The 115,343-nt window shown below is 38.5% G+C and carries 112 protein-coding genes and 1 pseudogene; 89 read left to right on the top strand and 24 right to left on the bottom strand.

The genetic code is table 11. From position 1 onward, the window contains the following. Nucleotides 1-354: 354 nt before the first annotated feature. Together ACKTS5_RS10630 and ACKTS5_RS10625 are read left to right on the top strand one after the other, a co-directional pair. Nucleotides 355-882 (top strand): porin family protein, encoded by a 528-nt coding sequence (locus ACKTS5_RS10630; protein WP_408043847.1) that lies wholly within the window; start codon nucleotides 355-357, stop codon nucleotides 880-882. A 321-nt stretch (nucleotides 883-1,203) separates the two neighbouring features. After that, complete coding sequence (locus ACKTS5_RS10625) at nucleotides 1,204-1,677, top strand: outer membrane beta-barrel protein (protein WP_408043846.1); 474 nt, start codon at nucleotides 1,204-1,206, stop codon at nucleotides 1,675-1,677. 76 nt (nucleotides 1,678-1,753) lie between these two features. On the opposite strand, the gene ACKTS5_RS10620 is transcribed toward ACKTS5_RS10625, so the two are convergent. The 3 genes from ACKTS5_RS10620 to ACKTS5_RS10610 all read right to left on the bottom strand — a co-directional run bounded on the left by ACKTS5_RS10620 (nucleotide 1,754) and on the right by ACKTS5_RS10610 (nucleotide 4,692). Continuing rightward, entirely contained in the window at nucleotides 1,754-2,437 is a 684-nt protein-coding gene (locus tag ACKTS5_RS10620; RefSeq protein ID WP_408043845.1) for a response regulator, read from the bottom strand. Then, nucleotides 2,427-4,415: a tetratricopeptide repeat-containing sensor histidine kinase gene (locus ACKTS5_RS10615; RefSeq protein WP_408043844.1), complete on the bottom strand. Its 1,989-nt coding sequence runs from the start codon at nucleotides 4,413-4,415 to the stop codon at nucleotides 2,427-2,429. The genes ACKTS5_RS10620 and ACKTS5_RS10615 overlap by 11 nt, the downstream gene beginning before the upstream one ends. A gap of 67 nt (nucleotides 4,416-4,482) precedes the next feature. Continuing rightward, nucleotides 4,483-4,692 carry a hypothetical protein gene (locus ACKTS5_RS10610; protein WP_408043843.1) on the bottom strand — a complete coding sequence of 70 codons (210 nt, stop codon included), beginning with the start codon at nucleotides 4,690-4,692 and terminating at the stop codon, nucleotides 4,483-4,485. A 1,744-nt stretch (nucleotides 4,693-6,436) separates the two neighbouring features. Between ACKTS5_RS10610 and ACKTS5_RS10605 the strand changes: the two genes are divergently transcribed. From ACKTS5_RS10605 to ACKTS5_RS10575, 7 genes are all read left to right on the top strand, one after another. Further along, nucleotides 6,437-7,951, top strand: coding sequence for a PhoX family protein (locus ACKTS5_RS10605; RefSeq protein ID WP_408043842.1), 1,515 nt, complete (start codon nucleotides 6,437-6,439; stop codon nucleotides 7,949-7,951). Nucleotides 7,952-7,956: 5 nt separating this feature from the next. Next, on the top strand, nucleotides 7,957-9,735 hold the full coding sequence (locus ACKTS5_RS10600) for a cytochrome-c peroxidase (RefSeq protein WP_408043841.1): 1,779 nt from the start codon (nucleotides 7,957-7,959) through the stop codon (nucleotides 9,733-9,735). Nucleotides 9,736-10,267: 532 nt separating this feature from the next. Further along, a complete protein-coding gene (locus ACKTS5_RS10595) occupies nucleotides 10,268-11,281 on the top strand; it encodes a CARDB domain-containing protein (protein WP_408043840.1) in 1,014 nt (337 codons plus the stop codon). A 209-nt stretch (nucleotides 11,282-11,490) separates the two neighbouring features. Further along, nucleotides 11,491-12,225 (top strand): DUF6503 family protein, encoded by a 735-nt coding sequence (locus tag ACKTS5_RS10590; RefSeq protein WP_408043839.1) that lies wholly within the window; start codon nucleotides 11,491-11,493, stop codon nucleotides 12,223-12,225. Between the two features lie 43 nt (nucleotides 12,226-12,268). Continuing rightward, complete coding sequence (locus tag ACKTS5_RS10585; RefSeq protein WP_408043838.1) at nucleotides 12,269-13,372, top strand: helix-turn-helix domain-containing protein; 1,104 nt, start codon at nucleotides 12,269-12,271, stop codon at nucleotides 13,370-13,372. A 119-nt stretch (nucleotides 13,373-13,491) separates the two neighbouring features. Beyond that, nucleotides 13,492-15,831, top strand: a complete 2,340-nt coding sequence (locus ACKTS5_RS10580; RefSeq protein WP_408043837.1) for a TonB-dependent receptor — start codon at nucleotides 13,492-13,494, stop codon at nucleotides 15,829-15,831. A gap of 4 nt (nucleotides 15,832-15,835) precedes the next feature. After that, complete coding sequence (locus tag ACKTS5_RS10575) at nucleotides 15,836-16,693, top strand: DUF4249 domain-containing protein (RefSeq protein WP_408043836.1); 858 nt, start codon at nucleotides 15,836-15,838, stop codon at nucleotides 16,691-16,693. A 39-nt stretch (nucleotides 16,694-16,732) separates the two neighbouring features. On the opposite strand, the gene ACKTS5_RS10570 is transcribed toward ACKTS5_RS10575, so the two are convergent. Further along, on the bottom strand, nucleotides 16,733-17,971 hold the full coding sequence (locus ACKTS5_RS10570) for an exo-beta-N-acetylmuramidase NamZ family protein (protein ID WP_408043835.1): 1,239 nt from the start codon (nucleotides 17,969-17,971) through the stop codon (nucleotides 16,733-16,735). Between the two features lie 5 nt (nucleotides 17,972-17,976). On the opposite strand from ACKTS5_RS10570, the gene ACKTS5_RS10565 reads away from it, so the two are divergent. Both ACKTS5_RS10565 and ACKTS5_RS10560 read left to right on the top strand, forming a co-directional pair. After that, nucleotides 17,977-19,212 carry an ABC transporter permease gene (locus tag ACKTS5_RS10565; protein ID WP_408043834.1) on the top strand — a complete coding sequence of 412 codons (1,236 nt, stop codon included), beginning with the start codon at nucleotides 17,977-17,979 and terminating at the stop codon, nucleotides 19,210-19,212. 42 nt (nucleotides 19,213-19,254) lie between these two features. Then, entirely contained in the window at nucleotides 19,255-20,613 is a 1,359-nt protein-coding gene (locus ACKTS5_RS10560; protein WP_408043833.1) for a pyridoxal-phosphate dependent enzyme, read from the top strand. A gap of 1,253 nt (nucleotides 20,614-21,866) precedes the next feature. Here the strand turns inward: ACKTS5_RS10560 and lipA are convergent. From lipA to ACKTS5_RS10535, 5 genes are all read right to left on the bottom strand, one after another. Next, nucleotides 21,867-22,736, bottom strand: coding sequence for a lipoyl synthase (gene lipA, locus ACKTS5_RS10555; RefSeq protein WP_408043832.1), 870 nt, complete (start codon nucleotides 22,734-22,736; stop codon nucleotides 21,867-21,869). Between the two features lie 80 nt (nucleotides 22,737-22,816). Continuing rightward, nucleotides 22,817-24,031: an Nramp family divalent metal transporter gene (locus ACKTS5_RS10550; RefSeq protein ID WP_408043831.1), complete on the bottom strand. Its 1,215-nt coding sequence runs from the start codon at nucleotides 24,029-24,031 to the stop codon at nucleotides 22,817-22,819. An 83-nt stretch (nucleotides 24,032-24,114) separates the two neighbouring features. Next, nucleotides 24,115-24,675, bottom strand: a complete 561-nt coding sequence (locus tag ACKTS5_RS10545) for an RNA polymerase sigma factor (protein ID WP_408043830.1) — start codon at nucleotides 24,673-24,675, stop codon at nucleotides 24,115-24,117. Continuing rightward, nucleotides 24,666-25,754, bottom strand: coding sequence for a glycosyltransferase (locus ACKTS5_RS10540; protein WP_408043829.1), 1,089 nt, complete (start codon nucleotides 25,752-25,754; stop codon nucleotides 24,666-24,668). Before ACKTS5_RS10540 ends, ACKTS5_RS10545 begins: the two co-directional genes overlap by 10 nt. 15 nt (nucleotides 25,755-25,769) lie before the next feature. Beyond that, nucleotides 25,770-25,973: a membrane or secreted protein gene (locus ACKTS5_RS10535; protein ID WP_408043828.1), complete on the bottom strand. Its 204-nt coding sequence runs from the start codon at nucleotides 25,971-25,973 to the stop codon at nucleotides 25,770-25,772. A gap of 174 nt (nucleotides 25,974-26,147) precedes the next feature. Between ACKTS5_RS10535 and ACKTS5_RS10530 the strand changes: the two genes are divergently transcribed. Genes ACKTS5_RS10530 through ACKTS5_RS10515 form a run of 4 tightly spaced genes read left to right on the top strand, consistent with a single transcriptional unit; the run spans nucleotide 26,148 to nucleotide 29,464 of the window. Then, complete coding sequence (locus ACKTS5_RS10530) at nucleotides 26,148-27,464, top strand: sulfatase-like hydrolase/transferase (RefSeq protein ID WP_408043827.1); 1,317 nt, start codon at nucleotides 26,148-26,150, stop codon at nucleotides 27,462-27,464. Nucleotides 27,465-27,468: 4 nt separating this feature from the next. Further along, nucleotides 27,469-28,242 (top strand): YHYH protein, encoded by a 774-nt coding sequence (locus tag ACKTS5_RS10525; RefSeq protein ID WP_408043826.1) that lies wholly within the window; start codon nucleotides 27,469-27,471, stop codon nucleotides 28,240-28,242. 3 nt (nucleotides 28,243-28,245) lie between these two features. Next, nucleotides 28,246-28,815 carry a toxin-antitoxin system YwqK family antitoxin gene (locus ACKTS5_RS10520; RefSeq protein WP_408043825.1) on the top strand — a complete coding sequence of 190 codons (570 nt, stop codon included), beginning with the start codon at nucleotides 28,246-28,248 and terminating at the stop codon, nucleotides 28,813-28,815. Further along, a complete protein-coding gene (locus ACKTS5_RS10515) occupies nucleotides 28,799-29,464 on the top strand; it encodes an SCO family protein (protein WP_408043824.1) in 666 nt (221 codons plus the stop codon). The genes ACKTS5_RS10520 and ACKTS5_RS10515 overlap by 17 nt, the downstream gene beginning before the upstream one ends. A gap of 161 nt (nucleotides 29,465-29,625) precedes the next feature. Here ACKTS5_RS10515 and murB read toward each other — a convergent pair whose 3' ends face one another. Beyond that, a complete protein-coding gene (gene murB / locus ACKTS5_RS10510; protein WP_408043823.1) occupies nucleotides 29,626-30,636 on the bottom strand; it encodes a UDP-N-acetylmuramate dehydrogenase in 1,011 nt (336 codons plus the stop codon). Nucleotides 30,637-30,640: 4 nt separating this feature from the next. Then, on the bottom strand, nucleotides 30,641-31,831 hold the full coding sequence (locus tag ACKTS5_RS10505; RefSeq protein ID WP_408043822.1) for a pyridoxal phosphate-dependent aminotransferase: 1,191 nt from the start codon (nucleotides 31,829-31,831) through the stop codon (nucleotides 30,641-30,643). Between the two features lie 153 nt (nucleotides 31,832-31,984). Between ACKTS5_RS10505 and ACKTS5_RS10500 the strand changes: the two genes are divergently transcribed. After that, nucleotides 31,985-33,316, top strand: a complete 1,332-nt coding sequence (locus tag ACKTS5_RS10500; RefSeq protein ID WP_408043821.1) for a retropepsin-like aspartic protease — start codon at nucleotides 31,985-31,987, stop codon at nucleotides 33,314-33,316. Between the two features lie 56 nt (nucleotides 33,317-33,372). Here ACKTS5_RS10500 and ACKTS5_RS10495 read toward each other — a convergent pair whose 3' ends face one another. Continuing rightward, nucleotides 33,373-34,059, bottom strand: coding sequence for a hypothetical protein (locus ACKTS5_RS10495; RefSeq protein ID WP_408043820.1), 687 nt, complete (start codon nucleotides 34,057-34,059; stop codon nucleotides 33,373-33,375). Nucleotides 34,060-34,333: 274 nt separating this feature from the next. Here ACKTS5_RS10495 and ACKTS5_RS10490 point away from each other — a divergent pair, with 274 nt between their 5' ends. Further along, entirely contained in the window at nucleotides 34,334-34,849 is a 516-nt protein-coding gene (locus tag ACKTS5_RS10490) for an SHOCT domain-containing protein (protein WP_408043819.1), read from the top strand. A 134-nt stretch (nucleotides 34,850-34,983) separates the two neighbouring features. Here ACKTS5_RS10490 and ACKTS5_RS10485 read toward each other — a convergent pair whose 3' ends face one another. Genes ACKTS5_RS10485 through ACKTS5_RS10470 form a run of 4 tightly spaced genes read right to left on the bottom strand, consistent with a single transcriptional unit; the run spans nucleotide 34,984 to nucleotide 37,000 of the window. Beyond that, the gene (locus ACKTS5_RS10485) at nucleotides 34,984-35,646 is read right to left on the bottom strand and encodes a pyridoxamine 5'-phosphate oxidase family protein (protein ID WP_408043818.1); all 663 of its coding nucleotides are present in this window, start codon (nucleotides 35,644-35,646) and stop codon (nucleotides 34,984-34,986) included. 11 nt (nucleotides 35,647-35,657) lie between these two features. Continuing rightward, nucleotides 35,658-36,188, bottom strand: coding sequence for a GNAT family N-acetyltransferase (locus tag ACKTS5_RS10480; protein ID WP_408043817.1), 531 nt, complete (start codon nucleotides 36,186-36,188; stop codon nucleotides 35,658-35,660). 3 nt (nucleotides 36,189-36,191) lie between these two features. After that, the gene (locus tag ACKTS5_RS10475; protein WP_408043816.1) at nucleotides 36,192-36,482 is read right to left on the bottom strand and encodes a DUF1272 domain-containing protein; all 291 of its coding nucleotides are present in this window, start codon (nucleotides 36,480-36,482) and stop codon (nucleotides 36,192-36,194) included. After that, complete coding sequence (locus ACKTS5_RS10470) at nucleotides 36,476-37,000, bottom strand: DinB family protein (RefSeq protein WP_408043815.1); 525 nt, start codon at nucleotides 36,998-37,000, stop codon at nucleotides 36,476-36,478. The genes ACKTS5_RS10475 and ACKTS5_RS10470 overlap by 7 nt, the downstream gene beginning before the upstream one ends. A gap of 78 nt (nucleotides 37,001-37,078) precedes the next feature. Between ACKTS5_RS10470 and ACKTS5_RS10465 the strand changes: the two genes are divergently transcribed. Then, nucleotides 37,079-38,554: an aminotransferase-like domain-containing protein gene (locus ACKTS5_RS10465; RefSeq protein ID WP_408043814.1), complete on the top strand. Its 1,476-nt coding sequence runs from the start codon at nucleotides 37,079-37,081 to the stop codon at nucleotides 38,552-38,554. On the opposite strand, the gene prmC is transcribed toward ACKTS5_RS10465, so the two are convergent. Then, the gene (gene prmC, locus ACKTS5_RS10460; RefSeq protein WP_408043813.1) at nucleotides 38,551-39,411 is read right to left on the bottom strand and encodes a peptide chain release factor N(5)-glutamine methyltransferase; all 861 of its coding nucleotides are present in this window, start codon (nucleotides 39,409-39,411) and stop codon (nucleotides 38,551-38,553) included. The genes ACKTS5_RS10465 and prmC overlap by 4 nt on opposite strands. Before the next feature lie 87 nt (nucleotides 39,412-39,498). Then, on the bottom strand, nucleotides 39,499-39,993 hold the full coding sequence (locus ACKTS5_RS10455) for a GNAT family N-acetyltransferase (protein WP_408043812.1): 495 nt from the start codon (nucleotides 39,991-39,993) through the stop codon (nucleotides 39,499-39,501). A gap of 101 nt (nucleotides 39,994-40,094) precedes the next feature. Here ACKTS5_RS10455 and ribD point away from each other — a divergent pair, with 101 nt between their 5' ends. The 12 genes from ribD (at nucleotide 40,095) to ACKTS5_RS10395 (ending at nucleotide 52,498) form a co-directional block, all read left to right on the top strand. Next, nucleotides 40,095-41,123, top strand: coding sequence for a bifunctional diaminohydroxyphosphoribosylaminopyrimidine deaminase/5-amino-6-(5-phosphoribosylamino)uracil reductase RibD (gene ribD / locus ACKTS5_RS10450; protein WP_408043811.1), 1,029 nt, complete (start codon nucleotides 40,095-40,097; stop codon nucleotides 41,121-41,123). Then, nucleotides 41,116-41,721, top strand: coding sequence for an HAD family hydrolase (locus ACKTS5_RS10445; protein WP_408043810.1), 606 nt, complete (start codon nucleotides 41,116-41,118; stop codon nucleotides 41,719-41,721). The genes ribD and ACKTS5_RS10445 overlap by 8 nt, the downstream gene beginning before the upstream one ends. A 5-nt stretch (nucleotides 41,722-41,726) precedes the next feature. Then, nucleotides 41,727-42,593: an EamA family transporter gene (locus ACKTS5_RS10440; protein ID WP_408043809.1), complete on the top strand. Its 867-nt coding sequence runs from the start codon at nucleotides 41,727-41,729 to the stop codon at nucleotides 42,591-42,593. A gap of 2 nt (nucleotides 42,594-42,595) precedes the next feature. After that, the gene (locus ACKTS5_RS10435; protein ID WP_408043808.1) at nucleotides 42,596-43,204 is read left to right on the top strand and encodes an IMPACT family protein; all 609 of its coding nucleotides are present in this window, start codon (nucleotides 42,596-42,598) and stop codon (nucleotides 43,202-43,204) included. A gap of 37 nt (nucleotides 43,205-43,241) precedes the next feature. After that, the gene (locus tag ACKTS5_RS10430) at nucleotides 43,242-43,766 is read left to right on the top strand and encodes a hypothetical protein (RefSeq protein ID WP_408043807.1); all 525 of its coding nucleotides are present in this window, start codon (nucleotides 43,242-43,244) and stop codon (nucleotides 43,764-43,766) included. A 4-nt stretch (nucleotides 43,767-43,770) separates the two neighbouring features. Next, the gene (locus ACKTS5_RS10425; protein WP_408043806.1) at nucleotides 43,771-44,163 is read left to right on the top strand and encodes a pYEATS domain-containing protein; all 393 of its coding nucleotides are present in this window, start codon (nucleotides 43,771-43,773) and stop codon (nucleotides 44,161-44,163) included. Nucleotides 44,164-44,348: 185 nt separating this feature from the next. Further along, nucleotides 44,349-46,118, top strand: coding sequence for a 30S ribosomal protein S1 (rpsA, locus tag ACKTS5_RS10420; RefSeq protein ID WP_408043805.1), 1,770 nt, complete (start codon nucleotides 44,349-44,351; stop codon nucleotides 46,116-46,118). Between the two features lie 255 nt (nucleotides 46,119-46,373). Beyond that, a complete protein-coding gene (locus tag ACKTS5_RS10415) occupies nucleotides 46,374-47,750 on the top strand; it encodes a M43 family zinc metalloprotease (protein ID WP_408043804.1) in 1,377 nt (458 codons plus the stop codon). Nucleotides 47,751-47,885: 135 nt separating this feature from the next. Further along, nucleotides 47,886-49,277 (top strand): phosphoglucosamine mutase, encoded by a 1,392-nt coding sequence (gene glmM, locus ACKTS5_RS10410; RefSeq protein ID WP_408043803.1) that lies wholly within the window; start codon nucleotides 47,886-47,888, stop codon nucleotides 49,275-49,277. Nucleotides 49,278-49,415: 138 nt separating this feature from the next. Next, nucleotides 49,416-50,882: an aminotransferase class V-fold PLP-dependent enzyme gene (locus tag ACKTS5_RS10405; protein ID WP_408043802.1), complete on the top strand. Its 1,467-nt coding sequence runs from the start codon at nucleotides 49,416-49,418 to the stop codon at nucleotides 50,880-50,882. Nucleotides 50,883-50,885: 3 nt separating this feature from the next. Next, a complete protein-coding gene (locus ACKTS5_RS10400; protein ID WP_408043801.1) occupies nucleotides 50,886-51,938 on the top strand; it encodes a M14 family zinc carboxypeptidase in 1,053 nt (350 codons plus the stop codon). 80 nt (nucleotides 51,939-52,018) lie between these two features. After that, nucleotides 52,019-52,498: an Lrp/AsnC family transcriptional regulator gene (locus tag ACKTS5_RS10395; RefSeq protein ID WP_408043800.1), complete on the top strand. Its 480-nt coding sequence runs from the start codon at nucleotides 52,019-52,021 to the stop codon at nucleotides 52,496-52,498. Nucleotides 52,499-52,673: 175 nt separating this feature from the next. Here ACKTS5_RS10395 and ACKTS5_RS10390 read toward each other — a convergent pair whose 3' ends face one another. Continuing rightward, nucleotides 52,674-53,378, bottom strand: a complete 705-nt coding sequence (locus ACKTS5_RS10390; RefSeq protein ID WP_408043799.1) for a pseudouridine synthase — start codon at nucleotides 53,376-53,378, stop codon at nucleotides 52,674-52,676. Between the two features lie 4 nt (nucleotides 53,379-53,382). Next, on the bottom strand, nucleotides 53,383-54,588 hold the full coding sequence (locus ACKTS5_RS10385; RefSeq protein WP_408043798.1) for a multidrug effflux MFS transporter: 1,206 nt from the start codon (nucleotides 54,586-54,588) through the stop codon (nucleotides 53,383-53,385). A gap of 192 nt (nucleotides 54,589-54,780) precedes the next feature. Between ACKTS5_RS10385 and ACKTS5_RS10380 the strand changes: the two genes are divergently transcribed. The 39 genes and pseudogenes from ACKTS5_RS10380 (at nucleotide 54,781) to ACKTS5_RS10190 (ending at nucleotide 91,462) form a co-directional block, all read left to right on the top strand. Next, nucleotides 54,781-55,296, top strand: a complete 516-nt coding sequence (locus ACKTS5_RS10380; RefSeq protein ID WP_408043797.1) for an RNA polymerase sigma factor — start codon at nucleotides 54,781-54,783, stop codon at nucleotides 55,294-55,296. A 43-nt stretch (nucleotides 55,297-55,339) separates the two neighbouring features. Continuing rightward, entirely contained in the window at nucleotides 55,340-56,269 is a 930-nt protein-coding gene (locus tag ACKTS5_RS10375) for a FecR family protein (protein ID WP_408043796.1), read from the top strand. Next, nucleotides 56,270-58,837, top strand: a complete 2,568-nt coding sequence (locus ACKTS5_RS10370) for a TonB-dependent receptor (RefSeq protein ID WP_408043795.1) — start codon at nucleotides 56,270-56,272, stop codon at nucleotides 58,835-58,837. 49 nt (nucleotides 58,838-58,886) lie between these two features. Beyond that, the gene (locus ACKTS5_RS10365; RefSeq protein WP_408043794.1) at nucleotides 58,887-59,780 is read left to right on the top strand and encodes a MerR family transcriptional regulator; all 894 of its coding nucleotides are present in this window, start codon (nucleotides 58,887-58,889) and stop codon (nucleotides 59,778-59,780) included. A gap of 97 nt (nucleotides 59,781-59,877) precedes the next feature. Beyond that, a complete protein-coding gene (locus tag ACKTS5_RS10360; RefSeq protein WP_408043793.1) occupies nucleotides 59,878-61,350 on the top strand; it encodes a phytoene desaturase family protein in 1,473 nt (490 codons plus the stop codon). A gap of 2 nt (nucleotides 61,351-61,352) precedes the next feature. After that, a complete protein-coding gene (locus tag ACKTS5_RS10355; protein ID WP_408043792.1) occupies nucleotides 61,353-62,195 on the top strand; it encodes a phytoene/squalene synthase family protein in 843 nt (280 codons plus the stop codon). After that, on the top strand, nucleotides 62,195-62,629 hold the full coding sequence (locus ACKTS5_RS10350; protein ID WP_408043791.1) for a hypothetical protein: 435 nt from the start codon (nucleotides 62,195-62,197) through the stop codon (nucleotides 62,627-62,629). The genes ACKTS5_RS10355 and ACKTS5_RS10350 overlap by 1 nt, the downstream gene beginning before the upstream one ends. Then, nucleotides 62,626-63,081, top strand: coding sequence for a sterol desaturase family protein (locus tag ACKTS5_RS10345; protein WP_408043790.1), 456 nt, complete (start codon nucleotides 62,626-62,628; stop codon nucleotides 63,079-63,081). Before ACKTS5_RS10350 ends, ACKTS5_RS10345 begins: the two co-directional genes overlap by 4 nt. Beyond that, nucleotides 63,078-63,794, top strand: a complete 717-nt coding sequence (locus tag ACKTS5_RS10340; RefSeq protein ID WP_408043789.1) for a lycopene cyclase domain-containing protein — start codon at nucleotides 63,078-63,080, stop codon at nucleotides 63,792-63,794. The genes ACKTS5_RS10345 and ACKTS5_RS10340 overlap by 4 nt, the downstream gene beginning before the upstream one ends. Beyond that, nucleotides 63,766-64,245, top strand: coding sequence for a TspO/MBR family protein (locus ACKTS5_RS10335; RefSeq protein ID WP_408043788.1), 480 nt, complete (start codon nucleotides 63,766-63,768; stop codon nucleotides 64,243-64,245). Before ACKTS5_RS10340 ends, ACKTS5_RS10335 begins: the two co-directional genes overlap by 29 nt. Nucleotides 64,246-64,255: 10 nt before the next feature. Then, nucleotides 64,256-64,912, top strand: a complete 657-nt coding sequence (locus ACKTS5_RS10330) for a TetR family transcriptional regulator C-terminal domain-containing protein (RefSeq protein ID WP_408043787.1) — start codon at nucleotides 64,256-64,258, stop codon at nucleotides 64,910-64,912. Continuing rightward, nucleotides 64,909-66,219, top strand: a complete 1,311-nt coding sequence (locus ACKTS5_RS10325; protein WP_408043786.1) for an ABC1 kinase family protein — start codon at nucleotides 64,909-64,911, stop codon at nucleotides 66,217-66,219. The genes ACKTS5_RS10330 and ACKTS5_RS10325 overlap by 4 nt, the downstream gene beginning before the upstream one ends. Continuing rightward, on the top strand, nucleotides 66,220-66,846 hold the full coding sequence (locus ACKTS5_RS10320; protein WP_408043785.1) for a flavin reductase family protein: 627 nt from the start codon (nucleotides 66,220-66,222) through the stop codon (nucleotides 66,844-66,846). It begins immediately after the preceding gene. Nucleotides 66,847-66,856: 10 nt separating this feature from the next. Beyond that, nucleotides 66,857-68,281 carry an SDR family oxidoreductase gene (locus tag ACKTS5_RS10315; protein ID WP_408043784.1) on the top strand — a complete coding sequence of 475 codons (1,425 nt, stop codon included), beginning with the start codon at nucleotides 66,857-66,859 and terminating at the stop codon, nucleotides 68,279-68,281. Nucleotides 68,282-68,284: 3 nt separating this feature from the next. Continuing rightward, entirely contained in the window at nucleotides 68,285-68,434 is a 150-nt protein-coding gene (locus tag ACKTS5_RS10310) for a DUF2256 domain-containing protein (protein ID WP_408043783.1), read from the top strand. Beyond that, complete coding sequence (locus tag ACKTS5_RS10305; RefSeq protein WP_408043782.1) at nucleotides 68,404-69,702, top strand: DASH family cryptochrome; 1,299 nt, start codon at nucleotides 68,404-68,406, stop codon at nucleotides 69,700-69,702. The genes ACKTS5_RS10310 and ACKTS5_RS10305 overlap by 31 nt, the downstream gene beginning before the upstream one ends. 14 nt (nucleotides 69,703-69,716) lie before the next feature. Continuing rightward, nucleotides 69,717-71,246 (top strand): cryptochrome/photolyase family protein, encoded by a 1,530-nt coding sequence (locus tag ACKTS5_RS10300; protein WP_408043781.1) that lies wholly within the window; start codon nucleotides 69,717-69,719, stop codon nucleotides 71,244-71,246. A 162-nt stretch (nucleotides 71,247-71,408) separates the two neighbouring features. Beyond that, a complete protein-coding gene (locus ACKTS5_RS10295) occupies nucleotides 71,409-72,881 on the top strand; it encodes a cryptochrome/deoxyribodipyrimidine photo-lyase family protein (protein WP_408043780.1) in 1,473 nt (490 codons plus the stop codon). Nucleotides 72,882-72,886: 5 nt separating this feature from the next. Beyond that, the gene (locus ACKTS5_RS10290) at nucleotides 72,887-73,324 is read left to right on the top strand and encodes a hypothetical protein (RefSeq protein WP_408043779.1); all 438 of its coding nucleotides are present in this window, start codon (nucleotides 72,887-72,889) and stop codon (nucleotides 73,322-73,324) included. Continuing rightward, entirely contained in the window at nucleotides 73,287-73,571 is a 285-nt protein-coding gene (locus ACKTS5_RS10285) for a TIGR03643 family protein (protein ID WP_408043778.1), read from the top strand. Before ACKTS5_RS10290 ends, ACKTS5_RS10285 begins: the two co-directional genes overlap by 38 nt. After that, nucleotides 73,571-73,990: a 6-pyruvoyl trahydropterin synthase family protein gene (locus tag ACKTS5_RS10280; protein ID WP_408043777.1), complete on the top strand. Its 420-nt coding sequence runs from the start codon at nucleotides 73,571-73,573 to the stop codon at nucleotides 73,988-73,990. Before ACKTS5_RS10285 ends, ACKTS5_RS10280 begins: the two co-directional genes overlap by 1 nt. After that, nucleotides 73,950-74,652, top strand: a pseudogene (gene folE / locus ACKTS5_RS10275) (GTP cyclohydrolase I FolE). Before ACKTS5_RS10280 ends, folE begins: the two are co-directional and overlap by 41 nt. Then, nucleotides 74,649-74,873, top strand: a complete 225-nt coding sequence (locus ACKTS5_RS10270) for a hypothetical protein (protein WP_408043776.1) — start codon at nucleotides 74,649-74,651, stop codon at nucleotides 74,871-74,873. The pseudogene folE and the gene ACKTS5_RS10270 overlap by 4 nt, the downstream one beginning before the upstream one ends. A gap of 25 nt (nucleotides 74,874-74,898) precedes the next feature. Further along, nucleotides 74,899-75,576: an SDR family NAD(P)-dependent oxidoreductase gene (locus ACKTS5_RS10265; RefSeq protein WP_408043775.1), complete on the top strand. Its 678-nt coding sequence runs from the start codon at nucleotides 74,899-74,901 to the stop codon at nucleotides 75,574-75,576. A 3-nt stretch (nucleotides 75,577-75,579) separates the two neighbouring features. Beyond that, nucleotides 75,580-76,110: a CIA30 family protein gene (locus tag ACKTS5_RS10260; protein WP_408043774.1), complete on the top strand. Its 531-nt coding sequence runs from the start codon at nucleotides 75,580-75,582 to the stop codon at nucleotides 76,108-76,110. 31 nt (nucleotides 76,111-76,141) lie between these two features. Continuing rightward, the gene (locus tag ACKTS5_RS10255) at nucleotides 76,142-76,666 is read left to right on the top strand and encodes a glutathione peroxidase (RefSeq protein ID WP_408044634.1); all 525 of its coding nucleotides are present in this window, start codon (nucleotides 76,142-76,144) and stop codon (nucleotides 76,664-76,666) included. Then, a complete protein-coding gene (locus ACKTS5_RS10250; RefSeq protein WP_408043773.1) occupies nucleotides 76,659-77,060 on the top strand; it encodes a DUF2452 domain-containing protein in 402 nt (133 codons plus the stop codon). Before ACKTS5_RS10255 ends, ACKTS5_RS10250 begins: the two co-directional genes overlap by 8 nt. Next, nucleotides 77,057-77,542: an SRPBCC family protein gene (locus ACKTS5_RS10245; RefSeq protein WP_408043772.1), complete on the top strand. Its 486-nt coding sequence runs from the start codon at nucleotides 77,057-77,059 to the stop codon at nucleotides 77,540-77,542. Before ACKTS5_RS10250 ends, ACKTS5_RS10245 begins: the two co-directional genes overlap by 4 nt. Further along, complete coding sequence (locus ACKTS5_RS10240) at nucleotides 77,532-78,824, top strand: cryptochrome/photolyase family protein (RefSeq protein WP_408043771.1); 1,293 nt, start codon at nucleotides 77,532-77,534, stop codon at nucleotides 78,822-78,824. The genes ACKTS5_RS10245 and ACKTS5_RS10240 overlap by 11 nt, the downstream gene beginning before the upstream one ends. Before the next feature lie 93 nt (nucleotides 78,825-78,917). Beyond that, nucleotides 78,918-80,456 (top strand): pyridoxal phosphate-dependent decarboxylase family protein, encoded by a 1,539-nt coding sequence (locus tag ACKTS5_RS10235; RefSeq protein WP_408043770.1) that lies wholly within the window; start codon nucleotides 78,918-78,920, stop codon nucleotides 80,454-80,456. A gap of 55 nt (nucleotides 80,457-80,511) precedes the next feature. Then, entirely contained in the window at nucleotides 80,512-81,840 is a 1,329-nt protein-coding gene (locus ACKTS5_RS10230; protein WP_408043769.1) for a lysine N(6)-hydroxylase/L-ornithine N(5)-oxygenase family protein, read from the top strand. Then, the gene (locus ACKTS5_RS10225) at nucleotides 81,840-83,012 is read left to right on the top strand and encodes an MFS transporter (protein WP_408043768.1); all 1,173 of its coding nucleotides are present in this window, start codon (nucleotides 81,840-81,842) and stop codon (nucleotides 83,010-83,012) included. The genes ACKTS5_RS10230 and ACKTS5_RS10225 overlap by 1 nt, the downstream gene beginning before the upstream one ends. A 1-nt stretch (nucleotide 83,013) precedes the next feature. Continuing rightward, nucleotides 83,014-85,440, top strand: a complete 2,427-nt coding sequence (locus ACKTS5_RS10220; protein WP_408043767.1) for a GNAT family N-acetyltransferase — start codon at nucleotides 83,014-83,016, stop codon at nucleotides 85,438-85,440. After that, nucleotides 85,440-86,027 carry a GNAT family N-acetyltransferase gene (locus tag ACKTS5_RS10215; protein ID WP_408043766.1) on the top strand — a complete coding sequence of 196 codons (588 nt, stop codon included), beginning with the start codon at nucleotides 85,440-85,442 and terminating at the stop codon, nucleotides 86,025-86,027. Before ACKTS5_RS10220 ends, ACKTS5_RS10215 begins: the two co-directional genes overlap by 1 nt. Next, on the top strand, nucleotides 86,024-87,847 hold the full coding sequence (locus ACKTS5_RS10210; RefSeq protein ID WP_408043765.1) for an IucA/IucC family protein: 1,824 nt from the start codon (nucleotides 86,024-86,026) through the stop codon (nucleotides 87,845-87,847). Before ACKTS5_RS10215 ends, ACKTS5_RS10210 begins: the two co-directional genes overlap by 4 nt. Further along, a complete protein-coding gene (locus ACKTS5_RS10205; RefSeq protein ID WP_408043764.1) occupies nucleotides 87,844-88,425 on the top strand; it encodes a nitroreductase family protein in 582 nt (193 codons plus the stop codon). Before ACKTS5_RS10210 ends, ACKTS5_RS10205 begins: the two co-directional genes overlap by 4 nt. 6 nt (nucleotides 88,426-88,431) lie before the next feature. After that, a complete protein-coding gene (locus ACKTS5_RS10200; protein ID WP_408043763.1) occupies nucleotides 88,432-89,556 on the top strand; it encodes a heparan-alpha-glucosaminide N-acetyltransferase domain-containing protein in 1,125 nt (374 codons plus the stop codon). A 2-nt stretch (nucleotides 89,557-89,558) separates the two neighbouring features. Next, nucleotides 89,559-90,602, top strand: coding sequence for an alpha/beta hydrolase (locus ACKTS5_RS10195; RefSeq protein WP_408043762.1), 1,044 nt, complete (start codon nucleotides 89,559-89,561; stop codon nucleotides 90,600-90,602). A 17-nt stretch (nucleotides 90,603-90,619) separates the two neighbouring features. Beyond that, nucleotides 90,620-91,462: a crotonase/enoyl-CoA hydratase family protein gene (locus tag ACKTS5_RS10190; protein ID WP_408043761.1), complete on the top strand. Its 843-nt coding sequence runs from the start codon at nucleotides 90,620-90,622 to the stop codon at nucleotides 91,460-91,462. Nucleotides 91,463-92,002: 540 nt separating this feature from the next. Here the strand turns inward: ACKTS5_RS10190 and ACKTS5_RS10185 are convergent. After that, nucleotides 92,003-92,179 carry a hypothetical protein gene (locus ACKTS5_RS10185; protein WP_408043760.1) on the bottom strand — a complete coding sequence of 59 codons (177 nt, stop codon included), beginning with the start codon at nucleotides 92,177-92,179 and terminating at the stop codon, nucleotides 92,003-92,005. A 175-nt stretch (nucleotides 92,180-92,354) separates the two neighbouring features. Then, nucleotides 92,355-93,299 carry a helix-turn-helix domain-containing protein gene (locus ACKTS5_RS10180; protein ID WP_408043759.1) on the bottom strand — a complete coding sequence of 315 codons (945 nt, stop codon included), beginning with the start codon at nucleotides 93,297-93,299 and terminating at the stop codon, nucleotides 92,355-92,357. A gap of 376 nt (nucleotides 93,300-93,675) precedes the next feature. On the opposite strand from ACKTS5_RS10180, the gene ACKTS5_RS10175 reads away from it, so the two are divergent. The 5 genes from ACKTS5_RS10175 (at nucleotide 93,676) to ACKTS5_RS10155 (ending at nucleotide 102,009) form a co-directional block, all read left to right on the top strand. Next, the gene (locus ACKTS5_RS10175; RefSeq protein ID WP_408043758.1) at nucleotides 93,676-96,516 is read left to right on the top strand and encodes a TonB-dependent receptor; all 2,841 of its coding nucleotides are present in this window, start codon (nucleotides 93,676-93,678) and stop codon (nucleotides 96,514-96,516) included. Nucleotides 96,517-96,594: 78 nt separating this feature from the next. Further along, complete coding sequence (locus ACKTS5_RS10170; RefSeq protein WP_408043757.1) at nucleotides 96,595-97,857, top strand: DUF5690 family protein; 1,263 nt, start codon at nucleotides 96,595-96,597, stop codon at nucleotides 97,855-97,857. Beyond that, nucleotides 97,847-99,022, top strand: a complete 1,176-nt coding sequence (locus tag ACKTS5_RS10165) for a TIGR03364 family FAD-dependent oxidoreductase (protein ID WP_408043756.1) — start codon at nucleotides 97,847-97,849, stop codon at nucleotides 99,020-99,022. The genes ACKTS5_RS10170 and ACKTS5_RS10165 overlap by 11 nt, the downstream gene beginning before the upstream one ends. Beyond that, the gene (locus tag ACKTS5_RS10160; RefSeq protein WP_408043755.1) at nucleotides 99,006-99,686 is read left to right on the top strand and encodes a phosphonatase-like hydrolase; all 681 of its coding nucleotides are present in this window, start codon (nucleotides 99,006-99,008) and stop codon (nucleotides 99,684-99,686) included. The genes ACKTS5_RS10165 and ACKTS5_RS10160 overlap by 17 nt, the downstream gene beginning before the upstream one ends. A gap of 505 nt (nucleotides 99,687-100,191) precedes the next feature. Beyond that, entirely contained in the window at nucleotides 100,192-102,009 is a 1,818-nt protein-coding gene (locus tag ACKTS5_RS10155) for a hemopexin repeat-containing protein (RefSeq protein WP_408043754.1), read from the top strand. A 31-nt stretch (nucleotides 102,010-102,040) separates the two neighbouring features. On the opposite strand, the gene ACKTS5_RS10150 is transcribed toward ACKTS5_RS10155, so the two are convergent. Together ACKTS5_RS10150 and ACKTS5_RS10145 are read right to left on the bottom strand one after the other, a co-directional pair. Further along, nucleotides 102,041-102,619 (bottom strand): helix-turn-helix domain-containing protein, encoded by a 579-nt coding sequence (locus ACKTS5_RS10150; RefSeq protein ID WP_408043753.1) that lies wholly within the window; start codon nucleotides 102,617-102,619, stop codon nucleotides 102,041-102,043. Nucleotides 102,620-102,954: 335 nt separating this feature from the next. After that, the gene (locus ACKTS5_RS10145) at nucleotides 102,955-103,605 is read right to left on the bottom strand and encodes a hypothetical protein (RefSeq protein WP_408043752.1); all 651 of its coding nucleotides are present in this window, start codon (nucleotides 103,603-103,605) and stop codon (nucleotides 102,955-102,957) included. A gap of 381 nt (nucleotides 103,606-103,986) precedes the next feature. On the opposite strand from ACKTS5_RS10145, the gene ACKTS5_RS10140 reads away from it, so the two are divergent. The 15 genes from ACKTS5_RS10140 to ACKTS5_RS10070 all read left to right on the top strand — a co-directional run bounded on the left by ACKTS5_RS10140 (nucleotide 103,987) and on the right by ACKTS5_RS10070 (nucleotide 114,908). Beyond that, nucleotides 103,987-104,418: a hypothetical protein gene (locus ACKTS5_RS10140; RefSeq protein ID WP_408043751.1), complete on the top strand. Its 432-nt coding sequence runs from the start codon at nucleotides 103,987-103,989 to the stop codon at nucleotides 104,416-104,418. A gap of 48 nt (nucleotides 104,419-104,466) precedes the next feature. Further along, nucleotides 104,467-106,314 carry a sensor histidine kinase gene (locus ACKTS5_RS10135; protein WP_408043750.1) on the top strand — a complete coding sequence of 616 codons (1,848 nt, stop codon included), beginning with the start codon at nucleotides 104,467-104,469 and terminating at the stop codon, nucleotides 106,312-106,314. A gap of 2 nt (nucleotides 106,315-106,316) precedes the next feature. Continuing rightward, nucleotides 106,317-106,982 (top strand): DNA-binding response regulator, encoded by a 666-nt coding sequence (locus ACKTS5_RS10130; protein WP_408043749.1) that lies wholly within the window; start codon nucleotides 106,317-106,319, stop codon nucleotides 106,980-106,982. Between the two features lie 68 nt (nucleotides 106,983-107,050). Continuing rightward, on the top strand, nucleotides 107,051-107,605 hold the full coding sequence (locus ACKTS5_RS10125) for a hypothetical protein (protein ID WP_408043748.1): 555 nt from the start codon (nucleotides 107,051-107,053) through the stop codon (nucleotides 107,603-107,605). Between the two features lie 80 nt (nucleotides 107,606-107,685). Further along, nucleotides 107,686-108,759 (top strand): type I restriction endonuclease, encoded by a 1,074-nt coding sequence (locus ACKTS5_RS10120; protein ID WP_408043747.1) that lies wholly within the window; start codon nucleotides 107,686-107,688, stop codon nucleotides 108,757-108,759. 789 nt (nucleotides 108,760-109,548) lie between these two features. Beyond that, the gene (locus ACKTS5_RS10115) at nucleotides 109,549-110,088 is read left to right on the top strand and encodes a hypothetical protein (RefSeq protein ID WP_408043746.1); all 540 of its coding nucleotides are present in this window, start codon (nucleotides 109,549-109,551) and stop codon (nucleotides 110,086-110,088) included. A 5-nt stretch (nucleotides 110,089-110,093) separates the two neighbouring features. Continuing rightward, a complete protein-coding gene (locus tag ACKTS5_RS10110) occupies nucleotides 110,094-110,567 on the top strand; it encodes a pentapeptide repeat-containing protein (protein WP_408043745.1) in 474 nt (157 codons plus the stop codon). 349 nt (nucleotides 110,568-110,916) lie between these two features. Further along, complete coding sequence (locus tag ACKTS5_RS10105; RefSeq protein WP_408043744.1) at nucleotides 110,917-111,198, top strand: hypothetical protein; 282 nt, start codon at nucleotides 110,917-110,919, stop codon at nucleotides 111,196-111,198. A gap of 4 nt (nucleotides 111,199-111,202) precedes the next feature. After that, complete coding sequence (locus ACKTS5_RS10100) at nucleotides 111,203-111,592, top strand: hypothetical protein (protein WP_408043743.1); 390 nt, start codon at nucleotides 111,203-111,205, stop codon at nucleotides 111,590-111,592. Nucleotides 111,593-111,966: 374 nt separating this feature from the next. After that, on the top strand, nucleotides 111,967-112,158 hold the full coding sequence (locus ACKTS5_RS10095) for a hypothetical protein (RefSeq protein ID WP_408043742.1): 192 nt from the start codon (nucleotides 111,967-111,969) through the stop codon (nucleotides 112,156-112,158). A 71-nt stretch (nucleotides 112,159-112,229) separates the two neighbouring features. Continuing rightward, nucleotides 112,230-112,508 carry a hypothetical protein gene (locus tag ACKTS5_RS10090; RefSeq protein ID WP_408043741.1) on the top strand — a complete coding sequence of 93 codons (279 nt, stop codon included), beginning with the start codon at nucleotides 112,230-112,232 and terminating at the stop codon, nucleotides 112,506-112,508. Between the two features lie 17 nt (nucleotides 112,509-112,525). Next, nucleotides 112,526-112,936 carry a hypothetical protein gene (locus ACKTS5_RS10085; RefSeq protein ID WP_408043740.1) on the top strand — a complete coding sequence of 137 codons (411 nt, stop codon included), beginning with the start codon at nucleotides 112,526-112,528 and terminating at the stop codon, nucleotides 112,934-112,936. 197 nt (nucleotides 112,937-113,133) lie between these two features. Next, nucleotides 113,134-113,448, top strand: a complete 315-nt coding sequence (locus ACKTS5_RS10080) for a hypothetical protein (RefSeq protein ID WP_408043739.1) — start codon at nucleotides 113,134-113,136, stop codon at nucleotides 113,446-113,448. Continuing rightward, nucleotides 113,403-114,410, top strand: a complete 1,008-nt coding sequence (locus ACKTS5_RS10075; RefSeq protein WP_408044633.1) for an RHS repeat domain-containing protein — start codon at nucleotides 113,403-113,405, stop codon at nucleotides 114,408-114,410. The genes ACKTS5_RS10080 and ACKTS5_RS10075 overlap by 46 nt, the downstream gene beginning before the upstream one ends. Nucleotides 114,411-114,413: 3 nt before the next feature. Further along, a complete protein-coding gene (locus ACKTS5_RS10070; protein ID WP_408043738.1) occupies nucleotides 114,414-114,908 on the top strand; it encodes a hypothetical protein in 495 nt (164 codons plus the stop codon). Nucleotides 114,909-115,343: the final 435 nt, after the last annotated feature.

Genomic DNA, 115,343 nt, shown 5'->3' with positions numbered 1-115,343 from the left:
ATACATTGTATATTTTATATGAAACACCTGAGGATACTCAGGTGTTTTTTGTTGATCATATAGAAGGTAAACGGCAACTCTTTTTTCGTTAGAAGAAAGCATCTTAAGCTTCTTGGGTTTCCTATTATATAAAGTGATTGCAAAACCGCGCGTATCTATGTATACTACAATGAGTACACATAAGTAGTAAAAACCTTACAAAAACCCATGGTGTATAAAATGCTATCTGTCAATGTGTTGTATGATTATTGTGTTGCGGTTGTTTTGAAAATGGAGGAAAGATGAGGTTTTTGGCATCAAACTTGCCTTACCAAGAACGAATAAATAATAACTAAAAAGTATAAAAATTTAATTATGAAAAAACTATTGGTAATGGCGGCTATCGCATTAGGTCTTTCACAAGTACAAGCTCAAGAAACATCATTTGGTTTGACTGCAGGATTAAACACTATGGTTATCAGAAACTCTGTGAATGTTTTAGGCAATACGGCGAGTGCTAGTAATAGTGCAACTGGGTTCTACGCAGGAGTTTTTGCTGATTTTGAAGTGAGTGAAAAGTTCCATATTCAACCGGAATTATTGTACAGTACGGCCTATAAGGATGGAAACTCTACGAACACTTTAAACTTACCCATTCTGGCTAAGTATTATGTAGCAGATCAATTTTCAATACATGCAGGTCCAACCTTAGACTATGTCTTAGATGAGTCGAATGGATTAAATAAGTTCGGTTTTGGTGTTGCGGCCGGATTGGGCTACGATTTTTCGGATAAGGTATTTGCAACAGCACGTTATTCCCTAGGATTATCGAACCGAATAGACAATCCTATTGCGTCCTCAAAGTTTGATTACCTCAATGTAGGGATTGGTTTTAGATTCTAAACCTCAAAAAATTTCTGAAGTACCAAGCATCCAAATCTTTTTGGGTGCTTTTTTTGTCCTAAAAATAAAAGACTATTTTACAAAAATATGGCCTAAATTTAATATTGTAGAAAGTGAATTAAATCTTAAAAACTTATACTTAATAAGTTACCGGTAAAACGGCTTTAGAGTCAGTAATAGCAGGGGAAAACCCTATATTTTTAATGTTAATTTAATGTTAAATTCATTTTCAAAATCTTCGTTTTTTTTAACAAAAATCAAGAAATAATTCTTCAATTTAGTACTACATTTGTCCCTTCAAAACATCTAATTTAAAAAATTATGAAAAAATTCTTAGTTGTTGCAATGATGGCTTTCGGATTAGCCGCTAATGCACAAGAAGGTGAATTAAACGTAGGAGGTACTATCGGTTTACCAGTAGGTGATTTATCAAACACTCACGATGTAACTGGATCAATCGAAGCTAACTACTTATTCAACGTAGCTGAAGGATTCAAAGTAGGACCATCTGTATCTTACTTACACTTTAACGGAGAAGGACCAGACTTAGGGTATTTACCTTTAGCTGCTGCTGCTCGTTACAGTGTTACTGACAAAGTAGTTTTAGGAGCTGATTTAGGATACGGAATTGGAGTTTTCCAAGACGGTCAAACGTCAGGATTTTACTACCGTCCAATGGTTGGTTACAAAGTAACTAACGCTATTACTGTTCAAGCAAACTATTCAAGCGTTGTTCTTGATGGTGGTTCTGCTTCTACTGTAGGTATTGGAGGAACGTATTCTTTCTCTTTATAAGCTATAAAAGACTTAGAATAAAAAAGGAGCTATAGTTAAACTATAGCTCCTTTTTTTATTGTTGTTGTTTTGTTTTTTATAGAAATCCTTTTTCTCTCGCAACGAGTATCAATTCTCGGTCATCATTACTATCTACTTCAAATATCTTAGCCAAATGACGCTTGCGCTTTTGTATCCCAGCAAAGGATAAGGGAATCACATCGGGTAGTTTTTTCATACGGTTACCTATGGAGAGCTCGTAGAGAATTTTACGATCGATGTCGTCCAAAATAAATTCGTTTGAAATTTCGTTGCGGACCATTTTCATGACCGTTTTACTGTAGTAGGGCGGAGCCTCTAGTACTTCTTTTATCGCCGTCACCAATTCTTGCGGTGTGATGTCATTTTTGACCAAAAACCCTTCCGGATTTAAACTTCGCAGGATGCTGTGAACGCGGTAATTGTCGTTAAAGGTAGTGGATACGATGATTTTACTTTCCGGGAGCAATTCATTAATACGAAGTCCTAAATCTTCTCCTGAGAGTATTTTACCATCCTTAGATGCGGGCAATCGCATGTCTAAAAAGATGACATCAATGTTTTTCTTTTCCGTTGCAAACTCTTGAATAATAGCGTGGGCATCGTCGCAATTGTGCTTTACATGTATGTCAAATACATACGATGCATCGGTACTTTGCACATATTGAAAGGCACTCTTATAAGCCTCAGAGATCAACGGATGGTCATCAATAATTAAAGCGGTTAGTTTGTTATTTTCCATCTATAGTGATGTGGGGGGTGTTTATGAGTAGGGTAGTCCCTACACCTAATTCTGATTTAATTGTAATTTTTCCTTTTAGTTTTTCTAAACGTGAGTTAATGTTTTTTATTCCTATCCCTTTTTTGCCTTTTTTCACATTGAATCCTACACCGTCATCTTGGATGCTAATACTTAGCGAGTTGCCTGACAAGCCAAATTTTAACGAAACATGCTTAGCTTTCGCGTGTTTGATAATATTTTGTAGGGCTTCCTGTATAATTCGGTAAATATTGGCCTTGGTAACCTCATTTACGTCCTTCCAAGCAATTTCAGGGTCAAATTCAATGCTGTGTGTAAAGTTACCAATAATACTTTTATCTTCTAAGAGTTGTTTGATAATACTGGTAAAATTTATATCCGTACTGTTAAAGTTGTCGCTTAACTTATGCGATACATCGCGGATTTCCTTTTCAATGTCTTGCAGTTCGTTGAGTAGGCTTTGGTGTTTTTCTAGTGTTTCGTCGGTACCTTGTAGGGGCAGAAAGCCGAGCCCAAAGCGCGTACCGAACAATTTCCCGAGGATACCGTCGTGGAGTTCTTCTGAGATTCTATTGCGTTCCTTAATGCGTTCTTCTTCTAGTTTTGCCTGTTGTTGTAGAGTGAGTACATACACTTCCTCATTGGCTTTTTGATGCTCTGCTTCGATGCTAAGTTTTTCGTTTTGTACGCGTTGTACACGCACAAAATAGAGCAGACTTAAAATTAGCAAGCCACCAATGCTACTAATTAAAATCCAAATGCGCTGTTCCGATAAGCGCTCGGTTTCTTCGATGTACTCGTTAGTTTCAAATTGTATTCGAGCAAACTTATTACGCATACGGCGTTCAACTTTCATCAGGCTATCATTAAACTCAATATAACGTCCTAAGTGTTTTTGAGAATTTTTATGATCTAAAGCGGCGAGTTGTTTTAAAGAAGTTAGATAATTATCTCCATTTTTGATTTTTTTTGCCAATTTATTAGCTTCTCTTGCGTATTGTAGGGCTTTATCGTATTGATGAATAGTTTTGAAGTAGTTAGACAATCCAATTTTGGAGATAATTATTCCTGCTGTACTTTTTAGACTATCACGAATTTTAAGAGCCTTGAAAAGTTGTTTTCTTATCCCAAGAGTATCTCCCATTTTTAATTTACATAAAGCTCTATTGTCTAAAATGCGAGCAAAATCCAAAATATGAATATCTTTTTTCAATTCTTTGTTGAAGAAAGCAATGGCTTCATCGTATTTTTTTAGTTTTGTTAAACACATTCCCAAATTATTGAAGATGGAAAAATTTAATTTAGCCTGATCTTTCGTATTGAGCTCTTTATAATGATTTAATGCTTTCTGGTAGTAATTGAAAGCTTCATCATATTCTTTTAAATCATATTGTAAGAGCCCTATAAAATTATAACAACTAATAATATTAGGAATATTGTGGGTCTCTTTACTTAATTCCATGGATTTTACAACCAAATTTTCACTTCCTATATAATCTTTGTACTTACCTCTAATATTAGCCATACCTATCAATATCTTTGATGCTTCCTTTTTAAAGTTATTGTTCAGAAAAAAGGGTAAAGCTTTATTAAAATGGTAGTAAGCCTGGTCATAAATTTCTCCTTCAATATAGTAAGTAGCTAAATTCCAATGACTATCGCCTATGGCATAAGCTTGGTTGGTTTTAGTCGCCAACTCCATGGCCGCAGAATTAACTTCAAAAAAACTCGAAGTATCTTTTAATTTATAAAATTGATAGGCAATCGTGCTGAGTTTTAAGGGTTTTAGTAATTTATTGCTTCTGATATACAGGTACGCCTTAGTTAACTGATTTTTTTTGTAGGTTTTAGTTAAGTTTTTGGTTTTACTTTGGTTTATCCAGATATCGATGCTGTCTTTTTGGAAAGCATGAATATTAAAAGATATAAAAGAAAAAAGAATATAAAGTTTGAATTTCAATGTCATGTAATTTTCACAAATCTACTAAAAAAAGCCTTTGGTTTTCAAAGGCTTTTTAGTTCGAAAATTATCCTTTTCCTCCATTGTCTGTGCTACCATCCTCTCCGGTCATAAACCCAGGAGTTGGAGGTGTGGTAGTATCGTCTGCAGGAGGTGGTGTTGCAGGGAGTTCATTCTTTATTTTATCTTGTAGGGTAAGGTCTTCACTCATATCCGTACAAGCAGTAGTTAGTGTAAACAAGGCGATCATAGCAATAATAGTTTTTAAAGTTTTCATAATTTCAATTTTAGTTTTCTTTTAAATAGTTGATACAGGTATCCCAGGCCGCATATGCAGCTAGAATGAACATCGAAATGTATTCGACGGAGTATGCTGAAATCCTTCGATTTTGAGCATATTCATACACCTCAAGAATTTGAGGGTTTGTAGAATGTGTTTGACGTTAGGTCAAAGGCGTGAAGACTTAATACTGCTAAGGCCTATTGAGTACAACAGACTTCAGGTGTATTCTACATTTCCAGTAAATAGAAGCGTTTGCAATTTTGATAAGAACGCTAGTTGATTATATGACTAAATTAGTTAGTTCCTCGGTTATGAAGTATATAATTTTAGTAAGCGTCCCCAATGAATGAGTAAACGTTCTTTTTCGATTAGTATGTGCAATTTTAAATGATTCATAGTGTTTTTCTTTCTTATGTTAAATATAGCTTTTTTTTACGATATATGCAAATTTTTAAGTCATTTTAACATTTATGGTTTTATATGTGTATCAAATTCACGAATATGCCTTAATATGTTTAAATAACAAGAGGCGCCTCCTTAGGGGAGACGCCTCTTGTATTCTAATCCTATTTAATAGGAGTATCAGGTATACAATTAATACATCTCGTAAAGTTGTTTCGGAAAAATCGCTATACAGTACGCATTCATAGCAGCCCTGCGATCTGTTAAGTGTGAAAGTTCCTTAGTGTTCATATATATAGTATAAATGTTTGTACTTGTTTATTTACAGGCACAAAGATGCAGTATTATTTTAATATCCACAAGGAAAAAATGATTTAATTTACTGTTAATCAATTAGTTAGCTTGTTTTTAGAGAATAGGGGAACTGACCGGAAGTGTCCAGTTAAGGTACCTGTTTGAAAATCAGGTGGTGAAGTGATTTAGCATTACAGCGCAATCTGAGTTATGTTATATTTTGTTTATCATAAGTTGTTTCAAAAAAAAAGCGTCCCTTTATTGAGGACGCAACTTGTTTTTATAATTTATTGTGTTTTAACAATTTTCATAAATAAAATGAATATACGTCTGTATGTAGTTGAATACAATGCAAAAATTGAGCCAAAAGTGTGATGGATTCATAATTATGTTTTTCATATACATACAATTTTTTCGACCGCGAAGATAAAGTTTTTTTCACATTTTCAAAATTTTCGTTTCCTAAGTGCTTAATAATCAAGTAGGCTTTAAAAAAGTAAGTCAGTGACTTACTAAAAGTAAGCCACTGACTTACCACTTTTAAAATGAGCCCTTATATCTTTGTAGTGTTCGAAGTTCAGAAATACTTAATGAAATAAATAGACAAGGGTACAAAATTAATACTAGGAGTCGTCGGGGAAAATTATATGAAAAAGTTTTGTAAAGAGTCGAATGTTCTCATTGTTTATTTTGGTTGTAGTTCCATAAACTACCAAGGTATTAGTTTCGATTCTTTACAGCGGTCATATTTATAGAATATGAAAGGGTTTAAAACGTCATTGCAGTGACGTTTTTTTCTTTTTATAGCCCTGTTGTTAAGTTTGTATTATCCTTGCGCTGCAGTATTGCTTTTTTGTTATCACTGATATGTAATGACTTAGTGCAGCTTTGTGTTTGCAGTATGCTAACAAAAGTCTTTTTTTGTTTATAATTTGATAATCTTCTTAACCTTTTGCTGAAGGGAATTTAATATTGTTTTAAGAGTTTGATAATTTAGCTAGCGTTGTTTTGTGGTGTTCAAAAACTAAACAAATAGAAAACAATGAAAAAAGTTAACGCAAGCAAATTGGCGGTAGTATCCTTAATGACCGCTTTTGCTGGATTTGTATCATGTCAGGATGGTGCAGATGGAATTAATGGAAAAGATGGAAAAGACGGTGCTAATGGAACTAACGGACAGAACGGTTCGGATGCTTCTGTGTATTTAACCGCTTCTAAAACCCCTAATTTTTTGAAAGTAGCCGGTGAGTTCTCTCATTTGAAAATTACCCCAATCTTGTCGTCTGAAGATCAGATTCCAAATAGCCCGGATTTCGTGTATGGATCTATGGCAGATGGTGCTGGCTTACTTGCCGAAGCAGATGGTAGCTATACTTTAATTAATAATATTGAAGCTGATTACGCCATTGCACGTATAAAGCTCAATAAGAATTTACGTCCTACCCAAGGAGAGTATATCTTAAATGCATCGGCTACTGCCAATACTGCTCAGTGTTCAGGTTCTATGATTACGCCTCAAGAACACGGATTTGGACCTTTGTATTTATCAGGTGGTGAATGGGGGGGAGCCTCTAAAGGGGTGTTCGCTACAGATCCTACTAAAAATGCATCGGCAGCAGGAACCGCTGAAATGTTGACCGCTTTAGGTCAGTGGTCTACAGAAAATGCCGTGGCAATTGGAAAAGCTGCTTATCCAGGAAAAACAGTAGTATTCATCGGTGATGACCACAGTGATAATAATATCCCTTCAGGACAGTTAGGAATGTATGTTGGGGCTACTGGTGACCTTAAAAACGGAAAATTATACGGTTTAAAAGTTACGACGGCAGGAGTGAATTACGAAGCCGATATGAACGAAGGAACTGCGTATGATGCAGAATTCGTAGAGTTGAAAGAACGTGAAATCAACGCCTTAGATGCCGAGTGTAAGACCAAAGGAGTTATGGGCTTTTCACGCTTGGAAGACATTGATTGGAGAAGAGGAAGCGCAAAGAACAACCGCGAAATTTACTTCTGTGTTACGGGGAGAAGAAAAGATGGATTAAAGGATAAAGGAACGTATTACGGACGTATCTATAAAGTAGTGTTGAATGATACAGACCCTACCAAAGCAGCAAAAATTACCTGTGTATTAGATGCGGATAAGCTAACGGGAAAGGCAAAGAATTTTCACAGTCCTGATAATATCTTAGTGACTGAAAACTATGCCTATATCCAAGAAGATCCTAATGGATACTTTGACGTAGCTGAAAAAAATCACTTCGCGCGTTTGTATCAGTACAATCTGACTACGGGAACTTTAAAAATGGTGTTAGAGTGTGATCAGACCAACGCTGCAGCTAAGGGCTATGGTAAAACCGATAAGGCCTGGGAAATTACTGGTATGATTGATGTTACCGATATCGTTAATAACGGAAAGAATACTTTTATGGTAATCACGCAAAATCACGGTTGGGAACCAGCAGATGGAACGTCATTTACCGATCCTAAGGCAAATTCAAACATGTCGAGAAAAGAAGGTTCTGTATTACACATCGTTACCGGTTTAGAGCGTTAATGAATATGAGAATTATAGAAATTTTAAAAAAGGCATACCTCTGTGTATGTCTTTTTCTGTGCTTGTATGCTTGTGGTCATAAACAAGGAGCTTATACCGATAAAAAGGCAGTAAATGAAGGGCTTACAGAATTGTATATGGCGCATTTGCAAAAAAGCATCGCAGCATTGGATAGTATGACAGGTAAAAGCCCACAAGTACAACAATCTTTGTACCGTGAGGCTCGTAAGTATTTTAAGCTAGCAGAGCCAGTACTGGCGTATACCGATAAAAATAATTATAAATCGCTAAATGCTCCGAATATCATACAGGTAAAAGGCGAGGAGAGCAATGATACAAAAGTACTACAACCCATAGGTTTTCAGGTGATTGAAGAAATTGTTTTTGAAGAGGAACCCGATTCACTTGAGTTGATAACAACCGTTCAAACCACGAGTAGTAGACTCAAGCTAATTGCTCATAATACGGATTTGCAACTACGTGATTACCATCTTATTTGGTTGCTGAGAGAACAGATAGTTCGCATAGCTACTACGGGAATCACTGGTTTCGATTCGCCAGTGCTAAGTGCTTCGCTGCAAGAGTCTGCATGGACCTATGCCACTTTATTAGAGGTGTTAAAAATGACCAAGCCCAATTTTAGTTCACAAGCCTTGTATCAGCAAATGGAAGAACAGGTACTCGCTGCCATTGCGGTCCTGAAAGGAGATTTTGAGTCTTTTGATCGTTATGCCTTTATCAAAAATCACATCCATCCTCAATTGAAAACACTGGTGGCGGTACAAAGAGATTGGAAGGTAGAATTTCCTTTCGAAATGGCACTTTCCAATACCATGACCAGCTTGTTTTCAGCATCGAGCCTGAATCTTCATTATTTTGCCGATTATCAGAGTGATACTACCCATTATAAGGAGCGCATCGCATTCGGGAAAGCACTTTTTGAAGATGCCTCGCTGTCTAAAAACAAGACCATGTCTTGTGCGAGCTGCCACGATAAAAGTCTGGCTTTTACTGATGGGAAACGCGTGTTCGATGCCAAGCAGCAAAGAAATACACCAACAGTGACCTATGCAGCGTATCAAAGAGGTTTTTTTATGGATGCTCGTGCTGGAAGTTTGGAAGGACAAGTAGTAGGAGTTGTTAAAAATCACAATGAGTTTAACACGAGTATGGATAGCATTGTTGCACGTGTTGAGCAGCATCCTAGGTATGCTAAAACACTGAGTAAACTATCGGGAGGAAAACGCAAAGCGCATACTGTACAACACGCATTAGCCAGTTATGTCAGAACCTTGAATCGCTTTGATTCTAAGTTTGATAAAAATATTAACGGCGTACTCACCACACTTTCCGAAGACGAAAAACAGGGGTTCAATCTGTTCATGGGGAAAGCGCTGTGTGCAACCTGTCATTTTGCACCCGTGTTTAACGGAACTGTACCTCCTAATTACAACGATACCGAATTGGAGGCTCTCGGAACTCCAAATTTGACGCAAACAGCCTTAAGTGACGATTTAGGACGCTATGAGTTGTTCAAAACACCGGAACGCAAACACTTTTTTAAAACACCTACGGTCCGAAATGTATCCAAAACAGGACCTTATATGCATAATGGAGTTTACGAGTCTCTTGAAGAAGTGGTTGAATTTTATAACAAAGGAGGCGGTGTAGGCTTAGGGTTTAAGCTGCCACATCAAACTTTGCCGTTTGATAATTTAGACCTTTCTGATAAAGAAATACAACAGTTAGTCGCATTTATGAATAGTTTGACGGATTCGTATTAAGCTGTTTAGATATTTTTTTCATTGAAAACACTCCAATGTAACGAAGGTTATACGGAGTGTTTTTTTATGCTTTATTTTTAATGTTCATGTGTAATTCGCATTTTTTTATGTTAATATTTAGGTTTAGTTTAAAAAATTAAGATTTGAAGAGTTGTTTTTTTATGGGTTGTAAACTATTTAATTAAAAAAATATAACATGAAGTTAAAATAGTACAGGTTTTAAATGCTGTTTTTCAGTGGTGAAGTCTACGAGAGGGTGGGTGGGTGGGACTGTACTGCATACATCGAAATGCGGTCTTTGGAGTTTGTTTTTTAGTGCTAAGTCCTTCTTTTTATGAGTTGTTACATTCCGTAATAAACTAGCAGTTAAACAATCAAAGTCATCAAGAGCTATTGAGGTTCAGTTACGCCGTTGTTAGACGAGGTGTAGTGTTCGGTTTTAGTACATATTATTAAATTATTAAAGACTTGAAAATCAAAATTTTGTTTAGGGTATTCTACTACCTTGTGAATAGAAAAAATACTAAAAATTATGAAAAATTTTACGTTTATCGTTTTATTTATGGCCACATATTGGTCTTATGCACAAACTATCGATGTAATCGATTTTAAGGTTAATGAACCCGCAGGGCAGCACTTTAATGCAGGAACTAAATTTGACTTTGAGTTCAAAATCAAAGGGGATTATAGGTACAGTACCCACGGTCATCATCAAATTGACCTTATTGTGTATAAGGAATCGATTTCAGCAGCTAACGAACTTGGAAGAAGTTATTGGAATAGAGAAGATGATCACGATCTATTCTTTAGTACCTATAAGTACAAGCCATGGTGGAACACAGCATTAAAAAATTACGCTACCACTTCCAATGCAAAGTTCTTTTTGGTGGTAAAGTATGCAGGTTTGACAAAAGTATTGAGTTATACCTATCCTAATCTAGGGAAAGCAGACCTTAAAATTTATGAAAATAGCCTTGTCATTCAAAGTGAGTGTACTAGTTGTAGTTCGAGTTATTCTAATCTAGGGTCGGGAATCCATATTTTGTCAAAAGAAGGAGGTTCATTAACGGTAACTGGACATGTTGTCAATGCGGGAACAGTTAGTTCAGGAACGAGTAAAATTAAAGCCTACCTATCTTATGACGCGAGTTGGAGTACAAATGATATTCCTATCAATATAAATGCGAATACGACGGTTAATGGCATAGCTCCTAATAACAACGCCACTTTTGGATTCACTATATTCGGACATAATATTCCGTATACTACTGGATTTGGATACTATTATTTGATACTGAAAGCCGATGCAGACAATGCTGTAGATGAGCAGAATGAGGCGAATAATACCTTGGCATTCCGATTGAGGTACCGTCAAAGTTTTGGAACGAAGACATATCCAATTCGAATTCGCAGTTTAAACAGAACTTCTGATCGAATTGTCAATTCAGTAGAACAAGAAAAAGCGACCCTGCGTTCGCTACCGAATGGAATGTATGTGATTGAAGATGTAACAGGTAGTAAAACTAAGATTTTGAAGCATAAGTAGTTTTATCAAATACAATCTAAATTTCAAGGGCTCCGAGAGGAGCCTTTTTTTTGGGGTAGATAGTTGTGCTGAGATACTAAGGCCAAGAAATATTTCGACTAAGCAATAGTAGGTGACCAGTCATGGGATTCTTAACAGAATTTTAAGGATGTTCTTGAGGGCTTTCTGTAATTTTGGAACTGTCTACCGACCAAAACAAACAAATCATTATGCGCAAATCTATCCTTGCAATTGCCGTAGTACTTTTAGGGGCCTGCAGTCCTCAAAAAACGGCTCAAGAAATTATTGATGAATCCCTGAAAAAATCTGGAATTGAACAGTTAAAGTCAGCTGAACTCTCTTTTGAATTCCGAGGAAATCAATTCAAAGCCATTCGCAAAAACGGAGCGTTTAACTTACAGCGTACCTCACAAAATTCAGGTAACACGATACTCGACCGTCTGAGTAACGAGGGGTTTGTACGTACTGTCAATGACAGTTTGGTGACCCTGACCGAGAAAAAAAGCAACAGTCTAGCAAATGCAGTAAATTCAGTGCACTATTTTTCGGTATTACCTTTAGGCTTAAACGATGCCGCTGTTCATAAGAAGCTGTTGGGAGAAGAAGAAATAAAAGGAACTTCTTACTATAAAGTAGCAGTTAGTTTTAGTGAAGAAGGTGGAGGAGATGATTTTGATGATCAATTTTTGTACTGGTTCGATACTGAAAGCTACCAATTGAAGTACCTTGCGTATGCCTACCATACAAATGGAGGAGGAATGCGTTTTAGAGCTGTAAAATCAGTTACTGATACCGAAGGGATACAGTTGGCTAATTACGACAATTACAAGCCGATGAATAAGGAACAGCGCTTTGAGATGTTGGCGGAGGCTTTTGAAGCAGGTACGCTCGAAAAGGTATCAGAGATTATTTTGGAACGTATAGAAATCCGTCGCTTACCTTAATACTACTTTGTAAATCAATTCGTTTGTTAAATAAACTGAAGGCATGTTTTTTATCATAGGAATTTTTATGGCTATCACGCTGATAGTCTTGCTTATTTTGAAAAAAAATACCTCACAAGCCGATCGCGTTTTAGGATTGTGGTTGGCAGTCATTGGGGTGCACTTAGGATATTTTTACGCAGTCGACTCCGGTAAAATAGTCGATTTCCCATGGCTGTTGGGGATGGATTTTTCCCTGCCATTAGTGCAAGGAGTATTTTTGTACTTCTATGCGAGAAGCTTGACGGGACCATCGCTACGAATACGGGAAATAGCACTACACCTACTGCCTTCTTTACTCCTAATTTTAGTGGGGATTCCATTTTATGCGTTGAGTGCCGACACGAAAATAGCGATTGTTATGAGGGGAGAAGACCACGCTTATGAGTGGTTTGATTGGTTGCAAGATAGCAGTATGTTAGTAAGTGGGTTTTCGTATAGTCTAGCGGTTTTATTTTTAGTAAAAAAGCATAAGAAACGCATCGAAAATAGCTTTTCAAATACAGAAAACAAAACGCTTAATTGGTTGCGCAATTTAACTTTGGGCTTAATTGGGATATGGTTGGTAGTGCTGTTTTCTGACAATCCCGTGTTCATTTTTTCAGGAGTAGTGGTGTTTGTATTGTACCTCGGGTTTTACGGGATTAACCAAACCACTATATTTTCATCAGCTGCAGAATTAGAGAATGAGCTATCGAGTTCAATCAAAGACGATGTTACCGAAAAGCAATACAAAAAGTCCGGGCTGAAACGAGAAGTAGCTGCGGTGATCTATGCCAGGTTAAAAGACCTGATGCACACAGATAAATTGTATCTGGAACCTGAATTGACACTAGGTGAATTAGCCGCCCGTTTAGAAACCACTCCTAATTACGTTTCGCAAATAATTAATGAATACGAATCAAAGAGCTTTTATCAATATATCAATGCGTTGCGGGTAGAAGAGTTTTTGGTTATTTGTAAACGTCCTGAATATCGTTCGTATACCATTCTTGCCATGGCCATGGAGTGTGGATTTAAGTCTAAATCGACTTTCAATAAACATTTTAAAGAGATTACAGGGAAAACTCCAAGAGCTATTTTAATAGAGGAATCCTTGGTTTCATAAGGGATAAGCGTGTGTGCCTACACGGTCGTACTTCAAATATACATCAGCCTATATGCTGAGTCGATTCTCAACTAGTATTCGTGGATTTTTGAAATTCAAAACTTTAAAAATTCACTTACATGAAGCAATTCATTTTAATTTGTGTGCTGCTGATTCCTTGGAGTCATTGGGCACAACGTTCAACAGTTAGTGGTGTCGTAAAAGATGGCAGCTCTGGAGAACTCATAGTTGGAGCTGATGTTTATATAGAAGGCACAGCAATCGGAACGATGACCAACGAATACGGTTTTTTTTCCTTAGAAATTCGAAAGCCCAACACTATGGTAGTAATCAGTGCTATGGGATTTGCGAACTATGTATTGGATATTTCCAAAGGGAAAACACAGCAGTTGCGCATAGAATTGCAGCCGGAAGCTACTGAATTAGATGAAGTAGTTATTCAGAGTACTCAAGGACAGAAAGCTAATGTGCGTTCTCCAATGATGGGGGTTTCACAGTTAAAGGTGAAAGACCTGCAAAAGAGTCCCGTCGTTTTCGGTGAACCCGATATTATTAAATCGGTACAAAGCTTACCTGGAGTTACTAAAAATGGAGAAGGAGCAGCGGGTTTTCACATTCGAGGTGGTGGAGCTGATCAAAACCTAGTGCTCTTAGACGAGGCTGTGGTCTACAATACTTCCCATTTATTGGGCTTTTTTTCTGTGTTCAATTCCAATGCGATCAAAGACGTACGACTGTACAAAGGAAGCATGCCAGCAAAATACGGAGGTAGAATTGCCTCAGTGCTCGATGTGCGTCAGAAAGATGGTAATAAAAAACGATTCACGCTATCGGGAGGTATAGGAGCAATTTCGAGTAAGTTAAGCGTAGAAACGCCGCTCTTAGGGCAGCGAGGAGCACTGTTGTTAGCTGGGCGTGCATCTTATGCGCACTTGTTTATTAGCGGAACCAATAGCGCCTCGTTTTACGACGTAAATTTAAAAACGCATCTCGCGCTTAATAAAAGAAATACCATATACCTGTCATCCTATCTTGGACGTGACTATTTAGCAACCAATAACTTCCAATCTGATTATGGGAACATCACCGCCAATTTGCGATGGAATCACGTGTTTTCTGATAAGTTATTCAGTAATACATCTTTGGTTTACAGTAAATACGATTATCGTATTTTGCTGGGATTTATGGATTTGGATTGGAAAGCTTCTATTGCCAATGTTCATTTTAAATACGATTTGGATTACTATGCTACGGAAAAATGGAAATTGCAAATTGGCGCCGCTACTATTGGCTATGATTTTAACCCAGGAGCTATCAAGCCTTCAAAAAAAGGTTCTTCCATAAATCCGTTGCAGCTGGCTCAGAAAAGAGCTTTAGAATCGGCGCTTTATCTAGGAGCCGAACACAAACTGTCGTCAAAACTTCAACTGATGTACGGACTGAGAACATCGTTTTTTAAACGGCTTTTTACTGAGGAATTGAGAGCCTACAAGGACGGAAAACCCTTACAGTACAATCCAATAACCAACCGCTATGAAGAAGGGGTGGTAACGGGAACCCTGCGCGGAAATAAGAGCTATGTTACTTTGGAACCTAGGGTTGGGCTTTCCTATGCGTTTAACGCAAAAAACTCAATTAAAGGGAGTTATACGAGAACGGCGCAGTACATTCATTTACTTTCGAATACTACAACTGTGAATCCTGTCGATGTCTGGGCGCCAAGTGGTACCTATTTAAAGCCGCAAAGAGGACATCAGTACAGTATGGGCTATTTTAAAAACTGGGCTAATGGTCGCTATAGTTTAGAAGTTGAAGGGTATTATAAACACGTTGATAATCGAATTGATTATATCGATGGTTCAGATTTGATAGGAAACAATCATATCGAAACAGAGATACTCCAAGGAGACATGAGATCCTATGGAGCCGAGTTCTTACTGCGCAAAAACCGAGGGAAATTGCGAGGCTATGTCGGGTATACTTGGTCAAGAGCAGCACAACGTACTTCGGGGGGCGTTTTTGGAGGAACTGGTATTAATAATGGTAATTGGTACCCTGCAAATTTTGATAGAACTCATGATATTTCCCTGTCATGCAGTTATCAATGGAATAAAAAATGGAGTCTAGGAGGTAATTTTGTGTTACAAACTGGGCGCCCTGTAACCTATCCGAATGGTAGTTATAATTATCAAGGGATTGCTATTGCCACCTATGCTGAGCGCAATTCTAGCCGTTTGCCGAGTTATCATCGCCTAGATATTTCATTAAACTATACGCCTCGTGCGGATACCGACAAAAAATGGAAGGGTACTTGGAGCTTTGGGATCTATAACCTGTATAACAGGCGCAATGCTCAGGATATTACTTTTGGACAACGCAGAAATACAGGGCAGAACGAAGCAATTCGAACCTCGATATTCGGAATCGTACCATCCTTAGCCTACAATTTTAAATTTTAAGACCATGAAAAGAAGATTTTTTTATGCCCTTTTAGGGATGTTTGCAGTAGTATTTTGTGCTTGTACTGATGTGGTACAGGTAGACCTACCCGAAGGACAGCAGCGATTGGTAGTCGATGCAGCCTTGCATTGGAAGCAAGGTTCCACTGGGGTTGAGCAGGAAATACGACTTAGTCTGACTCAAAAATACTATCGTAATAAGGAGTTACTACCTGTATCCGATGCACGTGTAAAGGTGATTAATTCAAGTAGTTTAGAGGAGTTTGAATTTGTTCATACTACAGAGGGTAGGTATCGTTGTACGAATTTTAAACCAGTGTTGCAGCAGCGATATCGTTTGCTTGTAGCACATCAAGGTGATACGTATGAGGCGGAAGAAGTAATGACAGCTACAGCAGCCATAACGGAAGTGAAGCAATCTGTGGTAGAAGGGGGAGATCCAGAAGTACCGGAAATTTCGTTTTGGTACCGAGACGATGTCAGTGCAGAAAATTATTATTTGATTCGATTTAAAAGCAATCGAGATGTATTACCGTATTACGAAACCCAAAAAGACGAATTTTCCAATGGAAATTTGATGAAAGAAGTTTGGGAAAAAGAAGACGACGAAGATACGGCAGTGAATGAGGAGTTTCAGAAGGGAGATAGTATAGGGATACAGTTAATTGGGATTTCTAAGAGTCACTATCAATTTATGAACCTTTTGTTGAGTCAATACGACAATGGGCAGGGAGGCAGTCCTTTTAAAGCCGTTCCAGTACTTGTCAAGGGAAATGTTATAAATACAACAGACCCGTCAAAGTATCCGTTGGGCTATTTTAGTGTATCGAGTGTTGCTCAAGAAGAATACCTATTTAGGTAAAGCAAAAAGATCGATGGTGATGGCCATCGATCTTTTTGTTTATGGATATAAGAGATATTTTTTTCTCGTTTTTTTAAAGGTGTTTAATCCGGGCTGCCAACTTTTTTTGATAGCCGCTTCTGTGAGCCCTTGTTCTAGTTGTTTTTGCAAGAGCGGAGTACCTGCTAGTTTCTTGAAAAATGCATTAAAAAAAGCCACCTTTTCTCGGTTCTTTTGGTGGGCCTTATAAAATGTGATAAGCCATTTCAATTCAATGCTGTTGAGTCTGTTATGCGTGCTTAAATCAAAGCCTATACATTTTTTTCCTTGGTTTTTTGGGTATTTGGCTCCTTCGTTGGGTTGAGGAACAAAACTAAAACTCGCCGCGGGAACCCGGTAGTCGGGCGTTCCTACTACTTGAAACTGTTGTGAAGTTCCACGTCCCACGGATACTTTTGGGGTCCCTTCAAAAAAGCAGAGACTTGGGTATAAATTGATGGCCGTTGCATTGGGTAAATTCGGTGAGGGTTTGATAGGTAGAATATATGGAGTACTGTGGGTGTAGTTTTTCAATTTAATGACTTTCAGCTCGCAACGCACTCCTTTTGCCAACCAGTGTTCACCGTTAATCATACGACCGTATTCCCCTATGGTCATTCCATAGACCGTAGGAACTGGATGCATCCCTACAAAGCTTTTACAGCTTTTTTCTAATACCGGTCCATCTATATAATGAGCGTTAGGATTGGGACGATCGAGTAAGAGTAGTGGAATATTCGCTTCAGCACAAGCTTCCATTACGTAGTGTAGCGTTGAGATATAAGTGTAAAATCGAGCGCCCACATCTTGAATGTCAAAAACAACCAAATCAAGACCTTTTAGTTGAGATGGATAGGGCTTTTTATTTTTACCGTACAATGAAATGATTGGGAGTCCAGTTTTGGTATCTATCCCGTCTTTAACAGTTTCTCCAGCATCTGCTTTTCCTCTAAATCCGTGTTCCGGGGCAAAAACTTTTTGGACACTAACAGTCGGCTGTGCCACCAAGAAATCGACCAAGTGTTTGGCAGGGGCGTTTTCAGAGTTCACAACGGATGTCTGATTGGCGACAATAGCAATTTTCTTTCCTCCTAAGTAAGAGAGGTAGGCCTCAGTATTATCGGCACCGCATACGATGCTATTGGGCCTGTGTTTTTCTTTCGTTGAAGTGGTATTACTTTGCTGTGCACATGAAACTAGTTGTACTGAGATGCAAAAAAACCACAATAAATATGTACTTTTGGTGTACTTAAAAATCATAACCTTTGAATTTCGAGTTATTTATTGCCAAGCGGATAATCGCTGGAAAAAAGTATAAAAATAGTATATCATCCCCAATTATAAAAATTGCGACTATAGCCATTACGCTTGGAATTTCTGTAATGTTGGTATCTGTGGCCATCGGAGCGGGTTTTCAGAAGAAAATACGTGATAAAATGGCCGGATTTAAAGGACATATTCAAATTGTAAATTACGACAATAACAATTCCGACATATCTACGGTTCCCATTAGTATGAATCAGGATTTCTACCCGAAATTTAAGGGTATTGATGGGATAAAAAACGTTCAGGTATTTGCGAATAAATTTGGGGTGATCAGAACTCCGGAGAGTTTTGAAGGCGTGGTCTTAAAAGGGGTGAGTACCGATTACGATTTTACGTTTTTTAAAGAATACCTAGTAGATGGCCGTTTGCCAAACTTTGCACAAGAACGAAACAAAGAAATTATCATTTCCAGTACAATTGCTAATAATCTCAATATACAATTAAACGACACGATTGAGATGATTTTTAATGCGACAAAAAGTAAAACACCTTTTAAGAGACGAAAGCCAGTGGTAGTCGGAATTTACGATACAGGATTTCAGCAGTTTGATAAAAACATGGTGTTGGGAGATATTCGAGAGGTGAGAAGGTTAAACAAGTGGTCAGATGAAATGGTAGGTGGTTTTGAGGTTGTAATAGACGATTTTAACCAATTGACAACGATCGGTAACGAGGTGTATCGCAATGTAGGGGTAACCCTTAATAGCACTACCTTGGTTGATAATTACGCTCTAATATTGAATTGGTTAGACATCCTTGACAACAATGTATGGGTGATTATAGGAATTATGATTTTCGTAGCCGGAATTAATATGATAACGGCCTTGTTGGTACTCATTTTAGAACAAGTACAACTCGTAGGAATATTGAAGGCTTTGGGGAGTCCAAATTGGAGTATTCGAAAGGTGTTTTTGTACAATGCGAGCTATTTGATTTTAAAAGGTTTACTCTACGGAAATATCATCGCTTTTGTCATTGTTGGTATACAAAAGTACACGGGTGTAATTACGTTAAACCCTCAAAATTACTACGTGACAACGGTTCCGTTGAATCTCGATGTTTCAGCAATAGTACTGTTGAATTTAGGAACCTTGCTGCTGTGTATGTTGATGTTAGTAATTCCTTCGTACATCATCACGAAAATCCATCCTTCGAAGTCGATTAAGTTTGCTTAAGTTGAAATAAGTTTTGTTTCTTTGTAATATAAAATAACGATAATGAAATACGCAAAAAATATATTGGAAACCATCGGAAATACACCTTTGGTTCAGTTGAATTCAGTAACTAGTGAAGTGGAAGCTCATGTATTGGCTAAGGTGGAAACCTTTAACCCAGGAAACTCTGTAAAAGATCGTATGGCGTTAAAAATGATAGAGGATGCCGAAGCTGATGGTCGCTTACAACCCGGAGGAACCATCATTGAAGGAACTTCAGGAAATACTGGTATGGGATTAGCATTGGCGGCAATAGTGAAGGGATACAAGTGTATTTTTGTAATTTCAGATAAGCAATCCAAAGAAAAAATGGACATCCTTCGTGCAGTAGGTGCAGAGGTAGTAGTATGTCCTACTAATGTTGAACCCGAAGATCCAAGATCGTATTATTCAGTATCAAAGCGTTTAGGTGAAGAGACTCCAAATTCTTGGTATGTTAATCAATACGACAATCCTTCGAATGCGACAGCACATTACGAGCAAACTGGACCGGAAATTTGGGAACAAACTGAAGGTAAGATCACACATTTTGTTGTGGGTGTAGGAACAGGAGGAACGATTTCAGGGACTGCAAAGTATTTAAAAGAGAAAAATCCAAATATTAAAATTTGGGGAGTAGATACCTATGGTTCAGTATTTAAGAAATACCACGAAACAGGGGTTTTCGATGAGAACGAAATTTATCCGTACATCACGGAAGGTATCGGTGAAGATATTTTACCTAAAAATGTAGATTTTAGTCTTATTGACGGATTTACGAAGGTAACCGATAAGGATGCTGCAGTATACACGAGAATGATCGCAAAAGAAGAAGGAATTTTTGTTGGAAATTCAGCAGGAGCAGCGATCAAGGGATTGTTACAGTTAAAGGATGAATTTAAAAAGGACGATGTAGTTGTTGTGTTGTTCCACGATCACGGAAGTAGGTATGTAGGAAAGATGTTTAATGACGATTGGATGCGCGATAGAGGGTTCTTAGATGCAGAGGTAACTACCGCTGAAGATTTGATTAAATCACATATCGACAAGCCGCTAGTAACAGTGCAAACCGAAGAGTTAGTGTCACATGCCATTGAGCGCATGCGCGATTTTAAAATCTCTCAAATCCCAGTAAGAGACGCTAATGGATTTGTAGGTTCAGTAGACGAGGCTGCATTGCTACGTGGGTTTATTGCCGATAAGAATGTTGCCGATACACCGATTAAAGAGGTTATGGGAGCTGCTTATCCAGTAGTTAAATCATCAGATAGTATTGAAACCGTATCAAAACTAATTAATAAGGACAGTCAGGCTGTATTGGTGGCCTTAGAAAACGGAAAACACCATATCATTACCAAGTACGACATCATTAACGCGATATAAGTATGTTGATTACAAAGTACTTTTGCGGTAGTCCCTCGAGTTTAGGCGATGTGTTTTTAATGTTTATGATTTTTCTAAGCTTACCTGTATTGATATGCGTAATGGTTTTACACCAAGTAGTAAAATTATCAAATTATTATAGAAAACACATTTCGGAAGGAGGTCGTAAGTTAAAGGTGCTGTATTACGCTAGTCTGTTTCTGGTATCCGTTTTTGTGGTATCCACGGCATTCGTGCTTTTTTGATAAAAGACAATTTGCGGTCACTAATTATACCGTAACATATAACGTATAGCAAAGCCCACTCGTTTGAGTGGGCTTTGTTAATCAACTAATTCAAATAATTTACACAATGAAAACTAAACTTACTGTTTGTTTACAGTAGTATTGTTTTCAATTTCTGTGCCAAAATTAGTGGTGTTTAATTATAAAATCCATTTTTAATGTGGTTTTTGTAAAATATTAACATTATTGTGTTAACGAATTGCTAATAATTTAATAATTGTGGCGTTTGTAATTGGGTGTATGCTTAAAAGTTAAGCGCCATCAAAGCAGTAGTTGGATGGAAGTAAACTGTTAGCGTTCATCTTAGTATGTTCTATGGATATAGCATAAGACTGTTGAGCGGCTTAGAACGTAAGATTCGAGAATGCAAAATATAGTAGTAAAAGCAAAGCCCACTCGTTTGAGTGGGCTTTGTTAATCAACTAATTCAAATAATTTACACAATGAAAACTAAACTTGCTGTTTGTTTACAGTACTATTGTTTTCAATTTCTGTGCCAAAATTAATATTATTTAAATTTAAAATTCATTATTATTGTGTTTTTTATAAAATATTAACATTATTGTGTTAATGAATTGCCAATAATTCAAATTTTCTAGGCAATTGTAGATGGTCATTGGCATAAAAGCCAAGCGCAATCAAAGCAGTAGTCCGATGGAGGTAAATAAGTAGCGCTACACTTGCCAAGTTCTATGGATACCGCATAAGACTGTTGAGGGGCTGAGAACTGTAGATACTGGAATGTAGAATATAGTAGTAAAAGCAAAGCCCACTCGTTTGAGTGGGCTTTGTTAATCAACTAATTCAAATATTTTACACTATGAAAACTAAACTTACTGTTTGTTTACAATTCTATAGTTTTCAATTTCTATGCCAAATTGAGCGATATTGAAGTGTAATTGCTTTGAATTTTATGTTTTTTGTAATTTATTAACGTTATTCTGTTAAAAGGTTAATAAATTCCTAAAATTAGCTAGCGTGTTTGTGAGCTTTGTACGATGAACGAACCAAGGCTCCACTTTCTACGTACATAAAGCCCATTTCTAAACCGAGCTGTTCGTATTTCTTAAACTGATCCGGAGTGATAAATTGCTTCACCGGTAGGTGCTTTTTAGTAGGTTGTAAGTATTGTCCGATGGTAATAATATCGAGTCCAACACCTCGTAAATCCTTCATGGTTTGAATCACTTCTTCTTCTGTTTCTCCAAGACCTAACATGATTCCGGATTTGGTACGCATACCGTTGTCCTTTAAGTACTTTAAAACACCGAGACTACGATCGTATTTCGCTTGTATACGCACCTCACGTGTAAGTCGCTTAACGGTTTCCATATTATGAGAAACCACTTCTGGATGTACTTCGATGATGCGGTCAATGAGTTTTTCATTTCCTTGAAAGTCTGGAATCAAGGTTTCAAGAGTAGTGTTGGGGTTGGCACGTCTAATTGCATCGACAGTTTCCGCCCAAATAATAGATCCACCGTCTTTCAAATCATCTCTATCAACAGAGGTAATTACGGCGTGTTTGATATTCATTAACTTAATAGAGCGAGCTACCTTTTCTGGTTCATCCCATTCTACAGTGTCCGGACGTCCTGTTTTTACACCACAGAAGCCACAAGAGCGGGTACAAGTATTTCCGAGAATCATAAATGTCGCGGTTCCTTCACCCCAACATTCCCCCATATTAGGGCAACTACCACTAGTACAAATGGTATTGAGTTTGTATTTATCAACGAGGCCACGTAACTCGGTATATTTTTTACCTACCGGAAGTTTTACGCGTAACCACTTCGGTTTTTTTGTTCTTTCTGGTAATGCTACAGATTCCTTTGTCATTGGTTTCACATTAAATTGAGTTGCAAATTTACAAAGAAAAGCTGGTATTTATTGTATCGGAATTAAGTTTCCCGTTATCCTTATAGATTACAAATAAACCACACGCTAAAACCGAGGAGGAATACTATTCCTGCAATGCTCAATAGTTTGAGTTCTTTGGATGGTCGGTATTTTTCTGGCGTATGTTTACCGCTGATTAATAGAAAATTTAAAATGGCGTAAAAGGGAGCTGTCAAAAAAGATAGTACCGTAGCTATTCGAACTAATAGGCCCATATCAGCCATGAAATAGCGGAGGATAACATAGGTGCCAACAGCGAGGACGACACTCCAAAACCAATAGGATATTTTTACTTTTCGGTGGAGCAATTCGCTAGCCTTTCCCATAGCTCGCGGTGAGGCGTCAAAGGTGGTTAGTGTGGTGCTAAACATGGTTGTAAATGCCGCTATACCGATAAATATATGGGCGTATTCACCGAGGTTTTTCGTGTATAAATTAATGAGTTGTGAGGCAAATACAGAACCCTTAGAGGAAAATGATTGCCCAGATTGAAACATGACCATGGCTCCCAAAATCAAAAAGCAAACTCCTAAAAATAAGGTGCCGATATACCCGACGTTAAAATCGAATATGGCTTGACGTGGTTTAATGTGCTGAAAGGTTGTCTTGTCTTTTTCTACGGTCCACAAAGAATGCCAGATAGATACGTCTAAGGGGGCGGGCATCCAACCTAAAAAGGCGATTAGAAAAGTTAATTCGGCACTTCCTGATGGTATGATCTGAGTAAATGAGTGCCCTTTTTTAGAGGTAACCATCGCCACCAAAACAGCGATAATAGTACTGATGGTTAGCGTGATAATAATATATTTCATCAACTTGTCTAGTAAATTGTACTTCCCCAATAACAGGATACCAAAACTTACTGCCAACAAGAGAGCAGACCATAAAACGAGATCATTAGATAGGCCGAATAGGTGGGCAGCTAATCCTGCTGTAACGATGGTAACCGCCGCCTGTATGGTAAACATCGTCGCAAAATTCAAGATGTAATAGCACCAAAGTACGCCTTTACCTAACTTTTTGTATCCGTCAAGAAGGGTTTCACCGGTAGCGGCAGCATAACGCGGTCCATATTGGAAAAAAGGGTACTTAAACATATGAACGAGTACCAAAGCCCAGAGTAAACCGAATCCGAATTCCGCTCCTGCTCGTGTTGATTGTACCAAGTGTGATACACCCACAGCAGCTCCGGCAAACAGTAACCCAGGTCCTAAAGATGTAAATGCTTTTTTCATTTAGTGTAAGGGGGTTGTAAAAACGGACTAAATGTAGCTAAAAAATATGAAATCCCTAAGTTTTGTATGTCAATATTAGAGATTTACGACTTTTTTATGATAGCTGCTAAGAGTTTTTTAGCTCTGAGTAGTTTAACTTTTATGTTATTGATTGGCTCGTCCATACGAATGGCAATCTCTTTATAACTCAGTTCTTCAAAATACCTGAGGTGTATTACCTTTTGGTAGTGGGGTTTTAGCTGTTTGATATCACGCAGTAGCTTCGCTAAGTTCTGTTCACGAATAATAGTATCTTCAGGACTCGGAGAGTCATCGATAATACCATAGGCTTCTTCCCGCTCTATTGAATTGTTGATTTGAATGGACGATTGTTTTTTGCGTAAAAAGTCGATAAAGACATTTTTAGAAATCGTTAGGAGCCAAGTGGTAAAGGCGTATTGATCATCGTAACTTTCAATTTTATCAAAAGCTTTTGAGAACGTTTGAATAGCAATGTCTTCAGCATCGTTGTCATTGGCCGTTTTTTCCAGTTGGAAATAATAGACGAGTGGCCAGAATTGATCTAACAGAAAATTAAAGGACATTTGATTTCCTGCTTTTGCTCCAGCGATGTGTTCAGAAATTTTTACGTTATCTAAATCCAAGTTTTCGGCCTTATAAATTTACTAGCTAAGAATAATAGCATCAGGTGTATAGCGTAATACAAGTCTAATATAGGTAAAATATACAGTAACTTTTGCTCTTTTAACTTTATTAACGATTTACTACAGCTCAAGTAATACAATAGGTAGTAGCTGAGCAGTATACCACCATACATTTGCCAATTTACAAACAAACCTATCGGTAGGGTTAGATACAAAGCCAATTTGGATAGGTTGAATACGCTCAACAAAAATTTGTTTTTGAAATTGTAGTATTGAAATAATTGTGCTTCTCGTAGTTGTCGGTCCCAAAAAGTAGCCCAGGTAACTTTCTGTTTAGCACAAACAAAGTTATCGTGGTTAAGTGCTACGGCTGTGTTTTTTTTGTTACCTGCATCCTTCAGAAAAAGCGTAGTGATACCTACGGGGATGTCTAGGTGACTGATATATCCTTTAACTCTAAAAAACTCATCTTTACTAAAGGCAAAGTTTGCCTTAGAGGCGCGAAAAGGATTTCCTAAGTTCGCAAAAGAAAACGATTGTAATTGATGTATTGCATCGATGTATCGTAAAAAAGGATTTTTGGCAGTGTACTGAATAGGCGCCATCACAATAGATTTATCGCCGACAAATTGATCTACGGTACTCTGAATCCATTGGTTCGTCATAGGGAGACTGTCGAGTTCGGTATAGAGTATACAATCGTGACTACTAGCTTTAACAGCCAAGGTGAGTGCGTACTTCTTATTTGCCCAAAAACGTTCCTTATTCTCAACATTCACGAGTTTAATGTTGGGGTAGCGCTCCATCAATCCTTCTATTACTTCCAAACTATGATCAGAAGAAGCGTGGTTGACGAGTACCAATTCAAAATTAGGGTAGTTCTGCTCTAAGAATATCGGAATGTGCTCTTCCAGTAAAAACGCTTTGTTTTTTACATAGATAACAACAGATACAGGTAGCTTGCGACTACCAGCTTGTACCTTGTTTTTGCTAAATCCAATAGAAGAAAAGGCAAATAAATAAATAACTTGTATGAATACCAGTACGAGAACACTGTACAAGAGTACAGTAAGTAACATGCTCAGCATTGTGTATTATCCGTGCTGAGGGTCGTTACACGTATCGAATTGATCAGGGGTTTTACCACAAAAACCACAAGCCTCTCCACTTTGATTTAACATAGGGTTCTGACTTGCGCAAGTTCCGGCAAATTCACCGTCTTTCTTTGCCCAAATTTTAATAGCTATTCCCGCGAAAGCAACTGCTAACATTCCTATGGTTACAAGTACAAGTTTCATTTTGTAAAAAGTTTAAAGTACAAAGATACTAAAGAAATTAGAACTTATAGAATTAGGAGCTAAATACTTTAGGATGATGTTTTAATCTTTTGTAAATTAAGTAACTAAAAGTTTTTTTTAAATTTTTTTAAAACTTTTTGAAACACTGGAGGTCTAATTTTAAAATCAATCTTTATGAAGTTCCGCTTATTTTTAGTAGTCATTGTTTTATTGAATAGTTTTGGATGTAGTTCTGATGTTGCTACGACGCCACCAGATGATGGCGATACACCGAGTGGTAACACCGCTACCAATATATTGTTAATTATAGCGGATGACATGGGATTAGACGCCACTCCTGGGTATGCTATTGGAAGTACCAAACCGACGATTCCACATATCCAAGAGATGATGAACTCAGGAGTGCGTTTTACCAATCTCTGGGCTTATCCAACCTGTACGCCTACTAGGTCGAGTATCTTAACCGGGAAATACGGGTTTAGAACTGGTGTGAAAAAGGTCGATGATGCTTTGCCCACCACAGAAACATCTTTGCAAAAATATATCAATCAAGGGGGAGCGAACTACAGTAGTGCAGTTATCGGTAAATGGCACTTGTCAACAGACCCTACCCATCCTACGCAAATGGGAGTGGAGTACTACGCCGGCTTGCTTACAGGAGGGGTCTCGTCGTATACCGATTGGCGATTTACTCAAAACGGAAGCACGAATAGCGAACAAACCTATACGACAACTAAATTCACTGACTTGGCTATCAATTGGGTACAGCAACAACAGAAACCTTGGTTTTTATGGTTGGCCTACAATGCCCCACATACTCCTTTTCACTTGCCGGAGGCACATATGCATTCACAGGGAAGTTTGCCAACAGATACAGCGAGTATTGATGCCAATCCGCTTCCTTATTACATGGCAATGATAGAGGCCATGGACTATGAAATAGGTCGCCTGTTAGACAGTATGAGTGCTGAAGAGCGCGCCAATACAGTCATCATTTTTATCGGTGATAACGGAACGCCAAATCAAGTGGCTCAAGACTATCGAGCTCGTCGAGTTAAAGGTACAGTATACCAAGGAGGTGTGAATGTGCCGATGGTGATTTCTGGAAAAAATGTAACCCGAGTAAATGAAGTGGAAACCGCCTTGTTAAATACCACAGACTTATTTGCTACTATTGCGAGTTTGACAGGAGTGAATACTACGGTGGTAAACGATAGTCATAATTTTTCAAGCTTGTTGAGCTCTGCTAATTCAGAGAACCCAAGGACGTTCAGTTATACAGAAATTGGTAAAACCACAGGGTCGGAAGACGATAATACCATCAGAAATGAAACCCATAAGTACATCCTGTTTGCTGATGGGACAGAAGCCTTGTACAAGTTGAGCACCGATCCTTTTGAAAATACAAATCTACTCGATTCGAGTTTGAGTACTGATGACCAGCAGCAGTTAAACTGGTTAAAATCGACATTAAATAACTTAAAACAATAGCCGTATGAACACGATGAAATTTATTTTTGGAGCCGCTTTATGTAGTATGTTACTGTTTGCTTGTAGTTCAGATGATACTGAACCTAGTGATGGAAATTCAGATCCGGTAAACACTGCCACCTATGATATTAGCGGAATTTTGTCAAAATTTGATAATGTAGCGGGACTTTCGTATCGCATAGATGGAAACGTTGTCGTTTTTACAAGTGATGGTTTACCAGATCATAAAAGTCCGTATTGGGGGCAGGGGCACGCCATGTATGAGGCCTACAACGGTACGAATCCAAATTGGAATTTGAATCCCAATTCGATATCGTCTCAAACCTTAACGCTTCGAATTCCATTAAAACCTTCGGAAGCTACTAACAAGCAAGAAACAAGCCTGGGGGCCATCGGAATCTCCTTGAATGGGGTACCGTTTTACAATCAGTATGCAGGGCCAAACAACCAGCCTTTAACTAATGAGATAAATTCTTTTGATCAGTATTTAGGACATCCACAAAACAGCGGTCAGTACCACTATCACATAGAGCCGACCTATTTAACGGCTAATTTTGGGAAATCTGCATTTTTAGGTTTGTTAGCAGATGGATTCCCGGTATATGGACCGGAAGAAAATGGACAAACCGTGACGAGTGCTGATCTCGACGTATATCACGGACATGTTGGGGCAACTACAGATTTTCCGGATGGTATTTATCATTACCACATTACTGCCGATGCACCGTATTTAAATGGTAATGGATATTATGGGACACCAGGAAACATAACAAATTAGCCTATGCGGACCTTATTGCTAAATGGGATCATCGGAATTGCTGTGCTTTTCAGTTGTGCTCGGGAAGATCAAGAGCAACGAGTGCAGTATAATTCAGAATCATTTACTGAGGTAAAAGGGGAGCTCCGCTATAACGGAGTCCCCTTTACCGGTTGGCTATTATCTGTTGACGCAGTTAATAAAACGAAAAACAGCAGTCATTACAAAGATGGCTTCAAACACGGTAAAGAGAAAAAAAACTACCTCTCGGGAGGACAAGCAGAGGAACGCTGGTACGATGCAGGTATTAAAGTGGGCGTTCACAAGGCGTGGTGGCCTAGTGGTAAGCCTAAATTTGAGTATCATTTTGATACCAGTGGAGCGTATCACGGCAGCGTTACAGAGTGGTATCCGTCGGGACAGTGTTATAAAAAATTTCATTTTATCCACGGTCGGGAAGCAGGGCGTCAACAAATGTGGCAGGGTGATGGTACCTTACGTGCCAATTTTACTACAGTTCATGGAGAACGTTACGGCCTAATCGGATTAAAAAAATGTTATACAGTAAATACAGCGAATGAAACTATTAAGTAAAATCATACCTACAGCAATCACCTGTTTAGTACTCCTAGTGTCGGTGGGTTGTAAGCCCGAAAAGTCGGGAAATAGCGATAGATTACCGTTTTTTAATACTGCGGAACTAACCCCAGAATGGATAGCTCCGGAAAGTCCTGAATACAATACAATTCACAAAATACCTGAGTTTTCGTTGGTAAATCAAGAGGGAGCTACCATTACAAGAGAATTCTTTAAAGATAAGATCTACGTAGCTGACTTCTTTTTTGCAACCTGTCCAGGAATTTGTCCAATGTTGACAAATAATATGAAAAAATTGCAAGAAGAATTTGAAGGAGATCATGATATACTGCTCGTGTCACATACGGTAATGCCAGAAAGAGATTCCGTTCCTGTATTAAAGCGCTATGCTGCTGATAACGGTGTTTTAGGAAATAAATGGCAACTGTTAACAGGAGACAAGGAAGTAGTGTACAATTTAGCTCGTAAGGGGTATTACGCAGATCGTGAGTTTGCAGTTACTAAAGATACTTCGGCTTTTGTACATACCGAAAATTTTGTATTAATCGATAAAAAAGGGCGAATACGAGGTGTGTATAACGGGACACTTGAAATGGATACACGTCGTTTAATTAGGCATATTAAAACCTTGAAAAAAGAAAAATAGTTAGTATCTTGTGACCTAAATGCACATTTTGTGTCAAATTAACAGATCCCTTAAAATTAATTACATGAAATTTTTAACAAGCTTAATTAACCTGATTCAGGAAATTTTAACCCCATCAAAAGTTATTTATCAGCCCATTCGCGTAGAAAACAAGAAGAGGTTTAGATAATATTAACTTCAATTTCTAAAGCTATTGAAAACTTGTTTTTGATAGCTTTTTTTATTTCCTGTGCGAGCGCAAATACTTCTTTCCCAGTAGCATTTCCGTAATTTACAAGAACCAACGCTTGTTTGTGGTGCACACCGCATGCCCCAAAGCGTTTTCCTTTAAACCCGGCTTGCTCAATAAGCCAACCAGCAGGTACTTTTACCTCCGTGTCAGATATCGGGTAGCTCGGTATTTCAGGAAACTCATTTTGAAGTTCTTGAAAGTGAGTTGTTGAAATTACAGGATTTTTAAAGAAACTACCACTGTTGCCAATTTCCGAAGGATCGGGTAATTTTGATTGACGAATGGCAATAACTGCATCAGAAATATCTTTGATTGTTGGAACTTCGATATTCTTTCGTTTCAACTCCTCGTTAATAGCCCCGTATTTGGTGTGAAGTTGGTGTTTGTTTTTACTGAGCTCAAAAGTTACTGCTGTAATGATGTAGCGTCCCTTTAAAGCATTTTTAAAGACTGAATTTCTATATCCGAATTCACATTCCTCATTTGAAAAATACACGCGCTTACCACTGGCAATTTCCACGGTTTCAACTCGGGTTATCCTGTCTTTTACTTCCACGCCATAAGCGCCGATATTTTGTATAGGGCAGGTGCCTACAAAACCGGGAATAAGAGATAGGTTCTCAAGGCCACCGTAATTTTGTTCAATGCACCAGAGCACAAAATCGTGCCAGTTTTCACCGGCATTCACTGTTAAGTGTACATTTTGCTCATTTTCTCGATCAATAGAGATCCCTTTGATATTGAGCTGTACTACTAATTCTTGTTCGATGTCTTTCGTTAACAACATATTACTACCTCCACTTAAAAGAAATAAGTCTTTTTCTGTTTTGAGCAGCTCTTGCAATTCAAATAACGAAGTTACCTGAATAAAACGTTTGGCATTACAATCAATGCCAAACGTATTATAAGGTTTTAAAGATATGTTTTGTGCTATTTTCAAATGACTATTGTTTGTATGCAGTCAAGGCATTTTTTAATATTTCAACACAGCGGATCAAGTCTTGTTTATTTAATACATAAGCAATACGTACTTGATTTTTTCCTTCTCCAGGAGTAGAGTAGAACCCTCCTGCCGGAGCCACCATCACAGTTTCATTGCGATCGTTGAATTTTTCTAAAATCCACTGAGCAAAATCTTCCGCATCTTCCACTGGAAGTTCAGCAATACAGTAAAAAGCTCCCTTCGGATTAGCCACGCGCACTCCTTCTATTTTGTTGAGCTCTTCAATCAAGGTATTTCTACGGTCTTGATATTCTTCAATAACTTCATTAAAATACGATTGAGGAGTATCCAATGCAGCTTCACTCGCTAACAAGGCATAGGTAGGTGGGCTCAATCGGGCTTGTGCAAATTTGATGGCAGTATTGATAAATTCGTTGTTTTTAGAAACGATACAACCAATTCGCGCACCACACATGCTGTAGCGTTTAGATACAGAGTCAATCATGATAGCGTGGTTTTCTAAACCTTCAAGCGCCATAACAGAATTGTGTTTTTCACCATCATAGGCAAACTCTCTGTATACTTCATCAGCAATTAAAAATAAATCGTGTTTTAAAACAATTTGTTTTAATTTTTCAATTTCTTCTTGGCTGTAAAGGTATCCTGTTGGATTTCCAGGGTTACAAATAAGAATTGCTTTTGTTTTTGGAGTAATTAATTTCTCGAATTCCTCAATGGCAGGAAGCGCAAAATTATCTTCAATCTTAGAGATAACAGGTACTACCTTAACTCCCGAAGCCGTTGAAAATCCGTTGTAATTAGCGTAGAAAGGCTCAGGAATGATAATTTCATCTCCTGGGTCGGTAATACTTCCAATAGTAAACAACAGGGCTTCTGACCCTCCTGTTGTTGCAATAATATTATTCGCTCCTACGGCGATGTCGTGCTGATTGTAATACGCAGCTAATTTTTCTCGGTATACTTCTGATCCTTCTGAACGGGCATAGGAAAGTACCTCGATAGCATTGTTTTTCACAGCGTCTAAGGCAACTTGAGGAGTTTTAATATCCGGTTGTCCGATATTTAAATGAAAAACTTTGGTTCCATTTTTTTTTGCGGCCTCTGCAAAAGGAACTAATTTCCTAATTGGTGATTGAGGCATCGCATTTCCCTTTAAAGAAATTGATGGCATTTTAAATAAAATTAGTTGTTTTCTCGGCAAATTTGCAAAATTATTTCGAGAATCATCAACTGTTTATCAGGAAAATATTAGGTTAAAAATTTCCTAAAATTTAGTTATATCAATAAGAGCGTCGTATCTTAAGAATCCCTAAAATAATAGCCATTGAAAAAATCACTACTCGCTCTTACAGTATTGTTTGCGCTGGAACTAACTGCGCAATCACGTTTCGTTTTTCATCAAAAGCTTAAAAAGCAGGATGTTAGTTTTAAGTTGATAAACAATTTAATTGTATTTCCCTTAGAGATAAATGGGCAAAAATTGTCGTTTATACTCGATACTGGGGTCAATAAAACGATCTTATTCAGTGCAAATAACGATAGCTTAAAGCTGAAAAGTACCCAAAAAGTATTCATTCATGGATTGGGGGCCGGTGAACCTCTAGAGGCTTTGCGATCTCGAAATAACCATTTTAAAATAGCAGAGATTAACGGATATGAGCAAGAGCTGTATGTGATTACGGACGACGCTTTTCAGTTGTCCTCTAAAATGGGAACGACCATCCATGGAATCATTGGTTTTGATTTGCTTAAAGACGTGGTTGTAAGGGTGAATTACAGTTCAGAACGACTTACCTTTTACAAACCTATCACCTATAAAGAACCTAGGTGCAGATCTTGTGAAAAGCTCCCCATTACCTTTGATAAAAATAAACCTTATATTAATGCAAGTGTAAAACTAGATAGCAGTAACATTCCGATTACGGTCAAGATGCTAGTAGATTCAGGTGGGAGTGATGCGCTTTGGTTATTTGAAGGAACTGGAAAAAATATTAAAACTCCATCGAAGTTTTTTATCGATATATTAGGAGAGGGGTTAAGCGGAACCATATATGGAAAACGCAGTAGAATTCGTTCACTCTCCATTGGAAAATACGAAATGCCAGAGCCGACAGCTTCTTTTTTGGATACGCTTTCAACCCTAAATGCCAGAAGGTATAGAGAGCGCAATGGAAGTATTGGAGGGGAAGTGCTAAAGCGATTTAAGGTGTGGATAGATTATCCGAACAACAAGCTGATTCTGAAAAAGAACGCTTCCTTAAAGCGCGGCTTCTTTTATAATATGAGTGGCTTGCACGTCGTTTATAATGGGTTGGAATTGGTCAAGGAAAAGTCGACGAATTTGGCAAGAGTGCAGAATGATTTTGGAGAGGCAGCCGGCAGTAGTAATAAAACAATTTCGTTCGTGACGAGTTATAACTACCGATTTAAACCCTCTTTTAAAGTAGATCGAGTAGCTCCGGGATCACCAGCAGCATTGGCAGGGATACAACAAGGTGATTTAATTAAAAAGATTAATGGGAAATTAGCACACGAGTTCACCTTGGAAGAAATAATGGAAATATTTCATTCGAAGCCAAAAAAGAAAATTGTTATGATTGTAGAACGCGGTGTTATGGATTTTAAATACAAATTTAGGCTCGAAAAGCGCATCTAATACAGCTTCTGTTACCTTCGCGCTGTACAATCAGCATTTTTTTAACCGAAAGCCCACTAGTTATAGGCTTTTACAGACCCCATGTCGAGAGTCCCAACGGGGAGCTTGTGCTCGGTAGGTAAAATAGCTCCTGATTGGGTGGTAATCCACGAATCCCAAGTAGCGGTCATTCCACCTACAGGAATAATCGAAACCCACATTTTGTAAGCATAGGGTTTACCAGTGGCATCTAATAACCAAAGATATGAGTCGCCCGGTGTACTTCCTCCAGTAGTATAAGTGACTAATAGGGCTTCTTGTCCTTCGTAAGTAACTAGACGTCGCTCTATGCCAGGTTCAAAAACCTTATAAGGAGCAACTAACCAAAAACTATCGTTGTTGAAGATCTTTTCAGCGTAGTCAATTAGTTCTTGGTCGCTTTTTGTAGTGCTGTTCGCTAGGATATTACTTTTTGTCGGTGTCAGCGTATTTAGAGATACGCGATTGCCGTTCCATGAAACGTCAACTGTGTTGTTATGTTTGTCCCATTTGTAAAAATGTTTTCCTCGAAAACTCCATTCCACATATCTAGTGCTGTCATAGGCTTGGTGGTTTAGGGCAGTTAACATTTTTTTTGCTAAGGCATCGGCGGCAGGACCGCTTTGGCCTGTTGGTAGATTTTCATCTGAATTCCAGTATAAAAAAGCACAAATTCCCAATAGGACTAGAAAAAGGATTCCAATGATTTTTACTGTTTTTTTCATGGGTGTGATTTAAAGCACTAAAGTACTTTATTTATCGCACTTTTTGGGGTATCCTTAAAACGAATAGCTATTGTGCAACAATTTAGGGACTTATCGGTGCTACAAAGTGATGGTGTAGGAAGCTGTGTTGTAAGCGCCATCTTTTTCGAAAGTTAAGTTGTATTGCGTTGAAAATAGTAGCTGAGAATACCTGCGGATAACTCCGTAAACAAACTATGGATAGTGTATCTTTACAGAACTTAATAAAATTGAACAAAAACCAGTTATACACCAAATGAAAAAGATAGCAGAAGTTAATGGTTCCAATGGGGACCTCATAGTTTGTGAAGATTGCTTAATTATTGAACGAAATAATTTTAGCGGACTATTTTCCGGATTTAAGCAAAAGGATAGAGTTAAGCATTATTATTACCGCGATATTTCGCACATTGATTTTAGAAAGCCGAGTATTTGGGGAGATGGGTATTTTAGAGTTAACATGCCCTATACGGCGGAGAATCCAGAGGCAGAAATCGGTGTTATTATGGGGGCAAATCAAGAGATGATATCAGACCCCTATACCGTTGTGGTGGATGCCACATTCTTTAAAAAGAAATCGGAAGAAATGCAGGAGATTTACGAGCTAATCATGAGGAAAATGACAAGAGCTAAATCTTCAAGCCGTACCGTAATTTCTACGAATTCAGGCTCGCGAATGGATGAATTGAAAAAGCTGGCAGACCTCAAAGAAATGGGGGTATTAACACAAGAAGAGTTTGAGCGAGAAAAACAGCGCATACTTAATAGTTAACAGCAATTAAGGAAACGCCCTTTTCTATTTGTTGATGATATTAGTCTTAAACTAAAATCAAGACTTATTAGACAGGGATTAAGAGCCACCCGTTCAACAGAATGGGTGGCTTGAATTGAGGTACTTCTCAAATTTTACAACGTGTCTGTTTTGACGTATTGAAGGATGTGTTCAGGAATGGCAACGTCCTTTGCGAGTTTAGGATCGCTAATAGGAGCGCCGATGCTTTGTTCAACGGGAATAAGTCCGGCCCAAATGGGAAGTTGCTCATCAGCGGGTTCGTCATTAACGCCTACATCTCGAATTTTAGCGGAGGCACTTTCAATGGTCAAGGTCAATACCAGTGTTCTGTCTCTTTCTTCGTTGGTCATGCTGCGCAATGTTTCCCAGCGTCCGGGAATCATATGGTCCATAACTGTTTTGAGTGCGAAGTCTTTCTCGTCGTCGTCTTCCACTTTGGTAACACTACCAAAAATTGTTGCTGATCGATAGTTGACAGAATGATGCAGTCCTGATCGAGCTAGAACCAGCGCATCTAAGTGCATTACTGTCATGCTTACAGAGTCTTGTTCCAATAAGCTTAAAAGCATTCTGTTGGCCTGCGATCCGTGTAAAAAAATACGCTTTCCTTCACGTCCATAGGCCATGGGTAGGCAAATACTTGTTCCTTCAAAGACGTAGCTCAAATAACCGACAAATCCACTGTCGAGAATTTCATTTACTTTGGCCTGATCATAAGAGGCTCTGTTGGCCCCACGTTTCACGCGGTTCAATTTTGTTTTTGTGTACGCTGTCATGCTAAGTGTTATTATATGGTTTTGTTTAATACAGTATTTTCATAGGTCAGGCTACCCACATTAAAGTCATAGCTGCCAATTTTTGTAAAGTTGTTTTTAGTGTAAAAGTGTAATGCGCGTTCATTTTTAATGTATACGGTAAGCCACATATTTTTGAAGTGTAAGGTTTTCGCTTTGTTGATCAGGAAATCTAAAACTTTATTGCCTAATTTTAAATGCAAAAATTCTTGCAGAATATAAATGCGTTCGAGCCTGCAACTATCAGCGAATTCATTGCCTTCAAAAGCCTGGTTTAATACGAGTTTGGTGTAGCCGACAGGGAAGTTTTTGTAGTACACTAAATGAAACCTGTTATTTTTATTGGCCAAGTCCTTCGCGAGGTTCGATGGGTCAAATGCCTGCTCGTAATAGTTGCTTAGTTCCTGCTTGTCTTCTATAAAATGACCGTGTGATTGCTCGTAGGTTATCCTTCCTAGAAGGGCGAGAACTTCTGCTTGTTGTTGGGTAGCGGGTCTAATTTGTAATACGTCGGTGGTCATCATAGCTTATCGATTTTCTGGAGCCGTGTTTTTCAGCGTTTGTTGAATTTTAAAGGTATCAGTTATATTTTTGGGTTGGTGTAGGATGCGAGTGTCCGCCGGGTATTTCTCCAACCATTTTACTGGGCGAATTGGACGTTTGCTAAAGTTGCCTGTGCAAGAAGGGCAAACATTTTCAAATACTGTTAAAGCACAATGTTCACAATAGGTGCATTCAAAACTGCAGATGTACGCATTTGTGGCATTGTAAGCTAGTAAAGTACCGCAGTGCTCGCAGTTGGGTTTTAGACTTAACATGATAAATACCGGGTTTTAATGATTTGCTTGTGCCACTGGTTATGTCCAAGTACTACAAAGGCAGCAGCTCTGGCTGACATGGCACTTTGGTTCGCCGTACCGATGGTGCGCAATGCATCGTCAGTAAGGCTTTGTAGTAGGTTGTTGCTGTAGTTTCTGGTGGTACTGAATTCCTCGAGGAGCTGTGTTAAGCTTTTGCTGTCGGCTCCGGCGGGAGGGAGGTAATCGTCTTGATTGAATCCCGTTATGTTTTGTGTTTCTCCACGTGCAATTCGAAAGCACCTGTGAATAAAAATGCGCTCTGTGTCAATGAGGTGCTGTAATATTTCTTGGCAGCTCCATTTGTTTTCAGCGTATCGAAATAACAGTTTGTTCTCGGGTAAGGACAAGAAAAAATTGCTCGTTTCCTCAAAATCTCTTTGGTAACCTTCGAGCAGCGAGGTATTGGCCGGAATTTGGTCTAAGTACAGTTGGTAATACGAGTTGTATTCCTTGGTCTCTAAGGTGTTAATAAGCATATAGTATTGTTTTTATTCAAAAATAGTATATTTATGGACTATTTAATGAGTCCAGAATTCAAATACTGAGTAGTCCAGATGTTTCCATACAAAACAAGCTTTTTCTTAGATCGCAAATCAGGAAGTGCACTTTATCTGCAATTATCCCATCAATTTATCCATTATATCAAAAAAGGGCACTTACCGAGTACTACCAAATTAATTGGGACTCGCAGCCTAGCAGAGCTTTTGAACGTGCACAGAAAAACAATCGTGGCTTGCTATGAGGAATTGGAATTACAAGGTTGGGTTGAAACCATACCTAAAAAAGGCACTTATGTAAAGGCTACACTTCCAATTTCAAGCTTTCAGTCCAATCCTTCCTCTGCAAACAAAACGAAAGCGATCGATACGGTCGGTTTTCAGTTTTATCGAGATTCACATCGGAATTATGAAACTTCAGAAGCATCACCGGGAATGATAAGCATTGATGACGGTATTAGCGATACTCGTTTAGCTCCGACCGTAGATGTGGCCCGTATTTACAGAAAACTCGCCGGAAAGCGGAGTACTCAGGAAGAGATGAGTTATGGATCTACTTATGGTAATTTGCGTTTGCGTGAAGTGCTGGTTGCCTATTTAAATGAAACGAGAGGGTTGTCTATCACTATTGATAATTTACTTATTACTAGAGGAAGTCAAATGGGGATTTGGTTGAGTAGCCAGTTGCTTTTAAAGGAAGGAGATTGTATTGTGGTAGGAGAAACAAATTATCCTTCTGCAGACTTGACCTTTCTTCAGAGTGGGGCGACGTTGCTTCGAGTTCCTGTCGATGAGGACGGTTTGTGTACCGAGCGTTTGCAGACTATCCTAGAAAAGCAAGTTATCAAAGCGGTCTATGTTACGAGTCATCACCATCATCCGTCTACGGTAACGCTGTCTGCCGAAAGGCGTTTGCGTTTGTTAAATATGGCTAGTCATTATAAGTTTGCGGTAATCGAGGATGATTACGATTATGATTTTAATTACAATCACGCGCCTATTTTACCTTTGGCTAGTCATGACAAGGGCCAGTCGGTAATTTATATAGGTTCTGTATGCAAGGCCGTGGCACCTGTTTTTAGAGTGGGGTATTTGATTGCGTCAAAATCTTTTGTTGATGAAGCGGCTCGAATCCGCAGATTTGTAGACCGACAAGGGGACGCCTTATTGGAGCTTACCTTTTCTGAGTTTATACGAACGGGTGATATGGATAGGCATATTCGCAAGGTTATGCGTCACTACGAGCGACGAAGAGATTTGTTCTGTAGTCTATTACAGGACGCTTTGAGTCCGTATCTGGAATTTGACATCCCCAAGGGAGGTATGGCTGTATGGGTGCGTTTAAAAAAAGAGTACTCATGGGAACGCGTGGCCAAACTAGCCGTTGAAGAAGGGGTGTTGTTGGGCAATTGGGAGCGCTACGACATGGCAAAAACCCAACACAACGGTATTCGAATGGGTTTTGCCCGACATAATGAGGAGGAACTTAAGGTTTTGGTCAGTCGTTTAGAAAAAGCCTTCCTTCGTTATTAAAGCCATTGTGCCCTAATCATACGATCGTTTTCAAAGATATCCTTTTTCAGTAGGGCATTTGAAAATCCGAAATCCGTTACTAGTTTGAGTGTTTCAGCTCCCAAGTACTGGTTGATTTCAAAAAATAAATAACCACCAGGTCGCAGGTGCTGACTGGCTAGTTCACATATTTTACGGTAGAAAATCAGTGGATCTTCATCACTGACAAACAGAGCGGTATGGGGTTCGAAATGAAGCACGTTATCGTTAATTTCTTTTTTTTCCAACATGCGTACATAGGGTGGATTCGAAACAATGATGTCTGCCACTTCAACGGTTGAGCTGTTCAGAATATCCTTCTGGATGAAGTTGATGTCAACGGCGTGCTTTTCGGCATTTTCTTTCGCAATTTGAAGCGCTTGTTCCGAAATGTCAATGGCACTCACAGTTGTATTGGGAAGCTCCTTTTTTAGGGTAATTGGGATGCATCCTGTTCCGGTACCGATGTCTAAAATACTCGCTTCCGTGGCCGCGGGAACACTTTCGATAATCCAGGTTATCAATTCTTCTGTTTCAGGTCTCGGGATAAGGGTCGCTGGGGTCACTTTAAAAGAACGTCCATAAAATTCGGTACTCCCTATAATATGTTGTACCGGCTCTTGTTTTTTTAATCGTTCCAAAGCTTGTTGCATGTGCTTTAATTGCTCAGGAGTAAAGACACTTGTTGGATTCATGACCAAATCGATAGGGCGAAGTGGGGTATAGTGTTCTAGCAGATACTGAAAAAAACACTGTATTTCCGTAGCTGGAAACAGTTCCGTTAATTCTTCTTTAAAATAGGCCTGATATTCTTTAATCGTTTGCATAGGTGTACTCATGAATTCCCTTAAATGGGCAAAGTTCAATAAAATTGCCCAATTATAGCAGTTTTCTTATGGTTTATTGCGCAAATTTATACAGCCGTACTAATCAAGTGACTTCAGCATCCAAACATTACAAGAATAGTGCCCTGTATTTCCCATAGGGCTATCTAGATTTTGAAAACCATTTTTGGCGTACAGCTTACGAGCGGCATCCATATAAGGCATGGTTTCTAAATAACAGGCGGTAAATCCGATTTCTTTGGCCAATTGCAAACAGTGTTGAATGAGTTTTGTTCCTAGTCCTTTGCCTCTGGTAATGGGGAGGAAATACATCTTTTGTAACTCACAAACATCGTCTTGATGGTCTTCTAGTGGGGCAATTCCGGCTCCTCCAACAACGCTGCCTTGATGTTCAATAACAAAATACTTAGCACGTGGTGATTGGTAGGTCTCAAACATTTCATCTGTTGCCTGGTCTTCGTAGGCTGTTCCTACTTTTGGAACTCCGAACTCTTCAAGTACGGTTCGGATTACTGTAGCTAATGCTTTGTTGTCTTGAGGTTTAACTTCTCTTATAATAAAATCAGACGTTGTCATAGGAATATAGTATTTTTGCATTTGCAATTTACCAAAATGATCAATCAAAAAAAATCTCTTTTGAGTGAGTTATTATGAAGCCGATAAATCACGAAAAATATATGAAACGCTGTCTGCAATTGGCAGGCTTAGGTATTGGAACAACAAGACCCAATCCTTCGGTAGGAGCTGTGGTTGTTCACAATGAAAAGATTATAGGAGAAGGATTTACAGCGGCCTACGGAGGTGCACATGCAGAAGTGTATGCCATTGGTTCAGTCAAAGATAAATCACTGTTGAGAGAGGCTACTTTATACGTGACTCTGGAGCCATGTTCACACCACGGAAAAACACCTCCCTGTGCAGATTTAATAGTCAAGGAGGGGATACCTCGTGTAGTTATTGGCTGCCTAGACACCAACAGTTTAGTGGCAGGGAAAGGAATTGAACGCTTAAAAAAGGCGGGTTGTGAGGTACTTGTAGGCGTACTCGAACAAGCGTGCTTTTACCATCATCGACGATTTTTTAAGGTACAAAATGAGCAACGTCCTTATGTGATTTTGAAGTGGGCGGCATCTTCTGACGGGATTATCGCACCTTTGAAAAAAGAGCACCGAGCACCAGTATGGATTTCAAATAAGCATTCGCAACAATTGGTACACAAATGGCGTTCGGAAGAGCATGCCATTTTAGTAGGTACGAATACTGCTGTGGATGACAACCCCGCCTTAAATGTAAGATCGTGGTCCGGGCAACATCCCGTTCGCGTTGTTATTGACCGTACCCAACGTATCGCTAAGGACTCAAAACTGTTTGATCAAACTGTAAAAACCATAGTGCTTGTCGATCGAAATATCGTAAAAGAAAACTATCAAGATGAACGTGTATTTGTAGAGCCTATCTCGTTCGAATCTTCTTTGGCTATGGAAATTTGCAAGGTATTGCAACGACATAAAATTCAATCTGTCATTATCGAAGGTGGGCGTCAAACACTGACGACCTTTATAAAAGAAGGTCTTTGGGATGAAGCCCGCATCTTTACAGGATCGGTAGCCTTAGGTACTGGAATTCCAGCTCCTGAAATTAGCGGTAAGGGATACCGACAAGAACTCATTAAAAACGACTATTTACGAATTATAACCAATGATTAAGAATATCATTTTTGACTTTGGAGATGTGTTTATCAATCTCGACAAGCAAGCAACCTATAGAGAATTAGCTAAATTGGGACTACACGAAGTAGACGAATCTATGCTAGAACAGTATTACGCTTATGAAACAGGTAAGATTACTACAGAAGCGTTTGTAGGGCATTTTCACAAGACCTATGGCTTTAGTAAAGAAGATCTCGTACGAGCTTGGAATGCCATCTTACTGGATTTTCCTAAGCATCGACTTCAGTTTTTAAAGGAACTCTCAGCAGGTGCTGAGTATCGTTTGTTTTTACTGAGCAACACCAATGAATTGCATATCGATTGGATTAAAAATGATTGGGGAATGGAACTATACGAAGAGTTTAAGAGTTGTTTTGAGCAGTTCTACTTATCTCATGAGATCCATTTTCGAAAACCCAACAGTGATATTTACCAATTTGTATTAGAAGAAAACAACTTGTTGGCGGAAGAAACGTTTTTTATCGATGATACGCTTGAAAACACGGAAGCTGCCGAACAGTTAGGTATTAGAAGTTGGAATATAGATCCAGAAAAAGAAGACGTAGTTAATTTAGCTGAAAAATTAGGAATTTAGGGAGTATGATGAATTTAGTTTTGAGCGTGTGTTTTTCCACATCGCTGTTTGTGATATTTAAATATTTTGATCGTTTTAAAATCGATACTTTACAAGCGATAGTAGTCAATTACGTGGTCGCATTTGTATTGGGGATGGCCTCTGCCAACGCGTTTGGAAAGTTAGGTACAGTTCCGGAGCAGCCGTGGTTACTCGGGGCAATTTTTCTGGGGTTGTTATTTGTCAGCATCTTTTTTGTGATGGCGCTAACAGCTCAGCGAAACGGGGTGGGAGTCGCTTCGATAGCAGGGAAAATGTCGCTCGTAGTCCCCATATTGTTTGGTATTGTGCTGTATAACGAAAGCGCAGGAGTCTTAAAATTAATTGGGATAATCATTGCCTTAATCGCAGTTTACTTGTCCTCGGTAAAGGAAGGCAAGTCTGGAAAAGGCGGTAATTTGATCTTTCCTATTTTATTATTCCTCGGCTCAGGAGTTATCGATACCACCTTAAAATACGTAGAAACGAACTTTGTGTCACAGCACGATGTAGACTTTTTCTCAGGCTGTTTGTTCGGGTTTGCAGCCTTGTTTGGAATCCTGGTACTTTTGGGGCAACTGTTAGTGAAACGTCCTAAATTTCAATGGAAAAACCTCATGGCAGGAATTGTTTTAGGAATACCAAATTACTATTCTATATTCTTTCTTATCAAAGCATTGCAAAACAAAAATTTTGAAAGTTCAGAATTGTTTACCTTTAATAATGTGGGGGTTGTGATTTTGTCGACAGTGGTCGGTGTTGTTTTGTTTAAAGAACGCTTGAGTAAAAAGAATCTCATCGGAGTAGCGCTTGCCATTATCGGAATCGTACTCGTAGCAAATGCCAATGGTTAATTATGAAAGACACCTATAAAACCTTGACTGCTCCTTCTGAGGAAACGCTGTTTAAAGACAGAAATAGTAAGTTTTTTGGTTATGCTTTTCCCGTGGAATCGGAGGAGGATATCAAACACTGTCTCGAGCAGTTGCGAAAACTGCACCACACGGCACGTCACCACTGTTATGCATGGCAGCTGGGGAAAGAACGAGTGCAATTCAGAGCCAATGATGACGGCGAACCGAGCAATTCAGCCGGACAACCTATTTACGGGCAAATTCAAGCATTTGACCTAACTGACGTATTGGTGGTTTCTGTGCGGTATTTTGGTGGAACGAAATTAGGAGTAGGAGGTTTAATTAATGCCTATAAAAATTCTGCAAAACTGGCGTTGGAGGCAGCAAATATTGAAGAGCGAACCATTGACGTGCACTTTGAGCTTCAATTCGGGTACGATATGATGAACAAAGTGCAGCGCATCATTAAAGAACGAAATATTCGGATTGTGGGACAAACCTTAGAAATGGATTGTAAATACGAAATTGCCATCCGCAAAAAAGAAGCCCCTATTATTAAGGAAATTTTTGATAACCTTTTTAAAGTTACCATCAAAGAATTGGAAGTGTAACGAGGAAAAATACGTACCTTAGCTAAAAAAACGAACCATGCTTGTAATTGAAGAATTCTTAACCATGCTTTCAAAGCAGTCAAAAGGTATTTTAATGTTCATCCTGTGCGTATTTGCACTGATGTCATTTATCAATTGGCTTGCTAAATTGTTCAGTTGGGGACGTTACAAGCAACCCGAAGTTAAGAGTAAAGGCTACGGAAATCTGATTTATATGGTTACCCAGTTTTTTGCCAATCTCATCAACGACTTTAAGCATTTTTTGGCCTTAGTAATTGTATTGATTTTTGCGGGGTTGATTATCTTTTCCATGGCAGCTACGGATTTATTTTACCAAAAAATGGAAGCGCTTAAACTGGTCATTGCTTCTTTAGGAGGAATTATGGGAACGGTTATAGGGTATTACTTTGGAGAATCTGCGGCACGTACGAACTCAGCGATTACAGGTAATGGAGAGGCAGCTCAACAATCGGATCCTCTCGAAGGAAAAGAAAGTATTCAAGAAGATGTTTACACGACCATGCAGCCGGCTCCAGATCCGGGAATTGACCTAAAAGAATAGTGCGATGAAAAAAAGACTCAAAACATATGACGTCAAAATAAGCGATTCACTATTCAATCCAGAGGATCGAGATCAACTTAAGGTACGTAAAGCCCATTACCGAAAAGGAAAAAGTGGTAGAAACTTATACAAGGTATATTTGTACTTGGAAGGGAATGATGTTCCGTTTATAAAGAAAGCGACCTATACGTTACACCAGTCTTTTAATAACAGAGTTCGTGTTATTGAACGCCGTCCTCAAAATCCTTACTGTAAATTGGTACTGTGGACTTGGGGGTTGTTTTACGTCAAAATAGAACTAGAAGACATCAATGGACAGCGCTTGGAACTCAACCACTTTTTGACTTATGGAGAACAGATTAAAAAAGGGGAAATAAATTGGGAAGTACAATTTTAAGCTAAAATACTCACTTACAAAACGCTATCAACTAGGATAACTAAATATTTTTTTGTATCTTTGCACTCCTTTTTACGAGTACAGGTTTGGAAAAGGTACAAAATTATTTATTTAAGTTTAATATCTCTTGGCGTTAATTTCGATAAAAGCCTGGTTGACAAAAAGATACAAAATTTATTTCAGACATGTCTGAAGAAACAAAAAACGCAGCGGAAGCTGTAAATCCAGCAGAATTTTTAGCAAACTTTGATTGGCACAAATACGAAGAAGGTATTGAGGCTGTAGACGAGGCTAAATTAAAAGAATTTGAAACTGCTTTAGAGGGAACTGTAGGGTTCGTAAATGAGCGTGATGTAATTGAAGGTTTAGTAGTACGTATTACTGAGCGTGATGCTATCATCGATATCAACTCTAAGTCAGAAGGTGTAATTTCGTTAAACGAATTCCGTTACAACCCAAATTTAGCTGTTGGAGATAGAGTAGAAGTATTAGTTGACAAGAGAGAAGACTCTTCTGGACAATTAGTATTATCTCACAAGAAAGCTCGTGTAATCAAAGCTTGGGATCGTGTTAACAACGCTCACGAAACTGGAGAAATCGTTAACGGTTTTGTTAAGTGTAGAACACGTGGAGGTATGATCGTTGACGTATTTGGAATCGAGGCATTCTTACCAGGTTCTCAAATCGATGTGAAGCCTATCCGTGATTACGATCAATACGTAGAGAAAACTATGGAATTCAAAGTTGTTAAAATCAACCACGAATTTAAGAACGTAGTAGTATCTCACAAAGCGTTAATCGAAGCTGACTTAGAAGATCAAAAACGTGAAATCATCGGTCAATTAGAAAAAGGACAAGTATTAGAAGGAGTTGTTAAAAACGTAACTTCTTACGGTGTATTTGTTGACTTAGGAGGTGTTGACGGATTAATCCACATTACTGATTTATCTTGGTCTCGTATCAACCATCCAAATGAGGTTGTTGAGTTAGATCAACGTTTAAATGTTGTTATCTTAGATTTCGATGATAACAAGTCTAGAATCCAATTAGGATTAAAGCAATTATCTGCTCACCCATGGGAAGCATTAAACTCTGATTTAAAAGTAGGAGATACTGTAAAAGGTAAAGTAGTAGTATTAGCTGACTACGGTGCTTTCGTAGAGGTAGAAGATGGTGTTGAAGGATTAATCCACGTTTCTGAAATGTCTTGGTCTACGCACTTGCGTTCGGCTCAGGATTTCGTAACTGTTGGTGACGAAGTAGAGGCTCAAATCTTAACATTAGACCGCGAAGAGCGTAAGATGTCTTTAGGTATGAAGCAATTACACCCAGATCCTTGGACTGATATCACTTCTAAATACCCAGTAGGTTCTAAGCACACTGGAACTGTACGTAACTACACTAACTTCGGTGTATTCGTAGAGTTAGAAGAAGGAATCGACGGATTAGTATACATCTCTGACTTATCATGGACTAAGAAAATTAAGCACCCATCTGATTTCGTAACAGTAGGTGATAAATTAGAAGTTCAAGTATTAGAGTTAGACGTAGAAAACCGCAAGTTAAACTTAGGTCACAAGCAAACTTTAGAGAACCCTTGGGATGCTCATGAAGCTACTTACGCTATCGGATCTATCCACGAAGGAACTATCAAGGATAAAAACGATAAAGGTGCTACTGTAGCATTCGCTGACGGTGTAGAAGCATTTGCTCCAACTCGTTTCTTAGAGAAAGAAGAAGGAGGAAAATTAGGTAAAGGTGACACTGTAAAGTTCCAAGTTACTGAGTTTAGCAAAGAATACCGTAGAATCGTTGTTTCTCACACTTCTATCTTTAGAGAAGAAGAGCAAAAGAACGTAAAAGCTGCTGCTAAGAAAGCTCAAGAAGTAGAAAAAACTACTTTAGGAGATATCGGTGGATTAGCTGAATTAAAGAAGAAAATGGAAGGGAAATAATTCTCAACCACTATAAATTCTTGAAAACCGTTGCCTTAGGCAACGGTTTTTTTTGTGCTTTCCGCACTTTTCGATGAGTAGTATTGTTTTTCGTTCTAAAATTGATTAAATTTATATAGAACTGATAGTCATCTTATTAGGTGAAATGTGAAAAGGATGTAGGTTACTTTTCAAAATATTTTCTAGTTGAATCTCTTTCCGTTCACCTAGAAATGGTCCCCCCGGAAATCATATCATAATTCTAAGTCTTTGTCTATGATCAATACGACAAAAGAGAGCCTGTTTATAACATTGGCTCTGTGCACTACTGTATGCTGTGCACAACGAGAATTGACCTATCTACTACAAGAAAAACAAGTGCAACTTCATCAGGTGGAACACTACCTTAAAGAACGCGAAATGCAACCACTTGACTGCCACGAAGAGTGGACGACTGAGGTCTCTCAAAAATTAACGAATCCAACTGTGCATTATCGCGACGTACAACGGGTGTTTAACGTGTACTTTCACGTGCTCAACGAAAATAATGGACAGCGAACTGTCCCAATTGACGAAGCGGATATTTTGAGTGCAGTAGCCAATTTAAATGGGGCTTTTAATGCCTATAATATCTTTTTTAAGTACCGAGGATATGGGGAAATTAATGACACCTATCGATCCGTAGTTTATTTGGGAGGTACAAGAACCTTTGATGAATTGGTCACCTATGCGAAAACGGAAGGACTGTACCAGGAAAACAGCTTGAATATCTTTATCGCCGCAACCATTCGCATGAGCCAGTACGATACCCGAGAAATTGCGGGCCTTGCTAACAAGCCAGGAGTCAATGTGGTAGTGAATGATAAATACCTGCTATCTTCGACCTTGACTCATGAGGTAGGACACAATTTCTTTTTGCATCATACCCATGCTAATTGGAACAGTGGAAATTGCGAATTGGCACATTATAACGATGGGGTAGAAGATACCCCTCCATCTGTACCCTTCAATACAACAGATATTGCTGGAGATTGTCATTCGTATTTGGGTAACTTGTCGAATGATCAATGCGGAATAGCCATCAGAGACATTCCTGCATCAAACTTTATGAGTTCGTATAACCTACCCTGTCGCGATTTAGCGCATGCCGTATTTACGGAAGGACAAGCAAATCGCATGCATACGGCTATCGAAGCGTATCCTGATGTTTTTGAGCCTGTTAAAACTACGCTAGCATCCTTGTACCAGCCGTATACAGGAAACTATACCGCTGAGGCTACTGAGACCATTAAATTTCAAAAAGGGTTTGATTATGAATTTGTTTCGTGCTCGGATAACTCGGCAGTGAAACAGCGATTTGGAAAAGAGGAAACTCCCGTGGGGCATCCGTATAATACAGCGGTAAAGATTCTGCAGGTTTCAGCTACGACTACGATGAATTGCAGAACAGCGCCGACTGATAGTTTTCAAGGTGGGGAAGTGATAAGTTACGGGGTATTGCTAAATGGCATGTATAAAGTTAAGAAACTAAATGCACTAGATATCGCGTCACAACGCTATTTACAAGAGCTGCCAACTGGATATAATAGAATTACCATCACCTACAAAAATGGACAGCGGGAATCCGAACTCTGTTTTAAACAAAATAAGTAAATGAAGAACCGTTAAATACAGATTTAACGGTTTTTTTATATCTGTTATATGTAACAAAAGTTACACGGAAAGGATTGCTCTCATAGTGAGTATTTGTGAAATACCGCTATATTTGTTTAAAATTAAAAATAGGATATGACTTTAATAAAATCGATATCAGGAATTAGAGGAACGATAGGAGGAGGAGTTGGTGATAATTTAACACCTATTGACGCAGTTAAATTTGCTGCAGCATATGGAACTTTTATTAAGAATAAGAATAGAGATAAAGAAAAGATTACTGTTGTTATCGGTCGAGATGCTCGTATTTCAGGTAAGATGATCAGTAATTTAGTAGCCAATACCTTGGTGGGATTAGGAATTAACGTGCTCGATTTGGGCTTGTCTACAACGCCAACGGTTGAAGTAGCAGTTCCTATAGAAAAAGCACAAGGAGGAATTATTTTAACTGCTTCGCATAACCCAAAACAATGGAATGCCTTGAAACTTCTCAATGAAAAAGGGGAGTTTATCGATGGAGCTGATGGTGCAGAAGTGTTGGAAATCGCTGAAGGTTCAGCAATGACTTTTGCTGATGTGGATGAGTTAGGATCGTATAAAAAGAAGAAAAATTACATTAAAAAGCACATCAAACAAGTTTTAAAGCTTGATTTGGTAGATACTAAGGCGATTAAAAAAGCCAAGTTCAAAGTCGTGGTTGATGGTGTGAACTCTACAGGAGGAATTGCAATTCCAATGCTCTTAAAAGAACTAGGAGTAAAGTGTGTAGAATTGTACTGTGAGCCTAACGGAGAATTTCCGCACAATCCAGAGCCTTTAAAAGAACACTTAACGGATATTTCTGAGTTGGTGGTAAAGAAGAAGGCTGATTTGGGAATCGTGGTAGATCCTGATGTGGACCGTTTAGCACTTATCTCAGAAGACGGTTCTATGTTTGGAGAAGAGTACACCTTAGTTGCCTGTGCAGATTACGTTCTCGGAAAGAGCAACGGAGGAAATACCGTTTCAAATCTCTCTTCGTCAAGAGCTTTGCGCGATATTACAGAAAAGCACGGAGGTACCTATACAGCAAGTGCTGTAGGAGAAGTTAACGTGGTGAAAATGATGAAAGCAACCGATACAGTAATCGGTGGTGAAGGAAACGGAGGTATTATTTACCCTGCATCGCACTATGGTAGAGATTCATTGGTAGGAGTGGCCTTGTTCTTATCTCATTTGGCGAATGTAAAAATGAGTTGTAAAGAACTTCGCGATAGCTACCCGAGTTATTTTATGAGTAAAAATAAAATTCAATTGACTCCTCAAATCAACGTAGATGAAGTATTGGCAACCATGGCCGCTACCTATGAAAACGAAGAAGTAAATACAGTGGATGGTGTAAAGATCGATTTTGCGAACGAGTGGGTGCACTTGCGCAAGTCAAATACTGAGCCGATTATCAGAATTTATACCGAAGCGGAATCTCAAGAAGCAGCTGATGCTCTTGCGGTTCGTTTTATCGACGAGATCCAAGCGGTAATTGCGTAAACAAGCGTATTACTGAACCGCATAACTTAATAGTCCGTCGGTATGGTGCCGACGTGACTATCTTATAAAACCCATACCCTTCCTCAAGTATACAGACTACTTAAAAGTTATTTCTTAATTACCTTAAAAATACTAGTGATGAGTTTAGAATCGCACTTTAGAAAATTTAGAGATCAAATCATCGGAATTGATCAGACGTTTACAACCCCTTATGGTGAAAAGAATTTGATTTATGCAGATTGGACTGCAAGTGGACGTTTATACGAGCCATTGGAACAAAAGATGCTTCGCGAATTTGGACCTTTTGTAGCGAATACCCATACGGAAACTTCGACTACAGGAGCGGCTATGACTTTGGCATATCACAAGGCGCGTACGATAATCAAGGAACATGTAAATGCTAATGCGGATGATGTTTTGATCACAGAGGGTTCGGGAATGACCGGAGTGGTCAATAAATTTCAACGAATTTTAGGGCTTAAGGTATCAGAAAACTTAAAAGAACACACTGAAATTCCGCAGGAAAAACGTCCTATAGTTTTTGTGAGTCATATGGAACATCACTCCAATCAAACATCGTGGTACGAAACCATCGCTGATGTAGAGGTGGTGCCTTGTAATGCCGCAGGATTGGTTTGTTTGGATGCCTTTGAGGAAACCATTAAGAAATACCAGGATCGTCCTATAAAAATAGCCTCAGTTATTGCTGGGTCGAATGTGACAGGAATCAAGACAGATTATCATAAAATCGCTTCGTTAATACACAAGTACAACGGGCTGTGTTTTGTTGATTTTGCCTGTTCAGCACCTTATGTTGATATCGATATGCATCCGGCACAAGAAGACGCCTATTTGGATGCAATTTTCTTTTCACCACACAAGTTTTTAGGAGGACCAGGAAGTTCTGGAGTGCTGTTGTTTAATAAGAAACTGTATAAAAATACGATTCCTGATAACCCAGGAGGCGGTACCGTTACTTATACCAACCCATGGGGAGAACACGATTATATAGACGATGTGGAAACCCGTGAAGATGGTGGGACGCCCGCATTTTTGCAAACCATTCGAATAGCCTTAGCCATGCAGGTGAAAGATCAAATGGGAACCGAGCTAATGAAACGTCGAGAAGACGAGATAAACAAGGTCTTTTTCGATTGTTTAGAAGGGCTGAAAGGAGTGCGAATTTTAGCGCCACAGCACAAAGATAGATTGAGTATCTTTTCGTTTTATTTTGAGAGATACCACTTTAATTTAGTGGTGAAATTACTCAACGATCGATTTGGAATTCAAACGAGAGGAGGCTGTTCTTGTGCAGGTACCTACGGACACTTTTTACTCAATGTTGATCAAATGACATCACACAAGATAAAAGATCAAATTCAGGAAGGTTGTAGTACAGAAAAACCGGGTTGGGTACGTTTGTCTGTACATCCTACCATCATCGATGCCGAAGTTCAGTTTATCTGCGAGTCTTTAGAGGCCTTAGCAGCTAATATTGAAGTGTGGAGTAAGGAATATCGATACAACCCAATTAAAAACGATTATGAACACTTAGAAGTAGAGGCCCCTGAAAAAGGATTGGTCGCTTCTTGGTTTGCCGTATAAACTATGAAATTGTTAAGCGAATTACAGCTGGAAAAGCAATATGTGACGATTAAAGAATCATCGATTTCAGGAAGGTGGATCCATTTGGAAGATATCCAACCACTAATTGAAAAATTACCGGCTTTTATACGAGTTGAAAAATTGGGCGCCTCAGAGGAAGGTCGCCCAATTTTTAAGCTTCGTATGGGTACTGGAAGTAAAAGAATCCTGATGTGGAGTCAAATGCACGGTAATGAAAGTACAGGTACCAAAGCAGTTTTTGATTTTATCAATTACTGTGTACACTTCGCTGATACTGAAGTTGTGCAAAGTATATTGAAGGAGGTGGATTTGCAAATTATACCCATGTTAAATCCTGACGGTGCTTTAGCTTATACCCGAGTAAATAGCAAGGAGGTGGACCTCAATAGGGACGCTGTTGACCAATCGGCTATTGAAAGCCAATTGCTGCGCGCCGAACTCGATGCGTTCAATCCACAATTCTGTTTTAATTTACACGATCAGCGCACGATTTTTGGAGTGGAAGGAACAGACAATCCTGCGACGATTTCTTTTTTAGCACCCTCTGAAGAAGTTTCTCGTAAACTCACACAAGGGCGCAAAGAAACGATGGATGTCATTGTCGCGATGAATAGCTTGCTGCAAAAACTGATTCCAAATGGAATCGGACGGTATACAGATGAGTTTTATCCGACTGCTACAGGAGATAATTTTCAAAAGCTAGGGCACAACACCATTTTGATTGAAGCAGGGCATTACCCGGAAGATTACGAGCGTGAAATGGTGCGAAAATTCAATTTTTACGCCATTCTTCAAGGAATTTTTCACATTAGTACACAAAAAACCTTTGAAAATTACGAACCGTATTTTTCTATTCCTAACAATATCAAGAACTTCTACGACGTGATTTATCGATCAAAAAATAATGAAAAAGATATAGCGTATCAGTATGTAGAAAGAATTGAAAGTAATAAATTTGCACTTACTTTGATTAAAGAGAAAGAAGGAAATTTATCAACTTATTTGGGTCATAAAGAATTTAAAGTAATTGACTAATTTTTGGATTTTCTTTAATATTGGAGTTTTAAAATTGAAAAAAAATCATATTTTAGCAATATTACTTGAATAAACACAAAATGAAAAAATTTGTACTCGATGAGATTGATCATCAAATCTTAGACATTTTAATTGAGAACGCTCGTACGCCGTTTACCGATATCGCCAAGAAACTTTTGGTTTCGGCTGGAACTATCCACGTACGTGTTAAAAAAATGGAAGATGAAGGAATTATTGAAGGGTCTACGCTTACGTTAAACTATGAGAAAATGGGATATTCTTTTATCGCTCATGTCGGAGTGTTTTTAGAGAAGACTTCTATGACTCAGCACGTATTGGACAATCTAAGATTAATTCCGAATGTTACTGTAGCTTACGTTACAGCAGGGAAATACAACATTTTCTGTAAAGTAAGAGCGAGAAGTACGAATGATGCAAAAGACATTATCTATAGAATTGATGATATCCACGGTGTAAATCGTACGGAAACAATGATTTCTTTGGAAGAAAGCATCAACGATAAAAAGCGTTTAATGCACGCTATTTTTAAGGAGATATAACACCTTATTTTTAATAATATGATAAAGGGCCGTAAATTTAATTTACGGCCCTTTTTTGCTTCTTAGCTACAGGTTAAAGTAGTGGGAAGTTAAGTACAGCTATTGCAAATGCGTCTTTTTCAAGCAGGTGTTTTCCTAATAGCCCTGACCAAACGATCCCGTATCAGTGGGTTTGTTAAGATTGCAATTCACTCCAATCAAAATGCTTACCAATGCGTAACCAATCGTCAGGAAATGGCGCAGTGATCACGATTTTTTCGTCGGTAAATGGGTGTTGGAAATGCAATTGATAGGCGTGTAAAAACAACTTGCTGCACTGAAATTGAGTTTCGAACATTTGGTTGTGATTGTTATCGCCGTATTTAGGATCCCCTACAAGTGGATAGCTTATTTTATTACAATGTATGCGCAATTGATGTAAGCGGCCTGTTTTAGGAAGTAATTTCACTAGGCTATAACGCGAGCTTGGATAGGGTTTTACAGGAATGTCCAACACGGTGGTATTGAGCAATTCTAGTTGCGTCTCGGCGTCTTTGTAGACTTTAGCATCTCTACCTTTTACGGGACTGTCAATGGTTTTTTTAGCCGGGGCATGACCGCGTACAATACCGTAGTAAATTTTTTGAATAGCATGAGAGGTAAACAGCTGTTGAAAAGGAGCGACGTATTCATTACTCTTGGCAAAAACGACCACTCCTGAGGTCTTTCGGTCCAAGCGATGAATAGGATGACACTTGCTTTCAAAGTGTTCGTTTACCAATTGCACTAACGAGGTTTCGTCGGTGACATTACGTGAGTGATGGGCATGGTGGACCACTAGGTTGTTTGGTTTCGCAACGCATACGATGTACGCGTCTTCGTATAATATATGTAAATCCAACTGATTAATTTTTATTTGTATCGTTCGTTTTTCCGTATAAAATGAGTCCTAAGGCCAGGATACCACAGCAAAAGAAGCCGATGAATAGCGGTAGGCTGGTTTCCTTGACAAAGCCTCCGATAAAGGTAGCAATTGGCACGGCCATAATGGTTGATATAAAACCGTTGTAGGCAGCTCCCACACCGGCAATATGTCCAATAGGTTGCATTGCAAGAGATCGCAAGTTCCCAAATAGGAAACCGATGGCAAAAAATTGAAGGACAAAAAAGGTTACGAGCACATAAATTGACGGGTTTGGAGTTTGATAAAACAATGCGATATAGGCTCCAGACACAGCGATAAATAGAATTGCAAAAAATCGCACCAATCGATACATTCCGTATTTCATAACCAATGTACCATTTAAAAAGGTGGCTAATCCAACCGAAATCGCGAGTCCGGCAAAAATAAACGGAAACTCCTCTTTCAATTGATATTGGTTCTCAAAAATTTGTTGTGAGGCACTTAGGTATACCATAAAAGCACCGGTGATTAATCCGGACACCAAGGTGAACACCCAAGCCTGACGTTGTTTGAAAAACTCTCGTAAACCATTGGTGAAGAGTTGTAGGCGCAAAGGGGTTTTATATTCCTCCTTGAGCGTTTCTGGTTGTCGTTTTGCTAACCATAGGATAACGAAGGCTCCAAAAAAAAGTTGACTGTAAAAAATAGCTTGCCAGCCGTACTGATCTAACAAAAGTTTCCCGATTGAGGGTGCCACCACCGGAACCAAAATGAAAATCACAACGACAAACGACATAATTTTAGCCATGTAATTCCCGCTAAATGTATCTCGAACCATGGCGATACTCAAGGTTCGCGGAGCTGATAAACCAACACCTTGAAAAATGCGTCCTACAATCATCCACTCCAAAGACTCTGAGTACACACAGAGGATACTAGCCAAGACGAAAACGATAAATCCTACGTAAATCAAAGGTTTCCGGCCGACACTATCAGAGATGGGACCTGAAATTAATTGACCGACACCGAGACCCAGAAAAATCATGGTAATCAATAGTTGTAAGTCTTGGTTATCAGTTACGTGTATGCTTGTGCCAATAGGGCTAAGAGCGGGTAGCAATGCGTCAATAGAGAGCGCGACAAGTGACATTAAAGAAGCCATTAAAGTAATGAATTCTATATGTGAAGTGTTCGAAGATTTTTGCATCTCGCAAAAATACAATATCTTTAAGAAAGCACCTTGTTAAAAGACGCTAATGTACGTTAAAGAAGAAGGTGCTATTAGAAGTAAGAAGGGTGAGTGGAGAACTAATAGCACCGTTTTAATTAATTTTACTATTAAACAATTAAAATCTAAATAACCCTACCATTTTTTTTAAAAAATGTTATGTTTGTTGCGATGGAAACAAAAAAAACTATTTGCAAACCAAAAGTATTCAATGAAGTTTACGAGGAACATTCCAAATCCTTGTATAATTTTATGTACTACAAATGCGGTGATCGCGATTTAGCAGAAGACATGGTCCAAGAATCATTTGTCAAGCTATGGGAGAACTGTGCGAAGGTGTTTTTTTCGAAAGCGAAGTCTTTTCTGTTCACGGTGGCGAACAATATGTTCCTAAATCACGTGGCGCATAAAAAGATAGTACTTAAGCACGCTTCAGAAGGTCAAAAAAACTACACTCACGAAACCCCTGAGTACCTCATTGAAGAACAGGAATTTTTAAAAAAATTAAAAGGCGCGATTGCGGACTTACCTGACAAACAACGAGAGGTCTTTTTGTTGAATAGAATAGACAAAAAGAAATATAAGGAAATCGCAGAAATGCTAGGGATTTCAGTAAAAGCTGTCGAAAAGAGGATGTCTTTGGCGCTAAAGTCGCTTCGGGCGAAAATTGGTAGTAATTTTAAGTAGGGTACACAGAAGTTTATTTGTTATACAATTAGAAAAGCAGGAAATGAATAAAAATATAGATGAAAATTTTTTAACGCGATGGTTAAAAGATGAACTAACAGAAAATGAGCTAGAGGACTTTAAGCAGACTTCTGATTATTTTTTGTATACGAAAATCATGGAGGTCTCTTCAGGATTTGAAGAACCTGATTTTGCTAAAGAAAAGGTATATGAAAATATAGAATCAGAAGTTGAACAAAAGTCTGCACAGGCGGCTAAGCCTTCCAAGAAATCGAAGGTAATAGCATTGAACTGGGTATATGGAGCCGTGGCTGCCGTATTGTTATTATTGAGCGTATTCTATATGAATAGCGGATCAGAAGGTATTGAAACTAAGGTAGGAGAGCAGTTAGCGCTACAGCTTCCTGACAAGTCTGAAGTTGTGTTAAATGCCAATTCAAGTTTGTCATTTGACGAGGATAGCTGGGCAGAAAAACGCTTGTTAAAGTTGCGTGGTGAAGCCTATTTTAAGGTAGAAAAAGGAGCTACGTTCACCGTTGAAACCAAGCTTGGAAAAGTTCAAGTTCTAGGAACACAATTTAACGTTCGTTCTTATAACGATTATATTGAGGTTCAGTGTTTTGAAGGAAAAGTAAGTGTAAAAACTCAGAATGAGGAGAATATTCTTACTCGAGGAAAGGCATTGAGGGTATTTCCAGGAGCCGAAGCCGAGTTTTGGGACGTGATTGACCAAGAACCTAAGTGGAAAAAAGGAGAGACTACATTTAGAAGTATTTCTCTAAAATACGTGGTGTTAGCCATTGAAAATCAGTACGATATTAAAATTGATGTGGGTGGAGTAGACCTGAAACAAAAGTTTACAGGAAGCTTTACGCACGCAAATTTAAAGATTGCTTTAAAAACTGTCTTTGAACCTATGAAAATTGGAGTTATATTTACCAATTCTAAGACAGTTACCTTGGTGAAGCAATAAATGAATAGAAGAGTACGTGTTTTATTACTAATTACCGGTTTAATTTGTGTTCAGTGTCTGTTTGCTCAGAAAAACACTCAAAACCAGGAAATAATCCCCTTAAGAGAGTTGTTGTCGGCTTTGGAGTTAAAGCACGACGTGAAGTTCTCTTATAGTGACGTACTCGTAAATCAAAAGTTTTGTGCAGGGAATTACCAGCAACAAGAATTAGCGAGTACTCTTAAAAAACTCAGCTTAGAGTCGAACCTATTATTTGAAGTATTAGATGCACGCTATATTATCGTATCTGAAAAACCAAAAATAGTAGGTGAGGTGTGCGGTTTTGTGTACGATGCGCTTACCAAAGCACCAGTGCAAGGAGCGAATGTTTTTCCGTTTACCAAAAATACTGGTGTAAGTACGCGTTCTAACGGATTTTTCAGATTGTCAAATATGGAAAACGAATCGCATTTGGAGGTTAGTTTTGTAGGATATGAATCAAAGTTAATCCAGCTAAGTGCACTCAAGGAGGGTTGTTTAGAAATTGAGCTCAGGCCTCAAAATACCTTACTAGACGAAGTCTTGATTACGGACTATATGGTCGGGGGAATTGATAAAAAATCGGATGGCGCTATTGTGATTTCTCCCAAAAGATTAGGGACCGTTGCCGGACTAACAGAGCCAGATGTTTTGCAAAGTGCTCAATTACTTCCTGGAATCAGTAGTCCTAATGAAACAGCATCGGGCTTGTATATTCGAGGAGGGACTCCAGAGCAAAACCTCATTTTATTCGACGGGATAAAAATGTACAACTCGTCACATTTCTTTGGAATGCTTTCAGCATTCAATCCTTACATCATTAACAAAGTCAAAATATACAAAAGTGGTACGAGTTCGGAATACGGAAATCACACCTCGGGAGTTATCGATATTGAAACCTCTAAAGATATACCCACTCGGGTGCAAGGAGGTTTTGGGGTTAATATGACACATTTCGACGCTTTTTTAAATATACCAATAAGCAAAAAAGTAGGATTGGCGATTTCAGGAAGACGTTCGTTTACCGACGTGTTTAAAACCTCGACCTTTTCAAGGTTGTCAAAAAAGGTATTTCAGAATACTATTATCTCGCGTAATGAAGAAGCGGCATTGGATGATTTTGAAAATAAAAATAATTTCTACTTTGCCGATATTAACTCAAAACTAACGCTCCAGGCGAGCCCCAAAGATCTCTTGGTCTTTAATCATCTTTTGGTCAGAAATAAATTAGGGTATTTGTTTCAAACCAAAACAACCGACAGGTATATGACTAAAGACGATTTGAAAATCGAAAATTCCGGTTTTAGATTGCAGTGGGAGCGCAATTGGAGTGAGCGCACACGTCAAAAAACGAGTCTGTATTCCTCAAACTACGATTTCTCTTACAAATACAACGGCCGTTTTAACTACAGTCAGGCATTTACCCAAGCAGCAACCAAAACCAATGTGATTGACGATATTGGCTTTAAAACAGCTATCGAACACGATTTTGGGAAATACAATTCTATTTTAACGGGGTATGAGTTTGTAAATAATGATGTTCGTTACTTGATAAGCAGAGAAAATAGTGCCAATAGTTTTAAATACACCATTCAAGATCGAAACATTAATAATACCCATGCTTTGTTTTTTAACTATGGGTTTAATAGAAATGCAAAAACGATATTGAATGTAGGAATGAGAGCGAATTACTTTTCGTTTGTTGACAAGATGTATTTTGCTCCACGATTGTATTTGCAACAAGAGGTGTTACCAAATTTGTCCTTAAAAACATCCTACGAATACAAGCAACAAAACATCGGTCAGCTCATTGAAAATCACACCTCTGATTTCGGGTTGGAAGACCAGGTTTGGTTGTTGGTGAATGGTAAAGAACTTCCGGTATTGAGGAATAGTCAATACACTTTGGGGCTGATGTACAAAAACAAAGGAACCATCTTTGATATCGATTTTTTCAGAAAAGACAGTAAAGGGATTGCTTCGACCATCGGACCTCCAGGAAATACTATTAACCTAATAGGAACCGGATCTGTAGACGGCGTAGACGTGTTGTTAAAGCAAACCTTTGGGAACTACAGCTCTTGGATGAACTACAGCTATAGTAAATCGCGACAATTATTTGATAATTTTAACCGCGGGAATGCTTTTCCTAGTAATTTCGATGTTACCAATAGTTTTTTATGGGCGCATAACTTACAACTAGGAGATTTCAGTTTTTCACTGGCATGGATGCTCAGAACAGGTACGCCTTATACGCCTTTAGTAGGTATTGGAAAAGACGGTACATTGTTTTTGGGTGAAATCAACTCACAGCGTTTGCCGCGCTACCACAAATTAGATTTTTCAACGAGTTATTCGTTCAATTTTGACAGCAATAAACGCTGGCAAGGAAAAATAGGTCTGTCGCTGCTCAATGTGTACAATAAAACGAATATTTTAAGTAGAAAGTACAGTTCTGTTATTCTAAATGGAAATTATGTAGAACAGCGAATTGACAATCTATCCTTAGGATTTACTCCCAATCTCGTACTGAGGATCTTCATAAAATAGCGTTGTTTAAAAATATTCCGTATATTTGTTTAAATAAAATTAAAAAAAGTTGAACAATATTAAGACGGTTTTTACCATTAAGGACCTGGAGAACATTTCTGGGATCAAGGCGCACACCATACGGATATGGGAAAAGCGCTACAAACTTTTTGAACCCAAAAGAACCGCTACTAATATAAGGTATTATTCTTCGGAGAGCTTGCTAAAGCTCTTAAACGTAGCGCTTTTAAACAAGCATAACCACAAAATTTCAAAGATAGCAGACATGTCGGAGGACCAAATTAAGGTGACTGCACGTGAATTGTCTTTTAAATTAGCTGTCGAGGATGAAGCCATCAATGCTTTTAAAGTATCGATGTTTCAGTTCGATAAAGTGCTGTTTAATAATACCTACAATAAACTACTGCACAAAAAGACGTTTCGACAGATTTTTAAAGAGGTGTTTATTCCTTTTTTAGAGCACATAGGGCTGCTCTGGCAAACGGATACCTTGCTTCCTGCTCATGAGCATTTTATTTCCAATCTCATCATCCAGAAAATTCAATTGAATACGGAGAAGTTAGAATATACTACTGGTGATTCTGATCAGACCTACGTATTGTTTTTACCCGATGGTGAAATTCACGAAATAGGTCTGCTGTATTTAAATTATGAATTAGCACTGAGAGGGTTTCACACGGTATACCTCGGACAGAGTTTGCCTTTAGATAACCTAAATTACTTTTTTGACAGTCAGCGCAGTATCACTTTTGTTGCCTCAATGACGGTAAAACCTTATGATGACAAGATTGATGATTATTTTAAGGAAATAGATTTGGTTTTAAAAGAAACAAATCATAAATTTATTGGAGTAGGGGTGAAAGCCATTACCATGATTAACAAGAGCTTCGAATCGGATATTGCTGTATATCCATCCGTTATTAAATTCTTAGAAGAAATTTAATTGATTTATTTTGTTTAGAGTTTTATAATAAAATTTTAACAAAATTATATACATGATTCATCGTATCATCATATTTTTTGTTTAACTTTGTTGTAGTATGATTAAACAAAATAAATCAATAGCAATTATAGGGTCAGGATTTTCATCGCTGTCAGCTGCTAGTTATTTGGCCAAAGCTGGATACGAGGTGACGGTATATGAGAAGAATGCAACCTTAGGAGGACGTGCTCGACAGTACGTAAAAGACGGTTTTACTTTTGACATTGGTCCCACTTGGTACTGGATGCCAGATGTTTTTGAGAAGTTTTTTGCCGATTTCGGAAAAAAACCAAGTGATTACTACCAGTTGGAAAAGTTGTCGCCTGCTTACGAGGTGTATTTCGGTAAAGGAGACAGTATCGTTATTCCGGACAATTTCAAGGAAATTTGTGAAGTTTTTGAAACTGTTGAGCCTGGGAGTTCAAAGCCGTTGATGAAGTTTATGAATTCGGCAAGAGACAACTACGAAATTGCCGTAAACAAAATGGTGTACAAGCCAGGCGTTTCTCCGTTGGAGTTGGTGAGTAGCGAAACCGTGGTTCGTGTCAATCAGTTTTTTTCAACCATACGCAAGCAGGTGCGCAAAAAAATTCGCAACCACAAGCTGATAAAAATTCTTGAATTTCCAGTGCTGTTTTTAGGAGCTAAGCCAAGCAATACTCCGAGTTTTTATAATTTTATGAATTATGCAGATTTTGAGTTAGGTACCTGGCATCCGAAAGGTGGTATGTACGAGGTGGTAAAAGCCATGGTGGCTCTGGCGAAATCACAGGGAGTGAATTTTGTGACGAACGCTGCTGTGGAAGAACTGGTATTGTCGGATAAAGCTACGGTAGGAGGTGTTAAGATCAACGGAAAACACATTGAGGCTGATTTGGTACTTAGTGGCGCTGATTATCATCACACAGAAACCCTACTGCCAAATAAACTGCGTCAGTATTCAGAGAAATATTGGTCGAACAGAACCTTTGCGCCGAGTTCCTTGTTGTTTTATGTGGGATTTGATAAGAAACTGAAGAATGTAAAGCATCATACGCTTTTCTTCGATACGGATTTTGATACCCATGCAAAAACCATATACGATGTGCCAAGTTGGCCAAAAGAACCTTTATTTTACGCTAGTTTTCCTTCGATTACGGATGCCTCTTTTGCACCGGATGGAAAAGAAGCTGGAACGTTTTTGATTCCCCTAGCACCGGGAATTGAAGATACACCTGAACTGCGTGAACACTATTTCAAATTGATCATGAAGAGGCTAGAAGACCTCACGGAGCAAGAGGTGATGTCGTCCGTGATTTTCAAAGAGAGCTTTTGTGTAAATGATTTTGTAAGAGATTACAATTCGTACAAAGGAAATGCGTACGGATTGGCGAATATATTGACCCAAACTGCTTTTTTAAGACCTAAATTAAAGAGTAAAAAGGTGGAGAACCTGTATTTCACTGGACAGCTAACCGTGCCAGGACCAGGAGTACCGCCCTCGTTAATATCTGGAAAAGTAGTATCTGATTTAATCCTCAAAAACGCTTAATTATGAAAGAATTATTTGATCAAGTATCGTTTCAGTGTAGTAAACTCGTGACCAAGAAGTACAGCACTTCGTTTTCTTTAGCAACCAGAATGCTTGCACCGGAAATTCGCGTGGCCATCTATAATATTTACGGATTTGTGCGTTTTGCAGACGAGATTGTAGATTCGTTTCACGACTATGACAAGGAAGCACTCATGGAACAATTTGAAAAGAACTACTACCTCGGAAAACATCAAGGAATTAGTTTGAATCCCATCTTAAATGCTTTCATCGATACTGTTGAAAAATACAATATTGACGATTCTATGATTCAGGCGTTTCTCAAAAGTATGAAAGCCGATTTGTACAAAACGGACTATACCACTCAGGAGGAGTATAAAGAGTATATATACGGATCTGCAGATGTTGTTGGATTAATGTGTTTAAAGGTGTTTGTAAACGGTAACCAAGCCAAATTTGAAGAGTTAAAAGGAGCAGCCATGCGTTTGGGTTCGGCCTTTCAAAAGGTGAATTTTTTAAGAGATTTAAAAGAAGATGTGGAGCAGTTAAACCGTTCGTACTTCCCGAATGTTAACCTGCGTGCTTTAGACAACCGCTCCAAAGCACTCATCATTAAAGAAATAGAAGAGGATTTTGACTATGCATACCACCACGGGGTACTTAAATTACCTGTGGAAGCCAAATTTGGGGTATATATCGCTTACCGATACTACAAGCGCTTACTTAAAAAGTTAAACTCGGTTCCTTCTGAAGAGATTATGGATACTAGAATACGAATTTCGAATGGGCTAAAAATCAGTTTACTCATGCGTGGTTATGCTCGTTATAAATTGAATTTACTTTAATGAAAATATTCTTGGCCTTACTGCTGTTTTTACAGGTTCAAACTGGTGAAAAAAGTGTTGTAAAAGCGTTCCACGAAGCGGTTGATCGAAAGATGGAAACCACTTTTATCAAACAGTATAGAAATTCAAAAAGTCCAACGGTTCTAGGGTATGTGTATTCCTTGGAAATGAAACAGGCGAAGTACAAATTTTTTCCTTGGTCCAAACTAGCTGTTTTCAAGAAAGCCAAAAGGAAATTAGAGTCGTTGATTGCAAAAAATCCTGAAAATGTACACCTCAGATACATACGTTTGGTCATACAAGAACAGACGCCTGCTATCTTAAATTACAAAGACAAAATTTCTGCAGATAAATCTTTTTTATTGCGTAAATTAGAGGAAAAAGATAGCAGTGATTATCTAGATTATTATATTAAAAAGAATACCTCATTATGATATTATTTACCGCCGTTGCTCTCGGCACTTTTATACTAATGGAAGGAATTACATGGTGCACCCACAAATACGTCATGCACGGTTTTGGTTGGTACCTACACGAAGATCACCATCAGCCGGGCTACCCGCACGTATTTGAAAAAAACGATGCCTTTTTTGTGGTTTTCGCTGTTCCTAGTATGACCTTGTTCTACTTTGGAATTCGCCCGGAACTGAATTACCTGTTTTTTATTGGACTCGGTATTTTGATGTACGGAATCGCTTACTTTTTGATTCATGATGTGTTAATACACAGGCGATTTAATTGGTTTAAAAATACCCAAAACAGGTATTTACGCGGCTTGAGAAAAGCCCATAAAATACATCATAAACATTTAGGGAAACACGATGGAGAGTGTTTTGGGATGCTAGTGGTACCTTTAAAATATTTTAAAAAACCAACCTGGAAATGAGTCAGTATTTGTACCTCATATTAGACCTCGGAAGCCTAAGCATACCTTTGCTTTACAGTATTTTTGAAAAAGATTTTCACTTTATCAAATACCTAAAGCCAATCGTGTTTAGCATTTTATTAGTGGCTGCTCCGTTTCTGATTTGGGATGCTGCTTTTACGCTTATGGGCGTTTGGGGTTTTAATGCTACCTATCACTTACCGATCAAGTTTATCGGTATGCCGGTTGAAGAATGGTTGTTTTTCATTTGTATTCCTTATGCCTGTTTATTTACCCATGAGGTGTTACAGTTTTACCTGCCAAAGCTTCAATTAGAACGTACCTTTACTCTTTTACTAGGGGTATTGTTGTTATTGATTATCGCCGTGTTATTGGTTTTCTCCATAGGCAAGTGGTATACTTCGGTAAATTTCGTCTTTTTTATTCTTTTACTGTCGTATGGCTTACGAAAGGAATTGGAGCTTTTAAGACGTTATTTTATAAGTTTTGCGGTGATTTTGTTACCCTTCTTTTTGATTAACGGGATTTTGACAGGTAGTTTTATAGAAGAGCCCGTTGTTTGGTACAACAACAATGAAAATTTAGGTGTGCGTTTGTTTACGATTCCTGTAGAGGACGTTTTTTACGCCTTTAATATGTTGTTCTCAGTACAGTTATTGTTTAATTATTTTAAAAATCAACGAAATGGCAATAGCCAAAAAATCAGTGCGTAATTTTCTCGTCTTCCTGAGCTGTAATTTTTTAGCCCTTTACGTCGGCGTACAGTTGATGAACGACGGTCCGAGAACCGCTTGGTACGCTGCTTTAAATAAAGCACCGTGGTCACCTCCGAATTGGATGTTCGGGGTAGCCTGGTCGTCAATAATGCTGTTGTTCGCGTTTTATATGACGCGCTTAGTAAAGAATACATCGGAGGCAATGCGCAGTGTGCTTGGAATTTATGCGCTACAATGGTTGCTAAATGTAGGATGGAATTGGTTTTTCTTTAATCAACATCAAACAAAACTTGGATTGGTAGTGATCGTTTCACTTTGCTTGCTGATTTTGATGATGATGTTTGGATATCGAAAAAAAATGGCATGGAATTCATTGATGATACTGCCCTATGCAATATGGATGGTGTTGGCAACGAGTTTGAATGCATATATAGTGTTTAACAATTAAAAAAGGTGTTATGGCTGCAAAAAAACAAGTAAATGCAGATAAATTAATAGGCTGGTACATGGATGAAGTACTCAGTGATGAGCGTTCAAAAACCGTATATGCCTTTAGTAAAAAATACAACTTTGAAGAACAAGAGTTTTATAGTTACTTCAACAGTTTTGATGGATTGGAAAAAGCGATATTCGCAGTGTTTTGTTCAAAAACAGTATCGCTTTTGATGAAGAATGATGCCTATGTGTCGTACGATGCTAAAGGTAAATTATTGAGTTTTTATTATACGTTTTTCGAATTGCTAACAGCAAATCGTTCGTATGTATATCACAGTTTAAAGGAAAATTCGAATATGCTGGCGTCTTTGAGTTTGTTGACGAAGCTTAAAGAGGAGTTTACTACCTATGTAAAAACAGAAGTGTATACTGAGGGGTTTGATTTTAAGAATAAAACCGCGAACAAGTTGCGCGATAAAGGCGTGGAAGAGGCCGCTTGGCTGCATTTGCTCTTTACCTTGAAGTTTTGGTTAGAAGATAGCTCTCCTAATTTTGAAAAAACGGATCTTTTTATCGAAAAATCAGTAAAAGCCAGCTTTGATATTCGCGATACGACTCCGCTGGAAAGCGTATTTGACTTTGCAAAATTTTTGTGGAAAGAAAAAGTACCGAGCTCATGAAAAGTATAGATAATATCCCAACGTCAAAAATAGAGCGTGCTTCCAAATTGATAACGACAGGAATTAAAGTCGGAGTGAATTATGCGAAGTACTACGGAGAAAAAATCGTCAAATCAGAGGAGGAGGCGAAAGAGAATCTGAATCAAGCAAATGCTACGGATATTTACGACGGTTTGAAAACACTGAAAGGTTCGGCTTTAAAAGTTGCTCAAATGCTGAGTATGGAGAAAAATATTTTGCCGAGAGCCTACGTGGAGAAGTTTTCATTATCGCAATTTTCTGTACCGCCATTATCGGCACCTTTAGTCGTAAAGTCGTTTAAGAAGTATTTCAAAAAATCACCGCAAGAAGTTTTCGATACGTTTACAGCGGAATCTGTGAATGCAGCAAGTATCGGTCAAGTACACAAGGCGGAGAAAGACGGTAAAAAACTAGCCGTAAAAATTCAGTATCCAGGAGTAGCTGAGAGTATTTCAACAGATTTAGCCATGGTGAAGCCCATTGCTATGAAAATGTTTAACATTCGTGGTGAAGGAAGTGATGCCTATTTCAAAGAAGTAGAAGATAAGCTTTTGGAAGAAACCAATTACGAGTTGGAGTTAAAGCAAAGTGTTGAAATTGCCGAGCGTTGTGCCGCTATCCCGAACATAAAATTCCCGAGTTATTATTCTGAATTTTCGTCTGAGCGCATTTTAACGATGGACTGGATGGAAGGAGAACATTTGTCAGAGTATATCACCCGCGATAATAAGCAAGAAGATTTGAATAAAGTAGGGCAGGCATTGTGGGATTTTTACATGTATCAAATGCACATATTGAAAAAGGTTCATGCCGACCCTCATCCTGGGAACTTTCTAGTTTCTTCAAACCACGAGCTCACCGTCATTGATTTCGGTTGTATGAAAGAGGTTCCTGAATCTTTTTACGTGCCGTATTTTGAACTTGCAGAAAAGAAAAATATCGAGGATCCGGAATTTTTTGAGAGTAAACTCTACGAGTTGGAAATTTTAAGACCGGAGGATACTCCAGAGGAAAAAGTATTTTTTAAAGCGTTATTCCATGAAATGCTTTCGCTGTTTACACAGCCATTTCACGTGGAAGAATTCGATTTTTCCGATGCGGATTTCTTTGGGAGAATTGCCGATTTAGGTCAGAAATATGCCCAGAGTACGGAGTTGAAAAAGATGAATGGAAACAGAGGTTCAAAGCATTTTATCTATATCAACAGAACTTTCTTTGGCTTGTACAACCTCATGCACGATTTAAAGGCAAAAGGAGTCAAGATTAATAATTTTAAGAATTTGTAAATGTATATTACAAGAACGGAAATAGACCAGTTGGAGCACTTGTATAAGATTAATTTAATCAATAGTGTTTCTGGGTATAAAGCAGCCAATTTAATTGGGACTAAAAATCGGGAAGGACTTAGTAATGTAGCAGTCTTCAGTTCTGTAGTGCATTATGGTTCAGCACCGCCGATACTCGGGTTTGTGCTGCGTCCAACAACGGTAAGACGAAATACCTATGACAATATCAAGGCAACCGGATATTTTACCATCAATCACATTTATAACCAAGTTTTGGAAGATGCCCATCATACATCGGCGAAGTATCCGGCCGATATTTCAGAGTTCGACCAAACATCGTTAGAAGAGGAGTATTTAAATGATTTTTACGCTCCTTTTGTAAAAGGATCACCGGTCCAAATCGGAATGAAATATTTAGAGGAATACGAAATTAAAGCCAATGGAACCATCTTGGTTTTAGGAGAAATATTGGATTTGCACATCAAAGACGCATTGGTAGGTCAGGATGGTTTTGTAGATTTAGCTAAAGGAGAAACAGCCGTGATCAACGGCTTGGATTCCTATCTAGTACCTACGAGCCCGACGAGATTTTCTTACCAACGTCCTAAAAAAGAAATACAACAGTAAAAATGAGGATATGAAAGTTCTAATCACAGGTACCACAGGTTATATCGCAAAACGTTTAATACCAAAATTATTACGTGAAGGTCATGAGCTGTGGTGCTGTGTGCGGGATTTTTCGAGAATTCCAGAAGATCTTGTCGATAAAGCGGGAATTGAGTTTTTAAAAGTGGATTTTTTAGCTATCGAAGAAGTGCAGTTTCCTGCGGATATTGATGCAGCGTACTATTTGATTCATTCCATGGCATCGAGTGCGGTTGATTTTGAACAGATGGAACAAACCTGTGCGGTGAATTTTAAAAAACTGCTAGAGCCGACTAACTGTAAACAGGTAATTTACTTGAGTGGTATTGTAAATGATACGAGCCTGTCAAAGCATTTAAAATCCCGTTTGGGAGTGGAGCACAATTTAGCTTCAAAAGAGTATCAACTCACGGTATTTCGCGCGGGAATTATAGTAGGTAGTGGAAGTGCTTCCTTTGAAATTATTCGAGATCTCGTGGAAAAGCTTCCGGTAATGGTAGCGCCAAGATGGTTAAATACCCGAACACAACCCATCGCGATCAGAGATGTGTTGAGTTATTTGTCACAAGCCTTAGGAAATACTGCACTTTACGGAAAGTCTTATGATATTTACGGCCCGGAAATTATGACCTACAAACAGATGTTATTGCAGTTTGCAAGCGTCCGTGGGCTTAAAAGATACATCCTAACCTTGCCGGTGTTAACACCTAAGTTATCGTCGTATTGGCTGTATTTCGTAACCTCTACCTCGTATAAATTGGCAATTTCTTTGGTCGACAGTATGAAGGTAGAAGTAATAGGAAAGTCTTCTGATTTGAATGAACACATACCAATTACTCCCATTTCTTATCGCGAGGCGGTGGAAAAAGCCTTTGTGAAAATCAGGCAAAACTCCATCATTTCTAGCTGGAAAGACGCTTTGAGTAGTGGGGTACTAGCAACACCACTGTCTGAACATATCGATGTACCACATTACGGTTGCTTTAAAGACGTCCGTAAACTTCCGATTTCAGACGAAGAAGGAACGCTAAACAAAATTTGGAAACTCGGTGGTGCCAATGGTTGGTATCGATTTAATGGCCTGTGGAGAATTCGCGGTTATATAGACAAGCTGGTTGGAGGAGTAGGATTGCGTCGTGGGCGCAGGCATGCTACGGAAATAGAGGCAGGTGACGCTCTTGATTTTTGGCGGGTACTCTATGCTAATAAAGAAGAAAAGCGCATGTTGCTGTTTGCAGAAATGAAATTACCCGGTGAAGCCTGGCTAGAATTTAAAATTGTAAAAGGAAATTTATACCAACGAGCGGTATTTAGGCCCAAAGGGGTTTGGGGACGACTCTATTGGTTTAGTGTGTTGCCTTTTCATGGTTTTGTATTTAGTGGTATGATAAAGGCGTTGGCAACAAAAGATAGGTAAGCTATGAGAGGGGTGAAAAAACAACATCTTCCCAAAAAAGTTTGTGAGTCCTGTGGATTGGAATTCACCTGGAGAAAAAAATGGGAGCGCGATTGGGACGCCGTTAAATACTGCAGTAAAAGATGCAAAACGACAAAGAAAGAATTCAAATAATATGGTTCCGTAAAGACTTGCGTTTGAGTGATAATGATTTGCTACAAGCAGCAATGCAAAAGAAGTTACCCTGTGTTGCCGTGTTTTATTGGCCTTCGCATTGGTTAGAAACCAATACACTAGGGCTGTCAAAAATGGGCGGTCACCGAAAACGTTTTTTAGCAGAATCGCTGGCCTGCTTACGAACGCAATTAGAAACCTACAATATTCCGTTACTCGTGACGGATGCTCCAGAGGATTTGAGCAGTACTTTAGCAGCCAAATACGTGGTCGAAAACCTTTGGTACCATGAGGACACTACCTTTGAAGAAGCGCAAGAAGCACAACAGGTATTAAGCTTTTGGACTAATGAGACCAAAATATGGCCCTTGTCAAGAAAAGGTTTATTCCTGAAGGCGGATTGTGATAGGCTCATAAAAAAACAAGAGTTTTCATTCAGTGCCTTTCGGAAAAAAGTAGAGAAATACCTGGCAGTTAGAGCTACAGATCATTGTCCATTAACAGTGCAAGAGCCTCTGAATCTGGAAGGCTTAAACGGTGTATTAAGGGAAGAAGAGTTCCTAGAAACTACGAGTACTATCCCTGATGACACGGCTTTTCCGTTCCGCGGAGGAGAGCTTAGTGCCCTTGACAGACTGCATGGATATTTCTTTGAAAATCACCATGTGAAAAGCTATAAGCAAACGAGAAACGGGTTGCTTGGAACTGAATACAGCACGAAATTTTCTCCTTGGTTGGCATTCGGTAATATTTCCGCAGCAACTATTGTGGAGACTCTAAAAAAATACGAACGTGAATACGGAGCAAACGAGTCGACCTATTGGGTGTATTTCGAATTGCTTTGGCGTGAGTATTTTAAAGTGCTCGCAGAGAAAAATGGAACGACATTTTTTCAAAAATACGGGTTTCGAACATCTAAACAGTCATTCCCAAAGGCTTCTAAAGAAATTTTCCAACTGTGGATAGAAGGAAAGACGGAGGACGAATTTGTCAATGCAAACATGAACGAATTGCGTTCTACGGGATGGATGAGCAATCGAGGGCGACAAAATGTAGCATCGTATTGGATACACGATTTACAGGGAGATTGGCGCTGGGGAGCAGCGTATTTTGAAATGCAACTCATAGACTACGATGTGCATTCAAATTACGGAAATTGGCAGTACATAGCTGGAATTGGAATTGATGGTAAACCCAAACATTTTGACGTTCAACAGCAAGCGTCCTACTACGATAAAAACGGCGAGTTCAGAGCTCGCTGGAGTTAAACAGATATTATTTCATGAATACATTACGATTGATCTTGGGTGATCAACTTAACAAGAAGCACTCTTGGTATAAGTGCGTGGACAAAGAAGTAACCTTTGCCATGTTTGAAGTGCAAGAAGAACTCACGTATACGAAACACCACATACAAAAAGTTGTAGGCTTTTTTGCAGCTATGCGAGCATTCGCAGCTTGTCTGGAAGCCGAAGGACATCGTGTGGTGTATTATCGCATTGGTGATCTTAAAAACAAGCAGTCGATTACGATGAATCTTCAACAGCTCATCGATACGGAAAGTTTTGATAGGTTTGAATATCAAGAACCAGATGAATGGCGTGTTGAGCAGTATCTACAAGAGTGGAGTGCTGACCTCAACATGGAGGTTAAGGCAGTGGGTACTGAACACTTTTTGACCACCAGAAGTGAATTGTCTCATTTCTTTGAGGGAAAAAAGCAGTTTTTGATGGAGAACTTTTACCGATACATGCGCAAGAAGCACAGTATTTTGATGACTGGCAAGCAACCGGAAGGAGGCAAGTGGAATTACGATAAAAACAATCGTAAAAAATGGAAGCAGCAAACCCTTATTCCGATCCAATTCGAGGCTGTAACAGATGTAAGTGCTTTATTGGAAGAGTTAGAACAGTCAGGAGCTTTATTTTTTGGAAAGGTAGACCCAAATCGTTTTACTTACCCTGTAAATAGATCGGATGCAATGGCACAGCTGCATTATTTTATAGACCATTTGCTGGTGTTCTTTGGAGATTATCAAGATGCAATGCACGACCAAGAATTGGTGTTGTATCATTCTAAAATTTCCTTTGCATTGAATATAAAACTAATAGATCCGCTAGAGGTATTACAAGAGGTGGAACGAGCCTACCGAGAGAATGATGCGGTAAGTATTGAACAAGCTGAGGGCTTTATACGTCAAATATTGGGATGGCGAGAATATATGAGAGGAATGTATTGGCTTCAAATGCCTGCGATGGAAAGTAGTAATTATTTCGAACACAGGAATTCGCTTCCTACGGCTTACTGGACCGGAAAAACCCGAATGAACTGCCTAAAACACTGTGTTAACAATTCGTTAGACACGGCTTATGCACATCACATACAGCGATTAATGGTTTTAGGAAATATTGCATTGCTGTTACAAGTAGCACCACAAGAAGTCGACGATTGGTTTTTAGGTATCTATATCGATGCAGTACAATGGGTGCAATTGCCTAATACACGAGGGATGAGTCAGTTCGCTGATGGAGGAAATATTGCTACCAAACCCTATATAAGTAGCGCCAATTACGTCGATAAGATGAGTAATTACTGTCAGGGATGCTCGTATGATAAAAAAACTAAAATCGAGGAAAACTCCTGTCCTTTGAACAGCTTGTATTGGGATTTTCTCATAACGCATGACAAAAAACTAAGAGCAAATAGGAGAATGAGTATGATGTACCGTTTACTTGATAAAATGGATTCTGAGCAACGGCAAAAGATCAGTGCAAGAGCGAGCTACCTTCGCGCTCATACAGCAGAAATTTAGTGCTGAATATTTTGTTTAACCATATTTTTGTATTGTTAAACAAAATTTGTATCTTTGAGTAACATTGAAATTTAGCGAGAACAAATTTCAATATTTTTTTGACTTTTTTCAATTTGTTTAACTGATTTGATAAAAAGGTAAACAAAATAATATTCAAACGATATGATTCAAGATAGAGAGAAAATTTCGGTAGTTTGGTTTAAGAGAGATTTGCGTTTGGAAGACAACGAGGCGGTAGTAAACGCATTGGCAACAGGTAGAAAAGTACTATTTGTGTACATCTTTGAACCTAGCTTGCTGCAGGACCCTCACTATTCGGAACGTCATTGGAATTTTATCAAGCAATCCATTGCTGATATGAATGAATCATTGGAAAAATTGGGAACCCACGTATTTGTTGTCGAAGCCGAAGTGATGCAATTTTTCAAATATCTGCTATCGAGATTCGATGTGTCGGAAGTGTTTTCTCATATTGAAACAGGTTTGTTAAAGACCTTTAAAAGAGATAAGAATTTCAAGCGCTTTTGCCGTAATAACTCGATAAGCTGGGAAGAGAATATTAATAATGGTGTATTTCGAGGTAGAACCGATAGGGAACATTGGAAGGAAGACTGGGAAGGTTACATGAAGTCAGAACTCCTGCCATTTGAACCTTACGGTCCTCAACAGTTTATTAGCAGTGATGAGTTGAGGGAACTCGAAAAAGATATCAAAACTACAGCGGTTAATACGCTGGCAGCGTCAGCGAACTTTCAACGAGGAGGAAGAGCGACTGCAAAGCGCTATTTACAGAGTTTTTTTAAGGAGCGCTATGTGAATTATGCCAAATTTATCTCGAAACCCATGCAGGCAAGAGAAAGCTGTAGTCGTTTATCGCCTTATTTAGCTTGGGGTAATTTATCGGTACGCGAGGTATTTCAGGAGGCAAAGAGCATCCGAAGAACCGCGATGAACAAAAGAGCCATTGATGCCTTTACGTCTCGCTTGCGATGGCAGGCGCACTTTATTCAAAAGTTTGAAATGGAGTGCATTATGGAGAAGGCTAGTATTAACAAAGGATACCACAAACTTAAAAAAGATATTTCGCTTCAGTATCAAGAAGCTTGGAAACAGGGACAAACGGGAATTCCAATTATCGATGCTTGTATGCGCTGTTTACAGAGCACCGGTTATTTAAATTTTAGAATGAGAGCGATGGTAGTATCGTTTTTTACCCACAATTTATGGCAGCCTTGGCAAGAGGCTTCGAGATATCTGTCACAAGTTTTCTTGGACTTTGAGCCCGGTATTCACTTTCCTCAATTGCAAATGCAAGCGGGAGAAACCGGTATCAATACGTTGCGCATTTACAATCCCATTAAAAATGGTCTGGAACACGATCCCAATGCGGTTTTTATAGGGCAGTGGGTACCAGAGCTACAAAAACTACCCATAGCTTTTCGTCATGAGCCTTATAAGTTGACGATGTTGGAACAGAAGCTATATCATTTTACGTTAGGGAAAGACTATCCAGCACCCATCGTTGACATTGCGAAAACTAGGAAGCGCGCATCGGATGAAATCTGGAAATTGCGAAAAGATGAAGAAGTGATTAGAGAGAGTTTGAGAATAGTAAATAAACACGTAACACGATAACAAACATGGTTTTCAATACAACATATACAGAACGAGAAGACATTCGAGCGATGAATGCGTTAGTAGGTGAACCTTTTTCGCTGATGAAGCGGATAAAAATGGGAGGCGTAGGGAGTTCACGCTTGATGATTTTACAGGTGAGCGAACATTTTAAATCGCTGCTAAATCAGGTTTCCGATATTAATTACATCAATATTGAACTGCGTCCGAAAGGAGTAATTGTCCACTTAACACAGCGTTTAAAGCGATTTGCATGGGCTATCCCTTACTACAAATTGGTCGTATTTAACACGAGTCATTTCAGCATACACGCCGATGGAAATTTCATTCGTGTAGCAAAAAATAAACAGCATGCGATAAACAAGAAATTCTTGCGCAAAATGATGAACCTAAAAATTAATGCACATGAAGACTATGAATTCCTTTTCTATGAAGGAAGTTGATCGCATCATTGAAATGGCATGGGAAGATCGTACGCCTTTCGAAGCCATCCAATTTCAATTCGGACTTCGGGAGCCAGAAGTCATCGCTTTGATGCGAAGGGAATTAAAATCGTCCAGTTTTAAACTATGGAGGAAAAGAGTACAAGGCAGGGCCACCAAACACAGTAAAAAACGCGTATTTGTCAAAGGACGCTTCAAGTGCTCAAGACAAACTACCATTTCTAACAATAAGATAGCAAAGAGATAATGAATGCTCATAAATTAGCGATAACGAGAAGAGAACACTTTAATGCCGCACACAGATTACACAATGCACATTGGAGCGATGCGAAAAATAAGGAGGTATTTGGTAAATGTAACAATCCGCATTACCACGGTCACAATTACGAATTGGAAGTGTCTGTGATAGGACCGATAGATCCGGATACGGGCTATGTGATTGATACTAAAATACTGTCCGATATTATCAAAGAGAAAGTGCTCAATCCATTTGATCATAAAAACTTGAACTTGGAGGTAGCACAGTTTAAAACACTAAATCCTACTGTTGAAAATATTGCCGTAGTGATTTATGAATTAATAGCAGCAGAAATAAAAGCGCCTTTAGAGGTAAAAATTAAACTTTATGAAACACCCAGAAACTTTGTCGAATACCCTGTTAAATAACGAAACGTACTTAAATGGGTTAACCATTGAAGAAATTGGTGATGATCATTTATATACAGGACTTCAAACACCGATGCGCAAAGACGCCTTTGCGTTATCTGACACGGAGAAAAAAGAACAAATAGCAGCCCTTTTTGGCCAAATTATGGAGGTGATGGGCTTAGACCTAACCGACGATTCATTGCGAGGTACTCCAAAAACGCGTAGCTAAGATGTACATCGATGAGATTTTCTCAGGATTAAATCCAGCGAACAAACCGAAAATAGCACTATTTGACAATTCGTATCGCTATCAGCAAATGTTAGTGGAAAAGGATATATTATTTTACTCAAACTGCGAGCATCACTTTGTGCCGATTATTGGGAAGGCGCACGTTGCTTATATCTCGTCAGGAAAGGTAATAGGACTGTCCAAACTAAATAGAATTGTACAGTACTATGCCAAACGTCCGCAGGTACAGGAACGTTTGACCAATCAAATAGGTACAGATTTACAAGAAATATTGCAAACAGAAGATGTCGCCGTGATTATCGAAGCAAAACACTTGTGTGTTTCTTCACGCGGTGTAAAAGACGACTCTTCTGCGACCGTAACTTGTTTTTACGGAGGAGCTTTTGAGCGCCAGGAAAAGATTGTAGAACTTCAAAATTATTTAAAATGAGCACAGTAGAACTTATACAAGAAGCCTATGATTTTGAAAAAAATCACAAGAAATTCAGAACGAGAAATGATAAAATCATTGCCTCTCGAAGAGCTAAGGAACTCGTGTTGTCACTCAACGCTATTTACAAGAGTACGAAAGACAAGTCTCTTATGGAAACGATGAAGCGCATAACCGAAATTAAACGCAAGATAGAGAAGCGTTTAAAAGGAAGAATTTAACAAACAACAACTATAGATCTGACCTATGAAAACAATAGCAATTGTTGGAGGAAGTAAGGGGATTGGTGCTGCCTTAGTAGAACTGTTGAAAGACAGCTGCGAACTGTTGGTATTTAGCAGAACTGAAATCCAGACAAACGAACATATAAAGCACTTTCAATTAGATGTTTTGAAGGATGCCTTGCCTGACACACCTCGTTTAGACGGATTGGTTTACTGCCCGGGTAGTATCAATCTTAAACCCTTAAACCGATTGAAAATTGACGATTTTCAAGAGGATTTTAACATTAATGTACTCGGCGCAATTCGAGTAATACAGCACTTTGAAAAAGCGCTCTTAACCGCTGGAGGTAGTGTTGTGCTCTTTAGTACCGTTGCAACACAGCTAGGAATGCCATTTCACGCCAGCATTGCTGTGAGCAAGGCGGGGGTAGAAGGACTGGCTAAATCACTGGCAGCGGAGTATGCTGCGAAGATTCGTTTCAACGTCATCGCACCGACGGTGACGAATACAGCATTGGCAGCTCGTTTGTTACGCAATGACAAACAGCAGGAGGCCATGCGTCAAAGGCATCCGTTGAAAACGTATTTGGAAGCTGAGGAAGTAGCGCAATTTGCCAAATACCTGTTGTCAGATCATGCTCGGGCTATCAGCGGTCAAGTCTTTCCAATAGATGCAGGAATTACAACTTTAAAAACGTAAATTATGAGATGGTTATGGATGATGGGTATGCTAGTGATGACGTTACCTACCTTAGTGGTGTTTGATGCCAGTAAGCCAAATAAGAAACTGCGTTGGTTTCAAACCAACGATGATGTGATGGGAGGCATATCGTCTTCGACGATGAAAGTGAACGAAGCAGGTGTTGCTGAATTCTCTGGAAGGGTATCCACTGAAAATAACGGTGGTTTTGCGATGACTCGCTTACCAGTATCCATCAATTTTGACCAGCCGTATTCAAAAATTGTACTGCAGGTGCAAGGCGATGGTAAACCGTATCAATTTAGACTAAAAGCCTCTAAAAGACAACGTTTTTGGTATGTGCAAAAGTTTACCACCTCAGGAGAAATTGAAAAAATAGAACTGCCATTGAAGGATTTTTATCCATCGTGGAGGGGATACCGCCTGAACTCAGGAAATTTTGATGCTACTCAACTAACAGAATTAGCCTTGTTGATAGGCAATAAAAAAAATGAAAGCTTTACCTTGCTAGTACATAAAATTACTTTAGAATAACCCTATGAAAGTTTTAAACATACTTTTACTTATGACTCTTTTTAGCAGTGCCGTAAAGGCGCAAGTTTTAGAACCAAAATCGTCTATCTACGATGTGAAAATTAATGATATTAACGGAAAACCCATTGACTTAGCTCAGTTTAAAGGCAAAAAAATGCTTTTTGTGAACGTAGCCTCTAAATGTGGTTTTACCGGACAGTACAAAGGACTTCAAGCACTGTTTGACAAGTACAAAGATCAGCTGATGGTAATCGGTGTTCCTTGCAATCAGTTTGGCGGACAAGAGCCAGGTACTTCTTCTGAGATTCAGTCGTTTTGCGAGATGAATTACGGAGTTAACTTTTTGATGACTGAGAAAGTAGCTGTCAAAGGCGAGGAGCAACATCCTTTGTATCAATGGCTCACCAAAAAATCGTTAAACGGTGCCTCAAACTCAACGGTGAAATGGAATTTCCAAAAATACATAGTCGATGAAAACGGAAGGTTTGTGAATTACTTTTACTCAATGACCAAACCGATGAGTTCAAAGATTACCAAAATTTTAGACAGTGAGTAAAAAACCGGATTACGTTGTATACAATGAAGAGGAGCAGCGTTACGATGCTTTTGTAAAGCCGTATGCTTCTAATTTAGCAGCACCTGTAATTGAACAGCCGGATACTGTAAATTGGAAAAAAACCAATATTCACAGTGCCAACAGTCAGTTCAAGGCAACTTTCGATGAGATTAAGGAACAGTACCAAGCTTTAATGCAGGAGTACCAGTACAACCAACTCATTTACAACGCTAAATTTAATTTTGAGCCGATAGTTGGACATGTTTACCATTTGTACAGCAAGCAGGAAACGTATTTTTTATCGTTGCTAGCCCCCGAGGAGTGTACGTTTACCTTCGTCGGGAGCTTTCAGCTAAACAGTGATAAAATTTGGAAAAAAATAGATAGAAAATGATTGAATTTAAAGCACATTCTGGAATTTACACACTGTATACAGAGCAGGTATTGAATATTTCATTAAAAGAAGCGTGGAGTTTTTTTAGCGTCCCACAAAACTTACAAAAAATTACCCCCGAACACATGGGGTTTCAAATAACTTCATCAGTTGATAAATCGGCGTATGCCGGTCAAATCATCACCTACAAAGTAGGAATATTACCAGGAATTAAGCAAAATTGGGTTACCGAAATTACTCAGGTACAAGACGAAGAGTTTTTTATTGATGAGCAGCGATTTGGCCCGTATAGCATGTGGCATCACGAACATTGGTTTTACGAGTTAGCGGATGGAACCACCTTGATGAAAGACAAAATATCCTACAAAATTCCCATGGGAATCTTGGGGAAGTTGGCACAGAAACTCTTTATAAAAAAACAATTGAAAACGATATTTTCATATCGCTATGCAACCCTAGAAAAAATGTTTAATGGAAAATAACAAATGCTCCGTTTTTTGGTTTAGAAGAGATCTTAGAGTTCACGACAATACAGGCTTGCATGCCGCTTTAAAATCAGGGAACAAGGTTGTACCTATTTTTATTTTTGACACTCAGATCACTGAGAAGCTCCCTAAGGACGATGCTAGAATTTCTTTTATTTACGACAGCCTAAAGGCGATACACGAGGAATTTCAAACGACGGGAGGTGGACTTAAAATATACCAGGGAAATCCTCTGGATGTTTGGAAGCAATTGCTAGCGGAGTACGATGTCGCCCAGGTGTATACCAACCGCGACTACGAACCTTATGCAACAGAACGCGACGATGCGATAGCAACGCTATTAGCCACCAAAAAGATACCCTTTCACACTTTCAAAGACCAAGTGATTTTTGAAAAAAAAGAGGTCGTGAAAAAAGATGGAACACCCTACACCGTTTTTACGCCGTTTAAAAACCAATGGCTCAAACAGTTTAGCCCACAAGAAGCGCTTAAGGTCCAGCCTTCCAAAGAATTGCTGGATGCTTTACTACCTCGTAACGTTGAGTTTCCTCCAATGGCTCATCTAGGCTTTGTCAGAAGCAGTATTGCGGTAAAACCTGTAGCATTTAATCATTTAGAAGACTACGATGCGATACGTGATTTTCCGTGGATGGATAAAACATCCTATGTATCCCCGCATTTGCGATTTGGAACCATCAGTGTAAGAGCCATGGTTTCATTGGCTTTGAAAACAAATGCGACCTATTTGAGTGAATTGATATGGAGAGAGTTTTTTATGCAGATTCTCTTTAATTTTCCGCAAGTAGAAAAACGCTGTTTTAAATCGAAGTACGAACGCGTTGCTTGGCGTAATAACGAAGAGGAATTCGAGCACTGGTGTAACGGTACCACCGGATATCCTATTGTAGATGCTGGTATGCGTGAACTCAATGCAACCGGATACATGCACAATCGGGTGCGCATGATCACAGCGAGTTTTCTCTGTAAACACTTACTCATAGATTGGCGTTGGGGCGAAGCCTACTTTGCCAGTAAACTACTCGATTACGACCTGTCAGCCAATAATGGTAACTGGCAATGGGCGGCGAGCACAGGTTGTGATGCGGTTCCGTACTTCCGAATATTTAATCCGACAGAACAAGTAAAAAAGTTTGATAAGCAACGGGCTTATATTAAAAAATGGGTTCCTGATGTAGAGGAATTGACCTATCCTCAGCCAATAGTTGACCATAAATTTGCTCGGGAACGAGCCTTAAAAACCTATAAAGACGTGCAGTAAATCTGCGCGTCTTTTTTTAGCACGATTTCGTCATTTATTCCTGACTGTGGGGATTAATTTTGTAGTCATATTATTAAGACTAAATAAAAATAAATGATATTAGACGAAATCCCCGCACTCGTTGATCCATCATTGGAAGATCAGTTATTGCATGATGAATCGTACCAAAAATTAGAAGCGTACACTGCGGAAATACACAAAGTACTACAAGCGTTCTTTTCAAAAGACAGCTTTTACAAAGGAGATGATATTGAGGAGATTCGTTCTCACAAACTACAAGCATCTCTCGAGAATTCAGAGCCAGCTTCCTTTACGGAAGTATTAGGGTTTTTAAATGACTTATACATTAAAAATACCATAGGCTTTCACCATCCGAGATACGTGGCCCATTTAAACTGTCCTGTAGCAATTCCTGCCATTGCAGCAGAGAGTATTGCGACTGCGATCAACACGGCCGTGGAAACTTGGGACCAGAGCACATCAGCTACTTTTATTGAGCAAGAGGTAATTCAGTGGATTTGCAAGGAATTCCGCTTGCCATCACGTGCCGATGGTGTGTTCACTAGTGGTGGAACTCAGTCGAATTTTATGGCTTTACTCATGGCTAGAGATAATTATGCCTATCAGCATTTCGGACTCAACCTAAAACAAAACGGTTGGTCTGATGAGGTGAGTCGTTTCCGTATTTTTTGTTCTGATAAAGCACATTTCAGCGTAAAAAAGAACGCAGCTTTATTAGGAATGGGCTACGACTCAGTAGTGCCAGTAAAGACGGACAAAGAAATGCGCATGGATGCCAAAGAGCTCGTTTTGGCCATCGAAAAAGAGAAACAACAAGGCAATATTCCAATAGCGGTGGTTGCTACCCTAGGTACCACAGACTTTGGTAGTTTCGATCCATTAGAAACCATCGCTATTATTGCTAAAGAACACGATATGTGGGTACATATGGACGGTGCTTATGGAGGGTGTTACGTATTGACAGAAACGCACAAAAAGTATTTTGAAGCTTGTACTTACGTAGATTCTATCACTATTGATTTCCATAAATCATTTTTCCAGCCAGTGAGTTGTAGTGCCTTTTTGGTGAGTAATAAACAGCACTTTCAATACGTATCCTACTACGCAGATTACCTGAACGCTTTTGAAGATAAAGATACTGAACGTCCGAATTTGATAGAAAAATCCATTCAAACGACACGACGTTTTGACGCCTTAAAAGTATGGGTAACCCTAAAAACCTTAGGAGCAAAAACCATTGCAGGCTACTTGGAAAAAGTGCACTTTATGGCCAATGAGGTGTACCAATACCTCCAACAGAAAAAAGAAGTATTTGAAACTATCCACGAACCTGCGTTGAGCACGGTAGTATTCCGTTATAAACCTCAAGGAATCGACGGCGCTAACGAATTAGACAACCTCAATATGCACATCAAGAATACTTTGTATAGAGGAGGTTTGGCTTCTGTTGCCAGTACTAAGTTTAACGGAGAAATTTATTTAAAATTCACCTTGCTGAATCCGAAAAACACCTTGGAGAACTTAGTGGAAATTCTGGACTTAATAGAAGCGGCTGGAACTGCATATACAAAAAACAATTTCGCGAATACGCTTACGGATGCAACACTGTAATTCAGTGCGTGCGTATTAGCAACAAATAATCAGAACACGTAATATAATATTAGAAATGAAAAATCAAATAGCGGATTTTATAGCCATTGGAGTAGGACCTTTTAATTTAGGATTGGCCTGTTTAACGGCACCTATAGAGGAATTAAATGGAGTATTTTTGGATAAAGCGGATTCGTTTGACTGGCATCCGGGGATGATGTTACAGCATACCACTTTACAAATCCCATTTATGGCAGACTTGGTAACGTTGGCGGATCCGACCAATCCATTTAGCTTTTTAAACTACAGCAAAGAACAAGGTTTATTGTATTCATTTTACATCCGTGAGAACTTCTTGTTGTTAAGAAACGAGTATAATAAGTATTGTCAATGGGCTATTAACAAACTTTCCAATGTACATTTCCAAACCGAAGTAGTAAATGTTGAATTTGATGAGCAATCAGGAACTTACACCGTATTTACAGTACATACAAAATCAGGAGAAACAAAGGAGTATCAGACTAAAAAATTAGTATTAGGTACAGGAACCCAGCCTTATGTGCCTGCAGCAGCAAAGAACTTAAAAGGAAGAGCTATTCACTCGTCTGCCTACTTAAATCACAAGGAAGAACTTCAAAAGAACAAATCGATTACCGTATTGGGTAGTGGACAAAGTGCGGCCGAAATCTTCCACGATTTATTGTTAGATATCGACAGCAAAGGCTACGAACTCAACTGGATTACACGCTCTCCTAGGTTTTTCCCATTAGAGTATTCTAAACTGACCTTAGAAATGACCTCTCCTGAGTACGTTGACTACTTTTACGAGTTGCCAGCAGAAAAAAGAGATGATTTAATAGCCAATCAGAAGCACCTGTACAAAGGGATTAACCAAGATTTGATTAATGAAATTCACGATGTATTGTACATGAAGCGTTCCTTTGCTGAGGAACCATTAAAGGTGTCGTTACGTACCAATTCGGAATTGATCGAATCGGTGGTAGAAGGCGATGAAATTCAGTTAAAATTACATCAGTTAGAAGAAGATAAGTATTACCAAAAGGCAACAGAAGGATTGGTGTTGTCTACGGGGTATCACTACAAGATGCCTGCCTTTATCGAAGGAATTAAAAACCGCATTGTTTGGGATGAAAAAGGAAGGTACGACGTAGGTAGAAACTATACCATTGATGCTGACCACGCAGACATTTTTGTTCAAAATGTGGAATTGTACACTCATGGTTTTGTGAGTCCTGACTTAGGAATGGCTTGCTATAGAAATTCCTACATCATCAAAGAATTAACAGGGAAAGAGTATTACAAGGTAGAAAAACGCATCGCTTTTCAACAATTTCAAGTAAACTCAGAAGAAGAAATTACCCAGCCTGCAAAAGCCCTGATATAATGAAGTTAAAATCATTTCTAATTCTTATGACCTTTATCGCGGTTGTAAGTGATTATTTGTTGCATCCATTCTATCCGCAGTTCTTTGAGCTGCGGTTTGGGGTAACAAATCCGAAACTCGTTGGCTATTATTTTGCTGCCATTTGCTTTATGGTGATGATAGCCTTTCCTTTTTGGGCCTACGTGTCAAAAAAGGTTGCTGAGTTAAAGATACTGATTTATACTCAGGCCATTGCAGGTATTTTGGCATTGTACTGCTTTCAAACTAGCTCTTATATTTCATTCTGGATTGTCTCTTTAGTAATGGTATTGTTTAAAGGGAGCTATTTACTAGTATACCCCTATATTCTTAAGATTATTAAGAAAGAAGAACACGCAACCACCATTGGTATTCTATCGGTTGTCGTTCATTTAGGCGGTATACTAGGGGCAGTTTTAGGCGGATTGACCGTTGATTTTATCAAGCCGAGTAGCATCTTTTTAATCATGGCGCTAGGCGATTTTATTCAGATGGGAATGAGTGCCTATTTGTTGAAAAGTAAAAAGTACGAAACAGCATTGATTACTTCAGATGAAACTGCGGAAAAAAGACCCTTGTCTTCCAATAGTTTTATTCTGAAAATTGGGCTATTGACCTTTATTTTATATTTCAGCGATTTTTTAATTCGCCCGTTTTTTTCAAGGTATTGGGAGAGTATTTCGGTCTTCGATTCTAAGTTCATTTCCGGAACTATTTATGCCATTCCAGGCTTCGTAGCTTTGATCGCCTTATACATCAATACAAAAATAAAATCAGAAGGGTACCAGGGTATCATCAATGCCTTACTTATAGGGCTCATCGGACTGAGCCTGCAAGGAATTCCTAATGAAGTAGCCGTAGTTGCCGGTCGAATTATTTACGGATGGGCGATTTTCCAAGGAGTTGTCAAGTTTGATATTTTACTCTTTGAAATGAGCACGCCAGAATCTTATTCGGTAGATTACAGTAAAGTGCACTTCTTCCAAAATTTAGGAGTACTGATAGCCTCATTGAACGTTGGAATCATTGTAGATCAATGGGGGCTTATAGTTCCATTTTACATAGCCCTAATCGGATTCGTATTGACTATAGTACTCTACGCAATCCTCTTTAAGTGGAATCCTTTTACTAAGAAACTAGCGAAATCCAATTAATATGAGTACAGAACAGCAAGTTTTTAAAACGAGGTATCAAGATTTTGGAGAAATCGTCATTCGTCCCTTTAGTATAGCGTCGGACAGTAAAGTCTTACACGATTGGGTGAATCGCGATTATGCAGTGTTTTGGGGCATGCAGCAAAGCAGCTTAGACGACGTGGTTAAGGAATACACAAAACTGATGGAACCCGAAGATTACGATGTGTTTGTAGGCGAGTATAAGGGAACTATTGCATTTGTTTTAGAACGCTATGTTCCGACCACCGACCTCATCGCAGATTATTACGATGCACTGCCTACCGATGGAGGAGTGCATATTATCGTAGCACCACCAGCGTCCCCTAAAATTCCCCATTTTACTTGGTATATGTTTAGGAGTATTATGGATTTTGTTTTTTCCAATACTGCTATTCAGCGCATACTGGTAGAACCAGATATACGCAATAAAAAGATGTTTGCCCTGTGTCAACGCATAGGTTTTGGCTTGGATAAGGTAGTAGAATTACCACATAAAACAGCCCAATTAGCGTTTTTAACACGCAGTGAATATCAGAAACACATTCAACTATTTACACCCTCAAAACGAAGTGCCATGAATACTTTAGATAATGTGGTATCACCACAACAATCCATACAACATTTAACGCCTGAAGCGTGGAAGCAAGCAAATTTATTATTGGTGAAAAAAGCCATCACAGAATTTGCACATGAACGAATCATCACACCCGCTATTACAGAAGAATTAGAGGGCGGATGGAAATCGTATCAACTGACTGCTGATCAGCATGACATAGTATATGCTTTTAAGGCAAAACACCTGTCGTTAAATCAATTAATGATAGCGGAGAGCAGCTTAAAAAAGACTGTAAATGGTGAAGATAAGACCGTAGATGCCGTAGAGTTTATAAAAGAATTTAGAGGGATTTTAGGAATTGATACCGCTAAAATGCCCGTGTATTTAGAAGAGATTATCAGTACACTTTACGGAAGTGCATTTAAAATGCTCAAAGGAAATCCGATAGCGAAAGATTTAGCAGAGGCAGATTTTCAAACCGTAGAGCAGTCGATGACGGAAGGACATCCTGGTTTTGTAGCCAATAACGGACGCATCGGTTTTGACAGTAGTGATTACAGATCATATGCCCCGGAAGCAGGAAACTCATTTTCGTTAATGTGGCTCGCCGGTCATAAGTCGAAGGCCGTTTATGCAGCCATAGAGAGTTTGCCTTATGAAACCTTGATTCGTCAGGAGCTCGACGATGCGACAATTGCGCAATTCAATCAAGTACTTAAAGACAAAGGTCATCAACCAGAAGACTATTTGTTTTTACCTATTCATCCTTGGCAATGGTTTAATAAATTGGCCATGGTATTCGCACCGGAAATCGCACAAGGTGATTTGGTGTGCTTAGGCTATGGACCAGATCAATATTTGGCACAACAGTCGATAAGAACTTTATTCAATATCACCAATCCAAGTAAATTTTATACAAAATCAGCTTTGTCAATTCTCAACATGGGATTCATGAGAGGCTTGCCGTTGTATTATCTCGGAACTGCGCCTAAAATGGCAGTATGGCTGGAAAATTTACTTTATAACGACGCCTATATTCAGGAAAATGGATTTAGAATGCTCAGTGAAATAGGTTCAGTGAGTTATGTAAATCCGTATTTCAAAGAGTTTGGACCTCACAACGATTACAACAAAATGTTGGCATCACTGTGGAGGGAGAGTCCTTATGCCGCAGTAAAAGAAGGGCAAAAGCCAATTACCATGGCGGCTTTATTGCACATTGATCACGAAGGCAATGCCTTATTACCGGCCTATATTAAAAGTTCAGGATTGAGTACTGAGAATTGGTTGCGTGCCTATTTAAAGGCTTATTTAAGCCCATTGGTACATTGTTTTTACAAATACGATCTCGTATTCATGCCGCATGGAGAAAACATCATCTTAGTTCTTGAAGAGAATGTTCCAGTGTATGCACTTCTCAAAGATATTACTGAAGAAGCGGTGATTTTAAATCCTGATGTAGCATTGCCGAAAGAGCTAGAGCGCATGTATGCTCCGGTTCCTGAAGATGTGAAATTACTTTCAATATTTACTGATATGTTTGATGGTTTCTTCCGATACATGACCCCGATTTTGGAAGGTCAAATGGAATTTGGAGAAGCTGAATTCTGGAAATTGGTAGCCGAAAATATTCAGGAATACCAACAGCGTTATCCGGAATTAGCTGATAAGTTTGAGCGCTACGATCTGTTTGCAGAGACGTTTAAACTGTCGTGTCTTAACAGGTTACAACTCAATAACCACAAGCAAATGATCGATTTAGACGACCCTGTTGCATTACTACAATTCGCAGGAGAGCTTAAAAATCCACTAGCAGTATTCAAACAAGAACCAAATTTACAAGAGGCTTAATGGAAACATCTATTGAACATTTATTATATAAAAAAGACATTCCTGGTGTTGGTGAACTAAAGTTGCGTCCAATTGATTTGAAAAGGGATGTGGCAACGGTTCACGGTTGGGTAACACAGCCGTATGCTAAATATTGGGGAATGTTAGAGTCGACAAGAGAAGAGTTTTTGGCTTCGTACGAAGAAATTGAGAACAACCCTCATCATCACACCTATATTGGTACACTCAATGACGAACCCGTATTTTTGATGGAACGCTACAAAGCTTCAGAAGATATCATTGCTGCCCATTACGCGGCTCAGCTCAATGACTACGGGATGCACATTTTAGTAGCACCTGCCCAGAAGAGGATTCCTCAGTTTACCTGGCACATTTTTACGACCATCATGGATTACTTTTTTAGTTTGCCTTACGTAGAACGCGTGGTAGTTGAACCCGATGTAAACAACGAAAAAATTCACGTGTTAAATAAAAAAGCGGGGTTTGTATATCAAGGAGAAATCCAATTACCGAACAAAGTAGCGGCTTTGGCAATTTGTACCCGTGAAAACTACCGTTTAGCCTCAGAAAACCGATCGACCTTATGAAAGCATTAATAGCACATTTAAATCCAACTGTATGGAAGCGTGCCAATCGATTGTTGATTAAAAAAGCCTGTAGCGAATTTGCACACGAATGTATTTTAAAACCTACAGTGGTAGAAACCCTAGACGAGGGCTGGAATCGATACGAGTTGACTACAGCAGACGGAAAATACACCTACCAATTCAAAGCGATACTCTTTGGTTTAGAGCATTGGCATATCGATGAATTGAGTTTGATAAAATTAGCGGAAGGGAAGGAAGTTGCCATGAAGGCCTTGGAGTTCATTGTAGAATTCCAGGAGACCTTAGGAATTCCTGACAGATTTCTAGCGACTTATTTAGAAGAAATTACCAGTACTTTAATGAGTACAGCGTTTAAGTTAACCAATGAGACCTTAGATGCCAAAGCTTTGAGTACCGCTACTTTCCAGGAGGTAGAACATGCGATGGCGGAAGGACATCCTTGTTTTGTTGCCAATAATGGGCGTATCGGGTTCACCCTAGACGATTATCACAAATACGCACCAGAGGCAGATACTCCTTTTCAAATTTATTGGGTAGCAGGGCATAAGTCAGCCGCCACTTATACCGCCATGGAAGGCTACGATTACGCCGAGTTGATGCGCAGCGAATTGGGCTCAGAAAAAGTGACGGAATTTGAAAAAGTACTGATCGATCTTGAGCTAGATGTACAAGACTATCTGTTTATGCCAGTGCATCCATGGCAATGGAACAATAAATTAGTGCATGTTTTTGCTGAGGATATTGCTGGGCGACACTTGGTGTTTTTAGGGAAGAGTAACGACGAATTTTCTGCGCAGCAGTCTATCCGTACGCTGTACAATAAAACACATCCCGAAAAGCTCTATACCAAAACGGCGCTATCGATATTAAACATGGGCTTTGTTCGTGGACTTTCACCTTATTATATGCAAAGTACCCCGCATATTACCACTTGGATAGACGGATTGCTCGGAAACGATTCGTACCTACAAAACAACGGGTTTACCATGTTGGGAGAGGTGGCAACCATCGGATTTCAAAACAGGTATTACGAAGCCTTAGGAAAAACAAATCCACATAATAAAATGCTGTCGGCTTTGTGGAGGGAAAGTCCTTATATGAAAATTGGTACCGGACAAACGCCCGTTACCATGGCTTCTTTATTGCACTTAGACGCTGCCGGAAATTCGCTTTTAGTGGAGTATATAAAACAATCTGGGATAGGAGCTAAAGCTTGGATACAACAATACCTAAAAGCGTATTTGAGTCCGTTAATCCACTGTTTTTATCACTATGAATTGGTGTTTATGCCGCATGGAGAGAACTTATTATTGGTCTTAGAGAACGCTATTCCTCAGTATGTATTAATGAAGGATATCACAGAGGAAGTAATTGTATTTAACGAAGAAATGCACCTGCCAGAGCATGCCGACCGTTTGTTTACCAAGACTTCTGACCGTATGAAATTACTCTCGATATTCACGGATGTATTTGACTGTATTTTCCGATTTATTCCTCCGATTTTAGCGACGCGCATTGATTTTGAAGAGCGTGACTTTTGGAAGTTGGTGGCGGAATGTATACACGATTACCAAGCGAGTTATCCAGAACTACAAGCGAAATTTGATCGTTACAACATGTTTGTTCCGACCTTTGATCGCTGTTGTTTAAACAAACTACAATTAGCGAATACCAAGCAAATGCTGAACCTGGCAGACCCAATTGAAAGTTTGAAACTCGACGGTGTATTGCAGAACCCTATAGCTGGTTTTTCGAATAAGGAATCGTTGAAAACTCAGCTAGAAACAACTACCGTATGATAGCAGCACAATTAGAAACAATCATAAAGCAAAGGCGTACTCATTACGCCTTTGACTTTACAGAACAACCAGTAGCGGAGACCTTGGTCCATCAAGTGGTGAGCAGTGGTCTTTGGGCGCCGACCCACAAAATGACTCAGCCTTGGAAATTTGTGTTACTCGAAGGAGCACATGCTGCGGAATTAGGGAGCTATATGGCGGAATACTACCGAAAGATTTACAGCGAGGAAGAATATCCAACTGAGCGGTATGAAGAAACGAAAACCTATCCTTTAAAAGGAACGCTGATCGCCATTATTATGGAACCAGGTAAGCGTGCGCAATTGCCGGAATGGGAAGAGGTAGCCGCGGTATCGTGCGCGGTACAAAATATGTGGTTAACCACCACGGCCTTGGGCTTAGGAGGCTACTGGGATACAGGGGCAGCGACCTTAGCGTATTTGAAGGAAGCTCTGTCACTAAGCGAAAATGAAAAATGTCTTGGACTCTTTTATTTAGGACATCTAAAAAAGAAACTACCTACTGTGAATAGAAAAAGAAAACCATTAAGTAAAAAGTTAAGTAGACATAAACGATAACAAAAAATGGAAGCGATACAAAAAACAACTAAAACAAAATCTAAACGCATTAAAACAATCGATTTCGTAAGAGGAATCAGTGTATTGTTAATGATACCTGTGCACGTCATGATCGTGTACTCAACAGTAGCCACCTGGGAGGCTACACCACTAGGAAAAGTCATTCAAATACTCGAAAAGGGAACACCGATGTTCTTGGTAGTAATGGGAATGTCTTTTGTTTTCTCAGGTAAAATGACCATGTCGACAATTTTTCTTCGCGGTCTTCGAGTATTGATAACGGGTTACTCACTTAATTTGATGAGGTTTGTAGTTCCCATGGCGTTTTTTGGAGGATTTCCGGATAGTTTTGTTCAGGCCAACGGTCTGACTCCAGGAGCCTCTGAAAACTACGTTTTTTACGGATTACTCGGTGATATTCTACAATTGGCAGGAATTTCACTCATCATCATGGGGCTTATTATAAAATTTATAAAAAACAAATACGCAGCTTTAGTATTTACTTTTCTAATAGTACTGCTAGCGAAGGAAATCGCTGGATTCCGTCCGGGAATTCCAGTGGTAGATTACCTTTGTGATTTGTTATGGGGTAAAAACTACAACGTGTATTTCCCAGTATTCCCGTGGATGTCCTTTATTTTAATCGGATTGTTCTTTGGTATGTGGTACCGTGAAAAAGGGAATGATGTACGTTTTATGATCGGAAAAATGTTACCTTTTGGAATTGCATTTATCGCCTTGGGTCTGGGACTTTGTATCTACGATAAACCTTACCATTTTGGTGATTATTACCATTTAGGGCCTGGAGGATCCATCATTTTAATGGGAATTAATTTACTCCTCATTTGGGCTGGGCACAAGATAGTAAAATTCGTACCTCAAAAATTGTACGATATCATTGCCTATGCTAGTAGAAATGTAACTAATTTCTATTTCATTCAGTGGGTCATCATCTATTGGGGTGTTTTGATTTTCGGATATTCGTTAGTTGATAACCAAGTACAGTTACTCGTAACTATGGTAGCCTATACCGTGCTTAGTTTTGGAGTTTTATGGGTGCGTAATGCACTTGTTGCCCAATGGAAACAAAAGCGAGCGGAAAGGAAATCGTTAAAAAGAGCAACAGCATAAGCATGAGGAAATTGAGACTATTACTACTTTGTGTAACGGTATGGACACAAGTAACAGTTAGTTGGTCACAGTCGAAATTAGCCGGAAGCTATGGAGTGAGTCCAGATTATCAGGCTTTTCTTGAAGCAATCCACGCGTATCAAGGGCCTCCGATTCACGAATTGCCCTTAGCTATTGGTCGCAAGGCGATGGAAGATATGCAGTTTGAGGAAAATACGGCCTACGAACACGAACTCCATTATGAGCATACTACTGCGGTTTATCAAAAAGACTCCGCAAAGATAGTTGTGATTAAACCCAAAAAGCTACGCCGAAAAAAACTTCCAGTGCTGGTGTATTTTCACGGTGGAGGATGGGTGTTTAACAGTTTTAAAACCCACAAGCGATTGCTGAGTACTATTGCAAGGAAAGCAAAAGTTGCGGTGGTATTCGTTGATTATTCAAGAGCACCTGAAGCAAGTTACCCAAAAGCGAATGAGGAAGGTGTTACTGTCCTTCGATGGATTTATCAAAAAGGACGTTCCTACGGGTTGGATAAGAAACGCGTATTCGTAGGGGGCGATAGCGCTGGAGGAAACATGGCAACGGCGGTGGCTATTACCGTGAAAAAAGATCCTGAACTGACATTACAAGGACAGTTACTTTTATATCCCGTAACCAGTGATAATTTGCAGACACAATCATATCAATTGTATTCCAAAGGACATTATTTATCTCGTGCTACCATGCAGTGGTTTTGGGAGCAATACGCTCCAGACAAAGCGACGAGAAGTTTACCGACGGTGTGTCCTTTAAAGGCAGATTTGACGACCCTTAAAGGCTTGCCAAGAGCTCTGGTTATTACCGCTGAATTTGACGTGCTACGCGATGAAGGCGAGGCGTATGCCAAACATTTGCGAAAGGCGGGCGTTCCTGTAGTAGCCACGCGATACAGTGGTGTCATTCATGATTTTATTGTCTTGAACCCTTTAAAAGAGACTCCAGAAGCACGAGCCGCTGTAGCGCAAATTTGTAGCTTCCTGGAGCAATCCCCCGAAAAAAAATAAACAACAACTATAATAAAATGCTAAAACCGTATAAAAATTTTGATGTGAACTATTTTCCAGAGAACGAATTGGTGCTCTGGAAAATAAAGTCAGAAGGAATTCCGAATTTCTCCATTGATAAATTGCGAGAATTCAAACGTTTTTCGGAAGACTTAAAAGTGATGTTCGCAGATGAAAATTACCCATTAAAATACATTGTTTCCGGTTCGGACTGTGATGGAATTTATAATCTAGGAGGAGATTTACCCTACTTTTATGGCAGTATCTTAAACAGAGATAGGGCCAAGTTAGAAGAGTATGCTCATTTGTGTATCGATGCGATTTACAATATGTACTGTTCATTTGACCTGCCGGCAATTACCATCGCAACTGTTGAAGGAAAGGCCTATGGTGGAGGTTTTGAGTGTGTTATGGCTCACGATGTTATCATCGCAGATGCACAAGCACAGTTTTGCCTGCCTGAAAATAAGTTTAATCTGTTTCCCGGTATGGGGGCCTACAGTTTTCTATGCCGTAAATTAAACATCAATGCAGCGATGGAAATTCTGTACAGCGGAAGTGTGTATGGGGCTGAAGAACTCGGTAAAAAAGGCTTAATTGATCGGGTGATTGCTTCGGAAAACACCTTGTCTTCAGTAGTACAATACATCGAAGAAAGCCGCAGTAACTTCAACTTTCAATCGGCACATTACAAAAGTATTAAACGCGTATTTCCTTTGCAGAAGAGTGAACTGTTAGATATTACCAATATCTGGGTGGATAGCTGCATGCAAATGGAACAGGCCGATTTGCGTAGAATGGAACTCATTATCAACGCCCAGCAACGTCGCATGGGGATAAAAGGCTATACGCTGCAATAAGAGCCTTACGTTACTAGTTTTAAATGACTTCAGCTGAAGCTGAACTCTTTAAATCTGTTGCGTTTTTATACGCCATCAAATCCACCCTTCATTACTGGATTTGATGGGGTGTAAAAACAAACTCGAACTTTTTTTAGCGGCCCCCCTCAATCTTCACAAGATAGTGAGCTGCATTCCTTTCTTTATGCAGCCTTACCGTACTTTCAATAGCAGCATTTCATAAAAGTAACTCTAGATAGTGAGGCTTGTTTACACGGTATTCGACAAGAGCTTATTGAAATAACCAGAGAACAGTTAGGGACAACTATATAAAAGAGAACTTAACTGATTCAGCTTCTGGAGCCCTAGAAGTCATAGGTTGACTCGTAGTATTCAAAGTAAAAGCAGCACACTGTCGAATTGCTGATACAATTACAGACGATTGTATTGCCTTGTTTGAAGCGTAGACTTTTAAACAAGACAAAGAGGCAGTTACATAGACTCGAATGCTATTTGTTGCTAGAAATAGCAATGCATTCATGTAAAAAAGAATAGCAGGGACTAATTTTCTTGATATCTACCTTGGTAGTACTTTTTTATCAGTGTTCCTAAATGCACAGCCGCAGTACAAATGAATGCGTTATAAAGACTTGAATTGATCTTACTGTCAAATAGAAACAGGTAGCCAATTCCAAATAGGAATACGAAGGTTATCGCGAGTGTATAATATTTTTTCATGTCATGATGAGTTAAGCAATTTTCAAGGCGAAAGATAAGAGATTTCCTGTTTCCATGCTTAGTTCTGCTAACTGTATGCCATAGCGGAAAAGTACTATAGTGCGAGGCGTCTATAGAAATCATTGTTAAGGGGAAGTATTGGAACACGAGGCAACCCTTGGGGGAAGCTGCCAGCTTATACCTTGCAATAGGTACTTCTAAACTGTTTTGGAGTCAAATGTTCAAAACGCTTAAAGGCGGCCGAAAAATGGGTTGGATTTTTATAGCCAACCAAATCAGATACCTCATATATGGGTTTGGTGGTATGCAATAGTAATTCTTTGGCCTTTTCCATACGCAAGTTTTGGGAGTATTCCGAAATGGTAACTTCAAATACGCGTTTAAATTCCTTTTTCAACACGGTATCATTCAATAAGACCCGCTTTGACAGTTCTTTTACGGATAACTGTTCTCCCAAACTTTTGGCGATGAGGTTTTTTACGGTATACATCTTTTTTACTAACGATTGCGGAGCCTGTTTGTTCGGATTTTGCTGTAATTGTAAGCTGACCAATTCCAATACTCGCGATTCCAAAAACAGGCGTTTTAAGAGTCCTTCGTATTCATTGGTAAATAAATCTGTCAGTATTTCCTGTGTTCTCGGGCAGAAAGAAGTACTGAAGTTAATGCAATTATCATTGGCAGCTGTGTACTTTTTCAATTTCGGAAACAGCGTGATAAGTTGATGCTTCTTAATAAACTCGTAATAGAAACGCACGGTTAATTCTCGATAGGGCAGGTCCTTGTAATACTGTATGGTTCCTTTTAAGTTATTTGAGAAGTACAAAATTCCTTCTTGTTCCGATTGTACCATCTCTTTTTTGGTACACTGTACAATTTTTTCGCCCTGAACCAAAAAGGATATCTCCAGTGCATTGATATTACTGCTCTTGGCCACTCGGGTGTTTTCATTAAAACTTCCTTGAAAATATTCTAAGTGCAGACCATCAAAAGAATGACTGACTAAATAGCCAGTGCCTAAAGCCGATTTTAAGGCGTGCTTTTTTGATACTAAGCCACAGTTTAAAGAAGAGCTTGCTTCGTCAAACAGCGATTGAAGGGTAGGGTTGTTGTTTTGCATTGTTTGGTATAACGACTCTACAAAATTAAATTTAATAAGTCTAAATAAGAAAGAAAAACGCGACTTTATTTTCACAACTATTCCCACGGGATAGGAATAGGTTTTTTTACTATTAGTAAACAAATAATGGGCTTTATACTTTGTAGGTCTGCAAAAGCACAAAATGGTTAATGGTATGAAAATAGGAAATCTCATGCTGTTTGGTGTTTAATTGCGTATTTTTTGGGTTTGTTTACGTCAAATTCATGTTGTTAACATTCAGGTTACAAAAAAGTAGCCTAGCCTAAAAGTTTTCTTAACTTGAAAAATATTTACAAATAGTAAAAAATGTATTGATTTGTGAAGAGAATTTTAACTATTGTAAAAAAGAAACAAAATGACTACCAAAAAACTTTTACTGCTACTACTAACCAATCTTTTGTGTTGGTGTTTTTATGGACAGTCCTCCATTTCAGGAGTGGTTAGCGACGGAAGCTTTCCGTTACCAGAAGCAACCGTAATGATTGCGAATTCAACATTGGGTACAACCACCGATTTCGACGGAAACTTCACAATTACGAATGTGACCAAAGGTAAAATAAGCGTACAAATATCTTACATCGGTTTTAAAACCAAGACAGTAGAGGTGATTGTTAAGGAAGGAAAAAATAACCTAGGGTTGTTACTTTTAGAACAAGCTTCACAAAAGTTAGATGAGGTCTTAGTGTCCAGTTCTCGTAAAAACAGCGAGGCGAGAGCGCTGAGTATTCAAAAGAAATCCATGAGCATATTAAACGTTATTGCGGCGGATGGAATTGGGAAATTACCAGACAGAAATGCTGCAGAAACCGTTCAGAGAATTCAAGGGGTGTCTATTGAAAGAGATCAGGGAGAAGGACGATTTGTTTCGGTACGTGGATTGCCGCCATTTTGGTCATCAACGACCATCAACGGAAACCGTATTCCAACCGCTGAAGAGGAAACTACCTCACGTGCTACGGCCTTTGATTTTTTTCCTTCAGAACTGATTTCCTATGTACAAGCAGCAAAAGCGTATACTCCTGACATGGAGGCAGACGGTATTGGTGGAGGGGTGAATTTTATCACGCAAACGTCACCTACCAAGCAACTGTTCAACGTAAATATAGGTGGCGGATATAATGATAAATCAGGAAAACCCGTGTATAATGCCTCGCTTACCTACGGAGATAAAAGTGCAGATGGTAAATTTGGTTTTATCCTCAACGGTTCGTACTGGAACAGAAATTGGGGAACCGACAATTTTGAAGCCAGAAGAAAAGGAGATGAAGGAGTTTTTAGAATGGAGCTCAGAGATTATAACGGAGTGCGTATCACTACTGGATTGAATGCAGCGATGGAGTATAATTTTACAACGGAACACAAAATGTATTTTCGAGGAGTGTACGGAACCCTATCTGATACAGAAACACATTACAAGCACCGCGTTCGTTTTGATAAGTTCAGCAGTGCCACCAATACAGCACGTGTAGAGCTTCAGAATATTTATAACGAGTTAATCACTGAGATGATCGGAGGTGAGTTAGGAGGGGTGCATAAAATGAAGCATGGCCAAATTGATTGGAGCATGGCTACTTACCACAACGAGTTTCGCTATGGTGATATCCCCGATGCTAACAATAAGAGTTACTACGTACTCAAGTTCAACCAAAACAACGTGGGTATTAATCCAAACTATTTAGATAACAGACCAAAATCGGCGGGTGGAGCTGGTGATGATAGAGCTTATTGGAAGGCTGACGGAGGTTTGTTAGATTACAGTAATACGGATGCTTTGTTCGGATTTTTCAGTAATCCATCGTTTAAAATGTCGGCGGCTAATATGACCTTTGCAGATCTTGAGTTGTACAAAATATCAATTAAAGAACGCGATAATATTGTCGCTGCGCTAAATTACGAATACCGAGTAAACGATGCTTTTAAACTAAAAGTAGGGACTAAGTTTAGAGATAAAGATAGGAGAGCTACTTTTGAAGATTTGTATTACGGATGGTCAGGAGCAACCGCCGCACCTACTTTGGCAGCTTATGGTTCTCAACTTATGGAACAGCCTGGTCGCGCTGACTTTTTACAAGAAATGGGATCGAATATCCAAAACTCATTTGGTCCGGTACTTTCAACTGATGGAATGAAGGAATTTTGGCAAAATAATCAAGGGAACTTATCGGTATTGCCAGGTGACTCTTCTGCATTGCAATTTAATAGTGGTTTGGGGAGAAATTTTAATGTAGATGAAACCCATTTGTCTTTTTACGCAATGGGTACCTTGGTCGCTTCACCACAATGGACGGTGTTATCAGGGATAAGAACTACTAAAACGGAAACGAAAGTTGCTGGCTATGTAGTTGAAAATAACGTGTTAAAAAATGTGGCAAACACCAAATCGTACTGGGCAGTTTTACCCATGCTGCACGTCAAGTACTCGCCGGTAAAAGACATGAACCTTCGCTTCGCGGCTACCAGGAGTTTCTCAAGACCAAATTTTGGTGATATCTCGCCGTCGGGAACTTTTATCTCTTTTGACAATGAATTCAAAGGTGGTAATCCAAATTTAAACCCTACCTTTTCTTGGAGTTTCGATCTCTTAGGAGAATACTATTTTGAGAATGTTGGTGTAGTTAATGCGGGTGTTTTTTACAAGTCAATTACCGACCCTGTATTTAACGATACCTATCAAGGAACCTACAATGGTATTGCTGGTGTTGAGTTCAGTACTCCAGTGAATGGCGCTGACGCGTGGATTGGAGGAATTGAATTGGGTGTAAACAAACGATTTGACTTTTTACCAGGGTTTTGGCAGTACTTCGGTACCCAATTAAATGCAACTTTTATGGATTCTGAGATGACAAAACCTAGTGGGCGTAAAGTATCGACACCGTATCAGGCAGGAACGCTTTTCAATGCGCAGCTATTTTTCGAGAAGGAAGGAATCAATGCTCGTATTGCTTTCAATCATAAAGGAAGTTATGCCATAGGTTTTGGAGAGCGCGATATTGATGATGTGTATTATGGAAAATACAATACTCTCGACTTTTCCGCTTCGTATCAGATAGGAAAAAATTGGACCTTGTATACAGATATCAATAACATACTCAACAATCCATTGATTTACCATTACGGTAAAACACAAGATCGACCAAAACAAGTAGAGTACTACGGTATTAAAGGAAATATTGGAGTTAAGTTCTCCATAAATTAGATTTTTCATTGACTATTCAATGCTGTTTAATCGAGTTGAGCCCTCTGTAATAGAGGGCTTAATTCACTAAAAAATTATATGAATTTACGATTTATACTTCGAGCTTCGTTGGCCTCTTTTGGGACCTATTTTTGCATGTACGCATTCAGGAAACCCTTTGCGGTAGCCTCGTATAGCGATTTAGACTTTTGGGGAGTAGATTATAAGATTTGGCTGATTATCGCGCAGATTTTGGGATATACCTTGTCAAAATTTGCAGGAATCAAGATCATATCAGAAATGCCTTCACACAGGCGTTTGTGGTATCTTGTTGGTTTTATCGGATTTGCTGAGGCAGCCTTATTAGGATTTGCTGTCATTCCGGCTCCTTACAATATATTCTGCCTCTTTTTAAACGGTTTGCCATTAGGAATGATATGGGGAATCGTGTTTTCGTATTTAGAAGGACGACGTGCCTCTGAGTTACTGGGAGTCATTTTATCCTCAAGCTTTATCATTTCATCGGGCATCGTGAAGTCGGTAGGGAAATGGACCATGGATCATTTAGGAGTGTCAGAATTTTGGATGCCTGTAACTACGGGAGCCCTCTTTATTTTACCGCTGGTCGGTTGTGCGTGGTTGCTCGAAAAACTACCAGCTCCGGATGCGGAAGACACCTATCAAAAAACACTTCGTTTACCGATGACAGCTAAAGAGCGTAGTTCATTATTTGAACGATTTGCAGGACCGCTAATCTTAATTGTGTGCTTTTATACCTTACTGACGGCAGTACGAGATTTTAGAGACAATTTTGCCCGCGAATTGTGGGATAGTTTAGGCTATCAGGAGGCTACGATTTACAGTATTTCAGAAATTCCGATTGCCTTGGTTGTCCTGGCTATTTTTGGTTATATCGGAACTGTCGTGAAAAACTATCAAGCCTTTATGTATTATCATTTTGTACTGTTAGTGGGCTGTGCAGCCATTGTAGTCTCTACTTATTTATTTCAGTTGGGCTGGCTGAGTCCGGTGGTTTGGATGATTATTTCTGGTCTGGGCTTGTACGCCGCTTACGTACCGTTTAACGGAATCTTTTTTGACAGAATGATTGCAACGTTTAAAATTAAAGGGAATGTAGGGTTTCTTATTTATATCGCAGATGCCTTTGGTTACTTGGGAAGCATCGCCATTTTATTTTACAAAAATTTTGGAAGAGCAGAGTTGACTTGGTTGCGTTTTTTCGTTGAAGCGCTGTACGTACTCGGTTTTACAGGTCTCGGAATCACCGTGTATTGTATGTATTCCTTTAAAAGAAAGAAGAAAAAAATAGAAAATATAAAACAATTGATTTATGAACAATAATTATGATTTATTGGTAGTAGGAGGAGGCGTACTAGGTACTTTTCATGCCTATCACGCATTACAACGCGGCTTAAAAGTTGCTTTGATCGAGAAAGATGCCAGACCTCAAAGTGCTACCGTCCGAAATTTTGGACAGGTAGTTCCTTCAGGAATGAATCAGAAATGGCAAAACTTTGGAAGAGAGAGTTTGGCACTTTACAAAAACATCCAAGCTGAATTTGACATATCAATTCGGCAAAATGGTACCGTATACCTGGCCTCTGATGAGGAAGAACTGACCTTGTTAGAAGAACTTTATCAAATAAATCGCTCAAATGATTACGAATCAGAGCTATTGACAAAAGCGAGCTGCTTGGAGAAATATCCAGGACTCAAGTCTTCGTATGTAAAAGGAGGACTGTTTTTTCCGCAAGAGGTAACGGTTGAACCTACTGTAATGATTCATCGCTTACACGAATACATGCGAACTCAAATGCAAGCTGACCTGTTTTTTAATACGGCGGTGCTCGACGTACAGAGTTCGGGAGCATCAACGGTGGTTACGACAGCGACAGGAGCTGTTTTTAAAGCAGCAAAGGTAATTATCTGTAACGGTAGTGATTTTCAATTACTCTTTCCAAAACTATACCGTGAAAGTGACTTAATCGTATCTAAATTACAGATGATGAAAACCAAACCTCAGGCTAATTACGAATTGAAAGGATCTGTCCTAACGGGGTTAACGATTCGCCGATATGAAGCGTTCGAAGAGTGTCCGTCTTGGGAGGCAATCAAGCAAAACGAACCTACGGATACTTTTGAGCGTGAATTTGGTGTTCATATACTCTTTAAGCAGGCCGCAGACGGATCTGTTATTATCGGTGATTCACACGAGTATGCTAGCGCTGAGCACAGTGCCGAGTTAGGCTATGATTTAAAGGAAGAAATAGATGCTTTTATGATTGCGGAAGCTAAAAAGATCTTCGATTTACCTACCTATGCTATTGATCAGCGTTGGGCAGGGTTTTACAGCCAATGCAAAACACAAGATGTGTTTCAGTACAATGTGGACGACAACATACATATTGTAACCGGTATTGGAGGGAAAGGCATGACAGGAAGTGCCGGATTTGCACAAAAAAATATATCTGAATTATTTAATTTAACACATGTTAGGACCTATTAAAATGGTTGTTTTCGATATGGCGGGAACAACAGTAAATGAACAAAACGTAGTATATAAAACCTTGCACAAGGCAATTGAAGCACACGGAATCGATGTCGCATTAGCAACCGTGTTAAGGCTGGGAGCTGGAAAAGAAAAGTTGCAAGCCATCAAAGATGTCTTGGAACAAGTAGCTCCTGATAAAATAGACCGTGCTGCGGTAATTTTTGAATATTTTAAAAGTGCCCTAACCAAGGCCTATAATTCCTTGGCTGTGGAGCCTGTTACGGGAGTTGATCTACTATTGCCAAAACTGAGAGCCGCTGGAATTAAAGTGGTACTGAATACTGGATACAGTGGGAGTATCGCTCAATCGTTACTTCAGAAGTTACAATGGGAGCAAGGACGTGAATACGATTTGTTGGTGACTGCCAGCGATGTAGTTCAAAGCCGTCCTCATCCGGAGATGATAGAACTTGCCATGAAGACCTTGCTAGTAGAAGACCCAGCACAAGTGTTAAAGGCGGGAGATTCGGCTATTGATATTGAAGAAGGAAAAAACGCACGCTGTGGCGTGACTGTCGGTGTGCTTTCGGGCGCCCAAACAACAGCCCAATTGGAAAGTGTAGCTCCTGATTTTATCATTGATTCACTAATCGATTTACCAGCGCTTTTTGCTTCTTAAGCTCCAAATTCTTCATTGAAAATCCACATCGGGACCTTGCGGTGCAGCGTTGCTTGAATAGCCTGTCTAAATTGTCACTGCTCGGTACCGATGTATTCTTTAAACTTCCCAATACACTCCGGAAATTTCATAATCTCCCAATGGTAACAACCAACGAATTGGCAGGAGAAGTGTTGAGAATGTCCGCACAATTTTGAATAGAATCCTTTGTGTATCATCCAATCTTTCGTCGCTTAGACACTTTTGTTAAAGGATAGTTCAATAAACCAATGTATAACTGTTTATAGTCACTTCTTAGCAAGGAACAGGAGAGTTTAATAAGCTATTTTGGTTGCTTGTTAAGGAGGCAAATTGTTGTTTTTTAATTAATTGTAAAAAATAGGTGTCCGTAGTATCTATTTAATGTTAGGGAGTTTAAGCTTGCTTTAACAATGTGATTTAGTGTTATTTGTTTTTACTATTGGTATATTTTTGATTAATAAATTAACTTATAGTAAATTATATTATGAAAAAACGACCCTTTATTCCCATGTTCGTATGCCTCTTTTTAGTGGCGCTTCTAAGTTGTCAAAACGATTTTGACTCCAACGATACTAATCCGAAATCTCAGCGTAAAACAGCGGGGAAATCAGATAAAAAAAAGAAAGTGTTATTGGTAGGTATAGACGGACTGCAGTTTGAAAAAATCAATGGTACAGCAACGCCAAATTTGGACAAGCTAAACATTAAAAAAGGCTTTTCTGGAGGTATTTCCGGAACGCGTTCGGAACAAAAAACAAAGAGTGGTCCTGGGTGGACAACCATTCTAACAGGTGTGTGGATAGATCAGCACGGAGTGCCTGATAACAGTACCTCTCATACGTCTAAAGTACCGAGTGTGTTCAAATACATCAAACAGCACAATCGAAATCTCGAAACAGCAAGTGTTGCCACTTGGGCGCCAATTCATGACTTTTTAAGAAATGATTTGTCTGATATCGACTATCCGTACAAAGGTGGAAATGACGATACTGCCGTACATCGTGCCGTCAGTGAATTGACCAATCACAATCCTGACTTTCTCTTTGTTCACTTAGACGAGGTAGATGTCGTTGGACATTCCAGTGGTTTTGGTGCCAGCTATGATGCAGCTATCCGCAGGGCTGATAGTCGTTTTGGTACTATTATGACCGCTGTGGAACAGCGTATGAATACCAAAAATGAAGATTGGTTGGTATTGGTTACGACAGATCACGGAAGAGAGTCGAGTGGCTACAATCACGGAAGTCAAACCACCTCGGAGAAAGTCATTTTTATCGGTATGAATCAGGCGGGTAACGCAGCCTTTACAACTTTCGTAAATACTGTTCCAAACCAAGGATTCGGTGGTGTTTACGGGGCTATTCCACAAACGGCATTGATACCTACAGCACTCACGCATTTAGGTGTTCCTATCCGTAAAGATTGGCAATTGACATCGAGTTCTTTGGTGGGAAATGCAGGAGTGTTGGCATTGATGATGAAGAATGCAAATACCCTGTACTGGAATGCCAATGGAGGAGGAAGTGTTAGTATTTATAGAAATGGACAGTTCTTAGCTACTACAGCTGCCTCAGCCCAAGAGTATACCGATACTACACAACCGAAAGGAGTTAACAACTACACTGTTGTTTACAACGGACAAACTGCCTCAGTGAGCACTAATAATGCCAATATCATAGCTTGTTTAGATTGGAATGACACCCTAAATAACAGGGCGTACTTTTTTAAAGACGACGCGTCTTATATTCGTTATAACAAATTAGCTGACAAAGCGGATAGCGGATACCCGAAGCCGACGAACAACAGCGCTTGGCCGGGCTTAGGAGCTTATGCAAACAACCTATCTGCAGCGTTTAAATGGCATAATCACAAGGCATATTTCTTTTTAAATGACGGGAGGTACTTGCGTTACGATATGAATGCTGACAAGGTAGATTCGGGTTATCCTGTAGCAATTACGAATAGTAATTGGCCCGGTTTAGCAGCTTATAAAGACAAAATAATTGCAGCGATTAATTGGAATAACTCGAAAGCCTATTTCTTTTTAAATGACGGGAGCTACCTACGCTATAGCATTAGTAGTGATCGCGTAGATACGGGGTATCCCAAACCCATTACAAACAGTTCTTGGCCTGGTTTAGGAGCTTATGCTCAGAAAATTTCAGCGGCTGTGGATTGGAATACTACGTATTGTTATTTTTTCTTAAATGATAAAACCTATATCAAATACAATAAAATTACTGACAAGGCGGTAAGCGGGTATCCATTACCTGTGAATGGAAGTACTTGGCCAGGACTATAATTTCAATGGAGCTACCTTCGGGTAGCTTTTTTTATGCATTGGTATCAGCGTAAAAATACAACACGAGCATCAGGCAGTCTTTGGATCCTTGATTGACAGGTACGTGAGGCAGACGGCCATTAAAATACAAAGAATCCCCTTCGTTAACTTCAACACGGGTGTCCTCTATAATATAGGTACAGCTCCCTTTTAGTACGTATTTAAACTCCCAGGCGTCTGTAATAACTTTTTCTCGTTTGGAATTGGGGGCTACGTTTAAGAGCACGGCCTCAAACCCAACTGCATTTAAACTCTTTCCAAAAATTTGGTAATAGGTAAAGCCCTTGGCTTCCATTTCTTTTTCTAGAACCTGTTGCTCTTCACGGCGAATCAATAGGTACTTGCTACCTGTCTTCTTTTCTACGCCTTCAAAAAAAGTACTTGCATCGATTTCTAAAGCGGAAATAAGCTCTAAAAATACGGGGAGAGAAGGAATGGTTCTACCGTTTTCAATACGGGAAATTAACCCATTACTTACACCGGCGTCACTGGCGAGTTTACTTATCGTTATTTGTTGTTTTTTTCGAATTTCTTTGATTCTTTTTCCAATGCCGATCAAAAAGTCATTCATGATATTTATCTTATTCGAATACTAAGGTAGGTAAAAAAACTAGTATGGTAGTACGGAATTGAGAATCCTAACAGTTTTGGTTTACATTGTTAAAAATTAACTTAGCGGAAACAAGAGTTGCTTAGAAATTTTAACCGGGATTCAGCAATTCAAAACTCCATTTTAGCAATTGTCGTTCTCAACATCCGAAAAAGAATATGATTTTTGCCTCAGGGGAAAGGTTACCGTGAATAGAAGAGAAAAAGAACAAGCAAAATCTATTTAGCTGACCTTTCAGCTTATCATAATTTTTGTTTTAGTTTTGAAAATCACCTCCATGTCATTAGGGAGGTGATTTAATCCCATTTTAAGAGTTTTTGTTCTTTTATAACGTATTCAGTTATGGGTTTCAGTTTTTTAAGGGTTTCAGGATGTACGCCCATTTCAGTAAAAAACTCAATTTCACCGGAAGCGTTTTTACCATACCAGTATTGTGCTTGGTCACCGATAAAAAATTCGGAATCAGGAGTCAGCGTAACCTTTCTAAAATTATCAACTATTATGTGATTAACTTCGATATTTAAGGCTCCTTCATGGGAGCAATTCACATATACGAACCGATCCGTATCCCAAACTACGCAGGGCGAACTGAACGGATAGAATTCCAATATTAGGACGATAATTCCTGCTACTGCTACCCCTAATGCGGAAATCACGAGGGGCTTATTCGTACGGGTTGGAACATACCCGGAATAATCTTTCATAATTTCGAGAAGCTCATTGCTAGGAATTCCAGCATTGTTATTCTTGTCTTTTACGTACTTATTATAGTAGTTAATAAGCGTTCGAGAAGACATTTTGGCGTTCTTGTATTCACGGTATTTTTCAGAAGTCATAACTTCCTCATTAAAATAAGTTGCCCGACTGTTTATCGATTCCATACCTGAGTCTTTTTCAAGGGTATTGAACACTTTGACTAGTAATTTCCTTATTTCTTCTTTTTTCATCTTTAGTTGTTGATTATTAGGGTTTTCAAAAGTAGAAAATGCATGGAAAATGCCGTGATGGATATCCGTAAAATGGAAAAAATCTTTTCCATTTATTTTCCAATATTTTCTTGGGTGTCAACGGAAAAACCTTTCAATATTTGCCTCAGAATTTAATGAGTATTCAAAAAAAACAGCTTACTCAAATTAAATTTTTTACAGTGTTTTTAACAATGAATTGGAAACTGGGAAGTAGTCCTTTTTAGAGTTAAAAATACTCACTTCCCTAAAAAAGAGAAGCGCGCCTCTTTTAAAAATTGCATGCCAAATCAGGTATGAGCTGTCTCTGAGTAAAGTACTCGGACAGGATAATTAGTATCAATTTTTAAATAGAATTTTATTATGAAACGTTTTTTTATAATATTCATATTAGTAGTTGCCAATCATTCTTTTATCGCTTGTAGCGACTTGTCAGAAAATTTAAAAACAGAGGAAAACACCATAGAATCCACAGCCGAAGACACCGGAGGAGATAATGATCATGACCCAGATGAAGATCCAGATGAAGGTCGTGGGCAATCAGCAACAACAACTGCTGAAGATACGGGAGGAGATAACGACCATGACCCAGATGAAGATCCAGATGAAAGTCGTGGACTGTCAACTACAACGACTAGTGAAGATACGGGAGGAGATAATGATCACGACCCCGATGAAGATCCAGATGAGGAAGGTGTTACACCTAAAAAACCAACAACTACCAATACCGGAGGGGATAATGATCACGATCCGGATGAAGATCCAGATAGTGAAGCGATTGAGGTAGGTAAATAGGTAATAAAGTATCGTACAATTACTTGTCAATTGTAATATATTAGGAGGATGAAAGAAAAAAGAAATTCATCCTCCTTTTTTTTGTGTTTAACATTGATGATGGTTCTGTCGACTCGTGCCCAAACGATGTTAGACCCCCAAAAATTTGTAGTGGATACCTTGAGAGCTTCCGTAAAGAACGAAGTACTGTTTTATAGAAAAACTGGTGCCTTGACGAAATCGTTGCGCTTGGCAAAAAAGCTAGTAACCATAGAGCCTTTCAACCCTAGTAGTACCGAAGTAGACTATTATCGGATAGGGTATATTTACAATAATCTTCTGAATAAAAAGGACAGTGCCTATCATTATTATACAATAGCAACTGAGCTGGCAGAAAAATACGGGTTGTACAAAAAGCAAGTCCGTGCTTTGCGAAATAGAGCAGTGATCAATTCGGACCTCGGACTCTATCAATTAAGCGATACGCTTGCCATAAAAGGACTCGCGATTGCGGAAGATAACGGATTTCAAAATTATGTGGTTCAGTTAAGAAATACCGTGGCAATTAATTTGAATGAACGAGGAAGGGTAAGCGATGCTATTAACTGGTATGCTAATGCTTTTAAAGGAACGAATGATTTGGAAAAAAAGTGCCGTTACCTTAATAACATGGCGGTCAATGAATTTGATAGTGATCATTTGAAGAGGGCAGACAGTATTTTTAAATTAGTGAAAAACCTATCAAAAGATCGTAAAATAACCAACAGTTTAAGAGCGAGGATTTTGCAAAACTCGGCGTTTGTGACCTTTACATTAACAGGTAAAAATATTATTCCTGAACTAGAGCAGGCAGCGCAGGTGTTTGAAAGAGAAAATAGGAATAAGGCACTGATATCGAACTACGCGAAAATGTGTGCCTACTACCTGAAGAATGACAAAAGAAAACTTAAAAAATACGCCCTCAAAATGGAGGTTCTGGCCTCTAAAATCAATAACGAGATGTATGAAATTGACGCTTATCATTGGTTAATTCTCGCCGAAGATTCGCCATATCGACTAAAAACCTTGTACGAGAAGCGTGAAACGTTGCGTAAGCAAATGACCAGTAGATTAAAACAACAGCAATCGTGGGTTTTGAGCAAAACCTATGACGCGGATAGGGAAAAAAAGAAACGATTGGTGTCAGAATCTAAATTAGCACGTCAGAAATCGGCGAATGCCGAGCAAGCGCTGATAATTGAGCGAGAAAATTCAGAAAAGCAAGTATGGGCATTCTTCGGGCTGTTTACACTGCTGTGCTTTAGTTTCTATTATTTTTATGAACGCGCCAAAACCAAAAAGGAGAAAATTATTGAAGTATATAAGACAGAAACCCGCTTGGCGAAAAAAATCCACGATGAATTGGCCAACGACGTATACAGAGCTTTAACACGTGTGGTTAGCGGTCAAGCTTCACAAGAGATTCTAATAAGAGACCTAGAAAATATTTATTCACAGACGAGAAATATTTCTCACGAGTACAATCCTGTAGTGACGGGAGAACAATTTGAAGTCTATTTAATAGACTTGTTTAAGGATTTTTCAAACGAAGATTGCCGTGTGATTTACAAGGGCCTTTCAGGGATAGGGATTGGAAAATTAAGCACCGAAAAACAGATTGTTCTCTACCGAATATGCCAGGAGCTTTTAGTCAATATGAAAAAACACAGTGAAGCGAGTTTGGTGGTGTTTGCTTTTGAATCAAAAAATCAGCAGTTAGCGGTCAGGTACAAAGACAATGGAATAGGGCGATCAGCGTTAAAATTGAAAAATGGTCTTGAAAATATGGATTCCCGTATTAAAGCAATCGGAGGTTCCATTAAATTTGATACAGAGGTAAACAAAGGTTTTACTGCAATGTTTCATTTAAATAATTAGTTATGTTTCGTAAAGTACTGATAGCAGAAGACACCGATTATATGTCAAGTGGAATCCGAATGGCTTTGGAGGGATTGCAAATTCAAGTAGTTGAGTACGCTCAATACTGTGATGAAGCTTTTTTGAAATTTAAAAAAGCACTATTGGACAAGGAGCCTTTTGATTTGTTAATTAGTGATTTGTCGTTTATTGAAAATCCAAACCCACAAAAAATAAGTGAAGGTGAAGAATTGATAGAAACCTTGCGAGCACTGCAACCATCGTTGAAGGTTATTGTGTTTTCTATAGAAGACAAACCCTATAGATTACGACATTTGTGCAAGCAATTATCGGTTAATGCCTATGTATGGAAGTCTATACATGGTCAAAAAGAACTCAGAAAGGCTATTAGTGAGGTGTATGCCGGTCATTTTTTTATTTCACCTAAATTAAATGGGGTTTTAAAAGAAAAAGAATCTTTAGAAATTACGGAGTACGACGTGTTTTTATTAAAAGGACTGGCGGGCGGTATGGACCAACAAGAAATTAGCGATGCCTTGAGAAAAAAGGGAGTAAAGCCAAGCAGTCGCAGTTCTATCGAAAAACGATTAAAATTATTGAAAGAATATTTTAATGCGAATAATCCAACGCAGTTGGTTGCGGTGACTAAAGACTTTGGATTGATTTAATTATTCCAGAGTACTACGGATTTCCGTAGTTTTTTACTCAGATTTCAAAGTAAGTTTGTCTAAAAACAATGAAGTACCCGTATTTTTTCCTTTTATGTTGTGCCATCCCGTTGCTGCTGGCAATGCACCTGTCAAGTGATGAGGAGGCAAAAGATTATCCTGTAGTCTATGGATGTTTAGATCAAAAAAGAGCTCGCTGTGTTGGGGCCGTAAATTGCAAGGCTTGTAAAAATTGTAGGTATTGCAAGTATTGTAACAATGGAGGGGCTTGTGGGGTTTGTGAGCGAAATAGAAATAACAAGCAAACTACCTATACCCAGAGATTCTCTCGCAGTTCTAAGGCTGTCAGGCTTGATAATACATCTTCTGCACAACTGAGTATCGCTCCTGCTCATGATAGCAAACTACTGGAGGAACCTGATTACCTAAAAGTATTAATTGTTCGAAAATTGTCTGCTGGAATTTTTCTCAATCCGGCATTTGATGCCAAAAAGACTGAAACGGTACCCCAAGGTGCTACGTTGAGATTGCTCGCTACGCATGGTGAGTGGATAAAAGTGCTGGTTGAATCATCTAATAACACGGGTTTTATTCATCATTCTTCAGTATATCTTTCGAATTAATTTTTAAATTATGGATATCCGTAAATGATTGCTTTTCAGTTCTATTAGTTTTGGGGTTGTATTAACAAAAATAGGAAAAAGTGGAATTAACTAACCAACTAAAAGAACTAGCGAGTAAAATTAAAAGTTTAAAAGATCAGATAGAGACGGAAGAGGCTACCAAGACTGCCTTTGTACTGCCTTTTATCAATGCCTTGGGATACGATATTTTTAATCCTACTGAAGTAATTCCAGAGTATACAGCTGATTTGGGATTAAAAAAGGGAGAGAAAGTAGATTATGCCATTATTAAAGATAAGCAACCCATACTTATTATTGAATGCAAACACTGGAGAGAAGATTTGACAACACACAATTCACAGTTGTTTCGATATTTTCATGTCTCGAAATCAAAATTTGCCCTTTTAACTAATGGTATAGAGTATAAGTTTTACACAGATCTCGACGCATCTAACAAAATGGACGAGAAGCCATTTCTCGAATTTAGCATCACAAATTTGAAAGACGCTGTAATCGCAGAAATTCAAAAATTCCATAAAACGACTTTTGACATCGATAAAATTGTCACCAATGCCAGCTCTCTAAAGTATGTTAAGGAGATTAGAAAAGTTTTTGATCAGCAGTTAGCGAATCCTGAAAATGATTTTATTCGCTTTTTTACTTCACGAGTGTATTCGGGTAGGCAAACAGAGAAGGTGCTAGAACAGTTTCGTTCGTTGGTAACGAAATCATTGCATCAGTTTATTAGTGATCGTGTGAATGAACGTTTGCAAAACGCTTTGAATAGTGAGGAGAATAGCAGGGAAGAAGCCAGTGTTAAAGAAGAAATTAGTGAGTCTAAAATTGTGACTACAGAAGAAGAGTTGGAAGGGTTTCGCATATTGATTGCCATCTTGCGAAAAAGAATTCCAGTTTCGAGAATTGCGTATCGAGATACCCAGTCTTATTTTGGCGTACTGCTCGATGATAATAATAGAAAGCCCATTTGTCGATTGCATTTTAACGGGAAGAAGAAGTATTTAGGAGTATTTGATGCTTCTAAGAAAGAGACCAAATACGTTCTGGAAAATTTAGAGGCAATCTACGATTACGATACTGAAATACTGAAAACAGTTGCGTACTATGAAGAAAGGAAGGAAGTTCCTGTCAGTTAAAAGAAATCACAGCAGTTATGCTAAATTAGTATTGACTGAACCGAGGCAAACCAAGCACGGAGAGCTAGGCAATTGGATGTAACGCTAGCAACAAAGTAGGGGAGCGATCTATATTGTATCGCGTAAAAATTAATTAAGGGAAAAATAGATGAAAAATATAGTATTCATAAGTTCAATGGTCTTTTTACTGAGCGCATTTACAGGTAAAGAAGCTGAAGAGGTATATGTTTGTATAAGTACCTCGAGTAAAAAGTATCATTTAAAAAAGTCTTGCCGAGGACTTGTACGATGCAAAGCTACGGTGAAAAAGACTTCTTTAGCTAAGGCCAAGAAATATGGACGGACCTTATGCAAGTGGGAAAAGAAAATGAAAAAGTAAAAAAACCTCCGTATAAAACGGAGGTTTTTTTATCCCTGTCTGTTCTAATGTCTTCCAATACGTGTAAGGCGATAAATGGAATTTCTGAGAAGCTTTGGTTCAAGATTTCCTTATTGCTATTCAAAGTTGTGAAACGTGAGCTCCTCCCACTAGATAGTTTTTTCAGATAACTAAGAGGGGTGGCCGTTTCTTATTTTGTGTTGTTACAAGGTTGGCAATTGATAACTACAGCGCAGTTATTCGTGTGTTGGGGATTTTAAGGAATTGTCAGTAATGATGAGGGATTGCTGGATATCTGCTATGAATAACTTAAAAAAAGCTTTGAAATAAAAAAATACCAATTACCTTTATAGTGGATTAGAACATTAAAATTGTTTATTAATTAATTGCTAAATTAATCTACTGCACTTATGAAAAATTTACTTTTGAGCGTAGCGGCTTTGCTGTGCTCACAAATGACCTTAGGTCAATTGACAGGGGTAGATGGTGGATTGGGTAGCGGTTCCGGATCGGGATCGAGTACCAGTCAATTATCATTACCCAATGTAGTTCCTCCAGCTCCTGAGGCTGCTGGTTTATCAAAATTTATTGAAGTTCCCGTTTCGCATTACACGGGCTTGCCCAATGTTTCTGTCCCTATTTACACGGTAGAGGAAAAGGGAGTACAGATTCCTATTTCGTTGAGTTATCACGCTCGTGGTGTAAAGGTTGCCGAAGTGGCATCGAGTGTAGGTACTGGATGGTCATTGAATTACGGAGGTATCGTATCACGACAAATTCGTGGAAAAGCCGACGATTCTGCAGCAGGGAATACCTATTTAAAAAACAAAGCGCATTTTGCGGGCAAATTGCCAGCGCAAAAGCCCAGTGTTTTACCTAGAAGTATGAGACCTCTTGTTAAACCAATTTCAGAAATAAAAATTAACCCAAATGATTTTGGAAATAGATAGGAAAAATGAAAATAAATTTTATTACAGATAAAACATTAGAAATCCCATATCTTTCATTAAGTGATATAACGCTGGAAAATCAAGACTTTCATAGAGCTGTTTTAGATGAATTGGATTTAAGTAATTCGAAATTTAGTAATATAAACTTCAGAGGAGCTTTTATGTCGTATACAAAAATGAGGCACGCAATTTTTGAAAATTGTAATTTTATTACTGCTTTCGCGATGGAGTCTGATTTGTCTTTTTCGGAGTTTAAAAATTGTAATTTAGTCGGATGTAATTTTAGGAGTTCTAATTTGGCAAACGTAAATTTTAATTCAATAAATATTGATAGCGCGATTTTTGACGAATGTGATTTTAGTGGGGCAGTTATAAACTGTGAATTACCTAAAACAGCTTCTTTCAAGAATGTTAAGTATAATGATAAAACTATTTGGTATAATGGTATTGTCCCTGATGGCGCAAGTATGTCAAAGTAAAGGCTAGTGCTAGTTTTAAGAACTCATGAAATCCGATAGTGCGGACTTACGCAGTCCGTGGCGAGTATAAGTAAGCAATTAGAAGTTAAATTTTAAAAATAATAAAGATGAAACCACGACGAAAGTTGTAGTTTTGTTGTTTTTAAGAGTACGCTTTTTTATCGTTGTAATCACGTAAGAAAGCATCTACGGCAAGCAATATACTACCACGTTCTCTTTGTGGAATTTGGTAAGCGTTATTTAACCTTGACCTCCTCCCATTGAATCGGACAGCTTAGAATTAGAGTATTTAAAGTTCTTTAACCACCCAGAGGGCTATGTAAGTAATGATGGTGGAAGTTTAAACTATGTGTATCAGAACAAAGATCATTTTGAGGGCGGAGTGTTGATAAAAGGTATGGTATACCTTTTTAGCGAACGAGCCAACTGGCGGGCTGGCAAAGAGTATAATATACCGATGCTAATAAAGAGGAAATCAGGCATAAACTTAGGATTAAATTATGATGTTAATGGTTTGCCAAATTTTGGTATTTATACGGGTAAGAGTATTTTTAAATTAACGAATACAAGCGGTCGTAATAAAAAAGTTAACAAAACTGATTATTATAAAAAACTATCAAAATCAAAATAATCAAATGAAGAGCAAATTAAAAAAAATATTATTGTTACTGGTTGTTTGTTTTATCACTTGGGTTGTTTTTTTTCATTTAAAATATAGAGAAAACACCACTATATATATAAGTAGTCAGAAGACTCAAATAGATTTAAATGAAGTTAATTTATTCATAGATGGCAAACTAAAAGACACTTTAAATATAAAAGAATATTATGACTTAAATATGTATGTTTATAAAGATGATTTTAGTATTGGAAAACATTCCATAGAGTTAAAAACATTAGATGGCGAATCATATTTGAAGGAAAACTTTTTCTATTTAGGTTTGGTTAATTGGACAGTAATAAGCTGTTTTGATAAAAAGGATTATTCTTTTCATACTTATTTTACAAAACCAATATTATTATAAAACCCCCTGCAAATTGACATTTAGCTTAAGCGTAATGGCAATTAGTTACAGGCAATTTAAATAAGAAACGGTATTATAAAAGCCATTTGCAATGGCGAGTAGTACAGTTTAAAAATAATAAAGATAAAGCCACAGCAGAGATGTTATGGCTTTTTTATTTTTAAGAGTATGCTTTTTTGGTTTTGGTATCTCTAATAAAGGCATCAATAATTTTAACTATTGTACTTTTGTCATCGTTGTTAAGTCTCTGTATTTCTTTCATGCGATTAACCATAGTAACATCTACTACCTCTAAATTATAATCCTCTGATACCAAATAATCCAAAGAAACATTTAATACTTGTGTTATTTTTTTAGCATTTTCAACAGATGGAATGAAACCAGAAGATATAATAGTCAAAGATAAAAATCAAAGAGCAGATGTTCTAAAAATGATCAATAGTAGAGCAAATGGTAAATTTAAATTTGACAATTCAGGAAAATTAGAGTTAGTAAGTAAAGGAAGTAATTCTTCTGGTTCTGATTATTATACAGATAAATTAGTTGAAGGAATAAAGAGTAAATAAACGATAAGTATAGTTATATCTCAAAAAATTAGGATAAATGGAGGTAAAATAATAGATGAGGATAAGGATGCTTGAGGAGGACTGACTTTAGGAGAAAAAGGAAAAAAAGTGATCAAACCGTAGTAATATCAGGAAATGAAAACAAGAATATAAAAGATACTGATGGTAATCAACTAAGAGATGAACCAGCAGATATATTAGTTCACGAAATAATTGAACATGCTGTGCCTAAAATGGTAGGTTCAGATACCGGGAATGCGGTTAAAAATGAAAATAAAGCTAGGGCTCAATATGATAAGCAGAATAATTGTCAGAGAGCGTCTGAACCAAACCATAAAGAATCTAATTAATTACAAATAATTTCAAGATGAAAAACATAATATTAAGTATATGCATTACCATTTGTATATCTTGTAAAAATAATACCTCAAGTAAAGATAGTTTTAATAATCAAATTTTGGGAGAATGGGTCTTAGTTAAAGGCTTGGGTGTAAGCTTTAATGTTTGTCCGAAGTTAATTTTTAAGAATGAGGGAAAAGGTAATGTTATTAAGCCTTCAGGAGAAATTGTAGATTTTACTTATACGCTTGATTTAAAGAATAAAGTTAATTTTTCATTTAAAAAAGATGAGGAATATTTTATAGAGGATAAGTTTAATTATGAATACCATGTGGATGAGTCCTTTGAGAAACTAGTTCTTAAGACAGAAATAGAAGGCAATGAATACTCTTTGTCTAGAAAAAAGAAGAACTTAACTACTGGTACTTTAGAAAAATAAAAAAGAATGCACCAAATGCTACTGTCGAAGATAATTCTTAGTAGTAAATTAAATAATTAAAAGTGGCAAGAAGATGGACTTAGGTTCATCTTTTTGTTGTTTAGGACTATAGTTTATTATAATTTTACTGGGTTTGGATATAGGTCAAGTAAGGCTACACAAGTTCTTATACATACGATTGTAATACTTCTGGACTAATGGTAGCCAAGACAGTAACCGGAAGTGTATCGAGTCCGGTAACCACGGAATACGCTGGGAACTATATTTACAACAAGGTTTTGGGTCGTGGAATTTCAGTAAGCTTAGCATTCTTTAACCACCCAGAGGGGTATGTAAGTAATGATAGTGGAAGTTTAAACTATGTATACCAATATAAGGATCATTTTGAGGGCGGAGCGTTAATAAAAGGTATGGTATACCTTTTTAGCGAACGAGCCAGCTGGCGGGTTAGCAAAGAGTATCATATATCGATAATAACAACAATGGCGTTATTAGTACAACAGAGATTATAGAAGAATCGAATTACTATCTCTTTGGTTTAAAACATAAAGGGTATAATGAAGTTAAGAATTTAGGAATAGGAAGTCCAGTGGCTCAAAAATGGGGTTATAACGGTAAAGAACTTAATGATGATTTAGTTGGAGGGACTAACTTAAATTGGCATGACTTTGGTGCTAGAAATTATGATGCTGCCTTAGGTAGGTGGATGAATTTAGATCTATTAGCGGAGGAAATGCGTAGACATAGTCCTTATAATTATGCTTTTAATAATCCTATTCATTTTATTGATCCTGATGGAATGGCGCCAATGGGACCATCAGGAGATTTTTATAATGAAAAAGGTAAATATTTAGGAAATGATGGTAAAAAAGATGGTAAGGTTTATGTCGTAAAAACATCTAAGACTAAAATAGATACAGATCCTAATAACCCATCTTCTATTAATGGGATTAGTACAGAAGAAGCTAATAAAACAGAAGAGTTTATTAAAGCTAATTCAGGCGATACAGAAGCCTTTAATAAAAATTCAATAGCTTATGAAAATACGGCTGAGTTAAAAGGAACAAAAGCACAACGGAAAAAAATATACAAGCACCTTACAAAAGATAATGGGAAAGGAGGTACAATTGATAAGAATAATAAAGAGTATGGAGCAAAAATATCAGCAAAAGGGGAAGTAGTTTTAACTGAAGGTAAAGTTACTGACCCGACAAAAAGTAAAGCAGCAACAATTAATTTAAAGTTAGAATTATCAGATGTGGTTGAAGCTCATTCACATCCAAGTGGTGAAAAAATAGTAATGAATAGTGATGGTTCAGGTAACCGATATCGTTATTTACAAGCACCTTCAAAGACAGATCAAAGTACAGCACATGGAACATCATATGTTTTTGGAAGATCAAATAACACTGTGTATATGTATAATAAATCAGGAACAATTGCTACATTTCCAACAAAAATTTTTAAAAAATAAGATATGAAGAAAATGTTTTATATATTTTGTTTCCTATTTTCAATAGGAATTAATTCACAAGTAAAAAATAATTTAATTAATACATTCTTAAAGAAAAGTATAAGTATTATTTCAAAAGATTCTTTGTATAAGGCTAAATTATGTGAAAATGATTTTCTTTTAATTTCTTTGTCAAATTTTAAAAACCTTGTCAAAAAGAAAGATATAGATGAAAAAGATAATTTAATACTAATAGATTTTCTTACGGTTAAAGAAGCTTCAAGAATTTTTAAAGATTCAAAAAATAATGTATTAAGACTGAGTAATTTTGAATTAAACGAAGATTTGATTGTAGTTAGTTACTTTTTAGAAAACAGAAAAATTATAAATAAGAAAAAAAATAATTTGGTTTTATTGTATGAAACTACAGTTAGTGGAGTTCTGGATGTTATTTTCAAATATAATTGTGATTTAAAGAAATGGGAATTTTTAAAGCTACAGGAACAACTTAACCATTAGGATAATCGGTAATGTCCCCGATTTCCCCCCGCTGCCGCACGAATCCTTTCGTGTGGTTGAGTAAGAGTGAGAGAGAACAGTTAATTTAAAACTAAAACAAGCAAGAAGATGGACTTAGGTTCATCTTTTTGTTGTTTAGGACTATAGTTTATTATAATTTTACTAGGTTTGGATATAGGTCGAGTAAGGCTACACAAGTTCTTATACATACAATTTCAATACTATTGGGCTATCGTTCGCCAAGACAGTAAGTGGAAGTTTATCGAGTCCGGTAACTACGGAATACGCCGGGAACTATATTTACAACAAGGTTTCGGGTCGTGGAGTATCGGTGAACTTAGCGTTCTTTAACCACCCAGAGGGTTATGTAAGTAATGATAGCGGAAGTTTAAACTATGTATACCAGTATAAAGACCATTTTGAGGGCGGAGCGTT

The organism is Tenacibaculum litopenaei, assembly GCF_964514025.1.
Classification (GTDB): domain Bacteria; phylum Bacteroidota; class Bacteroidia; order Flavobacteriales; family Flavobacteriaceae; genus Polaribacter; species Polaribacter litopenaei.
The sequence above is the reverse complement of the archived record's forward strand: the minus strand, read 5'-3'. Positions and strand labels throughout refer to the sequence as shown.

Excerpts from the sequence above, each read along its gene's own strand:
- ACKTS5_RS10630 (WP_408043847.1), top strand. The coding sequence starts at position 355 with ATGAAAAAACTATTGGTAATGGCGGCTATCGCATTAGGTCTTTCACAA.
- ACKTS5_RS10625 (WP_408043846.1), top strand. The coding sequence starts at position 1,204 with ATGAAAAAATTCTTAGTTGTTGCAATGATGGCTTTCGGATTAGCCGCT.
- ACKTS5_RS10620 (WP_408043845.1), bottom strand. The coding sequence starts at position 2,437 with ATGGAAAATAACAAACTAACCGCTTTAATTATTGATGACCATCCGTTG.
- ACKTS5_RS10610 (WP_408043843.1), bottom strand. The coding sequence starts at position 4,692 with ATGAAAACTTTAAAAACTATTATTGCTATGATCGCCTTGTTTACACTA.
- ACKTS5_RS10605 (WP_408043842.1), top strand. The coding sequence starts at position 6,437 with ATGAAAAAAGTTAACGCAAGCAAATTGGCGGTAGTATCCTTAATGACC.
- ACKTS5_RS10600 (WP_408043841.1), top strand. The coding sequence starts at position 7,957 with ATGAGAATTATAGAAATTTTAAAAAAGGCATACCTCTGTGTATGTCTT.
- ACKTS5_RS10595 (WP_408043840.1), top strand. The coding sequence starts at position 10,268 with ATGAAAAATTTTACGTTTATCGTTTTATTTATGGCCACATATTGGTCT.
- ACKTS5_RS10590 (WP_408043839.1), top strand. The coding sequence starts at position 11,491 with ATGCGCAAATCTATCCTTGCAATTGCCGTAGTACTTTTAGGGGCCTGC.
- ACKTS5_RS10585 (WP_408043838.1), top strand. The coding sequence starts at position 12,269 with ATGTTTTTTATCATAGGAATTTTTATGGCTATCACGCTGATAGTCTTG.
- ACKTS5_RS10580 (WP_408043837.1), top strand. The coding sequence starts at position 13,492 with ATGAAGCAATTCATTTTAATTTGTGTGCTGCTGATTCCTTGGAGTCAT.
- ACKTS5_RS10575 (WP_408043836.1), top strand. The coding sequence starts at position 15,836 with ATGAAAAGAAGATTTTTTTATGCCCTTTTAGGGATGTTTGCAGTAGTA.
- ACKTS5_RS10570 (WP_408043835.1), bottom strand. The coding sequence starts at position 17,971 with ATGATTTTTAAGTACACCAAAAGTACATATTTATTGTGGTTTTTTTGC.
- ACKTS5_RS10560 (WP_408043833.1), top strand. The coding sequence starts at position 19,255 with ATGAAATACGCAAAAAATATATTGGAAACCATCGGAAATACACCTTTG.
- lipA (WP_408043832.1), bottom strand. The coding sequence starts at position 22,736 with ATGACAAAGGAATCTGTAGCATTACCAGAAAGAACAAAAAAACCGAAG.
- ACKTS5_RS10550 (WP_408043831.1), bottom strand. The coding sequence starts at position 24,031 with ATGAAAAAAGCATTTACATCTTTAGGACCTGGGTTACTGTTTGCCGGA.
- ACKTS5_RS10540 (WP_408043829.1), bottom strand. The coding sequence starts at position 25,754 with ATGTTACTTACTGTACTCTTGTACAGTGTTCTCGTACTGGTATTCATA.
- ACKTS5_RS10535 (WP_408043828.1), bottom strand. The coding sequence starts at position 25,973 with ATGAAACTTGTACTTGTAACCATAGGAATGTTAGCAGTTGCTTTCGCG.
- ACKTS5_RS10530 (WP_408043827.1), top strand. The coding sequence starts at position 26,148 with ATGAAGTTCCGCTTATTTTTAGTAGTCATTGTTTTATTGAATAGTTTT.
- ACKTS5_RS10525 (WP_408043826.1), top strand. The coding sequence starts at position 27,469 with ATGAACACGATGAAATTTATTTTTGGAGCCGCTTTATGTAGTATGTTA.
- ACKTS5_RS10520 (WP_408043825.1), top strand. The coding sequence starts at position 28,246 with ATGCGGACCTTATTGCTAAATGGGATCATCGGAATTGCTGTGCTTTTC.
- ACKTS5_RS10515 (WP_408043824.1), top strand. The coding sequence starts at position 28,799 with ATGAAACTATTAAGTAAAATCATACCTACAGCAATCACCTGTTTAGTA.
- ACKTS5_RS10505 (WP_408043822.1), bottom strand. The coding sequence starts at position 31,831 with ATGCCATCAATTTCTTTAAAGGGAAATGCGATGCCTCAATCACCAATT.
- ACKTS5_RS10495 (WP_408043820.1), bottom strand. The coding sequence starts at position 34,059 with ATGAAAAAAACAGTAAAAATCATTGGAATCCTTTTTCTAGTCCTATTG.
- ACKTS5_RS10490 (WP_408043819.1), top strand. The coding sequence starts at position 34,334 with ATGAAAAAGATAGCAGAAGTTAATGGTTCCAATGGGGACCTCATAGTT.
- ACKTS5_RS10485 (WP_408043818.1), bottom strand. The coding sequence starts at position 35,646 with ATGACAGCGTACACAAAAACAAAATTGAACCGCGTGAAACGTGGGGCC.
- ACKTS5_RS10480 (WP_408043817.1), bottom strand. The coding sequence starts at position 36,188 with ATGATGACCACCGACGTATTACAAATTAGACCCGCTACCCAACAACAA.
- ACKTS5_RS10475 (WP_408043816.1), bottom strand. The coding sequence starts at position 36,482 with ATGTTAAGTCTAAAACCCAACTGCGAGCACTGCGGTACTTTACTAGCT.
- ACKTS5_RS10470 (WP_408043815.1), bottom strand. The coding sequence starts at position 37,000 with ATGCTTATTAACACCTTAGAGACCAAGGAATACAACTCGTATTACCAA.
- ACKTS5_RS10465 (WP_408043814.1), top strand. The coding sequence starts at position 37,079 with ATGTTTCCATACAAAACAAGCTTTTTCTTAGATCGCAAATCAGGAAGT.
- prmC (WP_408043813.1), bottom strand. The coding sequence starts at position 39,411 with ATGAGTACACCTATGCAAACGATTAAAGAATATCAGGCCTATTTTAAA.
- ACKTS5_RS10455 (WP_408043812.1), bottom strand. The coding sequence starts at position 39,993 with ATGACAACGTCTGATTTTATTATAAGAGAAGTTAAACCTCAAGACAAC.
- ribD (WP_408043811.1), top strand. The coding sequence starts at position 40,095 with ATGAAACGCTGTCTGCAATTGGCAGGCTTAGGTATTGGAACAACAAGA.
- ACKTS5_RS10445 (WP_408043810.1), top strand. The coding sequence starts at position 41,116 with ATGATTAAGAATATCATTTTTGACTTTGGAGATGTGTTTATCAATCTC.
- ACKTS5_RS10440 (WP_408043809.1), top strand. The coding sequence starts at position 41,727 with ATGATGAATTTAGTTTTGAGCGTGTGTTTTTCCACATCGCTGTTTGTG.
- ACKTS5_RS10435 (WP_408043808.1), top strand. The coding sequence starts at position 42,596 with ATGAAAGACACCTATAAAACCTTGACTGCTCCTTCTGAGGAAACGCTG.
- ACKTS5_RS10430 (WP_408043807.1), top strand. The coding sequence starts at position 43,242 with ATGCTTGTAATTGAAGAATTCTTAACCATGCTTTCAAAGCAGTCAAAA.
- ACKTS5_RS10425 (WP_408043806.1), top strand. The coding sequence starts at position 43,771 with ATGAAAAAAAGACTCAAAACATATGACGTCAAAATAAGCGATTCACTA.
- rpsA (WP_408043805.1), top strand. The coding sequence starts at position 44,349 with ATGTCTGAAGAAACAAAAAACGCAGCGGAAGCTGTAAATCCAGCAGAA.
- ACKTS5_RS10415 (WP_408043804.1), top strand. The coding sequence starts at position 46,374 with ATGATCAATACGACAAAAGAGAGCCTGTTTATAACATTGGCTCTGTGC.
- glmM (WP_408043803.1), top strand. The coding sequence starts at position 47,886 with ATGACTTTAATAAAATCGATATCAGGAATTAGAGGAACGATAGGAGGA.
- ACKTS5_RS10405 (WP_408043802.1), top strand. The coding sequence starts at position 49,416 with ATGAGTTTAGAATCGCACTTTAGAAAATTTAGAGATCAAATCATCGGA.
- ACKTS5_RS10400 (WP_408043801.1), top strand. The coding sequence starts at position 50,886 with ATGAAATTGTTAAGCGAATTACAGCTGGAAAAGCAATATGTGACGATT.
- ACKTS5_RS10395 (WP_408043800.1), top strand. The coding sequence starts at position 52,019 with ATGAAAAAATTTGTACTCGATGAGATTGATCATCAAATCTTAGACATT.
- ACKTS5_RS10385 (WP_408043798.1), bottom strand. The coding sequence starts at position 54,588 with ATGCAAAAATCTTCGAACACTTCACATATAGAATTCATTACTTTAATG.
- ACKTS5_RS10380 (WP_408043797.1), top strand. The coding sequence starts at position 54,781 with ATGGAAACAAAAAAAACTATTTGCAAACCAAAAGTATTCAATGAAGTT.
- ACKTS5_RS10375 (WP_408043796.1), top strand. The coding sequence starts at position 55,340 with ATGAATAAAAATATAGATGAAAATTTTTTAACGCGATGGTTAAAAGAT.
- ACKTS5_RS10370 (WP_408043795.1), top strand. The coding sequence starts at position 56,270 with ATGAATAGAAGAGTACGTGTTTTATTACTAATTACCGGTTTAATTTGT.
- ACKTS5_RS10360 (WP_408043793.1), top strand. The coding sequence starts at position 59,878 with ATGATTAAACAAAATAAATCAATAGCAATTATAGGGTCAGGATTTTCA.
- ACKTS5_RS10355 (WP_408043792.1), top strand. The coding sequence starts at position 61,353 with ATGAAAGAATTATTTGATCAAGTATCGTTTCAGTGTAGTAAACTCGTG.
- ACKTS5_RS10350 (WP_408043791.1), top strand. The coding sequence starts at position 62,195 with ATGAAAATATTCTTGGCCTTACTGCTGTTTTTACAGGTTCAAACTGGT.
- ACKTS5_RS10345 (WP_408043790.1), top strand. The coding sequence starts at position 62,626 with ATGATATTATTTACCGCCGTTGCTCTCGGCACTTTTATACTAATGGAA.
- ACKTS5_RS10340 (WP_408043789.1), top strand. The coding sequence starts at position 63,078 with ATGAGTCAGTATTTGTACCTCATATTAGACCTCGGAAGCCTAAGCATA.
- ACKTS5_RS10335 (WP_408043788.1), top strand. The coding sequence starts at position 63,766 with ATGGCAATAGCCAAAAAATCAGTGCGTAATTTTCTCGTCTTCCTGAGC.
- ACKTS5_RS10330 (WP_408043787.1), top strand. The coding sequence starts at position 64,256 with ATGGCTGCAAAAAAACAAGTAAATGCAGATAAATTAATAGGCTGGTAC.
- ACKTS5_RS10325 (WP_408043786.1), top strand. The coding sequence starts at position 64,909 with ATGAAAAGTATAGATAATATCCCAACGTCAAAAATAGAGCGTGCTTCC.
- ACKTS5_RS10320 (WP_408043785.1), top strand. The coding sequence starts at position 66,220 with ATGTATATTACAAGAACGGAAATAGACCAGTTGGAGCACTTGTATAAG.
- ACKTS5_RS10315 (WP_408043784.1), top strand. The coding sequence starts at position 66,857 with ATGAAAGTTCTAATCACAGGTACCACAGGTTATATCGCAAAACGTTTA.
- ACKTS5_RS10310 (WP_408043783.1), top strand. The coding sequence starts at position 68,285 with ATGAGAGGGGTGAAAAAACAACATCTTCCCAAAAAAGTTTGTGAGTCC.
- ACKTS5_RS10305 (WP_408043782.1), top strand. The coding sequence starts at position 68,404 with ATGCAAAACGACAAAGAAAGAATTCAAATAATATGGTTCCGTAAAGAC.
- ACKTS5_RS10300 (WP_408043781.1), top strand. The coding sequence starts at position 69,717 with ATGAATACATTACGATTGATCTTGGGTGATCAACTTAACAAGAAGCAC.
- ACKTS5_RS10295 (WP_408043780.1), top strand. The coding sequence starts at position 71,409 with ATGATTCAAGATAGAGAGAAAATTTCGGTAGTTTGGTTTAAGAGAGAT.
- ACKTS5_RS10290 (WP_408043779.1), top strand. The coding sequence starts at position 72,887 with ATGGTTTTCAATACAACATATACAGAACGAGAAGACATTCGAGCGATG.
- ACKTS5_RS10285 (WP_408043778.1), top strand. The coding sequence starts at position 73,287 with ATGAAGACTATGAATTCCTTTTCTATGAAGGAAGTTGATCGCATCATT.
- ACKTS5_RS10280 (WP_408043777.1), top strand. The coding sequence starts at position 73,571 with ATGAATGCTCATAAATTAGCGATAACGAGAAGAGAACACTTTAATGCC.
- ACKTS5_RS10270 (WP_408043776.1), top strand. The coding sequence starts at position 74,649 with ATGAGCACAGTAGAACTTATACAAGAAGCCTATGATTTTGAAAAAAAT.
- ACKTS5_RS10265 (WP_408043775.1), top strand. The coding sequence starts at position 74,899 with ATGAAAACAATAGCAATTGTTGGAGGAAGTAAGGGGATTGGTGCTGCC.
- ACKTS5_RS10260 (WP_408043774.1), top strand. The coding sequence starts at position 75,580 with ATGAGATGGTTATGGATGATGGGTATGCTAGTGATGACGTTACCTACC.
- ACKTS5_RS10255 (WP_408044634.1), top strand. The coding sequence starts at position 76,142 with ATGACTCTTTTTAGCAGTGCCGTAAAGGCGCAAGTTTTAGAACCAAAA.
- ACKTS5_RS10245 (WP_408043772.1), top strand. The coding sequence starts at position 77,057 with ATGATTGAATTTAAAGCACATTCTGGAATTTACACACTGTATACAGAG.
- ACKTS5_RS10240 (WP_408043771.1), top strand. The coding sequence starts at position 77,532 with ATGGAAAATAACAAATGCTCCGTTTTTTGGTTTAGAAGAGATCTTAGA.
- ACKTS5_RS10235 (WP_408043770.1), top strand. The coding sequence starts at position 78,918 with ATGATATTAGACGAAATCCCCGCACTCGTTGATCCATCATTGGAAGAT.
- ACKTS5_RS10230 (WP_408043769.1), top strand. The coding sequence starts at position 80,512 with ATGAAAAATCAAATAGCGGATTTTATAGCCATTGGAGTAGGACCTTTT.
- ACKTS5_RS10225 (WP_408043768.1), top strand. The coding sequence starts at position 81,840 with ATGAAGTTAAAATCATTTCTAATTCTTATGACCTTTATCGCGGTTGTA.
- ACKTS5_RS10220 (WP_408043767.1), top strand. The coding sequence starts at position 83,014 with ATGAGTACAGAACAGCAAGTTTTTAAAACGAGGTATCAAGATTTTGGA.
- ACKTS5_RS10215 (WP_408043766.1), top strand. The coding sequence starts at position 85,440 with ATGGAAACATCTATTGAACATTTATTATATAAAAAAGACATTCCTGGT.
- ACKTS5_RS10210 (WP_408043765.1), top strand. The coding sequence starts at position 86,024 with ATGAAAGCATTAATAGCACATTTAAATCCAACTGTATGGAAGCGTGCC.
- ACKTS5_RS10205 (WP_408043764.1), top strand. The coding sequence starts at position 87,844 with ATGATAGCAGCACAATTAGAAACAATCATAAAGCAAAGGCGTACTCAT.
- ACKTS5_RS10200 (WP_408043763.1), top strand. The coding sequence starts at position 88,432 with ATGGAAGCGATACAAAAAACAACTAAAACAAAATCTAAACGCATTAAA.
- ACKTS5_RS10195 (WP_408043762.1), top strand. The coding sequence starts at position 89,559 with ATGAGGAAATTGAGACTATTACTACTTTGTGTAACGGTATGGACACAA.
- ACKTS5_RS10190 (WP_408043761.1), top strand. The coding sequence starts at position 90,620 with ATGCTAAAACCGTATAAAAATTTTGATGTGAACTATTTTCCAGAGAAC.
- ACKTS5_RS10185 (WP_408043760.1), bottom strand. The coding sequence starts at position 92,179 with ATGAAAAAATATTATACACTCGCGATAACCTTCGTATTCCTATTTGGA.
- ACKTS5_RS10180 (WP_408043759.1), bottom strand. The coding sequence starts at position 93,299 with ATGCAAAACAACAACCCTACCCTTCAATCGCTGTTTGACGAAGCAAGC.
- ACKTS5_RS10175 (WP_408043758.1), top strand. The coding sequence starts at position 93,676 with ATGACTACCAAAAAACTTTTACTGCTACTACTAACCAATCTTTTGTGT.
- ACKTS5_RS10170 (WP_408043757.1), top strand. The coding sequence starts at position 96,595 with ATGAATTTACGATTTATACTTCGAGCTTCGTTGGCCTCTTTTGGGACC.
- ACKTS5_RS10165 (WP_408043756.1), top strand. The coding sequence starts at position 97,847 with ATGAACAATAATTATGATTTATTGGTAGTAGGAGGAGGCGTACTAGGT.
- ACKTS5_RS10160 (WP_408043755.1), top strand. The coding sequence starts at position 99,006 with ATGTTAGGACCTATTAAAATGGTTGTTTTCGATATGGCGGGAACAACA.
- ACKTS5_RS10155 (WP_408043754.1), top strand. The coding sequence starts at position 100,192 with ATGAAAAAACGACCCTTTATTCCCATGTTCGTATGCCTCTTTTTAGTG.
- ACKTS5_RS10150 (WP_408043753.1), bottom strand. The coding sequence starts at position 102,619 with ATGAATGACTTTTTGATCGGCATTGGAAAAAGAATCAAAGAAATTCGA.
- ACKTS5_RS10145 (WP_408043752.1), bottom strand. The coding sequence starts at position 103,605 with ATGAAAAAAGAAGAAATAAGGAAATTACTAGTCAAAGTGTTCAATACC.
- ACKTS5_RS10140 (WP_408043751.1), top strand. The coding sequence starts at position 103,987 with ATGAAACGTTTTTTTATAATATTCATATTAGTAGTTGCCAATCATTCT.
- ACKTS5_RS10135 (WP_408043750.1), top strand. The coding sequence starts at position 104,467 with ATGAAAGAAAAAAGAAATTCATCCTCCTTTTTTTTGTGTTTAACATTG.
- ACKTS5_RS10130 (WP_408043749.1), top strand. The coding sequence starts at position 106,317 with ATGTTTCGTAAAGTACTGATAGCAGAAGACACCGATTATATGTCAAGT.
- ACKTS5_RS10125 (WP_408043748.1), top strand. The coding sequence starts at position 107,051 with ATGAAGTACCCGTATTTTTTCCTTTTATGTTGTGCCATCCCGTTGCTG.
- ACKTS5_RS10115 (WP_408043746.1), top strand. The coding sequence starts at position 109,549 with ATGAAAAATTTACTTTTGAGCGTAGCGGCTTTGCTGTGCTCACAAATG.
- ACKTS5_RS10110 (WP_408043745.1), top strand. The coding sequence starts at position 110,094 with ATGAAAATAAATTTTATTACAGATAAAACATTAGAAATCCCATATCTT.
- ACKTS5_RS10100 (WP_408043743.1), top strand. The coding sequence starts at position 111,203 with ATGAAGAGCAAATTAAAAAAAATATTATTGTTACTGGTTGTTTGTTTT.
- ACKTS5_RS10095 (WP_408043742.1), top strand. The coding sequence starts at position 111,967 with ATGAAACCAGAAGATATAATAGTCAAAGATAAAAATCAAAGAGCAGAT.
- ACKTS5_RS10085 (WP_408043740.1), top strand. The coding sequence starts at position 112,526 with ATGAAAAACATAATATTAAGTATATGCATTACCATTTGTATATCTTGT.
- ACKTS5_RS10080 (WP_408043739.1), top strand. The coding sequence starts at position 113,134 with ATGGTAGCCAAGACAGTAACCGGAAGTGTATCGAGTCCGGTAACCACG.
- ACKTS5_RS10070 (WP_408043738.1), top strand. The coding sequence starts at position 114,414 with ATGAAGAAAATGTTTTATATATTTTGTTTCCTATTTTCAATAGGAATT.